Origin of the sequence: Paenibacillus rhizolycopersici, from assembly GCF_014947195.2 — a bacterium.
Lineage (GTDB): Bacteria > Bacillota > Bacilli > Paenibacillales > Paenibacillaceae > Fontibacillus > Fontibacillus rhizolycopersici.
Genome location: NZ_JADCNN020000014.1, coordinates 1 through 115,343, shown reverse-complemented (window position 1 = coordinate 115,343; position 115,343 = coordinate 1). Strand labels below are relative to the sequence as shown.

The 115,343-nt window shown below is 54.3% G+C and carries 86 protein-coding genes and 1 pseudogene (1 of these 87 running past the window's edge); 17 read left to right on the top strand and 70 right to left on the bottom strand.

The window, feature by feature from the left end:
- From IM700_RS15625 to IM700_RS15595, 7 genes are all read right to left on the bottom strand, one after another.
- Nucleotides 1–1,461 carry part of the coding region annotated (locus IM700_RS15625; RefSeq protein ID WP_204801171.1) for a glycoside hydrolase family 2 protein on the bottom strand (this coding region is incomplete at its 3' end). 1,460 nt of the annotated region lie to the left of the window's left edge, so 1,461 of the 2,921 annotated nt are shown.
- On the bottom strand, nucleotides 1,440–2,150 hold the full coding sequence (locus IM700_RS15620; protein WP_193416517.1) for a hypothetical protein: 711 nt from the start codon (nucleotides 2,148–2,150) through the stop codon (nucleotides 1,440–1,442). The genes IM700_RS15625 and IM700_RS15620, both read right to left, overlap by 22 nt.
- A gap of 293 nt (nucleotides 2,151–2,443) precedes the next feature.
- Entirely contained in the window at nucleotides 2,444–6,241 is a 3,798-nt protein-coding gene (locus IM700_RS15615; RefSeq protein ID WP_239483944.1) for an Ig-like domain-containing protein, read from the bottom strand.
- Between the two features lie 124 nt (nucleotides 6,242–6,365).
- Nucleotides 6,366–7,904 (bottom strand): ABC transporter substrate-binding protein, encoded by a 1,539-nt coding sequence (locus tag IM700_RS15610; protein ID WP_193416518.1) that lies wholly within the window; start codon nucleotides 7,902–7,904, stop codon nucleotides 6,366–6,368.
- Between the two features lie 37 nt (nucleotides 7,905–7,941).
- On the bottom strand, nucleotides 7,942–8,826 hold the full coding sequence (locus IM700_RS15605) for a carbohydrate ABC transporter permease (protein WP_155605751.1): 885 nt from the start codon (nucleotides 8,824–8,826) through the stop codon (nucleotides 7,942–7,944).
- A gap of 15 nt (nucleotides 8,827–8,841) precedes the next feature.
- Nucleotides 8,842–9,774: an ABC transporter permease gene (locus tag IM700_RS15600; RefSeq protein WP_239483943.1), complete on the bottom strand. Its 933-nt coding sequence runs from the start codon at nucleotides 9,772–9,774 to the stop codon at nucleotides 8,842–8,844.
- A 203-nt stretch (nucleotides 9,775–9,977) separates the two neighbouring features.
- A complete protein-coding gene (locus IM700_RS15595) occupies nucleotides 9,978–12,287 on the bottom strand; it encodes a helix-turn-helix domain-containing protein (RefSeq protein ID WP_155605753.1) in 2,310 nt (769 codons plus the stop codon).
- 240 nt (nucleotides 12,288–12,527) lie between these two features.
- On the opposite strand from IM700_RS15595, the gene IM700_RS15590 reads away from it, so the two are divergent.
- Entirely contained in the window at nucleotides 12,528–13,070 is a 543-nt protein-coding gene (locus IM700_RS15590) for a flavin reductase (RefSeq protein WP_193416520.1), read from the top strand.
- An 82-nt stretch (nucleotides 13,071–13,152) separates the two neighbouring features.
- On the opposite strand, the gene rbsK is transcribed toward IM700_RS15590, so the two are convergent.
- The 4 genes from rbsK to IM700_RS15570 all read right to left on the bottom strand — a co-directional run bounded on the left by rbsK (nucleotide 13,153) and on the right by IM700_RS15570 (nucleotide 20,203).
- Nucleotides 13,153–14,463, bottom strand: a complete 1,311-nt coding sequence (rbsK, locus tag IM700_RS15585) for a ribokinase (protein WP_155605755.1) — start codon at nucleotides 14,461–14,463, stop codon at nucleotides 13,153–13,155.
- A 362-nt stretch (nucleotides 14,464–14,825) separates the two neighbouring features.
- A complete protein-coding gene (locus IM700_RS15580) occupies nucleotides 14,826–16,466 on the bottom strand; it encodes an MDR family MFS transporter (RefSeq protein ID WP_193416521.1) in 1,641 nt (546 codons plus the stop codon).
- 18 nt (nucleotides 16,467–16,484) lie between these two features.
- Entirely contained in the window at nucleotides 16,485–16,922 is a 438-nt protein-coding gene (locus IM700_RS15575) for a MarR family winged helix-turn-helix transcriptional regulator (protein ID WP_193416522.1), read from the bottom strand.
- A gap of 242 nt (nucleotides 16,923–17,164) precedes the next feature.
- Nucleotides 17,165–20,203: a glycoside hydrolase family 2 TIM barrel-domain containing protein gene (locus IM700_RS15570; RefSeq protein ID WP_193416523.1), complete on the bottom strand. Its 3,039-nt coding sequence runs from the start codon at nucleotides 20,201–20,203 to the stop codon at nucleotides 17,165–17,167.
- Between the two features lie 112 nt (nucleotides 20,204–20,315).
- On the opposite strand from IM700_RS15570, the gene IM700_RS15565 reads away from it, so the two are divergent.
- Nucleotides 20,316–21,191, top strand: coding sequence for a helix-turn-helix domain-containing protein (locus IM700_RS15565; RefSeq protein ID WP_155605759.1), 876 nt, complete (start codon nucleotides 20,316–20,318; stop codon nucleotides 21,189–21,191).
- 26 nt (nucleotides 21,192–21,217) lie between these two features.
- On the opposite strand, the gene IM700_RS15560 is transcribed toward IM700_RS15565, so the two are convergent.
- Complete coding sequence (locus IM700_RS15560; RefSeq protein ID WP_193416524.1) at nucleotides 21,218–22,138, bottom strand: dienelactone hydrolase family protein; 921 nt, start codon at nucleotides 22,136–22,138, stop codon at nucleotides 21,218–21,220.
- A gap of 171 nt (nucleotides 22,139–22,309) precedes the next feature.
- Between IM700_RS15560 and IM700_RS15555 the strand changes: the two genes are divergently transcribed.
- From IM700_RS15555 to IM700_RS15545, 3 genes are all read left to right on the top strand, one after another.
- The gene (locus tag IM700_RS15555) at nucleotides 22,310–23,326 is read left to right on the top strand and encodes a LacI family DNA-binding transcriptional regulator (RefSeq protein WP_193416525.1); all 1,017 of its coding nucleotides are present in this window, start codon (nucleotides 22,310–22,312) and stop codon (nucleotides 23,324–23,326) included.
- A gap of 141 nt (nucleotides 23,327–23,467) precedes the next feature.
- Entirely contained in the window at nucleotides 23,468–24,916 is a 1,449-nt protein-coding gene (locus tag IM700_RS15550) for a tagaturonate reductase (RefSeq protein WP_193416526.1), read from the top strand.
- Nucleotides 24,904–26,391 carry a UxaA family hydrolase gene (locus IM700_RS15545; protein WP_193416527.1) on the top strand — a complete coding sequence of 496 codons (1,488 nt, stop codon included), beginning with the start codon at nucleotides 24,904–24,906 and terminating at the stop codon, nucleotides 26,389–26,391. The genes IM700_RS15550 and IM700_RS15545 overlap by 13 nt, the downstream gene beginning before the upstream one ends.
- Before the next feature lie 126 nt (nucleotides 26,392–26,517).
- Here IM700_RS15545 and IM700_RS15540 read toward each other — a convergent pair whose 3' ends face one another.
- A complete protein-coding gene (locus IM700_RS15540; RefSeq protein ID WP_155605769.1) occupies nucleotides 26,518–26,727 on the bottom strand; it encodes a hypothetical protein in 210 nt (69 codons plus the stop codon).
- A 215-nt stretch (nucleotides 26,728–26,942) separates the two neighbouring features.
- Here IM700_RS15540 and IM700_RS15535 point away from each other — a divergent pair, with 215 nt between their 5' ends.
- Nucleotides 26,943–27,284: a cupin domain-containing protein gene (locus tag IM700_RS15535; RefSeq protein WP_155605770.1), complete on the top strand. Its 342-nt coding sequence runs from the start codon at nucleotides 26,943–26,945 to the stop codon at nucleotides 27,282–27,284.
- A 130-nt stretch (nucleotides 27,285–27,414) separates the two neighbouring features.
- On the opposite strand, the gene IM700_RS15530 is transcribed toward IM700_RS15535, so the two are convergent.
- The 12 genes and pseudogenes from IM700_RS15530 to IM700_RS15485 all read right to left on the bottom strand — a co-directional run bounded on the left by IM700_RS15530 (nucleotide 27,415) and on the right by IM700_RS15485 (nucleotide 40,823).
- Complete coding sequence (locus tag IM700_RS15530) at nucleotides 27,415–28,407, bottom strand: Gfo/Idh/MocA family protein (protein ID WP_193416528.1); 993 nt, start codon at nucleotides 28,405–28,407, stop codon at nucleotides 27,415–27,417.
- A 112-nt stretch (nucleotides 28,408–28,519) separates the two neighbouring features.
- Entirely contained in the window at nucleotides 28,520–29,698 is a 1,179-nt protein-coding gene (locus tag IM700_RS23250) for a carbohydrate-binding protein (RefSeq protein ID WP_239483947.1), read from the bottom strand.
- Nucleotides 29,687–31,210 (bottom strand): annotated as a pseudogene (locus IM700_RS23245) (glycoside hydrolase family 76 protein); the annotation flags it as partial. The pseudogene IM700_RS23245 and the gene IM700_RS23250, both read right to left, overlap by 12 nt.
- 96 nt (nucleotides 31,211–31,306) lie before the next feature.
- Nucleotides 31,307–32,575 carry a glycoside hydrolase family 125 protein gene (locus tag IM700_RS15520; protein ID WP_193416529.1) on the bottom strand — a complete coding sequence of 423 codons (1,269 nt, stop codon included), beginning with the start codon at nucleotides 32,573–32,575 and terminating at the stop codon, nucleotides 31,307–31,309.
- Between the two features lie 60 nt (nucleotides 32,576–32,635).
- On the bottom strand, nucleotides 32,636–33,685 hold the full coding sequence (locus IM700_RS15515) for a glycoside hydrolase family 76 protein (protein ID WP_239483941.1): 1,050 nt from the start codon (nucleotides 33,683–33,685) through the stop codon (nucleotides 32,636–32,638).
- Nucleotides 33,685–34,770 (bottom strand): glycoside hydrolase family 76 protein, encoded by a 1,086-nt coding sequence (locus IM700_RS15510; protein ID WP_239483939.1) that lies wholly within the window; start codon nucleotides 34,768–34,770, stop codon nucleotides 33,685–33,687. The genes IM700_RS15515 and IM700_RS15510 overlap by 1 nt, the downstream gene beginning before the upstream one ends.
- A gap of 19 nt (nucleotides 34,771–34,789) precedes the next feature.
- Nucleotides 34,790–35,653 (bottom strand): carbohydrate ABC transporter permease, encoded by an 864-nt coding sequence (locus tag IM700_RS15505; protein WP_193416588.1) that lies wholly within the window; start codon nucleotides 35,651–35,653, stop codon nucleotides 34,790–34,792.
- A 59-nt stretch (nucleotides 35,654–35,712) separates the two neighbouring features.
- Entirely contained in the window at nucleotides 35,713–36,600 is an 888-nt protein-coding gene (locus IM700_RS15500) for a carbohydrate ABC transporter permease (protein ID WP_155605774.1), read from the bottom strand.
- A gap of 27 nt (nucleotides 36,601–36,627) precedes the next feature.
- Nucleotides 36,628–37,935, bottom strand: a complete 1,308-nt coding sequence (locus IM700_RS15495; RefSeq protein WP_193416531.1) for an ABC transporter substrate-binding protein — start codon at nucleotides 37,933–37,935, stop codon at nucleotides 36,628–36,630.
- 521 nt (nucleotides 37,936–38,456) lie between these two features.
- A complete protein-coding gene (locus IM700_RS23395) occupies nucleotides 38,457–38,591 on the bottom strand; it encodes a hypothetical protein (RefSeq protein ID WP_272491461.1) in 135 nt (44 codons plus the stop codon).
- Nucleotides 38,592–38,639: 48 nt separating this feature from the next.
- The gene (locus tag IM700_RS15490) at nucleotides 38,640–39,830 is read right to left on the bottom strand and encodes a GntR family transcriptional regulator (protein ID WP_193416532.1); all 1,191 of its coding nucleotides are present in this window, start codon (nucleotides 39,828–39,830) and stop codon (nucleotides 38,640–38,642) included.
- A gap of 111 nt (nucleotides 39,831–39,941) precedes the next feature.
- Nucleotides 39,942–40,823 (bottom strand): ROK family protein, encoded by an 882-nt coding sequence (locus IM700_RS15485; protein ID WP_193416533.1) that lies wholly within the window; start codon nucleotides 40,821–40,823, stop codon nucleotides 39,942–39,944.
- A 96-nt stretch (nucleotides 40,824–40,919) separates the two neighbouring features.
- Here IM700_RS15485 and IM700_RS15480 point away from each other — a divergent pair, with 96 nt between their 5' ends.
- A complete protein-coding gene (locus IM700_RS15480) occupies nucleotides 40,920–41,756 on the top strand; it encodes a M15 family metallopeptidase (protein WP_193416534.1) in 837 nt (278 codons plus the stop codon).
- Between the two features lie 13 nt (nucleotides 41,757–41,769).
- On the opposite strand, the gene IM700_RS15475 is transcribed toward IM700_RS15480, so the two are convergent.
- The 3 genes from IM700_RS15475 to IM700_RS15465 form a co-directional block, all read right to left on the bottom strand.
- Nucleotides 41,770–42,726: an HD domain-containing protein gene (locus IM700_RS15475; RefSeq protein ID WP_193416535.1), complete on the bottom strand. Its 957-nt coding sequence runs from the start codon at nucleotides 42,724–42,726 to the stop codon at nucleotides 41,770–41,772.
- 281 nt (nucleotides 42,727–43,007) lie between these two features.
- Nucleotides 43,008–45,215 (bottom strand): FMN-binding protein, encoded by a 2,208-nt coding sequence (locus IM700_RS15470; RefSeq protein ID WP_193416536.1) that lies wholly within the window; start codon nucleotides 45,213–45,215, stop codon nucleotides 43,008–43,010.
- A 361-nt stretch (nucleotides 45,216–45,576) separates the two neighbouring features.
- Nucleotides 45,577–50,286 (bottom strand): WIAG-tail domain, encoded by a 4,710-nt coding sequence (locus IM700_RS15465; protein ID WP_193416537.1) that lies wholly within the window; start codon nucleotides 50,284–50,286, stop codon nucleotides 45,577–45,579.
- A 231-nt stretch (nucleotides 50,287–50,517) separates the two neighbouring features.
- On the opposite strand from IM700_RS15465, the gene IM700_RS15460 reads away from it, so the two are divergent.
- Nucleotides 50,518–51,762: an MFS transporter gene (locus tag IM700_RS15460; RefSeq protein WP_193416538.1), complete on the top strand. Its 1,245-nt coding sequence runs from the start codon at nucleotides 50,518–50,520 to the stop codon at nucleotides 51,760–51,762.
- A 44-nt stretch (nucleotides 51,763–51,806) separates the two neighbouring features.
- Here IM700_RS15460 and IM700_RS15455 read toward each other — a convergent pair whose 3' ends face one another.
- On the bottom strand, nucleotides 51,807–53,774 hold the full coding sequence (locus tag IM700_RS15455; RefSeq protein ID WP_193416590.1) for a glycoside hydrolase family 127 protein: 1,968 nt from the start codon (nucleotides 53,772–53,774) through the stop codon (nucleotides 51,807–51,809).
- Between the two features lie 138 nt (nucleotides 53,775–53,912).
- Between IM700_RS15455 and IM700_RS15450 the strand changes: the two genes are divergently transcribed.
- Nucleotides 53,913–54,794 carry an AraC family transcriptional regulator gene (locus IM700_RS15450; protein ID WP_155605784.1) on the top strand — a complete coding sequence of 294 codons (882 nt, stop codon included), beginning with the start codon at nucleotides 53,913–53,915 and terminating at the stop codon, nucleotides 54,792–54,794.
- 456 nt (nucleotides 54,795–55,250) lie between these two features.
- Here IM700_RS15450 and IM700_RS15445 read toward each other — a convergent pair whose 3' ends face one another.
- From IM700_RS15445 to IM700_RS15430, 4 genes are all read right to left on the bottom strand, one after another.
- The gene (locus IM700_RS15445) at nucleotides 55,251–56,186 is read right to left on the bottom strand and encodes a hypothetical protein (RefSeq protein WP_155605785.1); all 936 of its coding nucleotides are present in this window, start codon (nucleotides 56,184–56,186) and stop codon (nucleotides 55,251–55,253) included.
- A 152-nt stretch (nucleotides 56,187–56,338) separates the two neighbouring features.
- On the bottom strand, nucleotides 56,339–56,779 hold the full coding sequence (locus tag IM700_RS15440) for a disulfide oxidoreductase (protein WP_193416539.1): 441 nt from the start codon (nucleotides 56,777–56,779) through the stop codon (nucleotides 56,339–56,341).
- Between the two features lie 173 nt (nucleotides 56,780–56,952).
- Nucleotides 56,953–57,669, bottom strand: a complete 717-nt coding sequence (locus IM700_RS15435; RefSeq protein WP_193416540.1) for a DsbA family protein — start codon at nucleotides 57,667–57,669, stop codon at nucleotides 56,953–56,955.
- Nucleotides 57,670–57,846: 177 nt separating this feature from the next.
- The gene (locus IM700_RS15430; protein WP_193416541.1) at nucleotides 57,847–58,488 is read right to left on the bottom strand and encodes a 50S ribosomal protein L25; all 642 of its coding nucleotides are present in this window, start codon (nucleotides 58,486–58,488) and stop codon (nucleotides 57,847–57,849) included.
- 249 nt (nucleotides 58,489–58,737) lie between these two features.
- Between IM700_RS15430 and ppk1 the strand changes: the two genes are divergently transcribed.
- Nucleotides 58,738–60,831 (top strand): polyphosphate kinase 1, encoded by a 2,094-nt coding sequence (ppk1, locus tag IM700_RS15425; RefSeq protein WP_239483935.1) that lies wholly within the window; start codon nucleotides 58,738–58,740, stop codon nucleotides 60,829–60,831.
- On the opposite strand, the gene IM700_RS15420 is transcribed toward ppk1, so the two are convergent.
- The 11 genes from IM700_RS15420 to IM700_RS15370 form a co-directional block, all read right to left on the bottom strand.
- Nucleotides 60,791–62,329: a Ppx/GppA phosphatase family protein gene (locus tag IM700_RS15420; RefSeq protein ID WP_193416543.1), complete on the bottom strand. Its 1,539-nt coding sequence runs from the start codon at nucleotides 62,327–62,329 to the stop codon at nucleotides 60,791–60,793. The genes ppk1 and IM700_RS15420 overlap by 41 nt on opposite strands.
- A gap of 175 nt (nucleotides 62,330–62,504) precedes the next feature.
- Entirely contained in the window at nucleotides 62,505–64,217 is a 1,713-nt protein-coding gene (ptsP, locus tag IM700_RS15415; protein ID WP_193416544.1) for a phosphoenolpyruvate--protein phosphotransferase, read from the bottom strand.
- A complete protein-coding gene (locus IM700_RS15410; RefSeq protein ID WP_155605791.1) occupies nucleotides 64,210–64,485 on the bottom strand; it encodes an HPr family phosphocarrier protein in 276 nt (91 codons plus the stop codon). The genes ptsP and IM700_RS15410 overlap by 8 nt, the downstream gene beginning before the upstream one ends.
- A gap of 132 nt (nucleotides 64,486–64,617) precedes the next feature.
- Entirely contained in the window at nucleotides 64,618–66,678 is a 2,061-nt protein-coding gene (gene ptsG, locus IM700_RS15405) for a glucose-specific PTS transporter subunit IIBC (RefSeq protein WP_193416545.1), read from the bottom strand.
- Between the two features lie 235 nt (nucleotides 66,679–66,913).
- A complete protein-coding gene (gene glcT / locus IM700_RS15400) occupies nucleotides 66,914–67,759 on the bottom strand; it encodes a glucose PTS transporter transcription antiterminator GlcT (protein WP_193416546.1) in 846 nt (281 codons plus the stop codon).
- A gap of 195 nt (nucleotides 67,760–67,954) precedes the next feature.
- Nucleotides 67,955–69,523 (bottom strand): flotillin family protein, encoded by a 1,569-nt coding sequence (locus tag IM700_RS15395; RefSeq protein ID WP_244868563.1) that lies wholly within the window; start codon nucleotides 69,521–69,523, stop codon nucleotides 67,955–67,957.
- A gap of 42 nt (nucleotides 69,524–69,565) precedes the next feature.
- Nucleotides 69,566–70,096 carry an NfeD family membrane protein gene (locus tag IM700_RS15390; RefSeq protein ID WP_193416547.1) on the bottom strand — a complete coding sequence of 177 codons (531 nt, stop codon included), beginning with the start codon at nucleotides 70,094–70,096 and terminating at the stop codon, nucleotides 69,566–69,568.
- A 135-nt stretch (nucleotides 70,097–70,231) separates the two neighbouring features.
- Nucleotides 70,232–71,395 (bottom strand): iron-containing alcohol dehydrogenase, encoded by a 1,164-nt coding sequence (locus IM700_RS15385; RefSeq protein WP_193416548.1) that lies wholly within the window; start codon nucleotides 71,393–71,395, stop codon nucleotides 70,232–70,234.
- A gap of 170 nt (nucleotides 71,396–71,565) precedes the next feature.
- Nucleotides 71,566–73,143, bottom strand: a complete 1,578-nt coding sequence (locus IM700_RS15380) for a UDP-glucose--hexose-1-phosphate uridylyltransferase (protein WP_193416549.1) — start codon at nucleotides 73,141–73,143, stop codon at nucleotides 71,566–71,568.
- A gap of 14 nt (nucleotides 73,144–73,157) precedes the next feature.
- Nucleotides 73,158–74,144, bottom strand: a complete 987-nt coding sequence (galE, locus tag IM700_RS15375) for a UDP-glucose 4-epimerase GalE (protein ID WP_193416550.1) — start codon at nucleotides 74,142–74,144, stop codon at nucleotides 73,158–73,160.
- Nucleotides 74,145–74,146: 2 nt separating this feature from the next.
- Complete coding sequence (locus IM700_RS15370) at nucleotides 74,147–75,325, bottom strand: galactokinase (RefSeq protein ID WP_193416551.1); 1,179 nt, start codon at nucleotides 75,323–75,325, stop codon at nucleotides 74,147–74,149.
- Nucleotides 75,326–75,503: 178 nt separating this feature from the next.
- Here IM700_RS15370 and IM700_RS15365 point away from each other — a divergent pair, with 178 nt between their 5' ends.
- Nucleotides 75,504–76,367, top strand: a complete 864-nt coding sequence (locus tag IM700_RS15365; RefSeq protein ID WP_155605798.1) for an AraC family transcriptional regulator — start codon at nucleotides 75,504–75,506, stop codon at nucleotides 76,365–76,367.
- Between the two features lie 8 nt (nucleotides 76,368–76,375).
- Here IM700_RS15365 and IM700_RS15360 read toward each other — a convergent pair whose 3' ends face one another.
- Nucleotides 76,376–77,125 carry an NAD-dependent protein deacylase gene (locus tag IM700_RS15360; protein ID WP_193416552.1) on the bottom strand — a complete coding sequence of 250 codons (750 nt, stop codon included), beginning with the start codon at nucleotides 77,123–77,125 and terminating at the stop codon, nucleotides 76,376–76,378.
- Nucleotides 77,126–77,139: 14 nt separating this feature from the next.
- Nucleotides 77,140–77,919 (bottom strand): HAD family hydrolase, encoded by a 780-nt coding sequence (locus IM700_RS15355; RefSeq protein ID WP_193416553.1) that lies wholly within the window; start codon nucleotides 77,917–77,919, stop codon nucleotides 77,140–77,142.
- 234 nt (nucleotides 77,920–78,153) lie between these two features.
- On the opposite strand from IM700_RS15355, the gene IM700_RS15350 reads away from it, so the two are divergent.
- The 3 genes from IM700_RS15350 (at nucleotide 78,154) to ilvD (ending at nucleotide 81,510) form a co-directional block, all read left to right on the top strand.
- The gene (locus tag IM700_RS15350; RefSeq protein WP_193416554.1) at nucleotides 78,154–79,206 is read left to right on the top strand and encodes an acyltransferase family protein; all 1,053 of its coding nucleotides are present in this window, start codon (nucleotides 78,154–78,156) and stop codon (nucleotides 79,204–79,206) included.
- Nucleotides 79,207–79,369: 163 nt separating this feature from the next.
- On the top strand, nucleotides 79,370–79,636 hold the full coding sequence (locus IM700_RS15345) for a KGG domain-containing protein (protein WP_193416555.1): 267 nt from the start codon (nucleotides 79,370–79,372) through the stop codon (nucleotides 79,634–79,636).
- 188 nt (nucleotides 79,637–79,824) lie between these two features.
- Nucleotides 79,825–81,510: a dihydroxy-acid dehydratase gene (gene ilvD / locus IM700_RS15340; RefSeq protein WP_155605803.1), complete on the top strand. Its 1,686-nt coding sequence runs from the start codon at nucleotides 79,825–79,827 to the stop codon at nucleotides 81,508–81,510.
- A 102-nt stretch (nucleotides 81,511–81,612) separates the two neighbouring features.
- Here ilvD and IM700_RS15335 read toward each other — a convergent pair whose 3' ends face one another.
- From IM700_RS15335 to cymR, 21 genes are all read right to left on the bottom strand, one after another.
- Nucleotides 81,613–83,172, bottom strand: a complete 1,560-nt coding sequence (locus tag IM700_RS15335; protein WP_204801168.1) for an IS1182 family transposase — start codon at nucleotides 83,170–83,172, stop codon at nucleotides 81,613–81,615.
- A gap of 162 nt (nucleotides 83,173–83,334) precedes the next feature.
- On the bottom strand, nucleotides 83,335–84,753 hold the full coding sequence (locus IM700_RS15330) for a polysaccharide deacetylase family protein (protein WP_193416557.1): 1,419 nt from the start codon (nucleotides 84,751–84,753) through the stop codon (nucleotides 83,335–83,337).
- Between the two features lie 127 nt (nucleotides 84,754–84,880).
- Nucleotides 84,881–86,665, bottom strand: a complete 1,785-nt coding sequence (locus IM700_RS15325; RefSeq protein WP_193416558.1) for a peptidoglycan D,D-transpeptidase FtsI family protein — start codon at nucleotides 86,663–86,665, stop codon at nucleotides 84,881–84,883.
- A gap of 329 nt (nucleotides 86,666–86,994) precedes the next feature.
- Complete coding sequence (locus IM700_RS15320) at nucleotides 86,995–89,172, bottom strand: methyl-accepting chemotaxis protein (protein ID WP_193416559.1); 2,178 nt, start codon at nucleotides 89,170–89,172, stop codon at nucleotides 86,995–86,997.
- A 241-nt stretch (nucleotides 89,173–89,413) separates the two neighbouring features.
- Nucleotides 89,414–90,748, bottom strand: coding sequence for a peptidase U32 family protein (locus IM700_RS15315; RefSeq protein WP_193416560.1), 1,335 nt, complete (start codon nucleotides 90,746–90,748; stop codon nucleotides 89,414–89,416).
- Between the two features lie 99 nt (nucleotides 90,749–90,847).
- Nucleotides 90,848–91,783 (bottom strand): peptidase U32 family protein, encoded by a 936-nt coding sequence (locus tag IM700_RS15310; protein WP_193416561.1) that lies wholly within the window; start codon nucleotides 91,781–91,783, stop codon nucleotides 90,848–90,850.
- A gap of 15 nt (nucleotides 91,784–91,798) precedes the next feature.
- Complete coding sequence (gene mltG, locus IM700_RS15305; protein WP_193416562.1) at nucleotides 91,799–92,854, bottom strand: endolytic transglycosylase MltG; 1,056 nt, start codon at nucleotides 92,852–92,854, stop codon at nucleotides 91,799–91,801.
- 87 nt (nucleotides 92,855–92,941) lie between these two features.
- Nucleotides 92,942–93,241, bottom strand: coding sequence for a DUF1292 domain-containing protein (locus tag IM700_RS15300; RefSeq protein ID WP_155605810.1), 300 nt, complete (start codon nucleotides 93,239–93,241; stop codon nucleotides 92,942–92,944).
- Nucleotides 93,234–93,551 (bottom strand): DUF1292 domain-containing protein, encoded by a 318-nt coding sequence (locus IM700_RS15295; protein WP_193416563.1) that lies wholly within the window; start codon nucleotides 93,549–93,551, stop codon nucleotides 93,234–93,236. Before IM700_RS15295 ends, IM700_RS15300 begins: the two co-directional genes overlap by 8 nt.
- Nucleotides 93,552–93,563: 12 nt before the next feature.
- Complete coding sequence (ruvX, locus tag IM700_RS15290; protein WP_155605812.1) at nucleotides 93,564–93,980, bottom strand: Holliday junction resolvase RuvX; 417 nt, start codon at nucleotides 93,978–93,980, stop codon at nucleotides 93,564–93,566.
- Between the two features lie 9 nt (nucleotides 93,981–93,989).
- A complete protein-coding gene (locus tag IM700_RS15285) occupies nucleotides 93,990–94,250 on the bottom strand; it encodes an IreB family regulatory phosphoprotein (RefSeq protein ID WP_155605813.1) in 261 nt (86 codons plus the stop codon).
- 133 nt (nucleotides 94,251–94,383) lie between these two features.
- The gene (gene alaS / locus IM700_RS15280; protein WP_193416564.1) at nucleotides 94,384–97,008 is read right to left on the bottom strand and encodes an alanine--tRNA ligase; all 2,625 of its coding nucleotides are present in this window, start codon (nucleotides 97,006–97,008) and stop codon (nucleotides 94,384–94,386) included.
- 386 nt (nucleotides 97,009–97,394) lie between these two features.
- On the bottom strand, nucleotides 97,395–98,462 hold the full coding sequence (locus IM700_RS15275) for an AI-2E family transporter (protein ID WP_193416591.1): 1,068 nt from the start codon (nucleotides 98,460–98,462) through the stop codon (nucleotides 97,395–97,397).
- A 680-nt stretch (nucleotides 98,463–99,142) separates the two neighbouring features.
- Nucleotides 99,143–100,297 carry a mannitol-1-phosphate 5-dehydrogenase gene (locus tag IM700_RS15270; RefSeq protein WP_193416565.1) on the bottom strand — a complete coding sequence of 385 codons (1,155 nt, stop codon included), beginning with the start codon at nucleotides 100,295–100,297 and terminating at the stop codon, nucleotides 99,143–99,145.
- A complete protein-coding gene (locus IM700_RS15265; RefSeq protein ID WP_193416566.1) occupies nucleotides 100,294–100,731 on the bottom strand; it encodes a PTS mannitol transporter subunit IIA in 438 nt (145 codons plus the stop codon). The genes IM700_RS15270 and IM700_RS15265 overlap by 4 nt, the downstream gene beginning before the upstream one ends.
- Before the next feature lie 41 nt (nucleotides 100,732–100,772).
- Nucleotides 100,773–102,851: a BglG family transcription antiterminator gene (locus IM700_RS15260; protein ID WP_193416567.1), complete on the bottom strand. Its 2,079-nt coding sequence runs from the start codon at nucleotides 102,849–102,851 to the stop codon at nucleotides 100,773–100,775.
- An 81-nt stretch (nucleotides 102,852–102,932) separates the two neighbouring features.
- Nucleotides 102,933–104,372, bottom strand: a complete 1,440-nt coding sequence (locus IM700_RS15255) for a PTS mannitol transporter subunit IIBC (protein ID WP_155605818.1) — start codon at nucleotides 104,370–104,372, stop codon at nucleotides 102,933–102,935.
- A 241-nt stretch (nucleotides 104,373–104,613) separates the two neighbouring features.
- Entirely contained in the window at nucleotides 104,614–104,823 is a 210-nt protein-coding gene (locus tag IM700_RS15250) for a hypothetical protein (RefSeq protein WP_193416592.1), read from the bottom strand.
- Nucleotides 104,824–104,854: 31 nt separating this feature from the next.
- On the bottom strand, nucleotides 104,855–105,358 hold the full coding sequence (locus IM700_RS15245) for a PRC-barrel domain-containing protein (RefSeq protein WP_155605820.1): 504 nt from the start codon (nucleotides 105,356–105,358) through the stop codon (nucleotides 104,855–104,857).
- Nucleotides 105,359–105,455: 97 nt separating this feature from the next.
- Nucleotides 105,456–106,607: a cysteine desulfurase family protein gene (locus IM700_RS15240; protein ID WP_193416568.1), complete on the bottom strand. Its 1,152-nt coding sequence runs from the start codon at nucleotides 106,605–106,607 to the stop codon at nucleotides 105,456–105,458.
- 133 nt (nucleotides 106,608–106,740) lie between these two features.
- A complete protein-coding gene (gene cymR, locus IM700_RS15235) occupies nucleotides 106,741–107,160 on the bottom strand; it encodes a cysteine metabolism transcriptional regulator CymR (protein WP_068784637.1) in 420 nt (139 codons plus the stop codon).
- 240 nt (nucleotides 107,161–107,400) lie between these two features.
- Here cymR and mnmA point away from each other — a divergent pair, with 240 nt between their 5' ends.
- Nucleotides 107,401–108,534, top strand: coding sequence for a tRNA 2-thiouridine(34) synthase MnmA (gene mnmA, locus IM700_RS15230; RefSeq protein ID WP_193416569.1), 1,134 nt, complete (start codon nucleotides 107,401–107,403; stop codon nucleotides 108,532–108,534).
- 101 nt (nucleotides 108,535–108,635) lie between these two features.
- Here mnmA and IM700_RS15225 read toward each other — a convergent pair whose 3' ends face one another.
- Nucleotides 108,636–109,949 carry a replication-associated recombination protein A gene (locus IM700_RS15225; RefSeq protein WP_193416570.1) on the bottom strand — a complete coding sequence of 438 codons (1,314 nt, stop codon included), beginning with the start codon at nucleotides 109,947–109,949 and terminating at the stop codon, nucleotides 108,636–108,638.
- Nucleotides 109,950–110,405: 456 nt separating this feature from the next.
- Here IM700_RS15225 and IM700_RS15220 point away from each other — a divergent pair, with 456 nt between their 5' ends.
- Together IM700_RS15220 and IM700_RS23240 are read left to right on the top strand one after the other, a co-directional pair.
- On the top strand, nucleotides 110,406–110,708 hold the full coding sequence (locus tag IM700_RS15220) for a CD3324 family protein (protein WP_155605824.1): 303 nt from the start codon (nucleotides 110,406–110,408) through the stop codon (nucleotides 110,706–110,708).
- Nucleotides 110,709–110,849: 141 nt separating this feature from the next.
- On the top strand, nucleotides 110,850–111,716 hold the full coding sequence (locus IM700_RS23240; protein WP_239483934.1) for an HNH endonuclease: 867 nt from the start codon (nucleotides 110,850–110,852) through the stop codon (nucleotides 111,714–111,716).
- Nucleotides 111,717–112,132: 416 nt separating this feature from the next.
- Here IM700_RS23240 and IM700_RS15210 read toward each other — a convergent pair whose 3' ends face one another.
- Both IM700_RS15210 and IM700_RS15205 read right to left on the bottom strand, forming a co-directional pair.
- Nucleotides 112,133–114,295, bottom strand: coding sequence for a HelD family protein (locus IM700_RS15210; RefSeq protein WP_193416571.1), 2,163 nt, complete (start codon nucleotides 114,293–114,295; stop codon nucleotides 112,133–112,135).
- Nucleotides 114,296–114,511: 216 nt separating this feature from the next.
- Entirely contained in the window at nucleotides 114,512–115,264 is a 753-nt protein-coding gene (locus tag IM700_RS15205) for a tRNA threonylcarbamoyladenosine dehydratase (protein WP_155608735.1), read from the bottom strand.
- Between the last annotated feature and the right edge of the window lie 79 nt (nucleotides 115,265–115,343).

The window sequence follows — 115,343 nt, the reverse complement described above, 5'->3', positions numbered from 1 at the left end:
AATAATCGCCCGCGTCGGATCCAGCTCTCGGATAGAAGTCATCAACCCGGGAAGATGCACCTTAAAGCCATCCCGTCCGTCCACCCAGCGCATCTCGTTTTGCACGCTCCAGAGGATGACGGACGGATGGTTCTTATCGCGCTGCACCAGCCGGCGTACATGCTTCCGGCAAGCTTCCAAAAAGTCGGGATGGTCCGCTTGCATCGATTTGCTCGAGCCGTAAATGGCCGTTTCGTCAACGATCAGCATCCCTTCCTCGTCGGCGATCCGTAGATAGTCTGCCGGGTAAGGCTCCGCGTGCAGCCGAATACTGTTTACTCCGACGGAGCGGCACATCCGGTACCAGTTACGGATATAACCTTCCGTCTGCTGGGTTCCGCCTTGAAAATGCCATGAGTCGCCGCGCAGGTTCAGCGGAATCCCGTTCAGCTTAAACTGCGGGCCTTCGCACCAGAACTCGCGAAAACCAAACGATTCCTCCCGCCGATCGATTACGCGTTCCCCGTCCAACAGTTCGAACTCCGCCCGGTACAGGAACGGCGAATCGGGGCTCCACCCCTTGGCGTCCGCCCAGTCCAAATCGAACGAAACGCGGAAGACTTCCCCGCCATGATCGTTCTCGCACAGCCGCTGCCACCGGGCAGAATCGGACGAAACCGGCTCAATCGCCCGTTCCGCCGTTAGAACCTGCCGCCCGGCACCGGTCACCGCCTCTGGGGGGCGTCCCCCATCCGGGCTCGAAGCCAGCACCCCCAGCTCGCAAACGCGAAGCCGGACACGTAGCGGTCTTTCCCCTGCAATCGCCGCCGCCTTCCCTCCCGCGCCGCCGATCACGGCGTCTGCCTCAAGCCGCCCGTTCCGGACGGAAGTGCGCAGGGTGACGTCCTCTACGGCCAGCGCCGGGTAACTCTCCAGATAAACATCCTGCCAGATTCCCCGGCAAACACTGCCAAACCAGGAACCGACGAGACCGGTCACCTTCTTGGCTCCAGAGGGTATCGTCGTTTGATCGAAGCTCCCGCAGACGAGATGCAGCTCATGCTCCTGCCCCGGCGTCACAAAAGACGTGATATCGAGTCTTAGCGGCAGGTAGCCGTCCTCCCATACGGCGATTTCTCTTCGGTCCAAATAGATGACGGCTTTCTGCATGATGCCGTCCAGTCTCAGCACGATTCGCTGCCCGGCCATCCCCTCCGGCACTCGAAAACAGCGATGCAGCACGCCAGCCTCGGCATCGTCCCATTCCTTTGGGTAACCGTACAAGTCCATCGGAACAAAGCCATGCTCGGGGATTTCGCCAAAACGCTTCCCCGGCCCCTGGGCGTAGGTTCGTCTCCAACTGGAAGGAACCCTCACCTTCTGTGCCTCATACACGAGGGATTCGGGCAGCGTGCGGCGCCGCAGCTCGCCGTACAGCGGCATAAAATCCCAATCTCCGTTCAAGCATAACGTATGACGCATCGTGTCTCCTCCTCCGTCCGGCGCGCGTGCAGTACAAGCTCCAGCTTCCGCCAAAGCTCCTGCCCTGCCGAAACTCCCGTCCACGGGATAAAATGCGGTTCCATCACTTCGGCCCAGCGTTCCGGCTTAAGCGACGTGTTCAGCTTTCCTTTGTAGGTTGCCGGCTCAAGGGTCGCAGGCTGCTCCGAATAGAAAAACAACAAGTTCTCGTGCAGCCCGATGATCCCGTATTTATCCCCGTCGCCCGGCTTTTCTTCTTGATATTGATAATGGTGGTAGATGTAGCTTGCGGCTTCCTCGGGCTTCAGTCGGGCCAGCCTTCCATAAGGTTCGGTCGAGCGATCCGAATGCCGCCAAGCCACATCGATAGCGGGTTGATGGTAATGAAAAATATCCGTCATCGGCGCCCACCGCCGCTCCATCCCCGTCCTTGTCCCCGTCTCCAACTCCCCTCCTGGCCAAACGGCCAACCGCTCACCAGCCGCCATCAGCAACTGCTCCGGCGGAACCGTCTCCCGCAAGCATTCATAATACAGATAGAACCGTTTCCCGTCGGCAAAAAGGCTGAGATGATCCACCTCCAGCCGTTCCATCGCTTCGGCCAGCTCAAACGAAACCTCCGGCCCCCGCCAGATCTCAGCCTTCTCCACTCCATCTAGACCTTCGGCCCGGTAAATACACCGTTTCATGGCCAACCTCCCAATCGATCGGGGAAATCTATTCGAAAATTCGCATAGATTTCCCCCGTTTACGTCGATTTCAAAGCAATATACTTGAAATTTCATATACAATGAGGCTTCTGAAAGACGAAAGCCCTTAATCTATATGAAAAATCATATAGAATCCCGATTTCTGGCCGCGATCGAGGAAATGTATTCGAAAAATCGAATACAATGAGTTCGACCCGGCTCGCCCGCCAAATGTGTAGTAACTTGCTTGTCGAGAAGTGCCAGCCGTCTCTTGCCCCAGCCCTAACTAAGGGTCACGGATTCAACGATACCCGAATATCGTCAAACAGCAGATAGTCGAACCCGCTGACATAAAAACCAACCTTGCCCGTTGGCCGATGATTCAGATCGGTGCCGGCGATTCGCAGCGAGCCGTCTACGTAAGCGGCGACATCGCCGTCCTTGACGACCACCTTCACCGCATATTCCGTATCCGGCTGCAGGTCAAGGCCCGGCAAATCGGCTTCCGCCAGCTTCTGCCAGCTGGTGTCGTACAGGATCCAGCCGGAGGTCCCGTCCGCCCGCGTCCGGTAGCCGATGCGGGTGGAACCAACCGCGTCTTGCCGGTCGAAAATATACATCACCCCGCCGTTCTCAGGCATCGAGGACGGCGTCTTCAGCGTAAACTCCAGTACATAGGACTCGAAGTTTCGGTCCAATAGACCGGTAGCGCCGTTCAGAATCTTGTAGCGGCGATTACCGTCCGGATCCGCCGTGATGCTGCGGTTCGGATCAATCGGCCAACCGTTGCCGCCGTTCTCGAAGTTGGTCTCATGCATCACGTTGGAGACGGTCACCGTAATGTCCGCTTGGATGAGCGGATTTACCGTAGACACCGCCGTGATGATCGTTTCCCCTTCATAAACGGCGTTCACGACGCCCATGGCATCCACCGTCGCCACCGCCGGATCGGCCGATTGCCACGCAACCTCCGTCTCCGGCGTATCCGATGGATCGAAGGTGAGCTGCAATTGCCGCTGTTCTCCAGGAACCATCCGCACCTGGCTCTCAACGGGAAGGATGCCGGCCAGCTCCGTCGACAGCGCCTTAAGCCGGATATCGTCAAACAACATGTAGCTAACGCCGGCGACGTAGAACCCGACTTTTCCCTCGGCGTTGTGTCCGGGATCCTGGCCTTTCAGGCGGAGACCGCCGTCCACATACACGCTGATGTCGCCGCCTTTGACGAGCATTTTGACTTCATATTCCGTGTTTGGCTGTAAGTCGTGGCCCGGCAGTTTCACTTCCTTCAGAATCGCCCAAGCAGGATCGTACAGAAGCCAGGCCGAGCTGCCGTCCGCCCGGGTTTTGTAGCCGATCCGGCTGGACCCGCTGCCAACCTGGCGATCAAAGATGTATAGGGTCGCAGCGTTCCCGATCGTCTCCGGCGTCTTCAGCTTGAAGCTCAGCTCGTATTCGGAGAACGATTTGGAGCTTAGCGCCGAGGCTCCATTCAGCACCTTATACCAGCGGTTGTCCCCTTCCTTGACGATGCTTCGGTTCGCATCCTGGGGCCAGCCGTTCGACCCCGATTCGAAATCGGTAAAGTCCATCACGCCGTCGCCGGCTGCCACCGTAACGTTCACCGTGGTCGTGAACAGCGGATTTTCCGCCGACGCTACCGTGATGACCGTTTGACCTACCGCCAGTCCGGTGACAACGCCGCCTCCGTCGACCGAAGCGATGGCTGGATCGGCCGAGGTGAAAATCAGCGCCGGATTGTCGGCATTCCAGGGAAGAACCGCCGTCCGCAGCTTCGCCGTCTTCCAGCGATCGACCGTGACGTTGTCGTCATAAACCGCGACGCCCTGCACCGGGTAGCTGTCTTGACCGAGAGTCGTGCCCGCTTTGCCTTGGACACCGATCTGATCAAACGGGATATCCGGAAACCCGGGAATCTGCTGGAACACTTCCGCATCCGGACGCAACGACAGATCCCCTCCCGCCAGATCAACGAAGCCGGGATCCTCCTGCGCCACCCAGTTGTTGGCATATTGAATCAGCCCAAATTTGTCGTACGCCCCGTTTTCGTTCGTCGTCGTACTGCGTGGGACCACCGGATTGTAGATCACATTCCCCTGAAACGTATTCGTGTCCGGGTAATAACGGTTTTCCGTGAAGAAATCAGCCAGTTCCGGGTATTTCGCCAGATAAGGCGTCCCTACGAAATCGTTGTTGGCCGCAAACAAAGCCAGCCACTTCGGCATGTAATTCTTCGGCACCTGATCGTCCGGATCATCGCCTAGAAACAAATCCGCGAAATCGTAAGGCACCTTACTGTCCACAAAAATATTGTTGCGCGTCAGAATGTGGGATCCCCCGTTGTTCTTAATCGCCGAATTGCCCATTTTATAGAAAATGTTCTCGTCGATCGTCAGACCCATCGTAAAATTGTCGGGATATACGCCTTCAACCCCGGGTTTCGTTTCCCCGATATGATGGAAATAATTGCGCCGAATCACGGTTCCGCGCTCCTGCGGCGTTTCGCCGGCGTTCATGTAGATCGCGCCGAGGTCGGAGAACGTTTTGCATACATCGTAAATGTTGTTGTATTCCACCACATGGTCGTTGCCAAAAATCAACACCCCGGGATGAGGCGCGTCATGCAGTTCGTTGTGTTGCATCCGATTGCCCACGCCCGATAGCAGAACGCCGGGATTATAGGCCTTGTGATAATAGGCAAAATCGTGGATATGGGAATTTTTCACGACGTTTCTGCCTGGCGAGAGCGTCGTTTTGTTGCCGCCCGTCAGGGTCACGGCCGTCCCGCCGATATGATGGATATGCGTGTTTTCGATCGCGTGGTCTGTGCCGGGGACGCCGTCGAAGTCGTTGTAATAAAACCGGCTTTGCGTGTTCACCAGGACGCCGCTGTTGGTAAAGTTGCGGATTTCGCTGTTCTGGATCTTCATATGGCTGCCGCCCATGAACACCGCCGCCGAATCGCGGCCGTTCTCCAGGATCAACTCGGAGAAGTTGATGTGCGAAGCGTTCAGCGCATTGATCATCGGCGATTTCAGCATCGTGACTTCAATCGTCGGATCGACCGTCATAAATTCCGCATTCGGCAGAAAATATAGCTTCCCCGCGGAACGGTCAATGTAATACTCGCCGGGCATATCGATTTCCTCCAGCAAGTTTTGCGCGAAGTGGAAATCGGGGTACCAGTTCTTGAAGATCCCGCTCATCTCTCCGTAACGAAGCGTAATGCTTTTGGCGACCGGATCGATCGAGGCGATCTTGTTATACGACCACTCCCAGCTATAGCCGAAAATCCCGTCCAGCCAAATGTCGTCCGCCTGCATCCAATATTGCGGACGATCATACGTGTACGTAAACGTCCCCCCTCGCGTATGCACTTCTCCGTTCGGGTCTTTCCGCGTCGGACCGGGATCGAGGATCTCGTCCATTTGAACGGTACCCTCGTTCGGCCAGCGCGCCAGCGTCATGCCCTGCCCGTTGATGTACAATTCCATGGGCGGCACCTCGCTGAGATCGTTGGCGAGATAATACCCGTGGCGGCTTAAGTTCCCATAGTCCGTGATGCCAAGTCCCGCCAAATCCGCCACCAGCACCTTCTCTCGCGCTTCAGCGCTGATGATGCGGCTACGCACGGCCTCGTCGGTAACCGGAACAAATGCCGACTTCTCCAGCTGTTCGGAACCGGAGATCACCACCTTCTCGCCGGGGTACGCCGCATAGGTGATCGGTTTGCCCGCACTACCCGAATCCTGTTCCCGCAGTTCAAAGCTCGCTGATCGCTCGTAGCGGCCTTCCCGTAAATAGACCGTAACGCCTCCGGGCGGCAAGCCTTTCTCCGCTTTTAGTTCGCGAATGGCATCCCGGGCTTTCTCCAGGGTTCGAAACGGGGCCTTCTTGCTCCCGCTGTTGGAATCACTGCCGTTTGTGGCCACGTAATAAACCGTGGCGCGGGGCTGACCGGAATTGCCGGGATGGCTGTTTTCCGCCGCGGAAACCGCAGGCGATGCTACAGGATTTAACGTGAATAACAGACTGGCGATCATCAGCACAAGCCAACTTTTTTTCGTCATCGTTCTTCTTCATCCTCTCGCATGCGATATGAACGGCTTTGCCCAATCTCTGCGGGCAAAGCCGTCCCTCACAGCGGGTTCCTCCCTATCTCCGCTCCACGTACTCTCGTTCAGGCGAGTCCGATTACTTTAAGCCTTGTTCCTTTAAGAACGCTTCAAACTGACGCGTAACCTCTTCCACATATTTGACTTCGCCCGCTTCCTTCAGCTTGCCGTACAGCACAGGCCACGTTTCGTCGAAGTCCAGTGTACCGGTGAGGATCCCCCGCTTATATTCGCCCCACACCGCGTTCAGGTTGGCGATCTCCGTGTTCACCGGTTCGGAATTGAACTTGAAGGCGCCAATCGGATTAACTTCGGCTTCCTGATTGATTTTTTTCGTTTCTTCCCATACGTTCTCCGGCTGTCCTTCCTTCAGGTAGGAATTGAATACGCTGCCGAAAACCCAGTCCATATTCGGGCGGTACCGGGTATCCGCCAAGGCTTCAATATAATCGCCGGACAGTTTTTTGTAATGGACGTCTTCAATCCCGTTACAGATCAGGTTGTAAAGCTCTTTGTCGGTGTTGATCAGATTGAGCAGCATCATTGCCCGCTCCGGATTCGGCGAAGTGCGGCTGATCGACTGGTTGGTCGCTGCTGAATAACCGTTGGAATACCAGTTGCTGATCGGAACGGTGATGACTTCGTTGCCGCCGTTTTTCGCCATCACCTCGGCCTCTACGCCCGGCTTCAGCGTCACGTTATACTCCACCGCAATCTGTCCTTTGGTTTGATAATCCGCGAAGTTGGCTGTTGCTGCATCCTTGTAGATATACCCTTCTTTGTACCATTTGCTGACCAGTCGGAAATTGTTCAGCTCTTCCTCAGGATAACGGTACAACGTGTAAGTCGGATCGTTGGTCTTGACGAAGAAATGGCCGTCGACCCCTGGAACCCCCCAAAACTGATCGTCATGCACCTGAGGAATGAAATCGAAGTAATTGCCGAAATTGCCAAACGGGATGATATCCGGTTCGTTTTGCTTGATTTGGGCCAGGAACGGCTCAATGTCCTCGATTTTTTGGATGGATGCCGGATCCAGCCCGTACTTGTCGGCAAATCGCTTCTGCACGATATACCCGTAACGATTGCCGTTGATCTGTTGGTTCGGAATGCCGTAGATTTTCCCGTCGACGGTCAAGCCATCCCACATGACCTGCGGGACATCCGCTTTCAGTTCGGGAGCGTACTTGTCTAGCAGCTCATCGATCGGCTGGATCGCCCCTTTGCGTACCAGCTCCTCCGGCTTCAGCATGTAGCCGGTCCAGAGAATGTCAAACTTCTCGCCTGCGGCCAGCACGGTGTTCATCTTCTGCACATAGTCGCCGATGGCGATCGGCATCATTTTGACGGTGGCGTTCAGCTTCTCCTTCGTGATCTTGTTGACCGCTTCCTCCACCTTCGTTTGATCCGCCTGAAGTTGGGAAAGCGGATAATACCAGGTCAACGTGACGGGCTCAAGATCGGTTGTGCCTCCCGTCTCCGCCGTTGGAGCATTTGCACCTTCCCCGCCGTTTCCAGCGTTTCCGCTGTTGCCGTTGTTCCCGTTACCGCCGCAGGCTGCAAGTACGGATGCCGCCAGCAGAACCACTGTCAAAATTCCGATTAGCCTTCTTCTCATGTCATGACCTCCTATGTTTCATTTGGATTGTTCTATGTTAACCCTTGAGGGAGCCAACCGTAAGCCCTTTCACGAAAAACCGTTGAAAGAATGGAAAGATCACCAGCATCGGTCCGCCGGCTAGAACGGCGATGGCCATTCGTGCCGAGTTATTGGGAAAGCTCGACAGATCGATACCCAATTGCTGCGTAAACTCGGAATTGGAGGTAAGAAACTCGATGCTTTTTAGGGTTCGCACCAGCAACAGCTGCAGTGGCACCTTGTTCGGATCGTCGATATACAGCATCCCGTTGAACCACTCGTTCCAGTAGGTGAAGGAGATCAACAGGCCCAGCGTGGCCAGCGCCGGCGTGGACAGCGGCAGGATAATGCGGAAGAAGATACGATATTCCCGCGCCCCGTCGATTTTGGCCGACTCGATGATTTCAATCGGGATTTTCGACATGAACCCTTTCATCACCATAATGTTAAACGGCGACAGCAGCACCGGCAGGATTAACGCCAGCAAGCTGTCCTTCAGGTGCAAGTATTGCGTCATCAGGATGTACGAAGGCACCAACCCGCCGCTGAACAGCATCGTGAAGAACACGTAAAACGTCGTAATCCGGTTATACCGGTAGTCCGGCCTGGAGATGACGTAAGCGGTCATCGCGGTTAATAGCAAGCCGGTCAACGCTCCGATTACGGTCACCGTGATCGTCACCCCGTAGGCCCTTAGCAAAATATCAGGAGCGTCCAGCAAATATCGGTACGCGTTCAAGCTGAACGATTCGGGAATGAACTGATAACCGTTTTGAGTCAACGACTTCTCGTCGGTCAAGGATACGGCAACAACAAGCAGAAACGGAAGAATGACGACCAGCGATAGGACAACAAACAGGAGATGTAGTCCGATTTGAGAAAGTTTGATCGTTTTAGGCATTGTCGCATCCCCTCCTTACCATAGCGAATGATCGGGATTGATTTTTCGCACGATACCGTTTGCCAGCAGCACCAGAATGAACCCGACCACCGATTGATAAAATCCCGTTGCCGCGGACATGCTCACGTTTCCTACTTCGCGCAGCGCCCGATAAACATAGGTATCGATAATATCCGTAGAGCCGTACAGGAAACCGGAGTTGTTCGGAATGAAGTAATGCAGCCCGAAATCCCCGCGGAACATGTTCCCGATGGATAAGATCAGCATGATAATGACAAGCGGTGCCAGGAGCGGAATCGTGATTTTTAACGCCATCTGCCGTTTCGTCGCCCCATCCATCCTCGCCGCCTCGTAGTACTCGCCGTTGATGCCGACAATGCCAGCGAAATAGATCAGCGTGTTGAACCCTACCGCTTTCCATAACTGAACCAGAATTAAAATGAACGGCCACGACCCGGCATTTTGATACCAACTGATCGGATCCATGCCGAAAGCTTCGAGCGTGCGGTTAATGAATCCGTCCGAATGATTTAAGAACGCGTAGGCCACATACCCCACCAGTACCCACGATAAAAAATAGGGCAAAAACAAGGCCGTCTGGTAATACTTGCTCCATTTCGCCTTCACTTCGTTCAGCAGAATCGCAAGTAGGAGCGCCGCAGCCGCCGTGGTGATAATGTAAGCCGCATTGTACAGCACCGTATTGCGCGTAATGCGCCAGGCCGCATCCGTGGAGAACAAATATCGGAAATTTTCCAGCCCCACCCATTTACTGCCGAACATGCCGAGGTCATACCTGTAATTCTTAAATGCAATAATCAGTCCGACCATGGGGAGATAAGCAAAGATCAGCTTATACACGATCCCCGGTAATGACAGCACGAACAGCTCCCGGTTGTTTCGAAAATGGTGAAGCTCCCTTCGCATCCATGAATCCCTTTTCAACATTTCAAAGCCCCTTCCTTTCCATCCGTCTTGCCTGCGACGATGGCTTTGCACGTCTAACGATAGCGCAGCTACGGGCCACATCGTTACTGTACAATTTCAGGATTGCTGTATAGGAAGGCTGTAACAATTTCAGATTGCTGTATCGAGACGTCAAAAACCCGCAGGCGGTAGCTCCCGCTGCGGGTTCTTAAGGTAGGAAAAGTTCATGTGTTGCGGTCGATGGCCGCTTTCAGGCGGTATTCCTTTGGCGTGGCTCCGTAACGCCGTTTGAATAGCCGATAGAAGTAGCTCTCATTGCCGAAGCCGACTTTCTCCATGATTTCCGTTACGGTCAATTGCTGTTGCTCGAGATACACCCGGGCTTGAGCCAAACGGACTTCGTTAATCCGGTCGACGACCGACAGCCCCTCCTCCGCTTTGTAGACCTGTCCCAAATGAACGGAGCTCATTTTTAGCATGTCGGCGATTTTTTGCACATTAAGGTCGGGATCGGCGTAATGCTTGTCGATGATTTCCTTGACGGTATCGGCCAGCAGCCGGTTTTTGTTCTCGCGTCCGCTGCGGCGTTGCTCGAGTACTTCCTCCACCACCTCCAGGAGTACGGCCTCGATTTCGGTTAGCGTTTCCTGCTCCAAAATACGTCGGTTGATGGCTTGGAGGTTCACCGAGACCGGGTTAGCGTTATGATGGTTCATTTCGCCCAACGTGTTGCTTAGGGCCACGGTCAAATGCAGCAGTCCGGAATACATATTCTCAAAGCTGAATCCTTTAAGAAGCCGGATCCAGCTGCGGATCGCCTGCTCGGTTTCCTCCGGATCTCCGCTCTTCAGCCCTTCCGTCAATCGCCGTTCCAGCTCCTGCGGGACGCGGAACGCCTCATTGGTCTCGTTAGCGCGCAGCTGTTCCGATTCCAGGATCGCTCCTTTGCCCACAATCATACGGTAGTTGGCACGCCGCACCACCAGGTTATAATGCGCCGTAAGCTTGCGGTAATCCTCGAACACGTCGCTTAAGGTTACCGTGAAGGTAATCCGGTAATAGCGGAGAATCATGCCTTGTAGCTCGGCAAAGCGCTCTCCCAGCTTCTCCAGCGCTTCCGTGCCTCCGCCGACGATGAAGACGAGATGGCCGCTTTTCATATCCGCAGCTTCGCAGGAACCGCCGTTCCCAAGCAGCTCCTGGCCGATATTGGCGACGGCGAAGTAGAGCAGCGACTCTGCCGCGGGGCCCTGCTGTTTGGCCAATTCATGGGCATCGTCGATCTGCACCAACGCCAGGCGAAGCGGCGACGGGTACGCAATGTCGATGCCATATTGCGCTTTAAGCCTTAGAAAGGCCGGCTCCTCCAGGCTTTCGCTCAGACTGATCAAGCTGCGCAGGTGATACAGCTTCGCGATGTTCCACTGCGACGCCCGCTCCTGCTCCAACCCCTTGAGTTTACCCAGCATTTCCGTTACGTTATCCGCGATGAGCGACAGCTCATCCTTGGAATTTGTTGACGGTCGTCCTCCCGGAGGAGGGACCAAAGCAAGCAGATGGCCGACCGGTTTATATAGCCGCAGCGCAAAGAAAACGGACAACAACACGGCCAGGAGCGCCACGGATAACGTAACCGCAATTTCCGTCCATCTCATTTGCCGCACGCTGCCTAGCACATCATCATAGTCCTGTAAGCTGATGATTTGCCAGTTGTTTAGGGCTTTGCTTAAATAGGTGACCTTGTATTTGCTTCCATCCTGCGCGTAGATAAACGAGTCGAGCGATTGTTCTGAAGCCGCGATACGCCGAAGAACATCCTTGGTATCAAGTCCTTCAGGAAGCTGGCGATCGTTAGACATCAGCAGCCGACCCGCGCCGTCGGTAACGAACAGCAAGTCGTTCTCTCGGTCGACCACCCGATTAAGCGCTTTCAGATTGTCCAGCATCCACCCGGGCTTCACCGTCAGAATCAACACGTCGTCGTTGACGGAGCCTAGCGTAAGCCCGTCGTACACAAAAAAGGCGAATACGTCGATTCCTTCGTTCCCGCCGTCCAGGTCAAGCGGTAAGAGCTGCAGCTTCGGGAGTTCGCTGTCTGAAGCCATGATTTTCTCCAAAGCCCCGTACAACTGACCGTTGTCCATCCCGTGGTTCAGCGACGAGAAGAAACGACCCTGCTTGCCGTTGTAAAATACGATGGCGTGCAAATAAGGGGAGGTCGCCACCATTTTGTTCAGCCGTTCGATTTTTAAAATACTCTGTTTATAGTCCCCCCCGGACTTTAGCGCGATCATCTCTTCATCGTTGTAGAGGGATACCGCCAGATCTTTGACGATCCCGTTCATGTTCTCGATATTGTAGTTAAGTTGAGTGAGCAATTTGCGGTCGGCGTCGTTTTGCAGGCTCAGCACCTTATCGCGGGCGACGGAGTTCAGGACGAGGGAGGCAATGGCAAGCATGGCGACTACGGGCATAAAGCTGAGCAGGATCCGCTGCAAATATTTGCGTGAGCGGAGCATTTGCAGCACATTCATCGGTTCTCACTCCCTGTAGATGACTTAGGGTTGCGTTCAAATATATTGGATTTCGGCATCGGGAGAATGCCTTGGTATCGGGTGCCCTAAATATATCGTTCGCATTTTGGGTTGTCAATCCTCCTCCTTCCACCGCGCCGTGAATTGTGACCGCGATCACCTTGCCGCTCCTTCAACAGCGTTATCCTTCGAAAGAGATGGACCAATGAGAAAGAAATAATGGATGCAGGAGGTCGTAACGTGGAGAAACTCGAGGTTAATTTCGAAAAAATGTACTATGGTTTTCCGGTGATTCTAACCAGCTTTTACGATGAAAACGGGGTCGCGCATGTGACGCCGTCTTCGTCCTCTTATTCGCTCAAGGACATGGTTGTCCTGGGCTTCAACAGTAAGGGCTTTGCCGCACAGCATCTCAAGGCGGGCGCCGACTTCGTCGTTAACCTACCGGACCCTTCCCTGCAGGAGTCGGTCAGCTACTGCGGTTCGCGTTCCGGCTCGGAAGGCAGCAAGTTCGCCGCAGCCAGCCTAACGCCGGAGGCTTCGGAGCATGTTCATGCGCCTGTCGTCAAGGAATGTCCCATCTCGATCGCCTGCCGGGTCGTGGAAGTTGTCGAAAGCGAGCATTTCCCGGGCTTGACCCATATCATGGGGCGAATCATCAGCCGCTCCGTAGCCAAGGAATATTTGAATGCGGAGAGACGCTTGCAGATCGGCAAGATCAATCCGATCATCTATGGCGGGGACGGGGTCAACAAGGGGTTCCGGTTTTTGCAGGAGAGCTGACAGCTATACTCCTTACAACATCTCCCTACACGAAAAAGCTGCTTCATCGCTATCAAAGCGACGAAGCAGCTTTTTGCTGTATTCACTCAACCAACCAACGGCGGAGCACATTCGCGTGATTATACTCCGGGTCCTTGGCGGCATACAGCAAAGTAACCGGGCGCTCGCGCGCGAGTTCGCGGATACGGTCGGCTAGCACGGCGCACTCCGGGCTGGTGTTCAGTTCCCGGACATAGCTTGTGCTGAAATCTGCATACCGTTCCATCCGGTGCGCGAATTGCTTGCGCAGCTCCGGGCTCGGTGCGATCGCCTTCATCCACTCGTCGATCGCCGCATCCGCCTTGGTCATCCCGCGCGGCCATAAGCGATCGACCAAAATGCGATACCCGTCGGCGGGGGCGGCAGGTTCGTAGATCCGTTTCACGCGGATCTGCGCTTCTTGCATCGTCCGGGGCGAGCCCGCTGCGGCAAACTGCCGCACCTCATCCGCCGTCGGCATGCCCGCCTGGGCGCCGAACTTCGTCACGGCCAGCGCGGAGGCCAGCGACGCAAAGCGTATCGCGGCCTCCAGGCCCTCCCCTTGGGCGAGCGCCGTCGCCAACGCGGCGTTGAAGCAGTCGCCGGCCCCGGTCGTGTCCACGACGGAGACGGCATGCCCCTTCACCGGGCGGACCTCCCCGGCCTCATCCAGATAGGCCGATCCGTCGGCTCCCAGCGTTGTCACGACCTGGGCCGCGCCCAAGTCCTTCAGCCGCCGCATCGCCGAGCGGAGGAAATCGCCGGTCGATGTGCGGGTCGTCTCCGACTCCATCCCGGCATACCGTCCGAGTTCGGTGCGGTTGGGCGTCAAATAGTCGATATGGCCATAGAGTTCCTGCGGCAGTTCTCGGGCCGGCGCGGGGTTCAGGATGACCTGCTTGCCCAGCGATTTGGCGGTGCGAGCGGCGTAAAGTACCGTCTCCACCGGGATTTCCAGCTGGAGCAGCACGATATCGGCTTGCTTCAGCTTGTCCAGGTGCTGATCGATATCCGCGGGCGACACCCGGTCGTTAGCGCCGGGGACCACAACGATGCTGTTGTCCCCCTCGGCGACATAGATCGAAGCGACGCCTGTCGAAGCGTCGGGCAGCCGCTTAACGCCGCTGATATCAACGCCTTCCCGGCTCAGAGCAGCCAGTAGCTCATCGCCGAAGGCGTCCGCCCCGACCGCTCCGATCATCGAGGTGACCGCTCCTAAACGAGCGGCGGCAACCGCCTGGTTCGCGCCTTTCCCGCCCGGTATGAAGCGGACCCGTTCGCCGAGAAGGGTCTCCCCGATTTGCGGGATTAGCCGTGTCTCGACGACGATATCCATATTTAAACTGCCGATCACAGCTACATTAGGCGTTGACATGATCATCCGTCCTTAACTGAAGTAGTTTTTGCCTTCAAGTTTATGCCAGAACCGTCTTTTGAGCAAGCCGTTCCGCCGGCTAACAGCTCTAACGCGGATCAGCAACGCTATTGGTCGAAAACAAGCCGTTTGGAAATGTAACTCTTGTGACAGAGCTTATATTGCTATTTCTCGGCGAAATATACGCAATTCCATCCTCATAAGCCTTCCGGCAAGCGTTAGATTCTCTCTCCCTCTCTTTTCGGCTTAATAAGCTCCCTGATAAGCGTTAGCGCACCAACGCCCAACGCCCGGCTCCATCCGCCGCAAAAAAGCCAGAGCCCCCGCATCCTAGATGCGATCGCTCTGGCCATTAGTTCGACTTATTGCGTGACAGAAGCTTGAGATCCTTGCACTGCCGTACCTTCCTCGCCGCCTTCTTTGGCGGTCTGCGGAGTTGGCGCCTGGTTCGTTGACCGAAGCGGCAGCTCCCGCAAGAAGAAGACCAGCACGAAAGCCACGACCAGCACCAAGGTTCCTGTCAGGAACACGGTGGACAACGTATTGCCCAGCGCGTCGCGGATACCTTGGATCATCTGCGCGAACAGCGGCTGCGCATCCGCAGGCAAACTGGCTTGCGTCTGCTCTAACAGCGGCTTGTTCATCAAGGTTTGAGGATTGGCAAAAGCGGTCATCTGCTGCACCATCTGCGGATCCACCTTGCTCATGTCGGGCGCTGAGGACGACTGCAGCGCTTCTTTCAGGTTCTTCGTCAAATTGTTCGACATGACGGTACCCATGACGGCGATCCCGATCGTACCGCCAAGGTTACGGAACAACTGCGTCGAAGCGGTAACTACGCCAAGCTCTTTATGCGGCACGGCGTTTTGCGTAGCCAGCGAGAACACCGGCATCCCGACGCCTAGACCTAAACCGAACACGATCATACTGACGATGGCGACCGGTACACTGTGCATGAAGATCATAATGGCCATCCCTGCAATCATGATTGGAATGCCAAACAATGCAAATTGTTTGTATTTGCCCTTCTTGGCGATCATTTGGCCGGTGATGGCACTCGCGACAACCATGACGATCGACATTGGCATGGTGACATAGCCGGCATACGTTGGCGAAATGCCCAGCACGCCCTGCACGAAGAACGACAGGTAGATCAAGGCGCCCATCATCCCGAAGTTCATAATGAACCCGATAATATTCGAAATCGTCACAACATCATTCTTAAACAAGTGAAGCGGCAAAATCGGATTTTGTACCTTCGATTCGACGAACACGAAGATCAAAGCGGATACGACCGAGGCCACAAGCAAGCCGATAATCTCCGTCGAACCCCAAGCGTACGTCGTTCCCGCCCAAGAGAAGGCCAGCAGCATCGGTACGATCGTCGTTGTCATGAACAGCGAACCCAGATAGTCGATGCTTTGGGATTTGCCGCGTTCCATTTTCGGAAACAGCATCAGGATCATGACAAACGCTACGATACCAAGCGGCAGGAAAATCCAGAACAGCCAGTGCCAATCCATGTGATCGACGAGATATCCGCCCAAGGTTGGGCCAAGTACGCTGGAGAAGCCGAAAATGGCGGTCATCAGGCCCATCCATTTACCGCGCTCACGCGGCGGGAACAAGTCGCCGACGGCCGTAAAGGCGGTCGATTGGATGATACCGGCCCCGATCCCTTGAATCCCCCGGTAGGCAATGAACTGGAAGACGTCTGAGGACGTCCCCGTCATAAAGGCGCCTGCCATAAAGAGCAGGATCCCGATCAGCAAAAACGGCTTCCGCCCATACATGTCGGACAACTTGCCGACCAGAACGGTAGCGATCGTCGACGTCAACAAATAAATGTTGATCGTCCAGGTGTAATAGTCCATGCCGTCCAGAATCGAAATGATTCGCGGCATGGCGGTGCTCACGATCGTCTGGTTGATGGCTGCGAAGAACATCGCGGCCATGATAGCGATCATGATCGAAACTTTGCGTTTAAGTGATAAGTGTTCCATGTAGTTTCTCCATCTCCGTTATGATTTATTTTCTATATTTGCAAGCACTACGCCAAAGATTCGTCGCAAATGCTGTAAATCTTCCTCATGCAACTGATCAAATATCCCCTCAAGCATTTCCTTCTGCCGTTCGGTAACCTGGCTGATGATTTCCCTGCCTTGATCCGTTATCGAAATATTGACAACCCGGCGGTCGTTCTCCCCGCGCTCCCGGTTGACGAAGCCTTCCGTGACCAGCCGGTCGGTGATTCCCGTGATCGCCGCCGAAGTAATTCCCAGCGCCTCCGCCAACTGTGATACGGTATGCGTTCCGGTAGCATTCAGCATGTGGAGCATTTTAAATTGCGGAAAACTGAGGTTAAAATCGCCGCCGCGTTTGTTCCACTCCTGAGTGATCGCCTTAATCAGCGTTCGAAACATCGAAGTCACTTCGAACAGCTCTTCTCTTTTTACCAATGTCCTTTTCCCTCCTTCCTGCCTCGAGCCATTCGTTTATTTAACAATTTAATTAATTTACTGTTTAAATATTTTAGCGTTTAATAATATACTCCCTAATGAATCGCCCGTCAAGCCTTCCTCGCCACAAAAATTTTGACATGGAAATTATAGCCCCAAGTCCCTTAAGCTCACTGGAAAGTAATAAAAGGAGCCGTTCATCTGGCCGCGGCCGGTGAACAGCTCCTTTCTTATTTTTCTACCTATTCTTCTTCTTTGAATACCGGTTGGATCGACAACTCGAAATCAAATGACTTCTCGGCAAAACGGTAAGGCTCTGCCAACTGTGGTCCGCAGGAGCCAGACCCCGCGCCACTCATCTGGTAATCAAGCGAAACGATTGTTTCGGGACGCCGCTTCAGCTCGTACGTATGTTTTGCCGCCGTTAGGTCCTCGGCCGTATAATGCAAAGCCTGGAATGAGAACGGCTGTGCCGCCGCGAATTTCAGCCCCATGCCTTGCACAGTGGATGCGATCGCCCAATCCGTGCCGTAACGGGAACCAGTCTCTTGCGGCATGACATAATTCTCGAACATGTCATCGACGGATAGCAGGTATTTTCCTTTGCGTACGCTCGCGCGTTTGTCAATGTAGCTCTCGTGCGGACCGTAGCCGTAATATTCGATCTCCTCGGTCCCCTCCGGCATCATCAGCTCGAGACCGATGCGCGGAAGATAAGGAAGATTCTCTCGCACGTCGGCATGTACCGCCAGCTTGACTTCCCCCGTGGCCGCAACCGTCCAGACGGCACGACCGCGCAGGAACGGTTCGTAGCTGTAGCTGCCGAGCGAGAAGTCCACGTGAACTTCGACCGTAGCGTCCGGCTTCTGTTCCCAGCGGCTGGCGTATACCTTCATGGTTGCATGATGCAGCCCCGCCGCTTCCCATTCTCTTCGAATATACATGTCGTTATCCATCGGCGCCCGCCATAAGTTAAACCGGGCCGGACGGGAAAGCAGCGGAACGCCTTGCTTCGACAACTGCTGCGGCATGCCCTGCTTTAGGTCGAAGACGTGTTCGAAGTCAAATCCGGTGACGGCCAGAAGTCCGTCTTGTTCCACCGCTTTCATAAAGGCGGCGTGTTCCCCGATCAGCGCCTGATCTTGACGCAGCTCGGCGTTTGCCCCCGGCAGCTCAAATTGATAGAAGGCGATTTCGTAGCCTTCCTCCGCCCAAGGCGTATCGAGCTGCTGCCGAACCGAACAGGTCAAGACGAACGGTCCTGGCACATCCTGCGGTAGATCGTAAGAGAGAGACAATGTCTGTGTCTCACCCGGTCCCGCGGTAAGCGAAGTCGAGCGTCCTTGCCGCAGCACTTCTCCCCCTCGCTCCAACTTCCAGCTGACCGTCAGGTGCGACAGACTGCTGAAGTCATAGCGGTTCCATACGCGGAACCTGCCTTGCCCGGCATCTTCCGCCTCAATAAGAACCGGTGCAATCACCTGCTTCAATTCCAACAACCCCGTGTGCGGCTGGCGGTCCGGCGATACCAGCCCGTCGATGCAGAAGTTCCCATCGTTCGGCTGATCCCCGAAATCGCCCCCATAAGCGTAATAACGCTGTCCGTCCGGTGTCTCGGCGGCGATGCCATGATCGCACCACTCCCAAACGCAGCCGCCCATCAGCTTCGGATATTGATAAATGACGTTCCAGTAGTCTTGTAAATCACCGGGGCCGTTCCCCATCGCATGGCTATACTCGCATAGAAACAACGGTTTGGTGCTATTCTCATCCTGGGCATACCGCTCGATTTCCTTCACCGAAGGGTACATACGGCTGTCCAGATCAAGGCAGTCCGTGTTCGGATCGCCGTAATACCGGGCATCCGCGCCTTCATAATGCACCGGCCGGGACGCGTCGCGTGCTTTCGTCCACTCCGCCATGGCCATATGGTTGGCCCCATACCCGGATTCGTTGCCCATCGACCAGAGAATGACGGAGGCGTGATTCTTGTCCCGCTCAACCATGCGGACTGCACGTTCCACGAACGCATCCCGCCACTCCGGGTCCTTCGTCAGCTTGTGGAAGACTCCCTCTTCAAGTTTGCCGGTGCTGGTGACGCCATGGCACTCCAAGTCCGCTTCATCGACGACGTAAAACCCGTATTCATCGCATAAATCAAGAAATTTCGGATCGTTCGGATAATGTGAGGTGCGGATCGTATTCACGTTATGCCGCTTCATGAGCTTAAGATCCGTAATCATGTGATTCACCGGGATCGTCTGCCCCAGCTCCGGATGGGAATCGTGGCGGTTAACTCCCTTCAGCTTCACGGCACGGCCGTTGATGCGGAAGATGCCGTCTATGATCTCTACCTTTTTGAAACCGACGCGAAAACGCAGGACCTCTTGCCCCGCCGTCAGCAGCAGCTCATACAATCGAGGCTGCTCGGCGTTCCACAACTGCGGCTGCGGCACATCCAACTCGATGGCCCCTTTGCCGTCCATTTGCGCCTCCTGCCGTCCCACCAACTTTCCTGTCGGATCCCGTAATTCCGCTTGCACCGTCAGGCTGCCCGTCGTTTCGATCTCCGAGCGAAGCTTGCCCTCAGACAGATCAGCCGACAACTGCGGTTGGTTGAACACATCGCGGATATGCGTATTTTCCCGGGAGAGTAAATAGACATCGCGATAAATTCCGGAGAACCGCCAGACGTCCTGATCTTCTAAATACGTGCCGTCGCACCATTTCAACACCAGAACAGCGATGCGGTTGCGACCCGCCGCGACGAACGGCGAAAGGTCGAACTCCGCTGGAATCCGACTGCCTTGGCTGTAACCCACGAAACGGCCGTTCACCCACAAGTAGAAGCAGGCATTGACCCCTTCGAACACGATATGCGTCTCTTTCTTCGTCCACGCTTCCGGCAAATTGAAATCCCTGACATAGGTGCCTGCCGGGTTGTCATCCGGTACGAACGGAGGATCATAGGGGATGGGGTAATTCACGTTCGTGTAATGCAGTTGATCGTAACCGTTGGTTTGCCAGCAGGAAGGCACGATCAAATTGTCCCAAGCGCTTACATTCGTTTCCGTTTCAAAAAAGCTTCCCTCTACCTCGCGAAGACTACGATGATAGCGGAATTTCCACATTCCGTTTAACGTTTGGTAATGCGGTGAGCGGCCTCGTTTTCCCGTCCGAGCCGTCTCGGCGTTTCCGTGCGGAATAAAGGAGGCGCGGGCCGGCAGCCGGCCGATGTGCAGACACGATAAATTTTCCCATTCATAGTTCAGTTCCAACATGAGTCACACTCCCAAAACGATTTGCTCTCATTATAGAGGTGGGATATAATCGGGCGGAAGCCACAAATCGGACAATCCACTAGACAAAAAGGACAAAATGGAGGAAACGCCCATGGATCTTCTCCCGCTCAAAAGTAATTTAACCCCCTCCCACAACGAACTTTTGCCGCTGTCTGTATATACGGTCGGAACGGAAATCCAGCCGCCACTCACGCGGATGAAGGGATTTTCGGCGCACCAGCTATTCTTGACCCTATCCGGGGCAGGACAATTTCGTCGGCTGAACGTCGACAAGGACAAATGGGACATCCTTCATCCAGGGCAACTGCTCTTCATCCCCGCCGGCTGCGCCCATGAGTATATGCCTTACGGGGAACAGCCCTGGTTCGTCGGGTATGTCACGCTGCTGGAAAACTTCGGCGAAGTGTTAAGCCGATGGGGCTTTGGGAGTACGCCTCGGCTGCTGCAACTGTCGGATGTCTCCCTATTTACGGACCGACTGTTAGCCATCTGGCAACGATCCGGTAACGATCATGACCCTTGGCAAACGACCGAATTGCTGTATTCGCTACTGCTGGCGATCCTTAAGGATACGTCGGGGCAAACAAGCTTACGGACCGATGCTGCCGTCCCACCGGTACAGCCGGTTGCACCTGCTGCCTCCTACCGGGCATCGGTCGTGGAGGTCGCGGTCCGCTTCCTGCACGACCACTTGAACCGGCCGATCACCATTGCCGGGTTGGCGGGCCATGTCGGCTATTCGCAAAAACAGTTGACCCGGTTGTTCCGGCAATCGATGGGATTAACGCCGCTGCAGTATCTCCATCAGATCCGGCTGAAAACGGCCCGGCATCTGCTGCTCGAGCATCCCGACATGACGATCCGCCAAGCGGCCGCCTATGTCGGCTTAGAGCCGGTTTATTTTGCCCGGCTATACAAACGTGAGTTCCGCCGCCTGCCATCGGAGGAGCTTCGCGAGGGGCGGTAGGTGGCCTCACCGGCCGGGAGTTGCCCCTACTGCGCGGAACGTACCAGATGCCTTGAGATGAATTCCGGCCAAGCAGCCCGCATTTCCGCGGTTTCCATATGACCGCCGCCGGTGATGACGGTCTGCCAATGGTCCGGCTTCCCGGCGGCCGCATAAGCTTCGCGCAAGCCTTGATCCAGCAGTTGCACCCCTTCGAACGGACATAACCGGTCGTTTCGACCGACGAGGCTCATGCGGGGACGGGGGACGATCAGCTTTTGAATCTCTAAAGTCGTAAAATGTTTCAGCAACCCAGGGACATAGTAATAAAACCCGTGATGCTCCAAGCCGCGCCTAGCGACCAAGGTTTCTGCATCGACCTGCCCGCAGAGGTCGACCACGACGCCAACCCGCTCATCAAGCGCCGCCAGCCACCAAGACATCAGCCCCCCCATGGACATGCCCATCGTTCCGATTCGCGAAGCATCCACGTCGCTACGCGTGCACAAATAATCGATCAAGCGGTGGTTATCATAAAGCATCATGCCCCATAACGAGCGTCCGTTCCATAACATCTCCTTCACAAGCTCCCCCTCGGTTCTGCCGCTGCGCTCATTGAAGGCCCACATATCGATGCAGCAAACGGCGCAGCCCAATCCGGTCAACACCTTGGCAAATGAAGGCTCTTGAAGGTAAGCGCTGCTGCGGATCATCTCCTTGCGGCCGTTACCATAATTTCCTCCATGGGAATGGTTAAACACGATCAGCGGGAAAGGTCCCTCCCCTTCCACTGGCTTGGCAAAATACACCGGTACAAGCTCCAGTCCGTTCAAATCCAGCAGCAACGTCTCCAGCATAACCCCGTCGAGCACCTCCTGCTTCAGCAAGCGGGCAGATACCGGTCGCTCGAAGGAGGGCAATTCCCCGAGCGCTTTCCACAATTTCGACCGCTGTTCCTTTACGCCCATTACAGCTCATCCCTCCGATCATTTTACTCCCGATTATAGCGCTTCCATCGCCCTGCAGGCAATTTATATTTTCACGTGTGCATAGCTTGTTTTCCTTGACTATTTGGAGAATTATGAATTAAAATGTAAACGTGAAAATAACCAGTGACTTCCTACGAAAGATGAGGTTCTATGATTACGATCAAAGACATTGCTCGCGTGGCCGGCGTGTCTCACACCACGGTGTCCCGGGCGCTGAACGGCAGCCCGCTGATTAAGCCGGAGACGCGGGACAAAATCGAAAAAATCGCCGCCGAAATGAACTATATCCCGAATGTCAGCGCCAAAAGTTTGGTGATGAAGAAGACGTACACGATCGGATTGTTTTTCTCAAGCATCGATCAAGGAACGTCCGCCAGCTTTCTCGTCGATGCGATCAAAGGCATACACCATTCGCTGGATGAGAACTACAGCTTAACCGTACACGGGATTGACGGCATCCGCCACTTAGAGGGCATTTCGCCGCACCGCTTCGACGGTATTCTGGTCATGAGCCAAAGCGATGCGGACAATGCGTTCATCTACCATGTCAAGAAGGCCGGAATTCCGCTTGTCGTCCTGAACCGCCATCTGGACGATCCCGGCATCGCCAACGTCGTGGCGAACGACCGCGAAGGCGTACGGGAGGCGATCGACTATGCGATCGGCCGCGGCCATCGCCGTTTGGCGATTATGGAAGGCAAAGCGGGCTTTCGATCGGCGGCCGAACGGAAGCAAGGTTTCCTGGAAAGCTTGCTCGCCCATGGCCTCTCCCTTCCCGCCGAGTATCAAACGGTCGGAGATTACAGCATCGACAGCGGATACCGGACGATGAATTCGCTGCTGGATCTGCCCGAACCGCCAACCCTGGTATTTTGTGCGAACGATGATATGGCGATCGGGGCCATGAACGCTTGCTTCGCTCGCGGGGTGAGCGTGCCGGATCAGGTGTCCTTGATCGGATTTGACGATATCGTATTCGCCAGCTATACGAATCCGGCCATGACGACGATCCGCAAACCGGTCGCCGATATCAGCGAGCTCGGCACCCGGAAGCTGATTGAGCTGATGAAGCCTCAGGGACCGGACCAAACGGATGCCGAACAACCGGGCGAGACGCTCTTCGTCCCAACGACGCTGATGATCCGACAGTCGGTAGCCGGGATTTAAGCTCAGCCGGTTGACGCCGAATGACAGTAGTTTTTCGAGAATTCGGCGCATTCGCGGCCCTTAGCTGCAACCCGGTTACATCTCTTTTGTCTCATTTTGTTCACGTGTGCATACATTCCTAATAGAGGAGTCGAGGAGCCAATGGATACGCAGCTTCCGCTTTATCCGCTCTTATCCCGAACCTTATTCCCCGAATTGCCCGCCTACCCGGAACGAATGATTCAGTTCGGCGAAGGCAATTTCATCCGCGCCTTCACCGCCTGGCAGGTCCAGCAGATGAATCGGCAAGGACGTTTTCAGGGCAGCTTGGTGATGATCAAGCCGCAAGGAAGTCCGGTATCCGAACATTATGCCAAGCAAGATCATCTTTATACGGTGCTCATGAACGGAATCGCGGAGCAGCAAATCGTCCGCGAGCACGAGATCATTAGCTCCGTCAGCCGGTTGATCAGCCCGTACACCGAATATGAACAATTCCTCGCCCTGGCGGAGCAGGACTCTCTGGAATTCATCACCTCGAACACAACCGAGGCCGGCATCGCCTACAACCCGGAAGACCGCTTAACGGATGCACCACAGCGCAGCTTCCCCGGCAAGCTGACCGCCCTGCTCTATCGCCGTTATCAGTTGGGGAAGGCGGGATTTACGATCATCCCTTGTGAGCTGATCGACCGCAATGGCGAGAAGCTGCGCCAAATCGTACTGCGTTACGCCGCGGAGTGGAATTTGGGCAACGGGTTCACGGAATGGCTCGAACGGGATAATACGTTTTGCTGCAGCCTCGTAGACCGCATCGTTCCTGGATTTCCGCAGGAAAAAGCGGATCATTGGGAGCGGGAGCTCGGCTATCGAGACCGCCTGATGGTAACCGCTGAACCATACCTGCTGTGGGTCATCGAAGGCCCGGATTGGCTGCCTGAACGGCTGCCGCTGGCCGAGGCGGAACTGAACGTTATTTTCACGGAAGATTTACGCCCGTACCGGGAGCAAAAGGTCCATCTGCTGAACGGCCCTCACACGGCGATGGCCGCTTTGGGCTTACTAGCCGGCCTGGAGACCGTCGAGGAAGTGATGAACGACGAGGATTTATCCGTATTTGTACGGGAGTTGATGGAAGAGGAGATTCTTCCGATGTTGGATTTGCCTAAGGCAGGGCTGCTGGCTTATGCCCAGGCCGTACGGGAACGATTCATGAACCCATTCATCCGGCACGAGTTGGCTTCGATCTCGCTGAACAGCATCGCCAAATTCCAGACCCGGCTGCTGCCCGTTCTCCTGCGTTACCGGCGGGAACGCGGCGAGCTTCCGAAGCGGATCGCCCTTGCTTTTGCCGCGTTGTTAGTCGGCTACCGGGGCGACCGGCTGGAGCGGAAGGACAGCCCCGACGTGCTTGCGCTCTTCGATCAGGCCTGGGCACAGCCCGCTGAAGTGATTCCGACCCTTTTACGGGATGTCCAGTTATGGGGCGAGGATTTGTCCGACGTACCCGAGCTTGCCGCGTCCCTGGAGCAATATGTCCGAAAGCTGGACGCGTTTGGTGCCCGAGCCACGTTACAATGGATAGGAGGCGGCAGCCCATGCGGCGATTAATGAGAATGAATTCGCGCGACAATGTCGCGGTAGCCTTACGGCCCATCGAAGCTGGCGAGGGGATCCAATGGGACGATCTGATCGTTGAAGCCAAGCAAGACATTCCTCAAGGTCACAAAATCGCGCTACACGATATCCCCGCCGGTTCGGCTGTCACCAAATACGGCTACCCCATCGGTCATGCCGTGACAGCGATCGCTCGAGGCGAATGGGTGCATATGCATAATGTGAAAACGAATCTGGCCGGCGAGGAGCAGTACGAATATCAACCCGACTTGCATCCCGTGATTTACCCGAAACGTCCGCTGACGTTTCAAGGGTATCGCCGGGCTAACGGGAAAACAGGCATTCGGAATGATCTGTACATTGTGCCGACCGTTGGCTGCGTAAACGGGATAGCCGAGCAGATGATCAGCGCTTTTAAAGCGGAGCATCCAGATCTCGGTCCCTTCGACAATATCACCGTGCTCAAGCACCCCTACGGCTGCTCGCAGCTGGGCGAAGACCACCTCATGACGCGCAGCATTCTCGCGGATGCCGTACTGCATCCCAATGCGGGCGGCGTGCTGGTGTTCGGCCTAGGCTGCGAGAACAACATCGTTGCCGAGTTCCGCCAGCGCCTGGGCGATTACGACGAGCAACGCGTCAAATTCCTCGTAGCCCAGGAGGTCGAAGACGAGCTGGAGGCGGGGCTGGCGCTGCTCGACGAACTGGTCGAGGCGGCCCGGAACGACCGCCGGGAGCCGGTACCGCTCAACGAGCTGAACGTTGGGCTGAAGTGCGGCGGCTCCGACGGTTTTTCCGGAATTACGGCGAATCCGCTGCTCGGTGCTTTCTCCGATTTCCTTATTTCCCAAGGTGGCTCTACCATCCTAACCGAGGTGCCTGAAATGTTTGGTGCCGAACAGATGCTGATGGCCCGCGCCGAGAGCCAAGCGGTATTTGAACAAATCGTCGGCCTCATTAATGATTTTAAGCAATACTTCTTATCCTACGGCGAACCTGTCTATGAAAATCCATCGCCGGGCAACAAGGCTGGCGGCATCAGCACACTGGAGGACAAATCGCTGGGCTGCACGCAAAAAGCCGGGACTGCCCCGGTGGTCGACGTGCTGAAATACGGCGAGAAGTTGCGCAAGAAGGGGCTAAGCCTTCTGCAAGCGCCGGGCAACGACCTGGTGGCCTCCTCTGCGCTAGCCGCCGCCGACTGTCAGTTGGTCCTCTTTACGACCGGTCGCGGTACCCCGTTCGGCAGCTTCGTCCCCACGGTAAAAGTCGCCACGAACAATGAGCTGTTCAACCGCAAGCAGCATTGGATGGACTTCAACGCGGGCACCTTGCTGGATACGTCAATGGAGGATGTGCTGGAGAAGTTTATCGCTTATGTTATCGCGGTGGCGAGCGGGCAGAAAACTCGGAACGAACAGAACGAAGTACGTGAGTTGGCGATTTTCAAAACCGGGGTTACGTTATAGGAGTCAGAGCGATCCAAAAAGCCAGAGTCACCGTTTCCGGTCAGACTCTGGCTTTTTGGGAATCATGTATGTCAGATGCAGGCCTTATTAATTGAAAGCACGGACTCAAGGAATGTTATCGTCAAATCAACCCGTTAGCAAAGCCAACCTGTCTATTTGTTGGTATAACCGCTCCGCCTCGTCCGCCAAGTTAGGCTGATTCAGCCGGATCGACATGGCAAGCAACCGGTCGGCTTTCTGTTTGAGCCGCTTGATCTCCATCATAACCACTTCTTGATCCATCCCCGGATAACGTTTCACGAGCGTTACTCCTTTCACCACATTTACTAAAAACATCCATTCGTCTTCCTCCAATTTACTTCATTTTGCAGTAGTGGCCATTTCCTGGAGTTTTGAAATAGGGACAATTTTTCTGCAAGCTTGATCTAGATCAAGAATAAGCCGACCGGTTGATGTTAACATAAGAGACAGGAAGACAATGATATCAACGATCATGATCCAAAAACCCATTCAATGAACCGGCCCGCTGACCGGTCAAGGAGGAACTATTCATGGAAAAGCTGGCATTAACCAACCTTCAAGACTACCAACCCGAGAAATTCACCAAACGCATTGCCTTCAAGAAAGGCGAAAGCGTCGTATTCGTGCTGAACTTTATGCCGGGGCAAGAGCTGCCAACCCACACGCATCCGAATACCGACGTGTTTATTCTTGCCCTGCAAGGTAGCGGAGCGATCACGGTGGACGGAGAAACCTCACCGCTGGGACAAGGCGAAGTATTGCATCTGGAAGGAGCCGAGTCTTTCTCCTACCGTAATGACGGAACCGAACCCGCTAGCCTGTACGTCATTCTAACGAAAGTTCCTTCGGCGGAATACGCGCAGAACATTTAACGCCAACTCCGGCTCATGCTAAGGGTTCGTCCCAGTAGAAAGTGAATCCGATAGGTGACTTTCTCTTGATAAATCATCGGCCAGGTGGGAACCCACCTGGCCGATGATTTGATTCAAGCAAGGTCAACTTCTACAATACGACCGAGCGTTTTTCTTGTACTGATCGGTAGGCAGCCTCCATAAGCCGGGTTAATTCCACGGCCGCACGGATATTTCCCTCCGCCGACGTACCATCTTGGATATGCCTAATCCACTGCGCAAACGCGCCTGCCCGGTTGGCTGGAATCTCCAGCTCATGCCATTGTCCAGCGTATTCCTCGCCTTTCGCACCGGTCCGCAGCAGCAGCTTCGACTCCGGCGTTCCGTACAGCAAGCTGCCTTCGGTTCCGTGAACCTCGATCGTAAATGGGGAATACGGATTCACAAATCCCGCCTCGGCGATCCCCACGGTCCCTGATGCCGTGCTTAATGTCATCACCGCGTTATCTTCTACCCGCTTGTCCATTACATACCCGAACTGCGCCGTAACCTCGACGGGGTCTTCTCCCAGAAACAGGCGAGTCAAATATACCGGGTGGCAGCCCAGGTCAATCAAAGCCCCACCGCCGCAATCCACCGGGTCATAGAAATGCTCCGGCAGCCATCCCGCTATCGCGCCATTGTGAGATAGTCGTACGCGAACCTGAGTGACACGTCCGAGCAGCCCTTCCTGCAACGCCTCCGAAATCGCCAATGTGTACCCGTCATTCAGTCGGGGCAAGGACACCGCCAACTTGACATTGTTTTGCTGCACCGCGTCCAGGATCTCCTGAACCTCTTGCAGATTAGGAGCCAACACTTTTTCCGTAAAGATATGCTTGCCTGCACGGGCCGCCTGCACCATCACGTCCCGATGCAATCGGGTCGGTGCATCCACGATGACCGCTTCGATGCCGCTGTCCAGCATTTCCGTCAATGAAGCGTAATACGGAACGCCCAGCTTCTCGGCCTGCTCCTGACCCCGTTCCGGGTTCTCGTCCCATACCGCCGTGATCTCGGTGTCGGGATGCGCCAAGGCCTCCTTTGTATAATCCCATGCATGCACATGCCAATAACTGATCATGCCAATCCGAATCGCTGCCATTCGCCATTCCTCCTCGGAATAAATGTCCAATTGATTCCTTCTTAATGTAACACAACCCCGGGCAAAAAACAGACCGAAGGCTGGACCACTCCGCCCCGGTCTGTTTGTTCATTTATTTCGCGATGAGGTCTCCCAATGAAACGGAATACCCCTTGGAGACATTACCAGAAGTGTCGACAGATTTGAACTGTACCGTGTACCCTTTCGGATTCTTCATGTCCGGCAGCACTACGGTCTGAACGCCGCGAGCTACCTCCATCATATCGCCGAATGGCTTCTTGTTCTTTAGCAGACGGATCTGCACCTTCTCGCCGTCCACATCGTACGGACCGTCCCAATATAGCCGGATCCGTCCGTTTTCCTTTACCGCGCACACATGTTCAACTTCCCCCGGAGGCGTATGGTCGCGGGGCGGTTCAGGAATCACGGGCGGCGCCGTGAATACGGCCGGATCGCCGAACGTGAACTTATCCAGGTTAAACAGCCAATCCGAGCCTTTGAAGAGGAGGAATACGATATGTTTACCGCGAACCGGGGAGGTAACCTCCGCCGAGAACACTTTAAACTCCTGCCAGCCGCCAGTTCCGGTGACGGCCGTCTCCGCGATCACGGGGCCGCTTGGGCTGTCCAGCCGTACCTCGATCGTCCCGCCGGCGGTATCGCTGGCGGCGCTGACATGGAATTGCGCTGCTCCGCCGTCTTCGCCAAAGTCTACGTAATTGTACATAGCATACGGCTGATTAGGTCCAAACATCCCTGCAAGATACGTTTGTCCCCCGCCTTGCTCCGTGCCGAAACCCGAACCGCTCGTATAGCTTTCGGCCTCCAGCTTGCCGTAAGCATCCTGGGCCTTGCCTTTAACAGTCGTAAAGCTGAACCAGTCGAGGTTACACGGAAAATCGCTGCCGTCCGTGCCATAGAACACCAGGTAGACGTCGTGGATGCCAGCCGCTGCCGTGTCATCGACCGTGGACATCACATCGATCCATGTCGCCCAGTCGCCAACAGCGGGAATAGGAAGGGTGCCGACGGTTAGCCCGTTCAAGCTATCCAACTTCACCTCGATCGTTCCGCCGCGGTTCCCGCTCGCGACATGCGCCGTGATTCCGGCCGCACCGCTGCCGAAATCGATGCCCTCATAATGAACGTACGCGCCATTCGTGATTCCCTCCAGGAAGCCATGCTCGCCGTTTCGGCTTACCCCGGAACTGGCGTCGAATTCGCCGGCCTTCCGTTTGGCATAGGCATCGGTTCTCGTCGGATCGGTCTCCGTAAACCGAAACCAGTTCAAGTTAAACAGATAGTCGTCATTCGCCTTGAGAAAAGTGAAGTAGACATCATGCTTTCCGGTTACCGTCACTGAATCGCCTTGGTCATCCTTGAGCACGGCAACCGCATCGATGAACTGGTTTCAGCCGCCCGTGCTTTCGACCCGGACCGTACCGATCTTAGGACCATCTTCGGCGTCCAGCCGAATTTCGATCGTTCCGCCGGACGTTCCGCTAGCTGCCCGGGCGATGAAGCCGACGGCTCCCGTCGTCCCGAAATCGACGTTTCTATAAACCGCAGTATGCCCGTGCTTTATTCCGCCCAGTTGCAACGTGCCTTCCGCGCTACCCTCTAGCACGAAGCCTTGGCCGATGTTGTATTTTTCCGCTTCGATTCGTTGATAAGCCGATTTCACTGGGTATGCCGGGACGATGGACTTCGGTTGCACGACCGTCAAGGCCTGGACGGCGCTGGAGGCGGCCCAGGATTCATAGGTTCCGGACAATAGCTGCCCGATCCAGTTGCCGTCGACGATGCCCTCTGCGTTCCGATGGCTCCAGGCCATGGTTGCATTCAAAGCCAGCCAATCGTCAAACTTCCGTTCAAACTCCCGATGAGCCCGGGGTTTGCTGCCATCTACCGCTTGCTGCAAGTACGCCAAATTGCGTAGTAGGATCGTTTTGCCGCCTTTCAGGTCCCCGTTCGGGCCTTCATAACCCAGCAGCCCATTGGCTTCCGTTTGATGCGCCATGGTAAACTGAGCTGCCTTGATCGCATCCTCCAGATACACCTTATCGCCGGTGACCCGGTGCAGCATGGTGGCGGCACCGATAAATGTCCCCTGATTATAATGCGTGGCATCCGGCACAGGGCCGCGATCCGGTTCAATCCGATCGAACACCTTGCCGTTTCCATCCGTCAGCATCGTTTTGCCCCAGCGGTAAATTCGGGTTGCCGCCTCCAGATAATGCGAGTCCTCCGTGATCTCGTACAGGAACACCGCTGCTTCGGCTGCCGGGAAGTTAATGCAGGCGTTCTTCGTGACATGCTCGCTGTTCAACCACCACAGACCGCCGTTCGCAAATTCGTCATCCCACTGGGTATCGTATACAAAATCAAAGTAATATTTCGCCTTGTCCAGGTAGCGGGCTTCCCCGGTGATTTGATAAGCTCTTGCGCTGGCCATCGCCCACCACATGATGTCATCGTTAAACGGATTATTCGTCCAGTCCTCGCCATATTTAAGAACGGCGCCGTCAAAAATATCGTCGATCTGGGCGCGAAGCTGCGCCTTCAGTTCCAGGTCCGAGGTGCGAAGATAAGCGTCCATGACCATTTCCCATAACTCGGCTTCCACCCAGAAGCCCTGGTAGTTGGAGCCGCGATTGGAATCGGCCCAATAGGATTTGGCCTTCGGATCCCAGAACTTGGCGTTAAAGGCTCGGATTGCGGCGTCCGCATCTGCGGAATTGAAGCTGGCCGCTTGAGCCTCCGGAGCCTTCGCCCCGGTAAGCAGCGATATCGAGAGTGCCATCGTCAAGGTGAGCGTAAGAAATTTCGAAGCGGTTCTTTTCACTTGATTCCCTTTCACGGCAAAACCTCCATTTGCGGATTCATTCCGTACTGAAAGCTAGCGCATGGCAATTTCCAGACCGCATAAGCTGAGCACGAATTCAACAAACATCGCGTTGGACCAAGAGAACCATTCCCGCGAGTATTCCGAAGGATTATCCTTGTGGAAACCTTCATGCACCAAATTCGTTCCGGCATCAGTTCGTTCGAACATGCCCAGAATGTCCAGCTTTTCCGATTCATCGAGTGCAGTGATTCCCTGGATGGACAAGGCGATGTGCCAGATATAGTTCGGGGGCGTGTGCGGGCTGCCGATCCCTTTGGCATAAGTTCCTTCATAGTAATAAGGATTGCGTCGGCTAAGGATCATCCGGCGGGTGTTCAGATAAATCGGATCGTCCTTGCTGCAGTAATCGAGATAAGGCAACGATAAAAGACTAGGCACATTGGCGTCATCCATCAGATTGACCCCACCGAGCCCATCCACCTCGTACGCATACACCTTTCCAAACTCCTCGTCATCGATGACCGCGTACTGTTCAATCCCCTGCCGAATGTCATCGCGCAGCGCGCGTACCTCATCGGCGAAATCGTCGTCCCCGTAAAACCGTTCATTGATCTCCAGCAAATAACCCAGCACGACGATCGCAAACAGGTTCGATGGAACGAGATAGCCGTATTTGCAGGCATCATCGCTTGGGCGGAAACCCGACCAGGTCATGCCCGTATACGTTACCGGTCCCGGGAGTCGATCCGTTTCCCCGCTGTTTTCCCGTACGAACGTATATTTCGAAAGTTCCTCGTGGCGCTGCTCGGTCCGCCAGGTTTGCAGGATCAGCTCGGCCGCTTGCTTGAATTCCGGCGTGAAGTGACGGGTCTCCCCGGTATTTTTCCAGTAAAGGTAGGCTAACTGAAGGGGATAACATAACGAATCTACCTCGTATTTGCGCTCCCAAATCCAACCGGACATCTCGGTCAAATCCGACTGATGGCCGCGAAAATTCTCGAATTCGTTAAACGCGTTGGCGTACGGATCTCGCAAGATCGATTGGCATTGCGTCATCAGTACCCCTTCGATAATCTCGCGCAAGCCGGCATCCTTCGCCGCCGGGATCAGATACGGCCGGAGCTGGTTGACGGAGTCGCGCAGCCACATGGCCGGAATATCGCCGGTCAGCATAAACACCGTTCCGTCCTCATGACGATGGATGGTCGTTTCCAGCGTATTTTCGTAACACCGTTTAAACATCTCCACGATTTTCGGGCGATGCTTCATCTTCGTTTCCACCAACGCGATGATGTCGGTTTGGGTTAGTTGCTCAGTCATGATCTCTCTCCTCCGTTTAATCTAGCAGTGGTTTGATGGGACTTTTTCCGCGTGGTTTCTTCACTCCGATAACTTCAGCTTTGCCGCCGCTTCCAGCAGCATCAAGCCGCTCAGCTGGACGCTGAGCTGGACCGGCAGGGTAGGTGGCTCCTTCCAGGAAGGGCCGCATAAGAGGGGGTTCTCAAGCAGCCCCTCGGAACGAAGCTTCTCCGCATTCATGAGAAGGACCTCCCGGACACGCGGGCAAGCCGGGTCGATCTCCAGGAGACGGACGAGGTAGCGAATCAGGATCCCTTTAAATAAGCCGGTATCGTCGATCCCCTCCTCGGGAAGCAGACCGGTGCCGGGCTCACCCAGCTCCTTGAAGCAGGCGGCAGCGGTCCGTCTGGCATCCTCCAGGTAAACGGAATCGCCGGTGCAGACGTACAATTCAACACCCGCACCGATAAAGACGCCCTGGCAATAAGTAAATCGCCAGTCTTTGTCGATCGTTCCATCCCCAGTGCGGTTCATGCCGTCCCACACAAAGCCGGTAGCGGGGTCGACCAGATGTGTTTTATTCCACTCGTAAATCCGTTTGGCCCAAGCGAGGTCGTCAGGTCGGCCGAACAAACCGTAGAGCCGGGCAGCCAGGATCGCTGCGGGCGCGTTGGCCGGGGTGTTTTTGTAATCGAGCTGATCCTTCTTCCACGCCATCCCGCCGCCGCAATGCGCATTCCAAGCCGTTTGGATATCCGCCCACAGCTCCTGGACCTTCTCCTCGTACCACGTCTCGCCGGTCGCCCGGTAAGCCCGCAGCAGCGCCAGCGCCGTCCATTCCATGTCATCATAATAATTGTGCGTTAACGCCCCGCCGTTATAGTGTTCCAGACTGATGCAGAACTGCCGCATCCGGTCCGGCAGCGCGGGGTCGGCGGTCCGCTCATAGGCGTCCACCAGCACGTCGAGGACGTGGGCTTGCCACCAGTAATAGAAGTTTTCGCCTGCAAGGCCCGCCGTACGCGGATACCACTGGTCCAGGATGCCGGTCTCCTCGTTCCTATAGCAGGCGAACAGGTCGCGGTGCACGTGTTCTGCCAGATGAGCCCAGCCCAGTTCGCGGCGGTCCATCATCGCGTCTCCCCTTCGGTCGCGGCATCCGGAGTTAACCCCGAGGCCGCCTCCATCAGCATGACGCCGCTCAGTTGCGAGCTGAGCGACACGACTTCGCCCTCCTTAGGAGCTCGGCTCCAATCTGTGCCAAACCGCGGTTGCCCCGATGCGGTCTGCCGGCTCCAGGCGCGTTCCGCCTGAAGGCCAACATACTCGGTAACTTCGGGATGGTCCGGGGCCGCATGGGCCAGCTCCGCCAAATAGCGGATCAAGATGCCTTTGAACAGCCCGGCGTCGCCGTCTCCTTCCTCCGGCAGCAGCCCGGTTTCGCTGGAGGTGAACTCCTGGAGGACGACGCGGAACGTGCGGAGCGCCGCCTCCAGGAAAGCCGCCTCCCCGCTTACCCGGTACATCTCCACGGAAGCTCCGATAAAGACGCCTTGGCAGTAGGTGAACTTCCAATCCTTGTCGATCGCGCCGTCTCCCGTCCGGTTCATGCCGTCCCACACCAGGCCGGTAGCCGGATCAACCAGGTTCGCTGCCTGCCAATCGTAAATTCGCTGCGCCCAAGCCCAATCGTCCGGGTTTTCAAACGCTTGGTACAACCTGGCCGCCAGGATGACGGCGGGGGCGTTGGCTGGGGTATTTTTATAGTCCAATTGCGATTTCTGCCAGGCAATCCCGCCGCCCATCTGCTCGTTCCATCCGGTTTGGATATCCTGCCACAGCAGGAGGGTAGTCTCCTTGTAGCGCGGTTCTCCGGTAACTTGATAGGCGCGCAACCAGGCGAGTGCCATCCATTCCATATCGTCGTACAGCTCATTGGGCCAGGCACCGCCGTTGCGCCGAAGAAGGCCGTCGTACAGCTCTTCCAGCCGCTTGGCATACCGCCGGTCTCCCGTGCGCTTCAGTCCGTCGACCAGCGTGTCGACCGCATGCGCCATCCACCAGTAATGAAAAATGTCGTTGCACGTCCCGTTTTCGCATGGCGTTTGGATATTATACATTTGGATCTCTTCGTTCCAGAACCTTTCATCTAGCGCAGTCTGGGCCAGGTCAGCCCGTTGCCGACGCACTTCGGTTTCTTTCATGGTGGTCTTCATGTGATCTCTCCCATCTGTCCTATCCCTTGATTCCGCTAAATGCGATACCTTGGATAAAATACCGCTGCAGCAGCAGGAACAGCACCAGAATCGGCAGGATCGCTACCAGCGCCCCCGCCATCATCGGGCCGTAATCCGTCTGATAGTTGTACGAAAAAGCCTGCAGCCCCATTTGAATCGTCGCCTTCGCCGGATCGTTCAGTACGATCATCGGCCACAGGAAGCCGTTCCAGCCCGCTTGGAAGGTGAAAATCCCCAGCGTGGCCAGGGCCGGCTTGGTCAACGGCAGGTAAATGCGCCAGAAGATTTTGAACTCGCCGCAGCCTTCGATCCGTGCCATTTCCATCATGTCTTTCGGCAGTGTCAGAAAGAACTGGCGCATGAAGAACACGGCAAACGTACCGGAAGCCCCCGGCAAAATAATCCCCCAAAACGAGTTCATCAGCCCGTTACCGCCGCTGCCGAACAGGTCGTTTCCACCGACTAGCGGAATATGGCGCAGCACGTACACGCTAGGGATCATCGTAACGATCCCCGGCACCATCATGGAAACGAGCAGGATGCGGAAGAATGGCTGGTTCATCCGGAAGTTCAGCTTGGCGAACGCATAACCGCTTAGCGAGCCGAAGAACAGGTTGAACAACACGCCGATCGCGGCCAGCAGAAAAGAGTTCCAGAAATAAAGACCAAACGGCACAGTCGTAAACGCATTATAGTAATGCTCGAACGTAAGGTTCGTCGTGAACCACTTGATCGGCATCGAGAACATCTCTTCATCCGGCTTAAATGAAGTAAGCACGCTCCAGTAAAAGGGCAAAAACATAATCACAGCGATGATGGCGCTGACCGTATAAAACAACACGTTCGCCAATCTTTTCTGCATCGGTGCGCCCAATTGGACGTGACGGGTGCCGACGCCGGTTCTCGTCGTCTCTTGATTTGTCATACAATCGGCTCCTCCGCTTTGGTGATTTTCATGCTGATCAGCGAAAATACGAGAATCGCCATCGCCAGCACAAACGCCTGCGCCGAGGCATACCCCATTTGCAGTTGATTAAAGCCCTGTTGGTAGATCAGGTACACCGGGGTTTTGGTGACATTGGCTGGACCGCCCTGCGTCAGCACGAACGCCTGATCAAACAGCTGCAGAGCGCCGATGATCGCCAAAACGCTGACAAGGAACGTCGTTGGGCGAAGCTGCGGCCAAGTGATATAACGGAAGCACGCGAACCGCGACGCCCCGTCAAGCCGGGCAGATTCGTACAAGTAATCGGGCACGCCTTGGAGTCCGGCCAAATAAATGATCATGTTGGAGCCAACCGACTGCCACAACGTCATGACGATGATCGACACCATGGCCGTTTCCGTTTGCGATACCCAAGCCGGACCGGTGATGCCGATATACGAGAGCAACCCGTTGATCAGCCCGTATTCGGGATGCAGCATCCAGATCCACACGGTGGCCGCAGCGACGGCGGAGGTCAAGGTCGGCAGGTAGTAAAACGTGCGGAACAGCTTGACTCCGCCTTTCTTTTTGTTGAGAAGCATCGCCAGCAGTAAGGAAATCAATAAATTCAGCGGAACGAAAACAACTGCGTAATAGAACACGTTCAAGAAAGTCTGCCAGAGCAGCGTGTCGCCGATCAGGCGGCGGTAGTTATCCAGCCCAACCCAATCGTTGCTGCTCAGCACGTCATAATTGGTAAAGCTGAGATAAAGGGCCATCACGACGGGGATGACCATGAATACGGCAAACAACAGCATGGTTGGTGTAATGAACAGATAGGCCATTCGGGCCTGATGCCGTTCGAGCTTATTGACGGATGCCATTCTTCGCTCCCCTTTCAGAGGCCGGTTTTATTTCACGACCGCATTTTCCGCAAGCAGTTTGTCGCCTTGCTCCTGAGCCTTCTTCAACGTATCGTCGATGGATTGCTTGTTCTGCAACAGCAGCTCCAGATTCGGAATCAACGCGTTCTCCTCCATGACCGAATAGCCCGGATGCGTTGGACGTGTCTTGGCGAACTCCAGCGTTTCCGTAAACGGCTTCCACAACGGATCCTCAGTAAAGAACGGATCCTCGAGCGCCGGCTTGAAGCCCGGCAAGTTCAAGCTCGTTTTCGCCCACAGCAAAGCGTTGTCCTTATTGGCCGTCCACCACTTGATGAACTCCCAAGCTTCATCCGGATGCTTGGAGCCTTGCGGAATCACGAGTCCGAAACCGCCCATGACGCTGCCCTTGTCGCCGTTTGGACCTGCCGGAGGCGGAACGATGCCGTAATCCAGATCCTTGCCGTATTTATTGTAGGTGCTCATCATCCAAGGACCGGTGTATAACATGGCAACTTTGCCCGTTACAAATGCATCGGTGCCTTCGCCAAGACCTTTTTCGAAGCCAACCTTATATACTTTGTCCTCGTTCAGCAAACGCTGCCAAAACTCCAGTACTTGCTTGCCCTGTTCATTGTTGAAGTTGGTTTTGCCGTCCTCGCCGAGCATCTGTCCGCCGGCCTGTTGCAGATACATGTTGAACAGACCCGGGTCAGCCATGGAGAAGCCAGAGGTTTCTAGCTTACTGCCGTTCCACTTCGTCAACGTCTTGGCGGCCTGCTCCAATTCATCCCACGTTGTAGGCGCCTCTAGGCCCGCATCCGCAAACATCTTCTTGTTGTAGAACAACGCGCGGGCATCCACCGTCAACGGCAGGCCATATAGCTTGTCGCTGTTGGTTAATTCCTTTAAGGACTCATCAAAAAAGTCGCTTTTGTTCACGCCATCGCGCTCCATATAATCATCGATCGGGCGAAGTACGTTTTTCGGAGCGTACAGCGACGTTCTCCAACGGTCCCAGAACAAAATGTCCGGCGAACCACCGCTCGTTGCGGCTGTCAGGAACTTCGTCACCATATCCTGTTGAAGTACGTATTTAACTTCGATTTTGTCCTGCGATTTGTTAAAAGCATCGACCATCGTCTCGAATTGCTTTTGCCCTTCGCCGCCCCAGTCGCCCCAGAACGTCAGCTTCACTTTCTTGGCATTGCCGCTTCCGCTGTCTCCAGAACTGCCACCATTGCCACTGCTGTCACCGCTGCCGCTTCCTCCGCAACCAGCCAGCATCGCGCCGAACAGGACCGTCACCAGCATTACAAGCATCCACTTTCTCATTTCATAAACCTCCCCTTTTCGTTTAGATGACATAGCAATTAAAGCGTTTTCAATAAACATAGTATATTAGCATCATATCATTATGTCAATGGGGAAAAATATCGATGTTCCTGGTATGTAAAATATATATCAAACGTCCCCTTCTCCCTTCAAGCGTGACAAAACAAGGACCTCCTGTACGGAGGTCCTTGTTCGGAATTCACGATAGGATTTCACCCTGATCCGTCTGCCAAATGCAATAGCGCAGTTGGTATACAGCAAAATGCGCTGGCTAGCGTACTCAAATGTAAATGTACATTTGATTTGCCGTAAAATGCTCTCGAAAGAGACTTCAAATGTAAATGTGCAGTTCAAATTTGCTCGAATCGCCCTTTTCAGCCAAATTGTCCTCAATCAGATGCACTTTTACATCCCAAGAGCCCACAAACGCAAAAATGCCGAAACTCAACTGCACTTTTGCAGTTGGGTTCGGCATGAGGGTGGCAGTTACCTTAGTACGCAGGCGAGCAACTGCCATCGCACTACGGAGACAGCACTCCCATCGCGCACAGCCACGGTTGCTCCGCCACGGGGCAGAAGTTGGCTTGCTGCGCCGCGAGTGGCAACTCCAGCATCGAGTGGCCGCAGTTGGCCATTCCCACGGAGTGGCGACTCACTGTGCACCAGCGCATGCCTTCGCCGCAGGCTGGCAAGCAAGCCTATGGCTACTCGCGCCGCTCCCTCGCGGGTCCGGTGGATTCTCCCGGAACGAGTGCGGCGGGCAGCTTAACCTTGTTCGCTACCGGCCGGTTCTCAAGCAAGGCCAAAACATTCTCCACGGCCAGCTTGCCCATGTCCTCTTCGCTTTGGCGCATATGGGTAAAAGCGTAGCCCTCGCCAATGCGGAACTGCGGGCTGTCAAAGCAAATGATCGATACGTCTTCGGGAATGCGAAGCCCCAGCCGCGTTACAGCAGCTTTAGCCAACAGCGCGATGTTGTATTCGATGGCGAAGAACGCCGTGATTGAAGGATGCGCCTGCAAATGGCGCATGATCTTATCAATATCTCGTTCGATATTCTCATCGTAAAACGAGTTTGGCAGGGTGGAGGTCAGGTCGCTGATCCACAACTCCCGTTCCGCAGCGATGCCTCGGCCGGCATGCGCCTGCACAAACCCTTCGATCCGTTCCTCAACGGCCGACGTATCTACCGGCGGCGGGGACAGCAACGAAATGTGTGCGTGCCCGAGATCAAACAAGTACTCCGTCGCCTCCTGCGCCGCTTTCACATTGTCGGTGCTAATCGAGGCCGCCGCCACGCCTTTCAGTTCCCGGTCGATCAGCACCAGCGGGAAGCGTTCGATCACCATCTTGAGGATTTCCGCATTGAAATATTCCCCTTGCGCCGGGAATACGATCAATCCGTCCACCCCAAGCTGCAGCAGCTTCCGAATAGTCGCTTCCTCGTTCTCCTGAATCCCAAATGTCCGCTTCGGGACGAGAAAACAATCCTGCTCCCGTGCGGCATCCTCCATCCCGTAGATCAGCCGCGTCCCGTAGCTCCCGGCGAAATCCGTCAACACGACGCCGATTAACTTCCCGGCCGCTTCCCTGTCCGCTCCATTCCCGCCGTAGGCGCCGTCCATCCGGCCGTGACTTTGTTCCGCCGCTCCTACTCCATCGGCTTCCGGATCCGTGACAAACGAACCTCGTCCCGGCTTTCGAACGATGATATGTTCGGCCGCCAGCAGCTCCAGCGCTCGCTTGCTCGTAATCCGGCTAACCTGATATTCCTCGGCCAGCTCTTTCTCCGATGGGATCCGGTCGCCCGGCTTATAACTTTGATCCAGGATTTGCCGTTTCATATCATCAAAGATTTTCTCGTACATCGGTTTAGACGAGGTACTTTCACTCATGACGTTCCTCCCACGTTCCCTCACAAAAGGACATGATATATATTATAATATATCATGATATATCTTGATTGTCGAACCATGTTTGAAACGGTTCACGATGCCCCCGAAACATCAGCCACGGATAGTCATCGCTTCCAACCCCAAGGCTAATGCGCCGCAAAGCCCTGCACGGTTTCCCAAGCCCGGCGGGACAATGTATCCGTCCATACCACTTAAAATCGCCGAAGCGTTCACATACCCGGCCAGGTTCCGCCGAACCTCCTCGCGAATCAACGGGAACAACTGCGGCTGCTGCATGACGCCGCCGCCCATGATCACCTTCTGCGGCGAGAGCATCAGAATCGCGCCGGTCACCGCCTGCGCTAAATAGTAGGCTTCGATTTTCCAGGCCGGATGATTCGGCGCTAGCTCATGACCTTTCACCCTCCAGCGCGCTTCGAGGCTTGGACCCGCAGCCATGCCCTCCAGACAGTCGCCATGATATGGACAAAGGCCGGGGAAATCGTCCTCCGGATGCCGCCGCGGCAGAACATGTCCGCCTTCCGGGTGGACCAGCCCATGGACAAGCTTGCCTTCCGCCAGCACCCCAACGCCAATGCCGGTCCCCACCGTATAATACACGCAGCTATCCAGGCCTTGTGCCGCGCCCCACTTCGCCTCGCCCAAGGCGGCGGCATTCACGTCCGTATCCCATCCATAGGGAACATCAAATTGCGATTTTAACTTGCCAAGAACATCATATCCATTCCAGCCCGGCTTTGGCGTCGTCGTCACATAACCATAAGTGGCGCTGTTCCGGTTGAGGTCAAGCGGGCCAAACGAGCCTACGCCGATCGCCTCTACCTTTTTATCGCGAAAATAGCCAATCACCCGCTCCAGAGTTGGTTCTGGAAGCTCTGTCGGGAAACTGACGCTATCTTCGATGACGCCATGCTCATTTCCGACGCCGCACACAAACTTCGTCCCGCCGGCTTCAATCGCTCCGATCCGCATCGTAATCTCCTCCTTTGAAGGTCTGGGATATGCTATAATCATAGAATTCAATCGCTGCCTCATCTGAATTATTCTATCCGTGTAAGGAGCATGATCATGTACCCTTTCCTTAAAAATAATCACGCGCACTACCCGCCTGCGAAGTCCGGTAACAACCTATCCCGGGCAGGACGTAAAATTGGCTTATTCACCTTGGCCGCCCTGATATTCATAGTCTGCGTGAATGCAGCCGGCACCGGTTATTCCACCGCTGCCTCCAAATTAACCGCGTCCCCTGCCTCCCCCACCCAGGCTGCCGATGTCAGCAAGAAATATCATCTACCCAAGGGGAAGGGCTTCGTATACCTTGACGAGGTGATCCCGAATGCCCTATATGATCTTCGCTATTATACCGGTGACAACTTCGTCGGGGAGCGAATCGACGGGTACAGCGGACCGTTCGCGATCTTGACCTTACGCGCGGCCCGCGCGTTGAAGAAGGTCAACGACAATTTAGAAGCCCAAGGCTATCGCCTGAAAATCATTGACGCCTACCGTCCGCAGAAAGCGGTTAATCATTTCGCCCGCTGGTCCAAGGATCCCCTCGATGCAGAGATGAAAGAACGTTTCTACCCCGAGGTGGATAAGAAGAATCTATTCAAGCAAGGTTACTTATCCTCCAAATCCGGCCATTCCCGGGGCAGCACGGTGGATCTTACGTTGGTCTACAAGAAGACCGGCGAGGAAGTCGACATGGGAAGCCGGGTCGATTTCCTTGGCCCGATTTCCGCGCATGGAGCACAGGGGCTGACCAAGGCGCAGCGGACGGGCCGCTACATTCTCAAGACGGCGATGGTCAAGCAGGGCTTTAAGCCGTATGCAAAGGAATGGTGGCACTATACCCTGAAGAACGAGCCTTACCCGTCCACCTATTTTGATTTTGACGTGGAATAACTGTCACTCGCACTCACCACTTCAAGCGGTAGATCCCCTTGTTCTCAAGCCCCCGAATCAGCGGTGTCCATGCTTCGGATTCCGGCGTTGTAGCCAGCGCGTCCTCCACCATTTGTAGTTTGGCGTCCAGCGCGTCGATATGGTGCAGGGCGACAGCCTCCGGCGTCTGCGGCTGCACCGGGCTGCCCCATTCTCCCAAATTATGGTGAGACAACACCAAATGCTGCAGCCCGAGCACCTTCGGCGAATCCAATGCAATATCGAGGCGAATCGCCGCTTCGGTGATCCATTGCGAGGACATGGAGATATGCCCCAGCAGCTTGCCCGGCGTGCTGTACTCGGACACAATGCCCAACTCGGCCACCATTTCTTCAGGCTTGGCGATATCGTGCAAAATGATGCCTGCCTTCAGCAGGTCCGGGTTCAGGAATGATCGCTGCCCGCACAGAAAATCGCCGATTTCCAGCATGCGCACCATGTGGTAAGCTAATCCGCCAAAATAAGCATGATGATGCGTTTTGGCTGCAGGGTAATGGGACAGCTTCTCCTCCACCTTCCCGACGCAATACCGGACGATCGCCTGGATCTCCTCATCGGCAATTGCGTTGATGACGCCTTGAATCGTATGAATCAGCGCCTCGGATGAAATCGGTGCGGAACGGATGAAATCCGTCAGCCTCACCCCATCTTCCGGATTGGCCGGCCGGATCTGCATCACCTTGACCTGCAGCTTCTCCCGGTAGGTTTGCACGATTCCCCGCACCTTGACTAGCCCCATCGGGAAGAACGTTTCCTTATCGGTTGACGAAGCATCCCAGAATTTAGCCGGCATTTCGCCCGTCGCGTCACACAACACAATATCCAAATAATCCTTTGGCGGGTTGGCGTTGGTCTGCTTTACCTCCAGCTCCTTAAGCAAATAAAAGCCAACGAATTCATCCTGATTTCTTAATTGATTAATTTGCGTCACCCGTAATTCCTCCAAATCCATGATAAATCTATTATACTATGGGACTGCCAAAAGCTCAGCGCCTTTTCCCTTCGCCAACTTATCCCGATATCCAAAAAAGGACGCCGTCCCCGTGATATCACGAAGACAACGTCCTTCTAGAGCTCAAGCCATGCCATGACATAAGTTGTAACCCAGAATTTTTATGGTTGTCCCTCAGGTACAGCAAAAGCCCCCTTAGATCTAATCCAAGGGGGCTTTATGCACTAAGTCTTTAGACTCGCAGATTCCGACGAAAACGGTTATCTGCCGGCGTTCTCAAGCGCATTCTTCACAGCGTCGACCACTTGGGCCGATACCGCCTTCACGCCGTCTGTTTCACCAAAGGCTGCCGGGCGATACCCGTATTTATGCAACGAACCTTCTGTGGTTGGCGTTTCAATTTCCGTTTTGACGGTTTTCTCGTCAGCGGATAATTGTTCTGCGGTCTTGATTTTGCCGTTCGCATCTAGATAGAATACTTCCATTTTGAACGGAATGTTGTTTTGGACCGTCACCATGACGTAAACGGATTTGTCCTTATTGATACCGGCGAAAATGCCGTTAATGTAAGCCGTTTTGTACGACTCGTTGATTTCTGCCTTCTTATAGGCATTTTCCACAGCTGTCTTCAAAGCGGTACTGCTGCTGGTTGCCCCGGTCACGACGTCCACTTTAGCTGCTTGCTCTCTCGTTCCTGCAAACAGCAGATCGCGGGTCAGAATTGGGATCGCTCTAACTACCTCCGCATAAGCGGAAGCACCGCGGTCAACCATGTTCACACCAACACGATACAGCTTCAATCCAACAACGACACCGTTACGCAACGTGACATCCGCACGGTTCGTCCCTTTGTCATAAGCGTCGCCAAACGCAGTGTAAGTGCCGTCCTTGTAGTTGCCTTGTGTTTTCGAAGCGTTGTTCAGCAAGTCGGCGAACGCGGCTCTGGCAGCTAGGGACAAGTCTTCTTGACCTACGATCGGCGTCATGTTTGCACCTTTTTGAGTCAAACCTTCATTCAATTGAGCGACAAGAGCTTTTTGCTCTTCCGTCAGCTTGTCGGCGGCGATCAGTTTACCATCGGCGCCAAATAAGAGTACATTTACGTTCGAAACTTTGTCTGCTTTGATGTCAGCCAGAACCAGTACTTTGGACAGGTTGTCGACACCAGCGAAGGTGCCTTCAAAATACTTCGCTTTGCCCGGTACCTTCAACGCTTTTTCGAAAGCTCTTTCCACGGCCAGGTTCCAGCTGTGGCTGCTTTCGGTTGCGCCGGCAATCGCGTCAACGTCGTCGCTGTAGTTCGCGATGTACGAGCCTTTAGCGAGCAGTTTAGCCGTCATCGGCGCGTTCGCTTTTACCACTTCGGCATAAGCCGTTTCGCCCCGGTCGATCAGGTTGGAGCCCAGTCTAAACAGCTTCACATCAACCAGCTTGCCGTTGCGAATGTAGACATCGGCTCTCTCTACGCCTTTATCACGGGCTGCGCCGTAAGCAGAGTAGAAGCCGTCGATGTATTTCGAATCGTTGCTTACTTTCGCGTTTTGTTCCGCATCCCAATAAGCGTTCACTGCGGCTTTGTATTCGGCTTCTTGTCCTTTAGGACTAACAGCGCCTGTACCTTTTGCCAGAAGTTCGGCAGTAATGGCTTTCACCGACGCTGCTTGCGCTTCGGTCAGGTTCGCTTCTTCGATTGCATTGCCGCTGGCATCCAGCGGGTAAACCTTGACAGCCGTACGCTTCGTAGCATCAAAAGTAACGAAGACCATGTATTTGCCTTCCGGATCTACACCCATATGCTCACCGGCAAAATAGGTTACACCCTTTGCCTTCGCTTTCAAGGCTCTTTGGAAAGCACGGTCGACGGACATCTTCCAACCATTGCTGGAACGAGTTGCCCCGGACACGATGTCCACCTTAGCGGCTTGTTCCTGCGTTTTGCCGAGCAGATTGGTTTTCATCGTTTCATAAGCATTCCAGAGGCCGCTGTAGTTGTTGCGCACATCTCTGTCAATCAGTTTAGGGCTTGTTCTAAGCAGTTCGATCGCGGCGACTTTGCCATCCTTGATCGTTACCTTTGCCCCTTCGGTTCCTTTGGAATAAGCGTTACCGTAAGTGACGTACACACCGTCAGCGTATGGATTCTCAACCTTTTTGACGTCAGGTGTAGTCGTTTTAACCGGAGTTGCCGGTTTGGTTGTCGTCTTCGCAGGCGTTGTCGTTTTCGTAGGTGTCTTTGCCGGCGTTGTCGTTGTCTTGCTAGGTGTCTTCGTTGTTGTCTTGCTTGGTGTTGTCGACTTGCTTGGCGTAGTTGTCTTGCTAGGTGTCGATTCCTTAGCTGGCGTTTCTGATTCCGATGCAGCGGACACTACGTCAATGCCGGTCAGTTTGTTCCCCGACATACCGACGGTAAGCGACAAGGATGATAATACCAACGTCGCGCTTACTGTAAGGCTAATCAGCTTTTTCAAATGCGATCCTCTCCCTTGTGAAATTCACCAAGCTATGTAAATTACATAACCTGCTCTTCAAATGGTGTTTCTCTTTGTTATTCGACTTTGCTCAGAAACGATGAAACCCTTTCCAAGCAATCGCGCCCCTCCCTCTTGCACGATGTCTAACCGGAAACCACGCCTCCCACGAACGTGAATCAATTCACATAACAGTGGAAAAAAATAGATACGGGTGGTTTCCATTAAATACTAGGTAATTTGTCGCAAAAAAGCTGTACGCAAAATCACACAGCCTGAAAGATATGTCACGTTCTCCAAGGCGTTGCCAAAGAAAAACAACCGCCGGAGTGATCCGGCGGCTGTTGTATTCACAAACGTCCTACAGCGTATTACCGATTGCGATCCATGTCACAAATCCGTAATTGACGTTGCTCTCCTTCAGCTTGGAGATCGTGATCACGGCCGATTCGGCCGACTGCTCTTTCAGTGAAGCGGAATACGCAGCATGGTTGGTCATGGCAACAACCACATAGTTCGACGACATGAACGGCGAATCGAAGCTAATCGTTACCGTCGTCTCCACCTCATGATGTTTCAGCAGAAACGCGACCATACCGAATTGCAGCTCCGCCGGCTGGCCCGACATCGTTTGTATCGGAGCAAAGCTTAACTGCTCCATCCCGACGGAACCCGGTTGCAGGTGGCGGGTTCCGACAGCTTCGTTGGCCAGTTGGCTGCTACCGACCGCATTCGGCGCCAGGTGAACGTTCCCGACTGCGCCCTCCTGCAGATGCTCCGTCCCAACTGCATCCTCGGCCAGCGCTCCGCCGTCCACCGCACCCGGCTGCAGATGCAGCCGACCGATAGCTGACGGCTGGATGTCTTCGGCTCCGAGGCCATCCTCGGGCAACAGCCCCTGCTGCTGAATCTCAGCAGACAAATGCCAGATATTGACGGCTTCGAGGGAGATATGGTGGGCATTCACCGACGCATCGCTAAGATGTCGGGATTCCACGCTTTCGGCTGCCAAATTTGCCCCTTGCACAACTTCTTCGCCCAAGTGCCGGCTTTGAACGGCCCCGTTCGCCAGATGCTCGCTTTGCACGGAATCCGCCTGCAGCTCGCGAGGGCCTACAACGGCTTCGCCGAGATGGCGGGCTGACACGCTGCCCTCGGCTAGCTGACCGCTTTTCACCGCGCCATTAGCCAAGTGGCGGCCTTGGACGGTTCCATTTGCCAAGTGTGCACTTTGCACGGAACCCGCTTGCAAATGACCGCTGCCAACCGCTTGTTCACCCAAGGCCACGGCGTTCACCGCTCCGGCTTGCAAATGCCGGCTTGTAATGGACGTCGGCTGTAAATCCTCCCCGCTGATGCCTTCTGCGGGCAACAGACCGCGCTGCTGCAGTTCGGCAGACAGGTGCAAGACATTCACGGATTCGGGGGCCAGATGTTGTGTGTCGACGATGGCCTCCCCAAGGTGCTGGGACTCAACGCTCCCTTCGGCCAAATGCCCGCTTTGCACCGCCCCCTCGCCTAGGTTCCGGCCATGCACGGACGCATCCGCCAGATGGCGGTTTTGCACGGAACCGGCCTTCAGATGACCACTGCCAACGACTTCCTCGCCCAACGCGATGGCATTCACCGAGCCGGCTTGCAGATGCCGGCCTGTAATGGACGCTGCCTGCAGATCCTCGCCGCTGATGCCATCAGCGGGCAACAGACCGTTTTGCTGCAGATCGGCGGACAAGTGACCCGCATTCACAGTTTCGGGCGCAAGATGGTTCGCATTGACCACGGCCTCCCCGAGGTGCCGGGACCCAATGCTGCCTTCAGCCAAATGCTCGCCTTCTACCGCGCCTTCGGTCAAGTTCCGGCTCTGCACGGAAGCATCCGCCAGGTGGCGATTATACACGGAGCCGCTCTGCAAATGGCCGCTGCTGACTGCCTGCTCACCCAGCGCTATGGCGTTAACTGCTCCAACTTGCAAATGCCGGTTGGTAATGGATGCCGGCTGTAGGGCTTCTCCGCTGATGCCGGCTACGGGCAGAAGACCGCTTTGTTGCAGCTCTGGCGACAGGTGCCGGAAATTTACGGATTCAGGAGCAAGATGACGGGCATCCACTACCGCCTCTCCAAGGTGTGGCGATTCAATACTGCCTTCGGCAAGATGCCCGCCGTGCACCGCACCTTCGGCCAAGTGCTGGCTGCGTACGGAGGCATCCGCCAGATGGTCGCTTTGCACGGAACCAGCCTGTAAATGAACGCTGCCCACCGCTTGCTCACTCAACGCTTCAGGGCCAACCGCACCGGCCTGTAAATGCCGGCTGGTGATCGATTCCGCTTGCAGAGCCTCTCCGTCGACACCAGCGGCAGGCAGCAGCCCGCTTTGCCTCAGCGCGGGCGTCATATGAGCCGCGCTGATCGTTTCAGCGGCGATATGGTAAGAGCCGATTACCGCGACTCCAAGGTGGCGGTCAGTCACGCTGCCTTTGGCTAAATGCTCGCTCTGCACCGCATCTTCGGCCAAATGTCGGCTTTGAATCGCCCCATTCGCCAGATGGCCGCTCTGCACCGCATCGGCTCGGAGATGGGTGCTGTCGATTACCTGCTCACCCAACGCTTCAGCATCAACCGCGCCGGCCTGTAAGTGCTGGCTCGTGATCGATGCCAGCTGCAAGTCTTCCCCGTTGATGCCGGCGGTGGGCAGCAGTCCGCTTTGCCGCAGTTCGGCAGACAGATGCCCGGCATCGATCGCCTCAGGCACGATATGTCGAGAATGGATGACGGCTTCACCAAGGTGGTGTTCCGTCACGCCGCCTTTAGCCAAATGCACGCTCTGTACCGCATCTTTCACCAAATGCTGGCTTTGGATCGTCCCATTCGCCAAATGACCGCTTTGCACCGCGCCGGCTTGCAGATGCGTGCTGCCAACCACCTGCTCGCCCAGTGCCTCAGCACCGACCGCACCCGCCTGAAGATGTCGGCTTGTGATGGAGGCGGACTGCAGGTCCTCCCCGGCGATGCCCTCCTCAGGCAATACCCCGTTTTGCCGCAGAGCAGCGGACAAATGATCGACATCAATCGCCTCATCCGCGATATGACGAGATTCGATCTCGGCCTGGCCGAGATGTCGTCCCGTCACACTGCCTTCGGCCAAATGCGTGCTTTGCACCGCCCCATCGGCCAGATGGCTCGCTGTGACGGCGCCGGCAGCCAATGCTTCGGGCCCAACGGCACCCGGAGCCAAGTGCCCGGCGTCCACGGCCTGCGCCGCCAGCTTCGACCCGGTCACACTGCTTACCGCCAGCTTAGCGGCTGTCACCGCCAGATCTCCGAGCTTATCTGTCGTAACACTTTCCGGCGACAACTTCAAGCTGGTGACTGCATGGTCCTGAAGATGCGGCGAGAAGACGACGCCAACACCCAGGTGCTCCTCCCGCACCGCCCCCGCTCCGATTTGGCTGCGGTTAATGGAACCCGTCGCCAAATGCCGGGTCTGCACGATACCTAATCCCAAATGTTCGGCCGTAATTTGCTGAGATCCAATAGCCGCTTCCGTCACCGCGCCAGGCGCGATCGCCCGGGATGTTACGCTGCCTTTAGCCAGTTTGTCAGCCGTAACGCTCCCCGCCTGCAGATGATCCGCCGAAACGGCCTCTTCCGCCAGATGATCGGCAGTCACCTCGGCGAACGCCAGCTTCTCCCCAGTCACCGCGGCATCGGCCAGATGCCACTCCTGTACCGCCTCCTGCACCAGGTGCCCACTTTGCACCGCCCCTTCGGTCAGGTGCTGACTCGTAACTGAGCCCCGGGCAAGTTGCGTCGATTGAACAGCGCCTTTAGCCAGATGTCGGGTCAGAACGGCCTCGTCGGCGATTTTCCCCGGCAGCACGCTTTGATCGGCAATTTTAGACGAGGTCACCGCCTGTTCCACGATATGCGAAGTACCCACAGACTGGTCGGCCAGCTTTGTGGAAGGAATCGCTTTGTCTGCCAGATGCCGTGCTTTAATCTCCCTGTCAGCGATATGCTCCTGCCCGATACTGCCCGGCTGGATATGTTCGCTGCCTATCGCCCCTGACGCAAGATGGCGAGATTCGACCACGGCTCCGCTCAAATGAGCCGACGTGACACTCCCCATTTGCAGTTGTTCTGCACCAACGCTGGACCAGGCCAACAGCTCCCGGCCGATCAAGCCCGGAGCCAAGTGGCGCGAGATAATGACCTGATCCGCTAAATGACGGCTTTCCACCGTGCCTTCTGCCAATTTGTCCCCGGTCACGGAGCTATCGCGTAGCTTAGACGTTGTCACGGAGGCGTCCCCGAGCTTCGAGGTGTCGACCGCCCCGTTGGCCAAATGCTGTGCATTCACGGCTCCGCTGCGGATTTTATCCCCCGTCACCGCTTGGTCCTGCAGCAACTCGGCCGTCACGATCCACTCCGACAAATGGCGGCTTTCCACCGCTCCCTCCGCCAGCTTCTCCCCGGTGATGACCCGATCGGCCAGCTTCTCCGGTGTAATGCTGCCGTCCACCAGCTTCTCCCCGCTAATGGAGTGGTCCCGGATCGTCCGTCCTTCGATCGAGCTGTCCACCAAGTGGCTGCCGTTCACCGACGACGGAGCGATTTTGGACGAGGTCACCGCCCGGTCTGCCAGCTTGATGTTCTCCACGGCGTAGTCGGCGATCCAAGCCGTGTCAATCGTCCCCCGCATGATCCGCGAAGCGTCGATCGCGAACGGGGCGATTTTCTCCCGGGTCACGGCTTCATCAATGATATCGTCGGTATAAATAATGCCTTGCTCCTGATTGGGTGCGGTTTTTTCGCTCAACAAATCCTTCAATGCCCGCGTCCCGTCCATACTCTCGTGCTCCGGCTCTGCCTCAATGGCAGCCGGCACCGTGGTCTCTTCGCCTTGTTCTGGCAGTGTGAGCGCTGCAGTTTCATGAAGTCGAACCCCTTCATCCCCAGATTGCGACGAAACCTTTCGTTCCTCCAACAGCGTTAATTCGTTGATTTCCGGGTTATCTACGAAATAGAGCGATTTCCTCGGTCTACTAGGTTTCGCTGGTTTTTGTCTTTTCAAGAGCCGCCCTCTCCTTTGCCAAAAGTTAATCATCTCCGGTATCATATGCGGGCAATTAGGCTCTTGTCACAACGCTTTCGAGTAGGAAATAGCCGTCCAAAGACTCGAGAAAAGATGAAATGGTTTCGCCAAATTTCTACCGTTTTTCCGCACCTGTTAGCGCGTTACAATAACCTTGTGTGTAAACATGTTGATCCATTCCCTTTGTCAAGAACCTGGAGGCCACCGAACATGGAAAACGATCTCACTTTGACCACCACTAAGTCTGCGAGCACAAGCTCTGCTCTGAATCAACACCACCGCCGCTCCTTCGCGATCATTTTAACCAGTGTCGTGCTGCTCACCTTCGGGGGGAAACTGTACGAAATCATTCTTCCGTTGATGATTTACGATATCACCCATTCCTCTGTGGCCATGTCCAGCATGAAAACCGCGGAACTGCTGCCCAATTTCTTCTTTGCCATTTTCATCGGGGTCTTCGTGGACCGCGTCAACAAAAAACGTTGGGTCCTCTGGATGATCGGACTCCAGGCCGTCCTGCTCCTGAGCTTCGCCCTCTTGTTTCGGAGCGGGATCCATTTGCTGCCGGTCTATTATGCGATCGGCTTCTTCCTGATGACGCTGAGTTACGGGTATTTCAACGCTGAAGTCAGCCTCATTAAGCTGAGCGTCCCGAACCAAGAACTCACGGCCGCCAATGCCAAGCTGAGCTTTGCAGAGACTTTCGTCGGCATTATGGGACCGGCCTTGTCCGGCTTGATCTTGATGTTATCCGACGTCTCTGACGGACTGCTCATCACGTCGGCATGTTACCTGATCTGCATGGGATTGTTCACAAGACTGAAATTGACTGGGGAAAAAGAAACTCCGCGGCAAACTAAGTTCGCCGCGGAGTTTCTGGAGGGGTGGCATGCTTTTAGCGCCAATAAGCCACTCATGATGATGACGGTATTCGTTGTTTTTCTGAACTGCACCTATACCGTGATCAACACCACGGCAATTTACTTCGCCAAGGACAACCTGCGGTTGTCCTCGTCCCTGCTGGCCGTCGTACTCTCCGCTTCGGGAGCTGGAGGCCTGGCTGGAAGCCTGCTTTTGAACAAGCTTAGACAGGCCTGGGGTCTTGGCAAAGTGTTCGGCGCTTCGATCCTGCTGAACGCTGTCGCTTATTTTCTACTATTTATCACACATGGACTTGTGTCGTTTGCAGCCGCCTTATTCGTATGTGGATTTGCCGCAACCCTATACAGCGTTTCGGTGTACGCGTTCCGTCAAGAGCAGACGCCAGCCCATCTCATGGGCCGGATCACCGGAATTACCGGGACCTGCTTCCGCATCGGTATGCCGATCGCCGTCTACGCTTCCGGCTGGGTGATTGCCTGGTGGGGGGCAAGTGTCATTTTTGTGGCCTGCTCGGTATGGAATCTGGTCGCATTGGCCGTTTACGTGCGGACCCGTCTGTGGAATGTTCAATAATTAAATGGTCTGAACCACATGCGAAGAACCGCAGCATTTCCTATTTAACGCTCACGCACCCACACCGTCATTTCCCCTTCGCCGCGGTTGGCCCAGGCGTAATACGGGATGAATTTGAGCGCTGCCTTCTGTTCCGACAGTTGCGCAGACGCGCTGTACAACCCGCCGTTCCAGTCCGGCGCGGCGCGGCGAACCGCCTCAGCCTGTACGGTGACGACGCCGCCGAGCAGTCCGGCCTCGCGTTCGATCCGAAGCTCCGCCTCCCGCGGAAGTGCCAGTTCATGCAGGTTCGCGCCATTGTCGGCCTGCTCCAAGCAATATATAAGCGGGCCGCGTTGCAGAGCGACTTTCCCGGCGTTTGCCCGCACGAGCGGGTGACTGTACATGCGCGTCGCCGGCATCGCCAGCGTAAGTTCCACGATGTCACCCTTACTCCACTGCCGCTGTAGCCGGAGATAGCCGTCCTGGAACAAACCTTCCTCCAGCGGCACGATTTCCCCATTCACTTTAAGGCTCGCTTTCGGGCACCAATCCGGCAGCCGCAGCGCGAGCGTAAAGCGGCCTTCCCCTTCCGGCTCCACTTCGAAACGCACCGTTCCGTCCCAAGGGTAGTCCGTCGTTTGCGTCAGCTTCACCTTGCCGCCGCTGGTCTGCAATTCGGCTTCCCCGCCGATATAAAGATGGGCGTAAACCGTGTCCCCTTGGACCGTATACATGTATTCGCCTAATGAAGCCAACAGCCGGGCGATGTTCGGCGGGCAGCAGGCGCAACCGAACCACTCCTGGCGCACCGGTTTGACATGGTCTACCTTATGATTGGCGCCACCGCAAGCCTTCGGATCCACCTCCAGCGGGTTCACGTAGAAGAAATGCTTGCCGTCCCGGGCCATTCCGCCGACGACCGTATTGTACAAGGCCCGCTCCATCACGTCGGCGTATCTCGATTCCGGCGAGATCCGCAGCATTCGCTGGGCGAAGAAGATCAGTCCGATCGACGCACAGGTCTCCGCATATACCGTGTCGTTCGGCAGGTCGTAATCAAACGAGAACGCTTCGCCTTGCGGCATCGAGCCTACCCCGCCGGTAATGTACATCTGTTTGCCGACGATATTGTCCCACAGCTTACGGCAAGCCGCCAACAGGGTCTCATCTCCAGTCAGCGCCGCCACATCGGCCATCCCGGTCAACATGTAGAGCAGACGAACGGCATGCCCTATTGCCGTCTCTTGTTCCCGTACCGGCTGATGCGCCTGATGGTAAGCGAGATCGACGTGCTTGGCGCTCCCAGCCCAATGCGTTTTCCCGTCCCGCTGCTTCAACTCCTCCTCGAAAAAGAAAGGCTGCTGCCCCCGCTGATCGAGAAAATATCGACTTAAGCGCAAGTACCGTTCCTCACCGGTCGCCTCGTACAGCTTCACGAGCGCCAGCTCGATTTCCTGATGGCCGTCGTAGCCGGCCAACTTGCCGGGTTCTAGGCCAAACACACTGTCGATGTAATCCGCGAATTTCGCGACCACGTCGAGCAGCTTTCTTTTTCCCGTGGCCCGATAATAGGCAACTCCCGCTTCGATCAAATGTCCCGCACAATAGAGCTCATGGCATTCCGTCAGGTTCGTCCAGCGCTTGTCCGGCTCCTTCAGGATAAAATACGTGTTCAAATACCCGTCTTCCTGCTGGGCCATCGCGATCGTATCGATCAACCCGTCGGCAATGGCCGCCAGCTCCGGGTTTGCATCCGCTTCCAAAAGATAAGCCGCCGCTTCTAGCCATTTGGCCAAATCACTGTCCTGAAACACCAGCCCATAGAATTCGCCTTGGGACTGACCCGCGGCGATTTGAAAGTTGCGTACCGCACCGCTGGGTTCCGCCCCTTCCACCCGGTCGTTTAGCGCCTCCCATTGATAAGGAACGACAACCTCCTTAACCAATTTGATATAGTAACTCCAAAACTCGTCGCGGATTTTTACCCGATTTAGCGCGATCCGCTCGGAACGCGGCATTTGCCCGGCCATATTCATCGCAAAGCGTCCTCCTCTTTTTTGAAAAATCATACTGACAAATCTCATTTTATCTCATATATTTAGATCAAAATATGAATAGCAGCAACCTCAAAGTTATAATATTTCACACTCGAAATGGAGGCGATGATCATGTCAAAACCAACGGAGCTAGTGCAGCTTACGGCTCCGCCCCTGCCCTATTTTCTCGAGTGCGGACATACAGTATATCAGCCGGGAGACGAGCATCCCAATCGGCGGAATATCGGCATTTTCGATTGGATCGTGGTGGAGTCAGGAACGCTATTCATCGGCGAAGCCGGGCAGGCCTGGAGCCTGGGGGCAGGTCAGTCCCTGCTGCTGCTGCCCGATCGGCATCATTACGCGGTGAGACCATGCGAGGAACCCACCTCATTTTATTGGCTGCATTTCTATACGGTCTGTGCGTGGCAGCAACTCCCGGCGGAAGAAGCGGACCACCGTTATCCCGACGCGGACGAGCACTATGCCCGCTTCCTTGCCTCACCTTATTCCCTACAGCTGCCGAAGGCATGGGACCTTCCCTCTCCCGACCAAACGTTCCGCTTGTTCCGGCAATTGCTGGACAGTCTGGGAGAACGTCAGTCCCGAGCGTTTTGGATAAGGCAACAGCGGTTCGAGGAGCTTCTCCATGCGATGGACCTAAGACAGCTGGAGTCACACGCCTCCCCGGTGGTTGTCGTTGCAGAAAAGGCCGAAGCTTACATCAAAAGCAATTACCGCTCGGAGCTGAACAGCGGGCAAATGTCCAGCGCGTTACATTACCACTACAACTACATCACCCGCTGCATGAAGCAGGTTTACGGCATGACCCCCAACGATTATTTGCTACATTATCGGTTGGAACAAGCCAAGCTGCTGCTGCTAAAGACGGAATGGCCCATCGCCGACATCGCCGCTTACGTTGGCTTCAACAGCACCCCGTATTTCTCGAACCGTTTTGCGCTTAAGAACGGCTGCTCACCCCGCGCGTTCCGTAAACAATACACGTCCTGAGGACGAGGGCTATGGCTGAGTGTGACGAGACTGGAGATGGCGCTTCTAGGCGAGGCTCTTCTAGGGGTAACGCGACTGGGGCGATGCGAGTGTGTGTTACGGGCTAGGGATGACGCAACTGGAGGCGAGGTGACTGGGGACGGAGTGACTGGGGGGTTACGCGGCTGGGGCAGAGTGACTGGGGGCTGAGCGACTTGCATGCGTTGGTTTGCAGCCGGTCTATCCAGCATCGATCCCGTTTGCTGCACCCCGCCCGTCGCCGCTGAGCCTAACCTGAAATGTTGTAATTCCTTATGCAACATTTGGGCTCTACCGCCTAATCCACATAAGGAACATTGCACGAAATACAACATTTCTTCTCTTTTTTACTCCCCTTCAACATAAAAACCGTCCGCTGCAGGAGCCCTGCGCAGACGGTTAGATTTAGGATGTGCTCTCAAAAATTTGCTATTGGGATCAATCCGTTGCTACCGTTGTGTTGATCGATGCAAACGCGAGTGGGCCAAAACCTTCCGAAGCCTCGCCGTGAGGCATATTGACCAGGAAGGCAAATCCCTGCCCGTCGATGTTCTTGACGATGTATTCCTGGGTCACGTCATCGCCCCGGGCGATCAGGAACAGCTCTGCATCTCGCATCGTTACGTAAACTTGGTCGCCGGACATCTGCTCAACTTTACCGATCTTAGACAACTCATTCTTTGTCGTCTTAGCCAGCTCCTCGACATCATAACCGGAAGGCAACTTAGTGATCACGACATGATATGCCGAGTCATAATTCATCATTAACTTGTTGGTTTTAGCATCAAAAGAGAAGATGTCGAACATATAGAATGCGTACCCGTCACCCTTCGCCAAAGTGGCGGTTCGCGTCTCCTTCGTCCCTTCCAGCTCGACTTCAAGCGATTTTTCAGCCGGCAACTCCACCGATGAACCGGAGCTCGTCGTTCCTTTAGCGGGAGCCACCTCCAGCTTCGTCAACACCAACTGTTTCAGCGTAGCATCGCCCTCTACTGCCCGTTCCACGTATTCAATAGAGACGGACGTCCCTTGCTCCAAGTTTTGCGCCATCGCGCTTAAGGTTTCATCCAATTGAAAAGCGGTTGGCGTCCCCTCCAGCTCAATCTCCGCCGAATGGTTGTCAATCAACCCGACGAATGTGCCATTCCCCTGCTTCGTTTCGCTTGCATCCTTATCCGGCGTATCGCTCGAAGGGTCCGTTTCGCCTCCGTTGTTGCCTGGCGCTGATGGATTCCCGTTCGCTTCACCGCCTGCATTTAGCCCAGGTTCAGAACCATTCCCGGTGCATGCTGTCAGCGATATGGCCAACAGGATCATGCTCAACCAACCCGCCGTTCTTTTCCATTTATCGTTCTTCAAGCTCATGTTTTGCAATATCAACACCCCCATATACACTGACGTTCAATCTTCAAAAAAGTTGCCACTGTAGGGCATTTTTGCAGCTTCCACATACCGGCAAGGAGTGCATAAAAAGGCGAGGCCCCCTTAGGTGCCCCGCCTTTCCTTATCCTTATCCTTATTCCACGTTACCGTTCCCCGGCTTCTTCTCTTATCCCCCGAGCCGCCAACAAGAACATCACGATCAATACGAAGGCGACCAGCGCCATAAACGGAATCGTAATAAATCCGAGCCAGCCTTGACCCAGGTAATCCACGTTGCACGGCACGCCTATTTTGCAGGGAAGGAGCTTGGCGAGCCCGGGGATTTTTTGCTCACTATAGTGGTAGATGGAGATCAAGCCGCCGATGACGCTTAACGGAAGCACATATGGAATGATCTGGCGGTCGTTCTTGTACGCCGCGATGCCCAGTAAAATGACCTGTGGGTACATAAATATCCGCTGAAACCAGCACAATCGGCACGGCTCATAATGCAGCACTTCGCTCAAATACAAGCTGCCCGCCGTCGCGACCAGCGCGACCAACCAGGCGAGGTAGATGCCGTAGTTTCTCAGAAACCCCCGCACTCCCCCATCCCTCCCTTTATAAGGTAGTTGAACAAGTTATCTTTCGATCACGAAGCAGTATCCAGTAGCTATTCGACGTCGAATCTTGAATTCACCCGGGCCTTCCGCCCACTCACGTAGCCTCCAGCTACGCTCCGCTACTTTCGTCCCTAGCTTCATTCAACCTTCGCCCACTATTCCTCTGCAGACAATTCGTTATCGAGCGTCTTCTTCAGCGCCTCGTAATCGCCAAGATTGCCGGCATATTCCACGCCATTAATGAAGAACGTCGGCGTACTGTTAACACCGAGCTTGTCCCCGCGGGACAAATGCGCTTCGATCTCTTCTTGGTACGTTGCCTCCGCGATATCCTTCTGCAGCAGATCGTAATCGATCGGCAAATCCAATTCCTTAGCCAGATTCACGAGAAACTCGGGGGAAGCCCAACCGCTGTTTTCCGCTCCTTGGCGTTCATAAATCGCATCGAAATAAGTCCAGAACGCTTCGTTGCTTTGATGATACACCGATTGCGCGGCCAGAGCGGCCGTAAACGAATCGGAACCGATAAACGGCAGATTCATGAAATAAAAGGCGACTTTGCCTTGATCTATATAATCCTTCACCAAATCCGGCTTGATCAGTTCATTCACATGTTTACACGACGGACATTGATAGTCCCCGAACTCCAGCACCTTCACCGGTGCGTCGGCTTGTCCCAGCACAGGAAGCGCGGCGTAATCAAATTCGGCCGCCTTGGGTTTCGGCTGAATGGTCAGCACAACGATAATCAGGACGAGAAGCAGTCCCACTGTCGAGAACCAAATCAGGCGTCTTCTCTTCATTTGCTGCTGCTGTTTTTGTTGTTCGGCTTTGCGCTTGGCCAAAGCGTTTGTTGTCGTTTTCGGCGGCATGCGACCCCTACTTTCCTATTAGATTAATAGATTCAAGATTCTTCTTATCCTGCAACCATTTTAGTTACATTAGCAGGATTCGTCAAGCTGGGGGCTCCACACGAAAAAGGCCGTCCCAAACGCCCCAAGGCGTCCGGAACAGCCCTTCATCCAAGATCCATCCGGCGATGCTGTCGATTATTCCGCAGCAGCTTCGTCCGAGCCAACCGTGCCAGCCGGCTCCCCGTCGGCCGCGGCATCCAGGGCCAGATCCGTATCCGCCACCCGCGGAAGCACGATCGATGCCAGCAGTTCCTCCGGCTGAGCGTGCATCGTCACCCCTGCCGGCATCTTAACGTCTCCGGCCATCAGCTTGTCCCCCGCGTCCAGCGAGGTAATGTCTATGTCCAGGGATGCCGGCAAAACATCTGGTAAGCCCTCCACTTCCAACTCCGTTGCCTGAATCTGCAGAACGCCGCCAACCTGGGTTCCTGCAGCCGTACCGGTATAGTGCAGCGGGATTTTAACGCGGATCGGCTTATTTTTGGATACTTGCTGAAAATCGACGTGCAGGATCCTCCCTTGCTGCTGTTGAACTTCTTTAATCAGCGCCGGAATCGTTTGACCCCCTTCGACCTTCAGGTCAAAAAATTCCGATCTTCCCGTACGCACGACCTTCACAAGCTCCTTCACATCCACATGAACCGCGAGGTTCCCGGACTCCGCTCCGTATACGACCGCAGGAACGCGTCCCTGTTGTCTCAGCTGTCGCAGCGTGGAACGGTGGAATTCCGTTCTTGGCGTGGCGTTCAGTTGAAACGAGTGATGGTTCGTACTCATCTTGCAACAACCTCCTTGAAATTGTGCCGGTTTTGGCGATTGGCGAAAGACGCCATACCCGTATATTACCCATTTTTGCCGCCAACCTAATCAGAAAAAGCCCATTTCCCGAAATGACTTTACATAGAGTTATAATTTTTACATAGATTTTACAAAAGCATGCATTTCAAAACCTTGCAACATAGTAAAATAGAAAGATAAATGAAAGAAAAAATAGGCGGAGGTCTGACATCCATGGCGGATATGGTTATGAAAAAACAAGGACCGCGATATTTGAACCGCGATCTCAGCTGGGTGGAATTTAATCGCCGTGTGCTGCAGGAAGCCAAGGATTCCGGCACGCCTTTGCTGGAGAGGGCCAAATTCCTGTCCATCGTCTCAAGCAATTTGGACGAATTCATGAGCGTACGCGTCGCCGGCATCCAGGATCAAATCCGTGCCGGTTATACCAAGAAGGATTTCACCGGCTACACTCCGGCCGGATTATACCGAAGATTAATCCTCCGAATTTCGGCCATGATCGCCGAACAATACCGGACTTACCGGGAGCTCTCGAGACTGCTCGCCAAGGAGGGCATCCAGTTTCTGAAATACGACGAGCTGAACGGCGCACAGCGCAAATCGATGGAGACCTACTATCATGACATCGTCTTCCCGGTGCTGACGCCCATGGCCGTAGACCAAAGTCGTCCGTTTCCCCTCGTGCATACCGGGTTCGTATACTTGGCAGTCGTGTTGGAACGGAACGGCGCAGTGCAAACGGAAGAAGAGAAGGAATCCTATTTCGCGATCGTGCAAATCCCATCGAACCTATCCCGGATCATCCCGCTGCCGCATCATTCCAACAGCAAGAAACAGTCTTTTATCCTAATTGAGGAACTGATCCGTCATAATATACAAACGTTGTTCAGCGGATATACGCCGCTTGCCGTCGATGAGTTCCGGCTGACACGCAACGCCGATCTGGCTTTCGACGAAGAAGGCGCCGAGGATTTGCTGGAGGAGATAGAGAAAGAACTGCGTAAGCGGCGTTGGGGAGCGCCGGTCCGCCTGGAAATACAAAGGGGCATCCACCCTTACGCGCTCGAGGTGCTCAAAGAAGAATTTGAAATTACCGACGCGGTCTTCGAGATCGAAGGTCCCCTTGATCTCGGTTTTCTCGGCCGGCTCCCGGGCTCGGTCAAAGGGTATTCCCGGCTGCGCTTCCCGCAAGTAGATCCCGTGTATCCGCGGGAATTCGATGAGAATGACGATTTTTTCGAGGTATTGAAACAGAAGGATGTACTGGTATACCACCCGTACGAGAGCTTCGACGCGGTGACCGATTTCATCGATCAAGCCGCGGAAGATCCGGCGGTCATGGCGATCAAGATGACGTTATACCGTGTCAGCGGCAACTCTCCGCTGATCCGAGCACTAGCGCAGGCCGCGGAATCAGGCAAACAGGTTACGGTTGTCGTTGAGCTAAAAGCCCGGTTTGACGAGGAGCGGAACATCGCTTGGGCGCGGACGCTGGAAAAAGCCGGCTGCCACGTCGTCTACGGCCTAATTGGGCTAAAAACCCATGCCAAGATCCTGCTTGTCGTTCGCCAGGAAGGTCGCGACTTAAAGCGTTATGTCCATGTGGGCACCGGCAACTACAACGACATCACCGCCCGGCTTTACACCGATATCGGATTGTTTACGACCGATTCTGCAATCGGCGAGGATGCCTCTCAGCTGTTTAATCTCATTACGGGCTACTCGGAAGCCGAGCAATGGCAGGCGTTGACGGTTGCGCCAACCGTCATGAAGGACAAGCTGTTCGAGCTGATCCAGCGGGAAGCCGAGCATGCCGCCGCTGGCCGCCCGGCGCGGATTATCGCCAAGATGAACTCCTTATCCAACCAGGAGATGATCGACGAATTATACGAGGCCTCCGAAGCGGGCGTTCACATCGATCTGATCGTTCGCGGCGTCTGCTGTTTGCGCCCCGGTGTTGAAGGCTTAAGCGAACGAATCACGGTGCGCAGCATCGTCGACCGCTTCCTGGAGCATTCCCGCATCTATTATTTTGAGAACGGCGGGAACCCCGAGGTCTGGTTGTCCAGCGCCGATTGGATGACGCGCAACCTGACACGCCGACTGGAGCTGATGTGTCCTGTCATCAAACCGCAAACCCGGGAGACGCTGGTGCGCATTCTTATGCTGTCGCTGGCCGATAATGTGAAAGCAAAACGCTTGGTGCCAAACGGAAAATACGAACCCATCCTCGGCGGTTCTCAGGCAGTTCCCTGCCGGAGCCAATTCGCCGCCCGAGAGATCAGTGCATGGAAATTGCACGAATCTCCCACTCTAATCTAAGGTCCCACGCTTTCTTGAAGCTCTTGGCCGCAGCCTCCAGCTGCCTGATTTCCAGGTAAGCTTGGCTGCGGCACGTCAGCTTCAATAACACCGCCTCCTCTTCCCAAACCGTCGCTACTGCTTCTACCGTCTGCGTCTCACTGGCGTCGAGGGCGATCGCTACCTCCAACAAGGCTCCGAGTTTCTGAATCAACTCATCATCCTTTTCCTGCAGCAGATCACCATACTCCTCGAAACCTGTTTTCTTCCCGTGATTCGCCGGATAATCCGCGATCAGGCTGCACAGTACGGCTTCCCGATGGGTCAAAGCTCCCAGCGGCGCTTGCAACAGCCAATATAACGTATGCTTGTCGTATTGGTGGTAACGGATCGAGCCCCCGATTTTATACAACATAGCTGTCGTTTGAATCAGCTTGATCGGGCCTCTGTCATTCAACTCCTTCTCCAGTAACTGATACAACTGCTCGGCGTACCGACGAACCTGACGATAATGAGCAATGGGGGACAGCGCATGAAAGGCGAGTAGCGTACCGGTTTGCCATTCCAGCACTTCTTGAGCGGCAGGCACACCTAGACCCAACGTATCCTGCAGCAATCCTTCGCGCAGCCCCGAGCCGCTGACCAGGCAATGCGCCGCTCCAATGCGATCGAAGACCGCCTTCAAAATGATTATCCCCGGTACAATGATGTCGGCACGGGACTTGGACAACCCGTCGATTCGTTTGCGTTTATCCAGCGGCAACTCAGGCAGAGTTTCCGCATAATGACGGAGACTCTCCGGCTCCAGCAGATAGTGATGGGCCAAACGGAGCGGGTACTTGCGGCGCCGTTGATCCAGCTTGCCCAACGTCCGAATCGTTCCCCCCAGCCCGATAAGCGGAAATCCCGGATGGGCCCCGATCCAAGGCAAACCGTCCAGCATCCTTTCAACTTCCGCCTGAAGATCGGCGATCTGCTCGGGCGGCCAGGGCTCCTCCGACACTCCAAATCTCACTTGGGCGTTGACCGCGCCGATCGGTAAAGAAACGCTCTCTACCAGCTTTCGGCCACGAAACAAAGTGATTTCCGTGCTTCCGCCCCCAATATCAATAATGAATCCGTCCTCGGTCGCCATTCCGCCGGCCACAGCGATAAATCCGAAATAAGCTTCCTGTTCGCCGGATAGGATTTCTACCGGCAGACCGGTTTCTTGCTCCAGGAGCTTGCCGATTTCCTGTGCATTTGCCGCGTTCCGGATGGCCGCCGTTGCCGCCACCCGGATGGCATGACAGCCATATGCTCTGCACACCTCATGAAATTGGCGCAGGATCGGAACGATCGAATGGATTTCCTTTGTTGCCATAGCCCCATTCGCATTCATTTTTTCACTTAACCGGGCGGATTCCTTCAATTCGTTAATCAAACGGTAGTACCCTTGCGGGGCCGTTTCATAGATGGCCAAACGAATGGAGTTTGACCCAATGTCGATGATTCCAACGTTCTCATGGTTATTTGGCATACGAACTTTAGCTCCCGTAATGTATAGAAATTGTGGTTCCTCGGCCTAACAGTTTTACCTCACTTTATCCCAAAATCGGGCAAAAATAAACCTTACACCTAAAAAAAAGCCAGCGCCCTGAAGGCGCCGGCCTATGAAGAAACCCGCATTTTCGGTTGGAAAAGATCTCGTATCGTTACTCGCCGATGGCGTGAACCAGTTCGACGACCTGTGCAGCGGTCTGCATTTGCAGCGCCTTGGCTGCCAGCTGTTCCATATCCGCTTTAGACAACTTGGAAATCTGCGAACGAGCCGGTAGAATCGAAGTTGCGCTCATGCTAAATTCGTCCAGACCCAATCCCAGCAGCAGCGGAATCGCCGTTTCATCGCCGGCCATCTCGCCGCACATTCCAGCCCATTTGCCTTCTTTATGGGCGGCATCAATGACCATTTTGACCAGCCGCAAAATCGCTGGGTTATAAGGTTGGTACAAATAGGAAACGCGTTCATTCATACGATCGGCCGCCATTGTATATTGAATAAGGTCGTTGGTTCCAATACTGAAGAAGTCCACTTCTTTGGCAAACTGATCGGCCAATACGGCCGTCGAAGGAATCTCCACCATTATTCCGAGCTGGATCTCATCGGATACCTGGACGCCTTCGGCTTTCAGCTTCTCCTTTTCTTCCATTAGCAACGCCTTGGCTGCTCGGAATTCATCCAGCGTTGCGATCATCGGGAACATGATTCGAAGCGATCCGTAGACGCTGGCCCGAAGCAAAGCGCGTAGCTGCGTGCGGAACAGGTCCTTCTGCTCCAGGCATAGACGGATGGCGCGGAAGCCCAGGAACGGGTTCATTTCCTTCGGCAGATTGAGATAAGGCAATTCCTTGTCTCCGCCGATATCCAATGTCCGTACGACGACCGGCTTGCCTTCCATCTTTTCCAGCACGGTCTTATAGGCATTGAATTGGATCTCCTCCGAAGGCAACTCGGTGCGTCCCATGTACAGGAACTCTGTCCGATACAAGCCTACCCCTTCTCCGCCGTTCTCCATGACGCCGACAACGTCGTTAGGCGTGCCAATGTTAGCTGCAAGCTCCACGTGGACGCCGTCCTTCGACGTCGTTTGGACCTCGCGCAGCTTCTTCCACTCTTCGATTTGCTTCAGGTGCTTATCGCGTTTTGCCATATATTCGTTCAGAACGTCCTCGGTCGGATTGATGATGACGCTGCCGTCCAATCCGTCGACGATCACCAGATCGCCCCCGTTCACCTTGTCCAACACCTCTTTAGTGCCGACGACCGCAGGGATTTCCAGCGAGCGGGCCATAATCGCCGAGTGCGACGTGCGACCGCCGATATTCGTCGTAAAGCCCTTCACGTAATTGCGATTGAGCTGCGCCGTATCCGACGGCGTCAAATCCTCCGCAATCACGATCACTTCCTCGCTGATATCTGCCGGATTGACATAGCTCAAACCGAGCAAATGCGTGAGCACACGCTTGGTTACATCCCGCATATCCGCAGCGCGTTCCTTAAGGTAGGCGCTTTTCATATTTTCAAACATCGCAATAAATTCGCTTGCTGTTTCATTTAACGCAAATGCTGCGCTAACCTTGTCAGATGCAATCTTATCGCGAACCGGGGTTAGCAGCTCGGGATCGTTCAGAATCAACAAATGAGATTCGAAAATCTCCGCTTTCTTCTCGCCAAGCTCTTGAAGCGTGCGCTCTTTGATCGCCTCAAGCTCCTGCTGAGATTTGGCCAAAGCATCGTCCAGGTGTGCCAGCTCCGCTGCGGAATCGGAAGCATCCCGCTGATGGATCGTATAATCGGGATGCTCCAATTTGAAGGCTTTGGCGATGGCCACGCCGGCCGAAGCGGCAATGCCATCAATCTTAAGCATTCACTTCCCCCAGCCCTTCGTTAACCATCACTTCAGTGAGCGCTTGAAGTGCTTCTGCGGCCTCTTCGCCTTCGACAATCAGCTTCAGCGAATCGCCTTGCTCCAGACCCAGGGACAGAACGCCAAGAATCGATTTCAACGTTACTTTCTTGCCGCCCGCTTCAGCGAAGGATTCGGCTCCCTTGAATTTGTTTGCTGTATTGACCAGGGCCGTTGCCGGGCGTGCATGAATTCCGTCTTCATCCGTAATTTTAAACATTTTTTCCATGATTGATCCTCTCGCTTTCTGATTTATGAATTTTTGAGAATAGATATAAGATACGCTCCCTAACACATTGTAAGGGATCGCGATAACCAAAGCCAAATGCCCGCCGCCGACTCAGCGGCGGGTTCTGATGATTTACTTGATCGTAACGATATCAGTTTCGCCTTTCGGCAGTTTGCCGGTCTTATGCAGCGTCACGGACGCGCCTTCCGGAAGGTTCGAGAAGACGATTGGCGAAATGATCGAAGGTGCGTGTTCCTTCACATAATCTAGATCCACTTCCAGAATCGGCTGTCCTGCGGCAACCAGATCGCCTTCCTGGACCAGCACATTGAAGCCTTGGCCTTTCAGTTTGACGGTGTTCACGCCAATATGCACGAGCACTTCCTTGCCCCCATCCGACATAATGCCGATGGCATGCTTGCTCGGGAAGACGTTAAATACTTTACCGTAAACCGGAGAGCAGATCACGCCGTCATGCGGCAGAATCGCGAACCCGTCGCCGGTCATTTTTTCCGAGAACACGGGATCAGGAACGTTGGAAATATCCATCAGCTCGCCGTTCACCGGCATCACGATATCCTCTTTGATAATCGCGTCGCCGTCTTGGGCCGCTTGCTGCTCGACCTCGGCAGGTTTAATCTCTTCCGTCTTGACGGCAACCCGCGGGGTCTTCCCGCTCATAATGTCAGCGATTTGCGATTTGATCGTGTCAGAACGCGTTCCAAAGATCGCTTGAACGTTGTTGCCAACCTCCAGCACGCCGGAGGCGCCCAGCTTCTTGAGCCGGTCTTTGCTCACATTCCCTTTGTCCTTCACTTCAACCCGCAGACGGGTGATGCAGGCATCGAGGTGAACGATGTTCTCTTGTCCGCCCAAGGCTGACAAGATATTCTGCGGCAGTTCGTCCTGTTTAACTGCGCCTCCCGCTTTCACTTCGTCCCCTTCAACCTCCGGATCTTCGCGGCCCGGTGTCTTCAGATTGAACTTACGGATAACGTAACGGAAACCGAAGTAGTAAATCACGGCTAGAATCAAACCGACGATGATAACGTTCCACCAAGGCGTCCGGTTTGGAATCACCCCGAAGATCAGATAGTCGATCAAACCGCCGGAGAAGGTCATCCCAATTTTCGTCCCAAGGATATGCATCGTCATGAAAGACAAACCGGCAAAAATCGTATGCACCGCAAACAATACCGGTGCGACGAACAAGAACGAGAACTCCAGTGGTTCCGTAATCCCCGTCAAGAAGGAGGTCAAGGCTGCCGAACCCATGATCCCAGCCACGTATTTCTTGTGCTCAGGCCGAGCTTCGTGGTAAATCGCCAGCGCTGCGGCAGGCAAGCCGAACATCATGAACGGGAATTTACCGGTCATAAAGGTACCGGCCGTAAATGGCACACCGTCACGCAACTGAGCCATGAAGATTGATTGGTCCCCGCGAACGAGTTGACCGGCGTTATTGACGTATTCACCGAATTCGAACCAGAACGGCGAATAGAAAATATGGTGCAAACCAAACGGAATCAATGCCCGTTCTACCACCCCGAAAATAAACGCGGACAACGTCCGGTTCTGCTCCAACATGAAGTGAGAAGCAGAGTTGAGGCCCCCTTGAATTGGCGGCCAGATAACGACCATCAACAAGCCGAGAAGAAGCGAAGTTGCGGCCGTCATAATCGGCACGAATCGTTTCCCGGCGAAGAAACCGAGATATGATGGGAGCTCGATCCGGAAGAACCGGTTATACATGGCCGCAGCCAAGATCCCGACGATAATCCCGCCGAACACCCCGGTTGCAAGCGTTGGGATGCCGAGCACGTTCGCATAGGCCGGATCGGTTCCGATCATCGCAGGCGTGACCCCGATGACCGTGCCCATGGTCACGTTCATGACGAGGTAACCGATAATCGCAGCCAAACCGGCTACGCCTTCCCCGCCGGCCAAACCAACGGCGACACCTACGGCAAACAGCAAGGCCAGGTTCGAGAAGACAATTTGGCCTGCATTCATCATGACGGTGGCTACGGCGTGGACGCCATGATTATCCAGGGCGGGCACCAGATCCAGAAACTCCGGACTGACCAGCATATTCCCGATCCCGAGCAGCAAACCTGCCGCAGGAAGTAGAGCCACAGGGAGCATCAGCGCTTTCCCTACCCGTTGTAATACACCAAATAAACGCTTAAACATAAATAACCTCCTGTTATGACATCGTGTGACAAACAAAAACAGGCATAAGCCAATATAGGTCATTGGTTCTGTATCGTGATCGCTTACGGATATAATACCCCGTAACCGTCCAATACAATCCAAAAAAACCTTTATCAACTCATGCCTGATCGAATCAGTCACACATTGTGATCTATGAAGTTGTTGCCAATGCACTTAGGAATTATAGCAGGACTTTCTAGTTCGCGCAAGCCAGCTACTGAAGATTCGCCGGGGCCACCCGGTGCAAATGCATCGTCAAATAGCTGACTTCGGCCTGATAAACCGGCATCTTGAGCCGTTGTTCCATCACTTTGGTCAATTTGTAAGCAAGCGAATACAAGGTTGGATACTCCTGCTTCAGCAGCATTTCCAGCTTGTCGACTTCGCTAACCTGCTCGCCGCGTCGAATCCGTTCGATCGCAAACCGCAAATGGGTCAGCAAACGGGAATAATCCAGCGAGTTGCGGAGGATCGTAAAGCGAAGCTCCGTCTCGATAATGCCAACCAGGTCAGCGATTAACTGAGCATGTCCCCTTACCTCGCTGATATGTCGGTTGGTCATGGCGCTGTTAATGTGGAGCGCAACGAAGCCAATTTCATCCTCGCCGAGATCGACACCCAACCGCTCCTTGATGAGTCGAATCGCGTATTCCGCCAGTTCGAATTCCACCGGATAGATCTCCTTCGTCTCGAACAAAAACGGGTTATGAAAAGCGATATCCTGCTCCGCTCGCTTAATCGCAAACGCCAAGTGATCGGTTAAGGCGATATGGATATGCTCGTTCAGCTCGGTTTGCGTCTTCTGGGAAATGTACATGATAATTTCGCCGATAATTTCGATCAATTGTTCGTCCACCTGGGGTACGAGCTGCTTGTATTGCTCTTGTTCCTGCTGATTCGTGAGGATAAACATTTTCTCAACGGCTTCAAGCAGGATCGAGTCCCCCGTTTTTCGGTTAAATCCGATGCCTTTGCCGATCACAACGACCTCGCCACGCTCCGGGTGATTCGCGATAATGACATTGTTATTCAACACTTTAGAAACGCGCAGGCTGTTCACAACATAAGCACCTCTTTTTCTCCTATTGTCCGAAAACGGTTAAGCCCATTATAAAGGATTTTCCGGGCCCCGTCAGCCAATTCCCAGGCATTTCAAAGGCGTCCTCGCCCAATGACCGGGCGGGACGCCGATTCGCGATTGATCCTATGACAAATTACACGGATTGATGGCGGTTGTCAAGCCGGACGAAAGGCCTTACTTCCGGTCTTGCTCCGTTTCTTTCGAGGCGGCCGTCTCCAAAGCAACGGGCTCCGACGCCTTCACAGAAGCCGTAGACTTCACAGAAGCAACCTCAACCGCCGGTGGCGTGGCGACGATCTTGCCTTTAGTCAAGCCTTGAATTAACCGATCCAGTTCGATCCCCGAGACGCTCTTCAACATATCAGGCGCAGTAGCCATGAGTTCGGTGACGTAGTTGCTGACACGGGCAGCCCCCTCGCCTTTGCCGGTATCGACGACAGTTAACTTGTCGATCGAAGACAATGGAGCAGCGATTTTGCCTGCGAGCTCCGGCAGCATCTTCGTCACGATATCGAGGATCGCGGCCTCGCCGAATTTCTGGAACGCTTCGGCCAGTTTCTCCTTCGCTTCGGCCTCAGCCAAGCCGCGCAGTCGTATGATCTCGGCATCCGCGGTCCCTTTGGCCCGTTCCGCATCCGCGATCGCTAAACCCTCCAGACGCTTCTGTTCGGCGGAAGCTTTTGCTTGCGTCTCGATCGAGTATTGCAGCGCGTCGGCCTCCCGCATTTTCCGCGCCTTTTCAGCTTCAGCCGCCTGCTCGACCGCATAACGATCCGCATCGGCTTTCTTCTTCACTTCGGCGTCGTATTGTTTCTGGCGAACGGTGATCTCCTTATCCTGCAAATCGATCTCCCGCTCCTTGCGCACCAGCTCGACCTTCATTTGCTCTTCCACCATCGTCTGCTTGGCCCGAGCTTCCTGAATGTGATAAGCCTGGTCAGCTTCAGCCTTGGCGGTATCCTGATCCTTCTTAAAGGAGGCGACCTTCAGCTCCTTCTCCTTCTCCGCTTCGGCGATGTTCGTATCACGCACCAGCTCGGCCTTCTGCCCGGCTTCTTCGGCCAGGGCCTTTTGGATCCGCGCATCCCGCTGGGCTTCCGCCTCAGCGATATCAGCGTCCCGCTTGACCGCAGCGATCCGCGGTTTACCGAGCGCCTCTAAGTAACCATGTTTGTCCCTAACATCCTTGATCGTGAACGAGACGATTTGCAGCCCCATTTTCTTCAGGTCGCGAGCCGCCACGCCTTGTACTTCCTGCGCGAACTTATCGCGGTTCCGGTACACTTCCTCGACGGTCATCGAACCCAAAATCGAACGCAAATGGCCTTCAAGCACTTCCTGTGCTTCGCCTTTGAGCGATTCGATCGGTTTGCCCATAAACTGCTCGGCCGCTGTTGCGACGTCCTCGATCGAGCTCCCCACCTTGATAATGGCCACTCCGTCAGCGGAAACCGGCACGCCTTGCTCGGTGTAAACCTCCGGTGTCATCACGTCCAGTTTGTGGGAGAGCAGCGACATGAATTCGGCTTTTTGGAATATCGGCCAGATAAACGCCCCGCCGCCGCGGACGATTTTGATTTTACGGCCGGATTGGTCATCGGATATGTTCTTGCCCCCTAGAAAAGAACCTGTGACGATCATCGCCTCGTCAGGGCTCACCGTCTTATATCGGGCCCAGAACGCCAGTCCGAGCACGATAATGACCGCAATCACGATGACGGGGATTAGCAGGAAATCCGGAATACTTTCGAACAATGACAACAGCTCCCTCTTCTTGTAATGGTGTTACATCGGGTGGGGATATAGCTCGGAAACTTGGACCGTTCCGTCCTTCGCCGTCTCGATGACGACAACGACGGTTCCGGCGGGAATTTCCTTCCGATCCCAGCTAGACGCAATATGAAGGGTGTTGCCGCCAACCAGCTTCACCATCACTTCGCCATACCCTTGTGCCGGGATAGGTACGGTCACCTCGCCGACTTTGCCGGGCAATTCGGATTCGGAAAATCCGGTGGAGTTTTCGCTGTTTTCCATCGGCCGAACATAAGCGAAATACACGGCGGCGGATAACAATACGGCGGCCACAATGGCGAGAACCACCACGCCGGCCCCTCCAAGTCCGGTGTACCGGTGCAGCAATATGCCGGCTCCGCCGAACGACGTAATCGCCGAAGCCGTGATAATCGGCTTGAGAAAATCCACGGACAGGAAATCGAACACGCCGTCCAGCCAGCTTCCGAGCAAGTCGCCAAGCAATGCGCTGATGACGGCAAACAAGGCACCGCCGACGAAACAACCCCAAAACAGCGCTTCCATCCTGTTCCTCCCTCTACCCAAAATATTGATGTACTCTACAAATACATACGTAATTTGGAGAAATATGTTTCGAAAAAGAAAAACCGGCTCGCAGCGCGATGCCGCGAAACCGGTAAGGGGGTGAGATTACAGTGATTACAGGGACATGCGATAAATTTCAAGCACGTCTTGTTTATCCAGCACAGCAAAATTACCGAACGAGCCGAAGCGAACCGCCTTCTCGGCCATGACTTCCAGCTGGCTATCGTCAATACTGTAATCGGCCAGACGGCTTGGAGCGCCGATCGAGTTCCAGAACGACCGCAACGCTTCAATGCCCTCGAGCGCGACAGCCTCGTCGCTCTTGCCCGTAGGATCCACGTGGAAGACGTGAGTCGCCAGACGCTTGAATCGAGCGATATCCTGCTTCAAGTTATACTTCATCCAGTTCGGGAACAGGATCGCCAGGCCTCCGCCGTGCGGAATATCGTAAACCGCCGACACGGCATGCTCGATGTTGTGGGTCGCCCAGTCCCCGGACAGGCCCATGTTCAGCACCCCGTTAAGCGCCATCGTGCCGCAGAGCAGAATCGTTTCCCGGAGGTCGTAGTTCTCCAAATCCGCAGCGAGCTTCGGCGCGGTCTCGATCACTGTCCGAAGCAAGGCTTCACAGAACTCGTCCTGCAACGGCGTGTTTGGCGTCGGATGGAAATAGTGCTCGAACACATGAGACATGATGTCGACCATGCCATACACGGTTTGCTCCTTCGGCAGCGAAGCGGTGAACTGCGGATCAAGGATGGAGAACGCCGGATACGCCAGCTTACTGCCCCAGCCGAGCTTCTCCTTCGTCGTTTCGTTGGAAATCACGGAGTTGCCGTTCATTTCCGAGCCGGTTGCGGCCATCGTCAGCACGGTTCCGAGGGGCAGGGCCGCTTTCGGCACGGCTTTCCGTTCCGCGAAATCCCACATATCTCCGTCGTATTTAGCGCCTACGGCAATCGCCTTCGCGCAGTCCAGCACGCTGCCGCCGCCGACCGCGAGGACCAGCTCGATGCCGTTTGACTTGCACAGCTCGACCCCACGATGCACCGTAGACAGACGCGGGTTTGGTTCGACGCCCGCAAGCTCTGTCACCTCGGCGCCGATTTCCCGCAGAATGGCTGTCACTTGATCATACAGACCGCTGCGTTTGATGCTGCCGCCGCCGTAGACCAGCAGCACTTTATTGCCATAAGCCGGAACCTCGGTCCGCAACGACGCCAACTGGCCTTTACCGAAGATGAGCTTCGTCGGGTTATGAAATACGAAATGATCCATGCCAAAATCCTCCTAAATTCAGTTATGTAAAAGGGGTTCGCTACCTTAGCCTCTTCGTGCTCCCAAATTATTATACTTCCAACTGTAATGGAATAACAAACAGAAATAAGGCCGTCCCAAATCTCATCGATTGGGGACGGCCCTGTAAATAGCTGACCGGAACCTATGCTCTATTGTCTGCGGTAACCGATCGAAACGACAAAGCGTTCGAAGGCTTCGCGGCCTTCCGACGTTGCTTTGAATACGCCGGCATGTCCAAGGATTTCCGCGAACTTGCTGCCGACCTCGTCACGCAGCAGCGCTTCGGCGTCTTCGCGCGCCATCGATATGCCAACGCGTGCGACCAGTTCCTTCACCCAATCCGCATGCACGGCCAAACGGGCCGCCGGATCGGACACGGTCTCCTCATACAACGTCTTGTCCCCGCTCAGAATGTCGGCGACCCCCGCCAGTTCTTCTTTCAACCGGCCTGGCAGGATCGCTACCCCCATCACTTCGATCAGACCGATGTTCTCCTTCTTGATGTGGTGCATTTCGCGGTGCGGATGGAAGATCCCCTCGGGATGCTGTTCGTTCGTCCGGTTGTTCCGCAGGACGATATCGGCCTCGAAACCGCCATCTGCACTGCGACGGACGATTGGGGTCACCGTGTTATGAGGCACGGATTCCCCCTTCTCCTCGGAGAAGGCCAGGACATCGACTGAGGGATCGCTGTATTGCTTCCATTTCTCGTACAGATCGTCCGCCGCTTCCAGCACGGCCTCGCGGTCTTGACCGTTCACCCGCAGCACGGACATCGGCCATTTCACCATACCAACGGTCACGCCGGCGAAGTCCGAATGGGAGAAGGCGGCTTCCACCGGGGCTTTCTCCAACGGAAACGTATGTCGTCCCCCTTGGAAATGATCATGGGTCAGGATCGAACCGCCAACGATCGGCAGGTCCGCATTCGAGCCGATGAAATAATGCGGGAACAACGTCGTGAAATCAAGGAGACGCTTAAACGTATCGCGGGTCAACTTCATCGGCACGTGATCGTGGTGAAATACGATGCAATGTTCGTTGTAATACACATAAGGCGAGTATTGGAAAAACCACGGCTCCTCGTTTAAGGTCAGCGGAATGACGCGCAGGTTCTGACGGGCCGGATGATTGATCCGTCCCGCATAACCAACGTTCTCGCGACACAGCTGACATTTCGGGTACACCGGCGGCGGAAGCAGCTTGGCCATGGCGATTTCCTTCGGATTTTTCTCCGGTTTGGACAGGTTAATCGTGATTTCCATATCCCCGAACGAGGTAGGCTGTTCCCAATAGATGTTTTGGCGAACCCGGTCCATCCGGATGTAATTGCTGTCCACGGACAGCTTATAGAACGCGTCTGTTGCCGCGATGATTCCCTGCTCGGTTTCCGTTCTGCGGAAGGCCGCGATCGTTTCCGACGGGCGCGGCATCAGCAAGCCCATAATTTGAGCATCCAGCAAATCGCGGTAAGTAGCGGTATCTTCTGGTATCAGGCCGATCGAGACCCCGTAATCAATCAAAATTTCGAGCGGCTCCTGCGGACCGGTTAGCACCTCCTCCGTTACTGCACCGGCGAACGGCTCATCGAAAGAAAACAACTCCAGAAGGCGGTTGCGCGAGTAGTCCACGTCCCACCAATCGATTAAGCCCTGCTCCAGCGCATAATTCACCAATCGTTCGATGGCATGAAGCGTTTCTTGACGATTTCTCTCTTCTGCTCCCATCGCGTTACACTCCCTTAGTCGTTATAGCCGTTTGGATGGTTGTTATGCCACTGCCACGCGCTTTCGATGATGTTCGCCAATTGATTGCGGGTTGGATTCCAGCCCAGCACACGACGGGCTTTGGTCGAGGAAGCGATAAGCACCGCCGGATCCCCGGCGCGACGCGGACTGATGACGACCGGGAAGTCGTGGCCGGTAACGTCCTTCACGGTTTCGATCACTTCCTTAACCGAGAAGCCTTGCCCGTTGCCGAGGTTGAACACGTCGCTTTCTCCGCCGCCGAGCAAATGATTCACTGCGCGCAGATGGGCGTCGGCCAAATCGCTCACATGGATGTAGTCGCGGACGCAGGTACCGTCAGCCGTGTTGTAATCGTCGCCGAACACTTGAATCGACGGACGCTGTCCCAATGCCGCTTGAATAATCAGCGGGATCAGATGGCTTTCCGGGCGATGATCCTCGCCAATCTTGCCGCTTTCATGGGCCCCCGCCGCGTTGAAATAGCGGAGCGATACATATTTGATCCCGAGCACTTGATCAAACCAAGCCATCATCCGTTCCATGGTCAGCTTCGTTTCGCCATACACGTTCGTAGGCCGGGTCGGATCGGTTTCTTCGATCGGTACCTTTTCCGGTTCGCCGTAAGTGGCCGCCGTGGAAGAGAACACGATTTTACGTACATTCGCCTGATCCATGGCATCCAATAAACAAAGCGTTCCATACACGTTATTGTCGAAATACTTGACCGGGTCCTTCATGCTCTCCCCCACCAAGGAATTCGCGGCAAAATGAATCACCGCTTCGATCTCGTTCTCGGCAAACAGCTTGGCCATAAGCGCTTTATCGCGCAAATCCCCTTCATAAAGCTTGCCGCCGAGCAGCGCTTCGCGATGTCCGGTCTGCAGGTTGTCGATCACGACGACCTCTTTGCCTTGCTCTAGCAGCGCAGCTACCGTATGCGAGCCGATATAGCCGGCTCCCCCCGTTACCAATATCGCCATGGTTAGTTCTCCCCTTTCATCTCATGCACGCCGTCGCCTACGCCGCACACGTAAAACTCGCCATCCAACCCTGTCCGTTCTTTATAAGCCTGACCAATTTCAGCCACGAACCGCTCTACGGAATCCTCATGCACCAGCGATACCGTACAGCCACCAAAGCCTGCCCCGGTCATCCGAGCGCCCAGCGTGCCGTCAATCTTCCGCGCCTCCTCAACCATCACGTCCAGCTCCAGGCAGCTCACTTCGTACAAATCGCGCAGCGAATCATGCGAAGCATTCATCAGTTCGCCGAAGGTCTTCAGGTCGTTCGCGCTCAGCGCGTCCACCGATTTCAACACGCGCGCGTTCTCTTCCACAACGTGTTTGGCCCGTTTCAACAGAACTTCATTCGCAAAATCTCCCTGCCACCGCTCCAATTGATCCGGCTTCAGATGGGCCAAGAACTCCAGGCTCGGTTCGCGTTTTTGCAAAATCGCCAACGCTTCATCGCATTCCGAACGCCGTTCGTTGTACTTGGAGTCTACCAGTCCCCGGCGCTTCTTCGTGTTGCTGATGACAAGTTTATATGCGCCGGTCCGGAATGGCACGAGCTTGTATTCCAAGGTATCGCACATCAGAAGGATCGCATGATCCTGGGCCCCGTTTGCAACGGCAAACTGGTCCATGATGCCGCTGTTGACGCCGACGTACTGGTTCTCCGCCCGTTGGGATAACCGGGCAATTTCAACTTTGTTCGTCTTTTTCCCTTCCATGCTCAGGAGAGCAAAAGCCGTCACTACTTCGATCGATGCCGAGGAGGACAATCCCGAACCGTTCGGAATCTCGCCGTGGAACAGGAGGTCGTAACCGCTTGTAAGCGAGATGCCCAGCTTCTTCAGTTCCACGTAGACGCCGATTGGGTAATCGATCCACTCCCCGGTTTTGCTCTTGCCGAGGTCTCCGAGCTCCAGCTCAGCCGTATACGGCAGATTACTAGAAGCGAAAGAAACTTTATCGTCCGTCCGTCTACGAATCGCCAGCGTCGTTCCGAACTCCAGCGCGGCGGGGAACACATATCCCCCGTTATAGTCGATATGCTCGCCGATCAGATTGACGCGGCCCGGTGCGTTGAATACGCGCAGCGGCTCGGAGCTTTCCCCGTATTTGGATATAAACAATTGTTCCATTTCATTCTTCTTCATTAACGTACACCCCATCTTCATGGAATCTTTAATTCTTGTACCCAGTATAATGAAATCGCTCTGCTTTGATAATGCAACTTTGCGAGAACTATATAGATAAATGTGACTTTCCGGAATATAATGTGAACAGATATCTTTCAGGGCGTATTCGCCCTTGCCAAAAAAGGAGACACGACCCTTGAAGCGAGAAACCTATAGTGCGGCCGCCAACCCAGATTTGTTCGAAGCGGAGGATCTGCATGTCCTCTTCGCCGGCGAAAGCCAGACCCTGCCCGATCACCGCTTGGGCCCGAAAGTCTATGATTATTACCTTCTTCACTTTGTGGAACAAGGCAAGGGCTCTTTTCGGACCGAATCGGCCTCCTATGAGCTCAGTGAAGGGGATGGCTTCCTGATTCTCCCCGATCAGCTCGTCAGTTATGCTTCCGATGTCGTCGATCCTTGGCGTTATCGCTGGATCGCTTTCACCGGCGCAAAGGCGACCGATCTCGTGTCGCGGGCCGGCTTCACCCCGGAGCAACCGGTATTTCGGCAGGGTGATGGCAGCCCGATTCCATCCATGCTGAGCAGCGTGTTACAGACCTTTCAAACCAAAAAAAACAGCTCCCATCTGCTATCGCTGGGGCTGTTGCATCAAATCATGGCCGAGGCCCAGGAGACGCTCGGCATGGCTTCCGCGCTGCCGTCGGGCGAATCGGGCGTTCAGCGGATTGTGAAGCAAATGATTCATTATATGTCCAGCCAATATGCGCATCCGGTTTCCATTGAACAAATGTGCGCTTCCTTGGGGTATAACCGGGCTTATCTCTCTCGCATTTTCAAAAAAGAAACCGGCTACACTCCGGTCACCTACCTCCTGAAGCTCAGAATCGATAAATCGCGACAGCTCCTTCGCGAACGTCCGGAGCTGTCGATCGAGCAGATCGCCGCTTCCGTAGGTCTCACCGATCCGCTCTATTTCTCTCGGCAATTCCGTCGGTTCCATCACGAATCTCCAAGCGAATACCGCAGAGCCGTAACCCGGACTCCCTCAGCGGAATGAGCTTTGCTTTACTCCTCCAGTCCCAGCTTCCGGGAGACGGCCCCCAATACCGCACCGATCGGCTCGGTAATCAGCAGGTCGGCCCGCTTGTCATAGGTGGTGGACGATGCGTTGATCAGCACCGTCCGTTCGCCGCGGAAATAGGTGATCAGGTGCGCCGCTGGCTGAACCGTCAGCGAGGTGCCGCCGATCAGAAGCAGGTCGGCTCCGGCTATCGCATCGACCGTATCCTGAATCACCTGCTCATCCAAGCTTTCACCGTACAGCACCACGTCCGGCTTGATGATTCCGCCGCAGGTACAACGGGGCACGTCGTCTTCCTTGCCCATCACGTCTTCCAGCGTATAGGTGCGGCCGCAGTCCATACAGGTGTTGCGGTGCACCGATCCGTGCAGCTCCAGCACGCGTCGGCTGCCCGCCTGCTGATGGAGCCCATCGATGTTTTGCGTGACTACAGCCTTTAATTTTCCCGCTCGCTCCAGTTCAGCCAAGCAGCGGTGCGCGGCATTCGGCTGCGCTTCGTGATGAATCATCTTCGTCTTGTAGAAATCGAAAAAAACTTCGGGATGCCGGTCGAAAAACCGCCGGCTCAAAATCTCCTCCGGCGCGTAAGGCGAAGCCTTCTCCATCTGATAGATGCCCGCCGCCGAACGGAAGTCGGGGATCCCACTTTCGGTCGAGACCCCGGCCCCGCCGAAAAATACAATATTGTGGCTTTCCTGAATCCAAGCCGCTAAATTGTCCGTCTCCTTGGTCATCCGTATCGAACCTCCTAATGATGGATCGTCAACTCGCGGTAACCGGCGATGATGACGTCCGCGTCACGCAAGTAACCCGCTCCCTGCGCGTCTTCGCTGTAATCCTCCGCTACTCCAATCGTCATGGCGACTCCCGCACGTTTTCCCATTTGCATATCGGCATTGCTGTCGCCGATCACCACGGCCTCGCCTGGTTGGAGGCCAAGCTCATGGCAAGCCAACAACGCCATGTCCGGTCCCGGTTTGCCCCGGGTCACCCGGTCTCGCCCGACTATGCTGACGAACGCATCCCGGATGCCCATCCATTCCAAATGCTCCAGCGCTTCCGAGGTTGAATCAGAGGTGACGACCGCCAGCTTCAGTCCCGCATTCAGGCAATCCTGCAGGAATTCACGCAGCCCTGGCAAAGGGACGGCTTCTCGCCTCCGCTTGAGATCAGCCATAGCCGAGGCATTTAATTCCCTGACGGCCGTAATCGCTTCGTTCCATGGAAGCCCCGCAGCATACAACGTCGAAGCCAACAACGCGATGACCTCTTCTTCCGTACCCATTGCGACCGGACCGGTCTTGTCGTAACCAATCACCCGGTTCTCCCCATCCGTATGTAACCCAAGCAGTCCTGCTTTGTTTAAGCTTCCGGGGGATCCCAATTCGGACAACTTCCGCTCCATTAGACCGGTTAAAGCCACCGCCCAGCTTCCCCACAGGCCCATGAAATTCAACAGCGTCCCGTCCTTGTCAAACAAAATCGCACGGCAAGCCGCTTGGTGCCCGTGTGTTTCAATCGTGGCCATCATGATCCCCCTTCCAGTACATCCATGTCCTTATTATACCATTTTTACAACTTTACCAAGGCTCCTCAAGCTGTCATACGTTAGTCACACCCGCCAAATTGAGAACGCTTAATTTGTGATTAATATCACAAGCTTAAATCTGTAAAGAGAGTACGTTATTCATGAACTCATTTATTTAAATTTTAAACGATATCCGCTAGGGAAGTTCACTGGAAAGAGGGGAACTGGTCCGTCATGACGCCATCCAAAATCAACCCGCAAGGTGAGATATTTTTCTTGAACTTACGCTTCTTGCTGATCCTTTGTGTATTCGTCGGCAACGCCATCGAACCGCTTACCCTGCGGATTGGCGGGTTGCAAACCCTCTACCAATGGATTTTTACCTTTCACATGCCTTTGTTCGTGTTCGTAACCGGCTATTTTGCCAAACCTAATTTGACCGGCGGCAAGGGCAGAAAGATCATGCTGCAGATCGGCTTGCAGTACCTCATTTTTCAGAGCTTATACTCCGTGCTGGATGTCGCGGTGTTCCGTGTAGACCACATTCACCATTCCTTCTTCGCACCGTATTTGTTGCTGTGGTTCCTGGTCAGTCATCTAGGCTGGCGATGGATGCTGCTCTTGATGCAAAAATGTTCGCCTCTTCAACAGCTTGCCGTCTCCATCCTGCTGGCGGTACTGGTCGGCTATCTGCAAATCGACGGCGTGTGGTTTAGCGTATCTCGGACGTTCGTGTTTCTGCCGTTTTTCGTGCTCGGCTACCATTTCTCCGATCGCTTGCTTCAATTTCTACAGAATCCAATTGTCAAAATCGCATCCACTCTCGTTTCGCTCAGTTTGCTGGTCACTTTAGGACTCGTTACATCAAGCATCCATCCGGGTTGGCTTTACGGCAGCATGACCTACATCCAGCTCGGCCACCCCGAATGGTACGCCGGCTTATTCCGTCTGTTGCTCTACCCCGTGCAGTTGCTGTCGGGACTCGCTTTTCTTGGCCTCGTTCCATCCCGGGCCAGCCATCTCACCGAGCTCGGTCGCCGCACCCTTTACGTTTTCCTGCTGCACGGTTTTATCGTGCGCTTGGCGGCCGTATCTCCGCTTTACAGATATGTGCATGGCGAGTTGGGCGGGTTGCTGGTCATTGCCGGAGCCGTGGCGCTCACCCTGCTTCTCGCCCAACCCTGGGTGCGCAAATGGAGCGCCCCGTTGGTCGAGCCATCGGTAGAATGGCTGTTGAAGCTGGAACACCAAGCTTTGCGGCAGCTTGGTGCGGCCGGTAAACCATAAGCCAGGCGTAACCTGGAATATGGAAGGAGCTCGAAGATACCTTTCAAACCGAAAGGTATCTTTTTTTTGGATATTTTGAATTTTTTGAACAAACTCGTTTCATCATGGAAATCCGTGGTAAATAAAACATACGTACTCCAAAATAAGATCAAGGAGGGATTCGATGGCACGAAGCCAAAGCAAAATGACTCGAGAAGAAGCGGGACGTTTGGGAGGACTGGCCACGGCCAAGAACCACGGCAAAGCCTTTTACCGAGAAATTGGACAAAAAGGCGGCGAAGCGACCTCGAAAACCCATAACCGCGACTTTTATCAGGAAATCGGTCAGAAGGGCGGCGAAGCAACATCCCAGAAGCACGACACCGGTTTCTATCGTGATATTGGCCGCAAAGGCGGGGTCGCCCGCAGTAAACCAGGATTTAATGCGTGAACCTTGTGGAATCTCCGGCCCCCCCCGGAGATTTCTTTATTTTCATAGACCGTGAAAGCGCCCTGTCCTCTAGCCATTTCCTGTGATCAACGGGTAGAAAATCATAACCACTTGTGATAGACTCTAGAGAAAACCTTTAGCGGTGTAAAGCTCCAAAACTATAACTAATCATGGGGGGATCGGTGATCATGACAGCCAAGAAGATGCGTTCTGATATGATCAAAAAAGGCTTCGACCGTGCGCCGCACCGCAGTTTGCTGCGTGCCGCCGGCGTGAAAGAAGAAGATTTCGGCAAACCGTTTATCGCGGTCTGCAACTCGTATATCGATATCGTGCCAGGACATGTGCACTTGCAGGAGTTCGGCAAGATCGTAAAGGAAGCCATTCGCGAAGCCGGAGGCGTTCCGTTTGAGTTTAATACCATCGGTGTGGATGACGGTATTGCGATGGGCCATATTGGCATGCGCTACTCCCTGCCAAGCCGGGAAATCATCGCCGACTCGCTCGAGACCGTCGTTTCGGCGCACTGGTTCGACGGCATGGTTTGCATTCCGAACTGCGACAAAATCACACCGGGGATGATGATGGGCGCGCTGCGCGTCAACATTCCAACCGTCTTCGTCAGCGGCGGCCCAATGAAAGCCGGCGTAGACAGCAAAGGACGGAAATTGTCCCTGACCTCCGTCTTTGAAGGTGTAGGCGCGCATCAGGCTGGACAAATCAGCGATAATGACCTGCTGGAGCTGGAACAATACGGCTGTCCAACCTGCGGTTCCTGTTCCGGCATGTTCACCGCCAACTCGATGAACTGCCTCGCCGAAGCGCTGGGTCTGGCTATGCCGGGTAACGGCACGATCCTCGCTGTGGCTGAAGAACGCCGCGATTTCGTTCGGGAATCCGCGCGTCAGCTGATGAAACTGATCGAACTCGATTTGAAACCTCGTGACATCGTCACTAAGGAATCCATCGACAACGCCTTTGCGCTGGATATGGCGATGGGCGGCTCCACCAACACCGTGCTTCATACGCTGGCACTAGCCCAGGAAGCAGGCATCGATTACCCGCTGGAACGAATCAATGAAGTTGCTAACCGCGTGCCGCATATCGCCAAGCTGGCTCCGGCATCCGACCTCTTTATCGAAGACGTTCACCGGGCTGGCGGCGTCAGCGCCGTCATTAACGAGCTGCTGAAGAAGCCAGGTGCGATTTTTGGCGATCAAATGACCGTAACGGGTAAGACGCTAGCCGAAAACGTTGCAGGCTGCGAAATCCTCGACCCGAATGTCATTCATCCGCTCGACAAAGCGCATTCGGAAAAAGGCGGCCTCGCCATTCTGTACGGTAACCTAGCTCCGGAAGGTTCGGTTATCAAAGTAGGGGCCGTAGATGCTTCGGTTGGCGGCTACCATAAAGGTCCAGCCATCTGCTTCGACTCCCAGGAGGAGGCACTGGAAGGAATCGCCGGCGGCAAAGTCAAAGAAGGTTGCGTCGTTGTTATCCGTTATGAAGGTCCTAAAGGCGGGCCGGGGATGCCGGAAATGCTGGCACCGACTTCGCAAATCGTCGGTATGGGGCTTGGCGCGAAGGTCGGCTTGATCACCGACGGACGTTTCTCCGGCGCTTCTCGCGGTATCAGCATCGGTCATATCTCTCCGGAGGCAGCGGAAGGCGGACCAATCGCTTTTGTCGAAGATGGTGACATCATCGAGCTTGACCTGAATAACCGCAAGATCGAGCTGCATGTCAGCGACGAAGAACTCGCACGCCGCAAAGCGAATTGGAAAGGCTTTGAGCCGAAGGTCAAAACCGGTTACTTGGCTCGTTATTCCAAACTGGTCACCAACGCCAGTTCGGGTGGCGTCATGAAGATTTAGTTTAACAAATTTACAAAAAGGGGCTGTCCCAAAAGGTAGTTAAAATTTAACTACTCAAGTGACTAAAAATGCCCTGCACGAAAAATAGTTAGCCCGGAGGGTTCATACCTGGCTAACTATTTTTCTTTGTTGGCTTAGTTGCCCAACTTTCAGTAGATTGTGGGCAAGGGAAAGCCACCCGACCTCAAGGCTTACTTTGGATAAACCTCGAAGCAGGAAGCGACGGAAGCCTCGGTTGTTCTTTACCTGACCAAACACACTTTCGGGTTCATGCATGCGCTGAACCGATAGAGCGTATCCCTCTTCACTGGTTAATTGCTCCCGGGCCAGTTTCTTGTAGCGCAGATAATGCATGCTGACTTGAATTTCACGATCTCCGCTTGCTTTTGTACATGAAGCTTTGAGTGGGCATTCTGCGCACGATGTACTTCTGTAGTGCCGCTTTCGAGTCTCGTATCCACTCTCGTTCTTCTCTTTGCTCTCCCGGATGAAAGTCAATCTCTGACCTGCTGGACAAATCCATGTATCCTTGGCTTCGTCATACTGCCAGTTGTCTAGCTTGCTTATGTCTTTCTTCCAAGCTTTTGTTTTCTCTTTGTGGTAGGTGTTGTATTTGACGATCGCTCTCACTGCTTCGCCTTCTAGGTAAGCGTAATTTTCTTCGCTCCCATACCCGGCGTCAGCAATGACCGTGCCAGGTATTCGCCCCAACTGCGTTTTTACTTTCTCTAAATGTGGCTTCAAGGTTCGTGTGTCCGTTGGGCGTTGGTGAAGGCTGTATCCGACAATAAATTGGTTCTCGGTTCCAATTTGTACGTTGTACCCCGGCTTGAGTTGACCGTTTCGCATATGGTCTTCTTTCATCCGCATGAATGTAGCGTCCGTGTCGGTTTTGCTGTAGCTATTCCGCTCCCCAAGAATCCCAAGCTGCTGCTCGTATTTTTGCAGGCGGGGAAGGAGGTCTGTTTTCAGAGTGCGAACCGCTTTTTTGAGCGATTTATTTTTGGGGACTTGCTTCAGTTTCTCTTCCAACTGTTGCACTGCCTTCTCCAGCTTCTCGCTGGTTAGGGAGGATGCCTCGCCGAGCTCGGCAAGATCTTGGTTAGGCTGTTCCTGTTCTTCCTTTCTCTCAGTTTCTTCGATGGTGGCGAATAACGTCCGTACTTTCTCTTCTAGCTTCGCCTTTTGTTTGACCACTGCTTTGCCCCAAACAAAGGTATACCGATTGGCATTGGCTTCAATTTTGGTGCCGTCGACAAAATAATGGTCGAGTTTGACGTATCCCTCTTCCACAAGCAGTTCGAGTACGGCGGTAAAAACCGACTCGAGGATGTCCTTCATCCGGTCGGAACGAAAGCGGTTGATGGTGCGGAAATCCGGACGCTGCCGGCCAGCAATCCACATGAACATGATGTTTTCTCGTACAGCCTTGGCAATGAGACGCGAGGAGTAGATCCGTTGAGTGTAGGCGTAGATGAGGACTTTAGTAAGCATCTTTGGGTGGTAACTGTCTCGACCTCCACCGGGGTAAGCGGATGCGAAAATGGTGTCACTGAGTCTATTCACCGCCGCATTAACCACACGAACGACGTGATGTTGAGGGATGTCTTCCTCCAAGTCCATTGGCAGGCAAAGTTGATCCATGGTATATTGGATGTACAAAAGAAACCTCTCCTTTTTAAATGGTTGCTAGTCACTTCCATTTTACCAAGGATTGGTTTCTTTTTGTTTAACAAAATGAAAAAGAAGGGCGTCCCTCAGTCATCTACGATGACTTTTGGGACAGCCCCTTTCCTGTTCACAGATGAAAATCGAAAGAATCCGTTACCGAGTAGGCATGGAGATGCTAAGTAATGACTCCTCTTCTACGACCTCAGTCTTCTCTAAGGTCGAATGGCTGCGATGCGAACCGGTTTCGGTGAACCTTGCCAGGAGGTGATCCATCGGCATCACCATCATTTTGGGCACCAATTCTTGAGGTTGCTCTTTTAATCTCGACTTCCCTGCGGGATGTATAACGCTCATCAATAATTTCAAATAAATTTGAGTCGAGCTCGCAAACCAACCTCTCGGCAAATCGGTAATAATAAATCCAAATTGCTCGGGTCCCCGATTAATCATGCTGACGCCATACAAAGCTTTGACCTCTTTGAGTTCGGGATGGTCGTAGATATACTGGGCCAGCTTCGGTAACGTTTTCTCAAAATTGCGAATCATTTGAATCGCCAATTGCACCGTAGTCCTGGAGCGAGTCCCGATTTCGTACAACTTCTTGTTGTCGAAATGGAGCTCCATGACCTGATCGCCTGCTTGGAGGGTTTTCCCATCGTTTAAGGCTACCGGTTCCCCGTGGTAAGGGCGGATACGGAAATGGAGGAACGGATTCTGGGTATCCGGCGTTTTCAACTGGAATATCACGTGGAAGATCTTCTCCCATAACAGCCATAAGGCCACGATACTTCGTTTGAACCAGGACACCTTCACCGGCGTTCTTCCCTTTGGTACGGGAGTCCCAGCGGGTTTGTTTTTACGCTTCGCTTCTTCCGTTACTTGAATCAATTCGTCGATGCGAATGCTGCGCAATCCGCGGCGATCCGCTTCCGTCAGCACGCGCTCAAGCGCGGTCAGCATTTCAGCCGGCGCTCCGACATTGGCACCTAAGGTAGCGCCGCAATCGTGCAGTAGAAATACTTCTCCACCCCGTAGTTTCTTCATCATGCGTTTCGTTAAACGGTCAGCGCCAACCTTCACTCGCCAATCGGCAAACATCGCCGACCACAGGACGATTTGCGTGTTGCCCCGGTTCGTAAAATCAAACAGGTTGACGATTCCCCACGGCGGACGATAATAATGGGAATCCACGCCGGTAACGTCGTAGATGATCTTATTCGTCTTCTGAATTTGTTTCTTAACTGCGGCCGGTCCCATCAGCCAGTTGGTTTTGTGCACATAGTTGTGCGATCCGATCAAGTGGCCTTCCTCGTGAATCCGTTTAATCAATTCGGGATATTTCTCCGCATTCGAGCCGACGAGAAAAAATGTCGCCTTCGCCCCATGGCGCTTGAGCAAATCAAGCAATTGCGGAGTATATTTCGGATCGGGGCCATCGTCGAAGGTGAGCGCGAACTCCTTATTGCTGGTCCCGTGCTTAAATACGCGAAAACCGAAGATCCGAGTGATCAATCCGGGTATAAAAGCGTACAGCGTAGAGATATAAAATAACCATAGCAGCAAAGTCTCCATATGCTTTCCCCACTTTTCTATGATCAATGACTTTGGCATGCTCCGTGAAAAGCATAGCATCTACACTATTTTATCACAGACGTCCCTAGTTTAGGCGCATTATTTTGGGGAAAGCACAGGAAATCGGTCAACCTGGAGAAGCTAAAATATCCATAGTCCGCCGGAACAACTCGGCGGCAAGATGCTTCGACCCTTCAGTCTGGTTTTGGACCAGAACCGCCACGGCATACTTGGGTTGTTCTATCGGTCCGTAACCGATAAACCATTGATTATTGCGTTGTTGATGGTTTCGAATAACCTCAGCCGTACCGGATTTGCCGGCCAGTGGCCACTTGGCTTGTTGTAAAGCTCGCCCGGTGCCGTCCGTCACCACCAGTCTCATCCAGGACAGCAACCGTTTGGCTGTCTGTGGGTTAATCTGCCCCACGGAAGAAGGCGAAGCTTGCGAAGGTAAGTCGGATAAGAGGGATCCGTCTTTATAACGGATCTCGCTGACTAAGCGCGGTGCCATTACTTGGCCGCCGTGAAGCAGAGTTACGACTAAATTAGCTGCTTGAAGCGGGGATACCAGCACATCCCGCTGGCCGATCGCCGTTTGCGCCCGGACTCCGCCGTCCGCTGCAACCAATCTATGGAACACCGCCCCCGACTCCTCATGATCGAGCGGCCGTAATCCATCCCCGCCGAGGAAGGCAGGATCGCTCCAGCCAATCGGACGACCCAGCCCCAGCTTGGCGGCAGTCCTAACTATCGCGTCCGCACTTAACCGCTCTCCCAACGTGGCGAACACAACGTTGCACGACTTAGCAAATCCCTCCTCCAGCGTGATGTTTCCATGCCCCCCTTTCTTCCAGCAAGATAGGCCGTATTTGCCATAATGGCCATTGCAGTGAAACACTTCACCGGGAACCGTGGCATACTCCTCCAGGGCGGCAGCCGCAATCACCGTCTTGAATATCGAGCCGGGAACGAATGCCTTCACCGCTTTGTTCCCCCAATTCTCCGCCGCCGGATCAACGTGATGCGGATCGTAATAAGGCAGCGACACCATCGAAACGATATCGGCCGATTTTGCGTCTAACACGACGACCGCTCCTTCCGTCACGTTCATCGTCGCGGCCAATCGCTCAATCTTCTGCTGTAGGTTATCGTCCACCGTCGTTTGAATTTGAAGCGGGTAATATCGGCTGGCGGCCGCATTCACCCGCGTGCCCGTCCCGCCCAGCGGGTCTTTGCGGCCATCCACGGTGTAAGCAGCTCTGACGCCGCCAAGTCCCCGTAAAAATCCATCGAGCGTTTTTTCGAGGCCGGAGGCTCCGACCTGCAAGGTCAACGCGAAGTCCGGTTGATGCTTGTTCTCCCTGAGCTTACGAATAACGTCCGGCCGCTGCGTCACAAACCCCAGCCATTGATTCCCTCGTTCGCCCGGCCCATATCGCGCCATATACGGCAGTACCTCTAGGCCTTCAAGTTTCGGCAATTTGCGGACCGCTTCTTCCCCAAGCCGGAGCGGCTCGCCAGACTCCCCTCCAGCCTTCGGCCAGACATAAGGACGCTCCAACCGTTCCCACTTACTTCGAAGTTCCGGGACTGTCGTCCCTAGAGCGCTGGCCAAGCGAGCAAGCTGAGTTTCTAAGGGCAATTTGCGAACTGGAAAAAGAATTGGCGTCCAGGCCAACTCCCCCGTTAATGGCTTCCCATTGCGGTCAAAGATATGTCCCCTCCCCGGGTCCAGTTCAATACTCTCTTCACGTTGCCGAACAGCCAATTCATTGATCGTCTTGCCGCCAACCGTCACTGTCTTAAACGCCGAAGCTGTTTGAATCCAGGCGATGCGCAGCGCAAACAACCCCATCACAACCATAAAGGACAACAACAGGTAAAAAATCCGTTTTTTGCGCAATAACGACATCGTTCGCCCTCCATTCTGTTCCCATTATTTCCTGGGAAAAGTCGGACTAAACCGCCGCACCCCCGACCAGCCGAACTCAAAATCACTCGCCGAAAAGCCTAGCTGGTAGCATTGCAACAAACTTGTATATTTGACGCGATTCAGTCCTCGTTCATCAATGGATAAGCGGCATACAAGAGCGGCCCGAGATCGTTATTCGTTTCCGATGATTCCGCTAACAAAAACAAAACCCGGCCAAACCTGCATCGCAGATTAGCCGGGCTTCTCCCGATTCCCGGAACCCTCGGGAAATCGGATCTAGCTTACTTTCAGGCGCTGAGCCTGTTTTCTTATACGGTAAACTTCGACAACGACTCTTTCAAGCCGGTGGATACGTTCTCCAGTTTGTTCGACAGTTGCACCAGCTGATCGCCGACCGTCTGCTGTTCGCTGGAGAGAGAGGCAACCTCTTCGGATGTAGCGGATGATTGCTGCGCAACCGCACTGACGTTACTCATCGCTTCGGACAAAACCGATTGCGATTCGTTCAATTGGTCGATGGAAGCCGTCACAGAATCGAGATGATGGACGAAGCCTTCCATTTGTTGTTGTACGGATACAAAAATTTGGCTTGTCTCCTGTACCGACGCGATTTGCTCCTGGAAGATCGGACTCGCTTCGGACAAGGTTTTGACCGTTTCGTTCATCTCTTTTTGGATCGTATCCGTAATTTCACCGACCATCGTGATCGATTGACGGGATTGATCCGCCAATTGGCGAATTTCATCAGCAACGACCATGAACCCTCGGCCAGCAGCGCCTGCGCGAGCCGCTTCAATCGTAGCGTTCAGCGACAGGATGTTTGTTTGTTGCGTAATGTTCTGCATCACGTCGAGTACCTTCAAGACGGATCCTGTGCTCGCTTTGAGCGAGTCAACTTTGGCGGTCAACGCGTTGATCATTTCGACCGTCATGTTGGTTTTCTCCATCAAGCCGCCCAAATACTCGGTCCCTTGCTGACTGGATTTCTCCACCTGACGTGCCGAGTTTTCCATCTCTTTGTTCGTTTGGATCACTCGTTCCATCTGACGAGAAATATTTTCCGTCAGCTCATTGCCGCGTTCGGCTTCGTTCGCCAAGCTGGTCGCCCCGTTAGCAATTTCTTCGGTTGCCACCGCAATTTCTTTGGCGGACAAGGCCGTTTTGTTCGAAGCTTGCGTTAATTCGGTAGCTGTATCCAATACGTCCTGTGCGGAGTTATTGGTTTGTTTGACGAGGGCGGTGATATTTTCCATCATCACGTTAAAGCTCACCGTCAACTGACCGATCTCATCCTTCGCTTTCGTATTCATCCGAACGTTCAGATTCCCTCGGGAGCCTTCCTCCATCAGGTTTCTCAACTTGCCGAGCGGATGCGCGATCATCCGAACCATCCAAATGCCGATCAGAATGGCGATGATTGCAACGATAACCAAAGAGAACATCGTAAACATCAGGATGCGGTCTGCGCTCTTCGTCAGTTCCGCCGAATCCACGGTACCGATCAACTTCCACCCGGAAGCCTGGGTATTGAACGAAGCAAGAACGGAGTTACCACTTGCATCCTTGGTCCGAAGGCTACCCGACGGGCCGCTGCTTTTCCCCAGATCAAATTCGCTAGCCTTCCCCTCATCGCCATCGACGGAGGAACCAACCACAATATTATCCTGTGTCAGCATTTGAAGCTTGGAGTTTTTCCCCAGGTTAACTTCTTTCAAATAACCGTTCAATACGTCCAAATTCACATCGGTGATCAGAACGAAACGTTTCATGCTGTTTACGCTTTGCACCGAGCGAGCTAGGCGGAAAACTGAATTGCTTTTTCCTTCCGATGGAACTTGCAGCCAAACTGTCTTGGTTGCGCCGGCTAGATCCTTGAACCAAGCCTCTCCGCGTACGGTGCTCAAGAAATTGATATCCGCGCTACCCGAAGTCACATCATCCACGATTTTGTCTGCTGACAACATGTAAACCGCGGAAACTCCCTTAGTTGAGAATGTTAGCGTATTCAAGCGAGTTCTCATTTTGTTGGTTGCGGTAAACTTGTCATAGTCCGTGATGTTCGACAAAGAAGCGTCCATGATAGCGTTCTGCATTTCGTCGTCCAGGAACATTTGCTGCAGATTTTCTTCATACTTTTGCATGACGATATCCAGCTTTTGCGAGGTTTGAACAATCGTCTGCAGGTTAGCCTGTTCCGCATTGTCCTGAATGGTTCCCTTCGCCATTTGGGAAGACATAATCCCGATGGTCAACACGAAAAACATAATTGCAACAAAGAAAATCAGGAACAACCGAATGCCTACCGACTTTGAAGGATTAATTTGTTTAGGTAGTTTGTCCCGCAATGAAGCTAATAAAGCTTTGAAATTCAGCGGAGTTTTGCTCGTTGGGTTAACCGCCTTTGACTTGGTCCGTTCTCCCTTTTGTTTCTTTTCCTTCTTCTTGTTGTTAGTTGCTTGGTCCTCGTTCTTTGGAACCAGACTCATGTTGATCACCCGCCACTCTTAATAGTTGCAGACCCAAGTTTTTAGGCTAGAGGTCATGCATAATTCCTGTTGGTCATTCACACTTCTCGTCAGCTATCCAATGTATTCGACAATACCTGACGTTCTCCTCTATAATATCGGTTTCACATGTAGCGGATTTTAAATAATCTTGACAAAAAACACAAAAAAGGGCCTTTCGTCCTATGAACGAACAGGCCCCTAAGCATATTGATTTTTACATTCACTTCTTTTTCCGCATCATATCGAAGTAGGATACTGGTTGTTCAACCTTCATTTTGATCCGCTGCAGCGGGTGACGGGCCGCATCCAGTTCATTTCCGGCTTCGTCGTATAGGGTCCCAACGGTCTGCTTAAAGAATGTCCCCCCGGGGCCAAAAAACTCTACCTCTTGTCCGGGCTTAAAATGGTTGCGCTGTTGGATCGTCGCCATACCGGTCGTTTCGTCATACTCCATGACCAATCCCGCGAAATCGTAAGGCGCCGCTTTTTCTTCCGGCTCGTAAATATGATCCTCATGGTCCGGAGTATCGTAGAAGAAACCGGTGTTTAGCGGTCGATTGGCCGCCTTATTGATTTCTTCAATCCACTCCGGCTTCAGCACGTAATGATCCGGATCCGCCATGTACGCATCAATCGCTTGGCGATAAACATTCACGACCGTCGCCACGTAATGAATCGACTTCATTCGACCCTCAATTTTGAAGCTGTCCACGCCGGCGTCGATCAAATCGGGAACATGTCCAATCATGCACAAGTCCTTGGATCCCATCGTAAACGCATTGTCGTCTTCCTCGAACAAGGGCAGTTGGGTTACGCCAAGACGGAACTTCTCCAGCACCTTGTTATCGCGGGCTTCTTCCTCAGAGATCCATTCCCCTTCCGCGCGCGCGTCCGTAAACAAATCGTATTTCCAGCGGCAGGATTGGCAGCAGCCCCCGCGATTGGAATCACGGTCCGTAAAATGATTCGACAACACGCATCGTCCAGAATATGAGGAGCACATTGCCCCATGGATAAACGACTCGATCTCAATGTCGACATGGCGTTTAATTTCCTCAATTTCCTCAAGGCTGGTTTCACGACCAAGCACGACCCGCGGCAAGCCCTGATCCTTCCAGAATTGTACCGCCTGCCAGTTTACGGTCGACTGTTGGGTGCTGAGATGGACCTCCAGTTCGGGTACAACGCGCTGCGCCGTTTCGATGATCACAGGGTCAGCGACGATAATCGCTGCGATCCCCGCCTCGTGCAGATTGCGCAAATACGCCTCAATGCCCTCCAAATCCTCGTTATGGGCATAAATATTCGTGGCGACGAACACCTTTGCGCCGTATTTTTTAGCAAATTCCACGCCTTCCCGCATTTCTTCGAAACTAAAATTATCCGCATTGGAACGAAGGCCATATTGTTGTCCCCCGATATATACGGCGTCGGCGCCGTAATGGACGGCGAATTTCAGCTTTTCGAGATTACCCGCCGGGGCGAGCAATTCGGGTTTCACCAACCGGTTACGTTTTCCCACATATTTCGGGATATGCTTCTCCGCGGTTTGCATCTTCGTTCACCTCTCATCATTTTGTTGGTTAATAAGTTTTTTGGTACTTAAATTTTAAATATAGGTCAAAAAGTCGGCTTTTCAGCACCGAACTTCCTCTTAATAGACTTGTTCTTTGTAGAAGAATCCGAAGGTTAGCTCCCGCTCCGGATCTTGTACCTCACGGATGGCATCCATCCAGCTCTCATCGAACTCGTACCCTTCCGGGTCGCTAAAATAAGCTTCGATGGCCTTACGATATGAAGTAATCACGATTTCATTATAAGCCGCCGACTTCAGCATCGTCTCGATTTTGAAGCTGTCCACGCCTGAAGCCATAAGCATGTGCAAATCTTCCAAAATGCAGATATCGTCCGAGCTCATAATATGCGTCCCGTTGGCATCCTCGAAAATCGGGAATTTCTCGTCCGGCCGCTCCGCTTCGACAAGGAAGAGTCCGCGATTCAAGCCCAGATCGCTGCCCGGCGCGACCGGCCGTCCTTGATGCGTCATATAGCTCTGCACCAAGCTGCGTTTCGAGTGATAGATATTGGTCATGCCATGGACCTGAACCTCCGCTTCGATATTCAGCGATGGAGGCATCGCGGTGATCTCGTCCATGTTCAGCTCGCGCGCCAGTACGACGCGGGATGCGCCCTTCGACCCCCAGTAGTTGGCCGTGGCATAGTTAGTGGAAGTCATCTCGGCATTCCAATGCAGCTTCAGCTGCGGTGCCACCTTTCGTACCGCCTGAAGGACAGAAGGATCGCCAAACTCGATAGCATCTGCACCACATTCCGCCACCTGCTTCACGTAATCGGACAGGCCGTCCAACAAGGCATTGGTCATTAGGTTGTTGAGGCTAACATAGATTTTGGCTCCGTATTCGCGCGCCACTTGAACGGCCGCGGCGATGTCTCGGGTCGTCATCTCGCCAGGAAGGCGCATTCCATATTTGGCCTCGCCGATGATGGCTGCATCAGCCCCCGCTGCGAAGTAACGCTTTAGTTCTTCCAGCGAACCGGCTGGGACCAAGATTTCCGGCTTTTTACTCATTTGTTACTACCACCTTTATTTATTGGCCATAGCCTTGCTAGTCTCGATGTTCTTCAAATGTTCTTTATAGGTCTTGGCAAACAGGTGTTCCCCGCTGCCATCTTTCTTCGTCACATAGAAAAGGTACTCCGACGGCTCCGGCGTAAGCGCCGCTTCGATCGATTTGAGGCTTGGCGCAGCGATTGGACCCGGTGGCAATCCTTCATACAAATACGTATTGTAGGGGCTATCCACGCTTCTTAGATCCGAATTCAGCAAGCGCTCCTTCGGTTTATCCAGCACATACTGCACCGTGGCGTCGATTTCGAGCTTCATGCCGTCTTTCAGTCGGTTGTAAATGACCCCGGCTACCTTAGGACGCTCGGCATCAACTACCACTTCCCGCTCTACCAACGAAGCGACCGTCATCAGTTCGCCTAAGGTTAAACCACGAGCTTGCAGCTTTTGCGTGAAATCAGGGATTTCACCTAGCCGCTCTCCCGTTTCCTGCAGCATGCGAGCGATAATATCCCGCTCATTGCTGCCTTTCTTTAGCTCATAGGTTTCTGGGAACAAGTACCCTTCCAACCGATAGGTTAATCGCTCGTCCGCTGGGATTTGAGTCAGCAGCTCATCGTCAAGCTCGGCAGCACTCTTCGCCAACTGCAAAAACGCCGCTTTGTCGGCCAAGCCTTCCTCTGCCAGCTTGTCAGCCATTTGCTTCACGGTAAAACCTTCGGGAATCGTAAACCGGATCATTTCCGCTTTGACCACGTCGCCGCCGTTTAGCTTGGCGATGATTTCGTCATACGTCACTCCCGGGTTCATCTCGTAGACTCCAGCCTGAAAATGACTGCCTTCCGATTTCCATTTTAAATACGAAACGAACAAAAAGGAATTTTTAATTAGTCCCTGGTTTTCCAGTAACTCTGCGATTCCCGACGTCCCCGTACCCGGTTCGATCGTGAACTTGACCGGCTGCTCCTTCGCTTCGACAGGTTGCATGCCTGTGTAAACATAAATTCCGGCCGCTCCTACTCCAATGATCACGAGTAAGAGCAGGACGGTCAGCCATTTCAGCGCCTTCCTCAAGACCGCTTCCCCCTTAACAGCCAAAAAGAGCGGTAAAATCCCGCTCTTCCCGGACTGATCTATCGTGCTCCTGCAACACCTTCCCCCTTACTCCGGAAAGGTCAATTCGTCATAAAGCTCGGATACGTTCTCCCATTCCTCGTCGTCATCGATCGTGACCAGCTCTAGCTCGTCGCCGGTCATCACAATCTTGAAGATCTCCGGCTCTTCGTCCTTGGAAGCATTCTCCAGCATCAACACTGCATAAGAAGCTCCAGCAACGTCAAACTCTTGAACGACTTGATAATAGGAGGCATTGCCTGATTCGTCCTCCAGCTCCACGATCGGGCCAAAAGCGTCGCGAACCCGCGACGTCAGGACCGCTTGGTCTGCCGTAAAATCAGTCATTGTTATCTTCTCCGTCAAATTCGTCGACGAGCGTATTAAACGTCTCCTCGACAATTTCCCATTCTTCGTCGCTTTCGATCGTGTACAGCTTCAGGTCATCGCCGTCTTCCTCGTAACGGAACGCGTATACCTCTTCGCTCTCTTCTTCTTCATTCCCATCGGAATCCAGAGGAACGACCATCATATACTTGGCGTCCGAACCGTCGACTTCGAATTTCATAATCACTTCGAACTCTTCTTCATTGCCCTCTTCATCGGGGATATAAATAATTTCCGGTTCTTCTTCATTTCCGATACGATCTTTAGACATACGCGATCACCCTCACTTTATACTCTTAGAGTCCAAATAGTTTTGCAAAATCAAGCTGGCGGCCATCTTGTCGACGACACCCTTGCGCTTCTTCCGGCTGACATCCGCCTCCAGCAGCGTTCGCTGCGCAGAAACGGTGGTCAGCCGTTCGTCCCAGAGATGCACGGGGAGGTTAAACCTGCCCCGAAGCTCCTCGGCAAACGCCATGCATATTTCTCCCCGGGGACCAATCGTGCCGTTCATATTCTTCGGCAGACCGACGACAATCTCCTCCACCTCGTGCTGTTTCACCAGCTCGGCGATGCGTTCGAATTCGCTGCCTTCCCTGCGGCGCTCGATGGTTTCGAGCCCCTGGGCGGTCCAGCCTAGACTATCGCTAACGGCGACTCCGATCCGACGGTCCCCGTAATCCAGACCCATGATTTTCATGTATTGCTCCTATCGGTGGCCCGCCATGTAAAAGCGTACCAGTTCTTCTATCAGTTCGTCCCGTTCCTTCTTGCGGACCAAACTTCGCGCATTGTTATGGCGCGGTATATAGGCCGGATCTCCCGACAACAGATATCCGACGATCTGGTTAACCGGATTGTATTCTTTCTCCTGCAACGCCTGGTAAACCGTAAGAAGAATTTCCTGCGCCGACGCCTCTAGTTCATCGCCTTTGACGTTAAATTTGACGGTTTTATCCATGGAGTCCATGATGACACCTCGCTTCTTCGACATACGCCTTTATGATCGCAGCTGATTTCCTCTTAGCCTAATCATACTATACCATATCATGGGTTCCATAAGGAAATTTTCGCGGGTTCACCCCGTCAAATTCATCGTTCCTTTAGGCTTGGGAAGCAATCCATTCCGCAGCTTTCTTCAAAGCTTCGTCCAGCTTGCTGGCATCCTTGCCCCCCGCCTGGGCCATGTCCGGACGGCCGCCGCCTCCGCCGCCGCATACCGCCGCCACTTCCTTGACGAGCTTGCCGGCATGCAGTCCGCGAGCCACTTCCTCTTTAGGCACGACAACAACAAAATTCACCTTGTCCTCGCTTGGAGCACCCAGCACAAGCACCGCATCCGGCAGCTTGGCTTTCAGCTCGTCGGCTAACGTGCGCAGCGCGTCCATGCTTCCGGCCTGAACGTGAGCAGCCAGGAGTTGGGTTTGACCGACGTTAACCACCTGGCTTGTCAATTCGCCAGCTTCGATCACGCTCAGCTTGCTTTGCAGGGATTCGTTCTCGCGACCAAGCTCCTTCAACTGCTGGAACAATCCTTCGACCCGTTTCGGCACGTCGTTCACATTCGATTTCAACAAGCCAGCCGCTTGCTTCAGCAAATCAAGCTGACCATCCATGAACTGGTAGGCGCCCCGTCCGGTCACCGCTTCGATCCGGCGCACGCCGGAGCCGATGCCGCTTTCGCTGACGATTTTGAACAGGCCGATCTCCGCCGAATTGTTCACGTGGCAACCGCCGCACAGCTCCAGGCTGTACTCGCCGACCTGGACAACGCGAACGATGTCCCCGTATTTCTCGCCGAACAACGCCATTGCCCCCATCGCTTTGGCTTCATCGATCGCTTTCAGCGAGGTTGTCACCGGCAGCGCGTTCCAAATCTGCTCATTCACGCGGCGTTCGATTTCCACCAATTCCTCCGGCGAAATACTGCCAAGGTGGGAGAAGTCGAAGCGCAGACGCTGCGGTTCAACAAGAGAACCGGCTTGGTTCACGTGTTCGCCGAGCGTTTCTTTTAACGCCTTATGCAGCAGATGGGTTGCCGTATGGTTCTTCACCGTATGGCTGCGTTGTTCCTTGCTTACGGAAGCCGTAACTTCTGAACCGACTCGCAGTTCGCCGGTCTCCACCGTCACTTGATGGACATGCTGCCCGTGTGGTGCTTTATACAAACCTTCCACGGTCGCACTGCCAGAGCCGGTGCGCAGGGTCCCCTGGTCGCTGACCTGGCCGCCGCTTTCTGCATAGAAAGGCGTCGAAGCCAAAATGATTTGGCCTGATTGACCGGCACTAAGCGTGTCAACGAAAGCGTCGTCAGCCACGATGGCGACGATGCTGGTTGTAACTTCAAGCTCATTATATCCAACGAATTCCGTTTTAGTCGTAAAATCGGCCAGAACTCCGCCTTGCACCTTCATGCTGCCGCTCTCGTGGCGGGCCGCCCGGGCACGTTCGCGTTGCTCCTCCATGGCAGCTTCAAAGCCTTCACGGTCGACACCCAGCCCTTGTTCCACCGCAAAGTCCTCGGTCAGATCCAGCGGAAATCCGTAGGTGTCATACAACTTAAATGCATCTGCCCCGCTGATCAGCGTGCGGCCGGCTGCCTTCGCTTCGCCGCTGATGTCCGCCAAAATCGCCAAGCCGTCGCTGAGCGTTTCGTGGAACCGTTCTTCCTCGGTACGAATAACTTTTTCGATGAACTCCCGTTTGGTCACAACGTCCGTATAATAGGTGCCCATGATGTCACCGACGGTTTCCACCAAGCCGAACATAAACGGTTTGTCCATTCCGATCAGCTTGCCATAACGCACCGCGCGGCGCAGCAAGCGGCGAATCACGTAACCCCGGCCTTCGTTGGACGGCAATACGCCATCGGCCACGGCAAATGTCACCGTACGAATGTGATCGGCGATGACCTTGAGCGCCACATCGCTTTCCTCCGCCGTACCGTAAGTTACTCCGGCCATTTTGGCTGTTTGCTTAATAATCGGTTGGAACAAGTCGGTATCGAAGTTGGAGTTCACATCCTGCAGAATGGACGCAAACCGCTCCAGTCCCGCCCCAGTATCGATGTTCTTGTTCGGAAGCGGCGTATAGCTGCCGTCCTTATTATGGTTAAACTGCGAGAACACGAGGTTCCAGACCTCGAGGAATCGTTCGTTCTCACCGCCGGGATAACATTCGGGATCGGACAAATCGCCGTAAGCGTCGCCGCGATCGTAGAAAATTTCCGTGCAAGGTCCGCAAGGCCCTTCACCGATGTCCCAGAAGTTGTCCTCCAGCTTTACGATGCGTTCGGCCGGAAGTCCGACTTTCTCATTCCACAGCTTAAAGGCTTCTTCATCCTCGGGATACACGGTGACCGATAGACGCTCTGGATCAAAGCCGATCCACTTCTTGTCGGTCAGGAATTCCCAAGCCCATGTGATCGCTTCTTCCTTAAAGTAATCCCCAATCGAGAAGTTGCCCAGCATTTCAAAAAACGTATGGTGCCGGCGCGTCTTGCCCACGTTTTCGATATCGTTGGTGCGGATGCATTTCTGCGAATTCGTCAGGCGCGGATTTTCCGGCTTAACCCGCCCGTCAAAATACGGTTTGAGCGGAGCCATCCCGGCGTTGATCCACAGCAGGGACGGATCGTTATGCGGTACGAGCGAGGCGCTCGGTTCGATTTTATGGCCTTTGCCGGCAAAGAACTCCAGCCATTTGGAACGAATTTCACTTGCTTTCATCGTATAGACCTCCTAATTTATCCTCTAAAAAAACAAAAACGCCCCTGAAAATCAGGGACGATTAAATCGCGGTACCACCCTGGTTATCGCTCCTGATGCGGCTGGACTTCGTCCGCCAGCGTCTGTAGCGATCGCCTCGTCGGCCCGGTAACGGGGACCTGCCGGTGAATTTAGAGCTCACACTCCGAAATTAGCTTTCCGTCCGCGCGAGATTTCAGGTTCTCTCAGCCGCCGCCTTGGCTTCCCTTGCGGGACGCCGCTTGCAGCGGAACCCTTCTCTGGCAAATCCGCTTGCCGAACGTACTTGATTTCATCAACGTTTTTTAGATTTTGCACATAACATTTTAAGTATATAAGGCGGGTTACGCCATGTCAATGCGCCATATTCACATCGCTTTGCGCCGAACGTAATAAGTATAGAAATGCTGGATAATCACCTTCACCACGGCAAAAAACGGCACAGCAAAAATCAGCCCGGGCACCCCCGCCAGTTCCCCGCCGATCAGGAGCGCCAGAATAATCAGCATGGGGTGCATATGCAAGCTCCGCCCCACGACTTGCGGGGAGATGACGTTACTTTCGATCATTTGGCAGAGCATATTGACGAGCAGGACAAACAGGACCATTTTCCACGAAATCGTTGTCGCCATGATCAAGGCCGGCGCTGCCCCGAGAAACGGGCCCAGGTAAGGTATGATATTGCAAACAGCGACCACTCCCGCTAGCAGCAGAGCAAACGGCATTCCGATAAGCATATAGCCGATGTAGGCCAGCACGCCGATGATGATGCAAACCAGGAGTTGCCCCCGAACGTAGTTGCCCAAGGCCATGTCGATTTCCTTCAGCAACGTCATGATCGACTTGCGCCGCGAACGCGGCAGGTACTGCAGCATCAGCCGTTCAATCAGCTCGATGTCCTTCAGCATGTAGAAGATCAGAAATGGAATAATGAACGCATTAAATACCACGCCGATCGTTGTCCCGATATTGTCTAAAAAGCCGGAAATCGAACTTGCCAGCCGGTTTTCGAATTGATAAAACCAGTTGTTCATCCCCATGCGGATGCTCCCGGGCAAAATGCCGTTGTCCCAACGGTTCATCATTTGCTGGGTGTGGATGGTCAGCTCCGGCAAATGCTCCCCGAGTTCCTCCAGCTGTTCGACGAACATCGGGATCACGTTCATGAGCACCACCGAAAGGCCGGTCAGGAATACCGCGTAAATCAACAATACGGCCATCGTCCGCGGCACCTTGCGCCCGCCGAGCATGCGAACGATCGGATTCAAGACATAAGAGATGATAATGGCGATCACGAACGGAGCGAACACCGCTTTGAGAAATCCATAAACGAGCGCAAACATCGGGCGCAGCTGCCACACGAAAAACAAGATGACCAGCCCTAGCAGCACCCAGACGCCATATCGGAACAGCTTGCTTTTGGCGATCGGTTCCATCGGTTCCATCGGCTCCATGCCTCCTCCCCCTTTGCGGCGGTTAATCGTATAGATCAGTATTTGCCTGGAGAGGGAGATTTATGAGAGGGTGGCTGCGAAGGGCCGGAGATGTGTGGGATGACGAGAACCGGTAACTGGAAAAAGATTAGAAGAGCGCTGAGGGGCCGACGGGTGAAATGTTCTTCCGATCGCTGTTGCTCGCGGATTTCTCTGACTGGACTAGATTCATACGATGTAGAAATCCGCTCGCAAAGGCGACCACTAGCGTTTCTCCAGAATCATTTCTCCCTCTGGCCTTTTGCGCTCTTCGAGTGCTTTCTCTGTGGACCTCTTACTCCTAACGGACCTGAGAGACGTTATTGAGTCATTTCCCGACTATTTCCCGATGTAACGGACTCAGCAGCCGTTATTTAGCCGCAAATGCAGCCAACCGAGACAATTCCGCTGGAATAAGGTCATCTCAGTCCGTTAGGTTTCAATGGTACGGTTCTCGCGGCCAATAACGTCCCCTAGGTCCGTTAGCCGTTAGCCGCGCGTGCAAACCGAAAAAGCCCTGACGCATCTTATATTGCAGATGCGTCAGGGCTGCTCAAAATAAATAACGAACCTGAGGCGGACAAGAGCGGCCCGAGGTCATTATTTACATGCGTTGAATAAGCTAATCCCCTACTAATTTCCGCTCAGCGGCTCTTCAATTCCTCATAATGCGCCAGCGCCGCTTGGTGGATCGGGTGCTCGGCGTCGAGGCCGGTGTATTTGGCCAAGGTCTGCGAAGCGCCGACTTCTTTCAGCGACGCTTGCAGTTCCGCGGCTTCCGGATCGTCCGGAGACTCGAAACGGAGCGCCATCGCCATCGTCAGCGCCAGGTAGCCGTATCCAAACTCCCGTTCATACGCCTGCGTCGCCGGGGAGACCAGCCGGTCGCCGGCGGACAGCTTGCGGATCGGTGAACGGCCGACCCGCGAAACCTCGTCCGTCAGCGCCGGATTGGCGAAACGCTCCAGAGTCGTATCGATATATGCCTGATGCTCGGCTGACGAAAACCCATGTTTCGCCACAAGCACCGCCCCGGTCTCCGAGAGGACGGCACGTACATGATGAACGACCTTCTCATCGTTCATGGCTTCCTGAATCGTGGCATGGCCTTGCAGGTATCCCATGTAAGCGGCCGAGCAATGGCCGGTATTTACGGTAAACAACTTGCGTTCGATATAAGGCTCCAACCGGTCAACATAGTGCACTCCCTCGACCCGGTGAAAGCCTTCGAACATTTGGGACTGATCCACCGCCCATTCGTAAAAAGGTTCCACAACGACCTGCAGCGGATCCTCATGCTGCTGCAGCGGAACGATCCGGTCGACCGCCGCATCGGGGAACGCTACATGACTGTCGGCCCACTGCCGCGTTGCCTCGTCCAGTTGGGCATAGACATGCTCCTTAAGCTGGGAGCTGCCGCCGATGGCGTTCTCGCAGGCGATGACATGAAGTGGGGATACCGCTTCATTGGTTTTCCGCAGCATCAGCCCTTGGGCGATCGTACCGGAGATATGCTTCAACACCGAAACCCCAACCGCCGTCGTCACCAGATCCGCTTCGGCTAACGCCCGAGCGGCGGCAACGGGATCGTTCATGCTGTTGATCGCCGTCACACCGCTTACAGTGACGGTTTCCCGCTGATCGCTGGCCAGCGTGACGGGATATTCATTACGCCGGGCCAGCTCCGAGACGAGCTTCTCGTTGACATCCACGAAGCAAACCTCGTAACCAGAGCGAGACAGCAATAAGCCGATGAATCCTCTTCCGATGTTACCTGCGCCGAAATGGACCGCCTTCATGCTTCCATGCCCCCTTCCAGAATTTTCGCAATCTCCTCTTCCGTCCGTGCGTTCATGATTCGCTCCAAATTGGATTCCTCCGTGAACACCATAGCGACGTTAGTGAGGACCTCCATATGATCCCCGCCGGCAGCAGCAATGCCGATCACGATAAAGGCCGGCTCATCGCCGCCGAAGTCAACGCCCTCAGGGAAGCGAACAACCGACAGTCCTGTCGAGGAAATCAGGCTTTTGGCCTCCTTGGTTCCGTGCGGGATCGCGAGGCCGCCGCCCATATAAGTGGAGACGATCTCTTCGCGCTCGACCATTTTGTCGACGTATTCCTCCGTAACGTGACCGGCGTCAACCAGCAGCTTCCCGGCCATTCGAATGGCCTCGTATTTATCGTTGGCTTTTCCATTTAATATAATTTTCTCTTTAGACAGTAATTTCATGATTGTTCTCTCCCTTTCCACTGATTTTCTATCTTCCGGATTTACAAATGTTCAAAATAAACCAACAGTTCAGTCGCCAAAAAGTTTCGGATTTCCTGACGCTCGCCTGTTTCCAGCAGTTCTACCAGCTCCGGCTTCAGCAGCAACGCGCTGATTTCACTAAGTACCTCTAAGCTCTCACGCGACAGCTCGCGCGGCGCAAGCATGAATAACAGGGCGCCTACTTTCGTCCCTCCTTCAAGCAGTACTGGCTCCTCCAGCCGGAACAAAGCCAGCGAACGGGTATTCACAAACCGGGTTCGCGTATGAAACAATGCAAGCGAAGTACCCGGAATAACTTGACTGGCCATTTTCTCCCGTTCCAGTAAACGGTCGGCTACGGCCGGAACGTCGGATACGGAAGGCGGAACGAATGATTGGTTTATCTCCTCCAGTGCCGCCGTGACCGTCTCTCGAAGCGAATACCCTCGGTTACTCAGGGTACTCACGTCGAATTGATCCAGCAGGCTAACAACTTCGTTAAGAGCCATCGACAATGACCGTACCTTATCAAAGGCCCTGGTCCTGGCGGATTCCGGCTCGGATGCCGGCTTACGAGCCCTCAGCGTCGTATGCTGCACGTACTCCAGTAACCGCTCGCTGTCCTCGTCCGTGAGCAGCGGGCTCAATTTGACGTAACGATCCTCTGGAAGAGGCAGATCGATCGTCGAAATCATTAAATCATAATCAGACTCTGGAAGCCTCTTGGCTTCATACCATGAGACGTTGCCCAGCACTTCGATCTGCGGCATCTCCTTGGCGAGCCGCGTAGCTAACAGTTTGGAGGAGCTCAGCCCGCTTGAGCAAACCAAGATAGCCCGCACGTTGCGGCCTAGCTGATTCAACCGTTCGATCGAAGCGCCGAAATGCATCACCAGGAAGCCGATCTCTTCATCCGGCACGTCCAGGCCGGCTGCGCTGTCGTTCATCGCCTCCCGCACGATGCCGAACAGCTCCTCGTAATCCTTGCGGATAGCGCCTAGCAGCGGGTTGCGGATGCGAGAGCCTTCGCGAATCCGCTTAAACGCCGGGCCCATATGCTCAAGTAAGCCGCTATGCAGCAGGCGGTCCTCCTGAAACGGGATGCCGGTTCGCTTGACGACGTTCTCCGTTAGTCGGTATACGGTATCAACCAGTTCTAAATCCGCTTGAACCAGCTCAGGAGAGGCTTCCTTGGCCTGGCTGAACAACCCGTTCATATAGGTGATTTCCTCCGGTGGGAACGTAAGCGTGAGCTTGTCGGCCAAACGTAGCGCAAAGCGGGCCGTCTCAGCTGCGTCTTGCTCTCCGCCCCCGGTGGAGGCCACCTTGCCAGAGTTGTTCAAACCGTTTACGAATCTCCCCGCGTTGATCCGATTCACCGAAACGGAGAGATGGATCAACAGCTGAGTGTAGGCATTTTCGGACAAATGTTCCGTCCAATTCCAATTCATGGCCCATAGCGTATTCTCCACCGTCATCAGGTTGTGTGTGCCGACGACCTCCAGCAGCCTCGCAGTAGCTGAGGAGACTTGACTTTCCGGCGATCCCCCGATCAGATCCGAGTAATCCAGGTGATCGGCTGCCAATTGGCATAAGGCCTCGCGTATCTCCCGCTCATCACCGATCAACTCGACGCCGTAGCCCCGGCGGCGGACCAGCTCCAGTCCGAAGCGTCGGGTCCAAGGCTCTACCTCATCCAAATCGCTGCTGATCGTTGCTACCGTGACTTTCAGGCTATGAGCTAATGTAAACAACTTGCATGGCTCCTGCTCCTCCAGCAAGCGGCAAATCAACAAGAGCTGCCGCTCCTCTCCCGAGTAGTCACTAGGCTTATCCACCAGCAGCAAACGCCTGGCTTCCTGAAGCTTCTCACCTTCCTCGCTATCTGCCGCATTACTCCAAACAGAAATTCCGGTACCGGACTTACGGTGCAGGATCAATCCGAAATAGGCCAGGATTTTTTCAATCTCGTCCAGTTCCCGGTGGACCGTTCTGACGCTGACGTTAATCTCCGCGGCGATTTCCGCAGCGGTCATCCCGTTCTTGCGCCCGAGGAGGAGGATGAGGATCTGCTTTTGTCTTGCGGTCATTTTCCTCATATCAAGTCTCTCCCTAATATAGACGCAAAACACCGGCGACTAATCGCCAGTGTTCTGCCCCCGCATCGTAACCGGCGCTACTTAGCCCTTCAGCCGTTCGACCAGTTCATCGTATTTGGGACTCTTCAAGAAATTATCAATGGAGATATGTTCCGCATCCGGTTTGTTCGCGATGGCGCGGTCCGTCAGCGTTTTTTGCGTAATAACGATATCTGCGTCGCTAGGGATCTCACTAACAGCTGAATTGACGACAGTCACCTTCACGCCCGCATCCTGCATCTTCTTTCTCAGGACCGAGGCGCCCATCGCGCTGGAACCCATACCCGCATCGCAAGCAAACACGATTTTGTTCACCGTTTCTTTTTGCACGCCGCCTACAGCAGCAGGAGCTGCCACCTGGTTCTTCGAACCTGCGGATTTCATCTCTTTCATTTTCGCCGATGCTTCTTCCAAGTTCATATCCTCTTCGTCTTGTTTACCCGTCTTGAGCAGTAGCGAAGCGATCAAGAAAGAAACGACCGTTGCGACGATTACACCGCTTAACATCGGCACATATCCGCCCTTCGGCGTCATCAGGAAGTAAGCGAAAATACTACCCGGAGAAGGAGAACCTACAAGACCGGCACCGGTCAATTGGAACGTGAACGTACCTGCCACACCACCGGCAATGGCTGCCAGAATCAAGATCGGCTTCATCAAGATATACGGGAAATAAATCTCGTGAATCCCGCCCAGGAAGTGGATCACCACTGCGCCTGGAGCCGATTGTTTCACCATGCCGCGTCCGAAGACCCAGTAAGCCAGCAGGATGCCAAGACCTGGACCCGGGTTCGATTCGAGCATGTATAACATCGATTTGCCGACACGCAGCGCTTCTTCCGAAGCGATCGGCGTAATAACACCATGGTTGATGGCATTGTTCAGGAACAACACCTTGCCTGGTTCAATCAAGAGGTTGACCAGTGGGAGCAATTTTGCCTCCACCAGGAAGTCAACGCCCGAAGACAAGCCTTTGCTAATCGCGGTGACGACCGGACCGATGCCGCTGTAAGCTCCAAGAGCCATCAAGCCGCCAAAAATCCCGATCGAGAAGTTATTTACCAGCATTTCAAAACCGGATTTGATCTTCCCTTCGACCAATTTGTCGAACTGCTTGATGATCCAAGCGGACAACGGACCCACGATCATCGCGCCGAGGAACATCGGAATATCGCTGCCGACGATCACCCCCATCGTTACGATCGCAGCCGTTACTGCACCACGTTTGCCATGTACCATGTTGCCGCCGGTGTAACCAATCAGGAGCGGCAGCAAGTATTTGATCATCGGATCAACCAACTTGGCGAGATATTCGCTTGGAATCCAGCCGGTAGGAATGAAAAGTGCGGTGATTAACCCCCAAGCGATAAATGCGCCGATGTTCGGCATAACCATCCCGCTGAGCGCACGACCGAACTGCTGAACCTTGACCCTTGCTCCGCCTGATCCTGCAGACGGTTTTTTCGTTTGTGCTATAGCCATAAAGAGAAACCCCCTTAGAATGATGTACGGACCATCAACAACGTTGACTTGTTGGATTACCGTGCTTCTAGACTCATCCTAAATCAAAGCGCTTTCTTTCTCAATCAAATGAAAACACGGTTTCGTCATGATTATTGTTGACAACATTTGAAGAGCGATTCCTCTATACAAAAAAAGCCATCCCCTTCACGATCAAATGGGGACAGCTTTTGCATTTCCAAAGCCTAGCAGGAATATATTGTTACGAGGAAGCGTGCATTTGCGAGAAGTCCTGCACCATTTCCTCGCCGAAGAACAGATCGTCCAGCGAGCTGAGCGTACCGTCTTCCTCGACTTGATATACGGACATTTTGTCGCCGTTCACCGTTAGTTCAATAAAGCAACCCCAGCAGTAGAACTGGTGGGAGCCGATTTTCCCGATATCCTTGGAATTGCAATTTGGACATTTCATCATAGAACCATCACCTATCCATCCACAAAATTCACGGCTTTTCAAGCAGCTGTTCGCTGCCCAGGGGCACCATGATCACATTTTCCCCTCGGGTCATTTCCGGCAAAAAAGGCAGCAGCTTGCGCCCTTCCATGAGATCGGTGAAAAACCCGTCGCTAATTTCAATTCCAGTAATTGTGTTTCCCAATTCATGCTCAAAATAAACATCCGTCACATGACCCAGACGAATTCCGTCCTCAGTCAGGACCGGCAGCTCTTTTAATTTCCCATTTCCCGTTAAAAAGGTGTTCTGTATGTTCTCGGCTCCCCATTTGCGGACAGCCTGTTGATTACGAATCATCACAGCATCATCGCCGTAAGCCACGATATCGTCCCACCCTACCGCCTTGACACCGGAAGTCCAAAATAATCGATTCTCCAGCTGGATGCCGACGATCGACCAGTCATGGTTTAGGAGGATGTCAACGACTTTCCCGACCTGCTTGCCATGCTCCACATCATAAACGGTCAGGCCAATCATTTCTTGCATTCTCATGTTGAATAAGACACTCCCTGCTTGGGCATTTCATACGGTGCCGAAAATCCTATACCTCCTCTCCGCAAAAGCCGATTTGAGCCCAAAAAGGTGCCCATTATTTTCTTCTACGAAGTCGTTCCAGGATGGTTCCAATTTTTTCGGCAGTTTCGGAAATTTCTTCCCTAGTATTACCCAATCCTACACTAAATCGAATCGCGGATCGCAAAAAACTTGCCGGAAGATGCATCGCTTCCAGCACGTGCGACGGCTCCAAGGAGCCCGAGGTGCACGCCGAGCCGCTGGAGGCGGCAATGCCTTCCATATCCAGATTCATCAACATCGTCTCCGAATCCACTTCCGGAAAGCTGAGGTTGACGATATGCGGCAGTCGATCGCTCGGGTGGCCGTTCACATGGAAGGCTTCGCGGGTGATCCGCTGTTCCAAAGCGGACAGCAGCTCCTGGATCAACAGACGATCATGCGCGGTGCGAGCCTCTCGCTCCGCCGCGGCCAATTCAACGGCTTTGGCAAAACCGGCGATCCCGGCCATGTTTTCCGTACCGGCCCGGCGTTTTCTCTCTTGCAGTCCGCCGTGCTGGATCGGATCCAGCTGAAGATCCTTCCGTACATATAGAGCTCCGACGCCTTGGGGTCCGTTGATTTTGTGCGAAGAGAAGCTCATCAGGTCGACCGGAAGCTCGCGGCAGGAAATCGGCAGCGAACCGAGCGCTTGCACTGCGTCCACATGAAAGACGATCCCCCGCTCCCTGGCGATGGCGCCGATTTCGGCAATCGGCTGAATCGTTCCAACCTCGTTATTGCCGTACATCACGCTAATCAGGATCGTATCGGGACGAATGGCTTCCCGTACCTGATCCGGATGCACCTGACCGTAGCGATCCACCGGCAAATAGGTTACCTCGAACCCGTCCTTCTCCAGACGTTCGCAGGAATGCAACACCGCATGGTGCTCGATGGCGGTCGTGATGATATGGCGACCGTCCGCCTTGCGGGCAGATGCCGTGCCAAACAACGCCAGGTTATCGCTTTCCGTCCCTCCGCCGGTAAATACCAGTTCATCCGGACGGCAGCCGATCCGAGCCGCAATCGAATCTCGCGCCCCGTTCACCAGACGTTTGGCTTCCCGTCCAAAAAAATGAACGCTGGATGCATTACCGAGTTGCCCCCGCATCACCTTCAGCATCGTTTCCGCAACGTCCGGATGGATCGGCGTGGATGCGGCATGGTCCAAATAGATATGCTTCATGGCTCTCACCTTGTCCAAATCACTTTTTTTATTAACGTATAAAACGTAAATCACCGCCCCGGGATCGGGACGGCTACCGAATCGTTTGTTGATTGTATCCCACCGCATTCATGATGACAAGTCGGTTCGCAGATTAAATGTAGAACATGTAATTTTCCTTGGCTCCGTGCTCCTCGAAATTCACCAGATTCTCCAGCGTCGTCGAATCCAGCACTTCAGCGATACTATCGCGGATGCGCAGCCACAAATCGCGTTTTGCCGGATCATCCTCCTCGGTGAAGTCCACCGGGGAAATCGGCCCCTCCAACACGCGGATGATATCTCCAGCCGTAATTTCACTGGCTTCCTTGGAAAGAATATAGCCGCCGTAAGCCCCGCGTACGCTCTTTACCAAGCCGGCGTTGCGCAGCGGTGCGATCAATTGCTCCAGATAATGCTCGGACAATTGGTTTTTCTCGGCGATGCTTTTGAGAGAAGTGGGCCCCTCGCCAAATTTGGCGGCGAGCTCCATCATAATGGTCAATCCGTAGCGTCCTTTTGTAGAAATCTTCAAAGAAGGCACCTCTTTCAATTTTCGAGTAAACTTTATATAATTAAGCTTTGATCCTAAAAAAGACAGTCTCGGGCCATCCGCCGCGTACTTCCGCGACAGCCGTGCCCAAATCCGGGAATTCCTCCCTATTCCTATCTTTACCCTGTGCTTATCGTAACATATCATATGTGTTTTGGAAAATAAAGCAACAAATATGGTAAAATAAACGGCGAGCGAACGCCGCTCGAAGGAGTGATAATCATGGCGAAGCCTAACAGCGAAACCCGCGTCGTCGTCGGCATGTCCGGCGGCGTCGATTCCTCGGTGACCGCGCTCCTGCTGAAGCAGCAGGGTTACGATGTCATCGGCATATTCATGAAAAACTGGGATGATACCGACGAATTCGGCTACTGCACGGCCGAAGCGGACGCCGAAGATGTTCGCCGCGTCTGCGAGCAGATCGATATCCCTTACTACACCGTGAACTTCGAGAAGCAATACTACGATAAAGTATTTGCCTATTTCCTCGAAGAATATAAGCGGGGCCGGACGCCAAATCCCGACGTCATGTGCAACCGGGAAATCAAATTCGGCGAATTTCTCAACAAAGCGCTGGATCTTGGCGCGGATTACGTTGCGACTGGGCATTATGCACGAGTCGTGGAAGAGAACGGGACGTACAAGCTGCTGCGAGGCGTCGACAACAACAAGGATCAAACTTATTTCCTCAATGCCCTGAATCAGGAGCAGTTATCCAAAGCCATGTTCCCGATCGGTCACCTGCCGAAACCGGAGGTGCGTCGAATTGCTGAAGAAGCCGGTTTATATACGGCTAAGAAGAAAGACAGTACCGGCGTCTGCTTCATTGGGGAACGCAATTTCAAGGAATTCTTAAGCAACTACCTGCCGGCCAAATCCGGCGATATGGTAGATATCGTCACCGGCGAAGTCAAGGGCCGCCACGATGGCCTGATGTACTATACGTTAGGCCAACGGCAAGGCCTTGGCATCGGCGGTTCCGGTACCGGCGAACCGTGGTTCGTCGCTGACAAAGATCTGGAGCGCAACCTTTTGTACGTCGTGCAAGGCGACAAGCACCCGAGCTTGTACTCGACGTCCCTGATCGCTTCTGGCGTCAATTGGATCGCCGGGGCTGACCAGCTACCAGAAGGTCCGTTCCACTGCACGGCGAAGTTCCGATATCGCCAGCCGGACCAAGGTGTGACGCTGACAGCTCGGCTGGACGGCACCGTACTTGTCGAGTTCGATCAGCCGCAAAAGGCGATCACCCCGGGCCAAGCCGTCGTGTTCTACCAAGGCGAGGAATGCCTGGGCGGTGGCACGATCGAAGCTCCGGCGAAACTGCGGGCGGAGGCTGCGGCAGCGCAAGCTTAAGCAGGAAGAAATAAAGCGGGAGGTACGGCGTCTACATTAGACCCGAACCTCCCGCTTTTTTTTGCGTGTATAGACATGGCACTTACACTCATGCACTCGACTTACTTGCCGTTTCTGCGCCGCAGCTCTTGGTTGTGTTTGATCTTCGCTTCGTTCCCTTGCTCGGTGGCATGGTAGAACGAACGACCAGCCAAGCGTTCGGGCAGGTATTCCTGCTGCACATAATGACCAGGGTAATCATGCGGATATTTGTAGCCCTCGTGCCCGAGCTTCACTGCTCCCTTATAGTGGGTATCGCGCAAATGCAGCGGAACCTCGGCGGATTTGACCTCCTCGATAGCTGCCATAGCGTTCCCGATCGCTTCCACGACGCCGTTCGATTTAGGGCTTTCGACCGCAAACAGGATCGCCTGAACGACGTTTAGCCGCGCTTCGGGCCAACCGTTGTTCCGGTAAGCGTCCAAAGCACTGATCGCCTGTACCAGCGCTTGCGGATTAGCCAGGCCGATATCCTCGCTGCTGGCGGCGATCAACCGGCGGATAAAGGTCATCGGATCCATCCCCAGCTTCTCCACGGCATAGAGGAACCAGAATACCGCCGCATCGCTGGAACCGCGAATCGACTTGTGGAACGCAGACAACACGTCGTATTGCGTCGACTCGTCCGCTTTGACCAGCGGCCGACGGATCGATTCCTCCGCCACCTCAAGCGTGACATGCACCGTGCCGTCCGATTGCGGCGGCGTGGTCATCGCGGCCAGCTCCAGGGCATTCAGCGCGCGCCGAATGTCGCCGTTAGCCATCGCGGCAATGTGCAGCAGCGCCTCCTCGTCGACCTGCAGCGGCATGAAGCCAAGCCCTTTCTCTTGATCCGCCAAGGCCCGCCGCATCGCGATCAGCGAATGCTCTTTCGTCAGCGATTCTAGTTGGAACAACGTGGAGCGGCTCATTAAGGCGCCGTTGACGTAGTGGAACGGATTTTCCGTCGTTGCGCCGATGAAGATGATCGTTCCTTTTTCCACCGCCGGCAGCAAGGCATCCTGTCTCGAACTGTTAAATCGATGGACCTCATCCAGGAACAGGATCGTTTTCGTGCCGTAAAAAGCTTTGTCGTTCTGCGCCTTTTCGATGACCTCGCGAACGTCCTTCACCGACGCATCCACCGCGTTTAACCGAACGAATTCCGCCTGAGTATGGTTGGAAATAATGTGGGCAAGCGTCGTTTTGCCGCATCCCGGAGGGCCGTACAGCAAAATCGAGGACACCTGATCGGCTTCGATCGCTCGCCGCAGCAGCTTGCCCGGGCCAACGATATGCTCCTGTCCGATATATTCATCGAGGGAGGTTGGCCGCATCCGGTCGGCTAGCAGCCGCCCCGCCGGGCTTTGCTCCTGATTGAAAGAAAACAAATCCACCTTCAAGTCACTTCCTTGATCGTTAGCATGATTAACGTGATAAATGGAATGAACCCAAACTTATTCTAGCATACCTTACGTAAAAAACACTTATAGTCGTTCTTTCGCTTTTCCAGCGGCCGGAAATATGAGTTAATATAGATGTCGGGCCGACGAATCACGGGAAAGGGGGCTGATCGAAGTGATTACAGTGAGTGAGGTGGCTGCCGCGTAAGCGGCACCGCAATAAAACGGGGGGCTGGGAACAGCCTCCCTTATTTATGTTTGACGATACCTGTGTTAAGATAGATCCAGTAAAAACCAAATTTTGACTTTATTAAAAGTCACAAAGTCGGCTTTTCCACACCGAGAAGGTAGGATGAAGCGACGACCAAATCAAATTTTGAAAGGGGGAAGCGAGCATGTTGACTTATGTCGTAACAGTAGTTGAGGACGGACCACGAAATAAGGAGGTACATGATCGTGAATTACAAAAATGGAAAGGATGTTCTTCCCCCTAGGCTGTTGCAGGAGCTCCAAACCTATATTCAAGGTGAGCTGCTGTACATTCCCAAACCGGAACGGTCGAGGGCGTTATGGGGAGAACTGAGCGGATCCCGCATCTCCATCGCCAAGCGGAACGAAGAGATTTTCCGCCTTTATCGCGCCGGGAGCACGGTTCGGGATTTAGCCGGAAGATTCCACCTCTCCGATGAAAGCATCCGCAAAATTTTAACCAAAATGCGCAGCCTAAGACAACCCGCAGCCGTGACCGAGTAACCGGCAATGAGGGATCATCCAATGACAAATTTGAATATAAACCATAAGCCAAGACCGGCTGGTCTTGGCTATATTTATGTAGAATCAGGTATAATGGAGTCATATCCTACTTGTAGCCTATTCTAAACTGAGGTGACCCCCTTGACGCAGCAACAGCAACCCGATCAAGCTTCTACCTCCGCGAAAGCGGTAAAAATATGCGCCTATTGCGGCAAAGCGAAGCCGCTCGGCGAATTCCTGCGCCGCACCGGCAAGCGCTCCGGCAAAGGCTCGCGCCGCGGCGCCTGCCGCAGCTGCCGGGCGCAGCGCAAGCAGCAGCCGACCCAGGCCGCGGTGCCCGAGCCCGCTGGCGCAGCACTTGCGGCGCAAGCGGCAGTGCCCGCCGCGGCGGCGCCAAGCGTGCCGCCGGGCGCGGAGGGCGCCGCCGCCGGCACGGCCAAGGCGGCGCGCAAACGCAAGCGCAAGCGCCGCAGCAAAAAGGCCGCGGCACAGGTCGCGGCCTTGAAAGACGGCGCAAGCGCCGCCAATGCGGCGCCGGCCGCGGCTGCGGGCCGGCTAAGCGCCGACGCCGCGCTGCCCAAGCGGCGGATCAAGCGGGCGCTGCCTACCCCGCCCCCGAAGGCCGAGGGTCCCGACGTTCGGACCCTGCGCCCGAACCGGAACGGCATGATCCGCCTGCGCGGACGCACCGACAAAGGTCGGCGCTGGCAGCAGGAGATCGAGTTTGATCTGGCCGTCACGCTCGTGCGCGAGCATATGGCAGTCGTCGTCAATCCGTTTACCATCCGGCGTTTGTATACCAACAAGGCGTTTCGCCAGTATATTTTGAAGCGGGATAACTACACTTGCTTCTTTTGCGGAGAATACGGCGATACGATCGACCATCTGTTGCCTAAGGCCAAGGGAGGTCATACGACTCCGGTCAACTGCGTATGTGCCTGCAACCTGTGCAATCAGAGTAAAGCCGACCGGTGGCTGGACGACTTTATGCAGGATGACGCGCTGTAAAGCTCCGTTTAATACGCGCTCCAAACAACCCTATTGGTGCACTTCTATTCGAAAAATCGAATACAATCCGCCCGCTTTGGCGATTTTGACCGAATATATATGAAATTTCATATACATTCGTACCTGCTAGAGCCGTTTGCCCTGAATCTATGCGAAAAACCGAATACAATTCGGTTTTTCGCCATCTTCGGTATGTTATATATGAAAAATCGAATACATTTCCGCCCCCGTAAAACATCGCGTTGTACCTAGGCAGGTTTCCAAGGGAAGCCCGAGTGCGTGCATGCATGATTCCCTCTCCTGAACGAAAGGGATATTGCAGCAACTGATCCCCTTCACTCTTCACCTTAATGAAAGGGATAATGGTGAAGGAAACCTCAACCCCCTATTGAGCACCATCCCTCACGCCCGTGAGCTTAAGCTTCCAAGCTCACCTTAGCCGCATACTCCGACGCCTCATCGCCAGAGACGTAATCCGGCAGCCTCTCGCCATGCAACAACCACAGCTCGTGCAGCGCGCGGGTGCAGCCGACGTAAAGCAGCTTGGCGTCTTTAGGCCCATAATGCTCCTGATCCACGTCCGTCACGATCACCGCATCGAACTCCAGTCCCTTCGACAGGTATACCGGCAACACCGATACGCCGCCGGCGTATTGCGTCAGCTCCCCGTTAATCAGGTTTGCTTCCAGCCCGCCTTCGCTTAACGCGGCATACAGCTCTTCCGCCTCCCGCATCGTTCGGGTTAATACCGCCGCCGTACGGAACGAACCGCCCTGCACCTTATCCAGCGCCTTCCGAATCAGCGCCAGCCGCTTCTCGCCATCCGCCTCCAGCAGCCGCACCGGCTCCCCGCTGCGAAATACCGGAACAGCCAGCAAATCCGCCCCAACGCCCCGCTCGAGAATCTCATTTGCGAATTGGATGATCTCCATCGTCGATCGATAGCTGCGCGTTAACGCAAAATAAGCGGTTTCGTCCGGCCGGAATAACTGCTTCATCTCATCCCAATGGCGCACTCCCTTGTAATAATGGATGCCCTGCGATAAATCCCCGAGAATCGTAAAAGAATGCCCCTTAACGAAACGGTCCAGCACATGAACCTGAAATGGAGCAAAGTCCTGGGCCTCGTCGATGACGACGTGGTCGAAGGTCTGATTGCCGTCGATCTCATTGATCAATGTGTACAGGTACAACAGGGCGGCCAGATCTTCTTCCTTAACGGCATTTTTCTTCAAACGAGCTTGCGTATCCTTCCAAATGCCCGCCGGAATCCGGTCCGAGACATCAACCATCCCTTCCGTCCCGCTGCTCTTCCGAATGCCAAACAACTCCCGGTACAGGTTGAGCGGCGTAAGCTCCGGCCACTTTTTGGCATAGCTTTTTTCCCGTTGCTGGGCCTTTTTCTTCCGATCCTTGAGCGCAGCCGCCGACGGCGCCTTCTTCAGCTCCATTTCGATCCAGCGATGAATGCGTGCCAGCACCCGTTCCTTGCGGCGGGCCACCGGATAGTGGCGGTATTCGCCTTCAAACCAGACCAGGATTTCTTTGCGCGGCAGTCGCGCCCCTTCCCAAGGCTCGAAATCGCCTTCGGGCACGCAGCCGGATTCGAGCGTGCTCACAGCCGCGTCGATGATCTCCTTAAACGCCATCGAACCCTTAAAGCGTCCAGGCAACTCCGCATCCTGCCATGTTTCCGCGCCCCTTGCCCCGCCGTCAAACCACCGCGACAACGCCTCGGAACCATCGGACGGAACCTCATCCAGCTCCAATACCTTCGCCGCCCAATCGCTGAATGTGCTCTGCTGGATGTCTCCTACTCCCAGCTCGGGCAACACTTCCGAAATATAATCGATAAACATATGGTTTGGCGCAAAAATGACCAGCCGTTCCGCTTTAATCTGCTCCTTATACTGATACAGCAAAAAAGCTAGCCGATGCAGCGCCACGGTTGTTTTCCCGCTGCCGGCTACGCCTTGGATAATCAGCGCCGTATTTTTCGCCGCACGGATAATTTGGTCCTGCTCGGCCTGAATCGTCGAGACAATGTCGCGCAAGCGGTTGTCCTTGTTCTCGCCAAGGCGATAAACAAGAAACTCATCCGATACAGCCGGGCCATCGCCGTCGCGGTTATACGTATCCACGACCCGGTCCAAAATCCCTTTACGGATCACGATGTTCCTCTTCAAATAGACCAAGCCTTCGATCAAGCCCTCAGGCGCCACATAAGAGGCATCATCCCCGCCGGTAAACGAGTAGAACAGGCTGGCCACCGGCGCACGCCAGTCGATGACGATGGGGTCTTTTCCGTCTTGGTCGCCAACGCCAACCTTGCCGATATAAAGCGGCGTTTTTCTTCTTCCCTGCTCCTCGAAATCCAGCCGCCCAAAATACGGTTCATGGATCGATTGCTCCAGCTGTTTACGTTGGCTCTCCCGATTCTCTTCAAGAAGTTGTTCGGTAAAGTCCTGCCCGGTGTACACCGGAATCGAACGCAGTCGCTTAAGCTGCTGGTCGATCTCTTCCAAGGTGCGGTCAAGCCGCGCCTTCTCTTCTTGATAGGCACTTTGAAAATCATCCATTTCAGTTACCTCCTAAGGTTTTTGTGCACTCCAGACTCAAAAGGAGTTTCATTATACCACTACCTCCATCCAAAAGGCGAATTTTCTCAAAAAGAAAGACGCGGATCCAGCTAGCCTTAGGCGCCCTGACCGCGTCTTCATGATCTCATCTTCCTCTATGCTTTATCCGATGGGCGCTTCAAGCGCCCCACTTCAGCTTCTTGGCGAGCTCCTGAATCATGCGCGCACGCTCCCGCGTTCCAGCAATTCGCGTACCGCCACGCTAACCATGATCAAGCCAACGACCGGCGGCACGAACGAGTTGCTGGCCGGCGGCTGCTTGGCCTTGCGGATTTTGGCGCCGGCCGGAGCGATTTTCTCCGTGACATCCTGGCGAGGCTTCACCGGAGGTTCGGTTGAGAAGACAACCTTTACGCCCTTCTTGATCCCGTCCTCGCGCAATTTCGTCCGAATCACTCGAGCCATCGGATCCATATGGGTTTTCGAGATATCCGTGACTTGGAATTTCGTCGGGTCCATTTTGTTGGCGGCCCCCATACTCGACAAGATCGGGATCTTCCGCTTCAGACATTCCTTGATCAGATGGATTTTGTAAATGATCGTATCCGAGGCGTCCAGCACGTAATCAATCTCGTGTTTAAACAGTTCCTCGTATGTCTCTTCGGTATAAAACATATTCAGCGCGATCGTTTCGCACTCCGGGTTGATCAGCTTGACCCGATCGCACATTAAATCAGCTTTCTTCTGTCCGATCGTCGTCGTCAAGGCATGAATTTGCCGGTTGATGTTCGTGATATCGACGACGTCCTTGTCAATCAGGATGATCCGCCCGATCCCGGTTCTGGCCAGCCCTTCGACCGCCATCGCCCCTACGCCGCCAATACCGAGCACGGCCACCGTGCTATTCTTAAGAATATCCAGTCCCTCCGCCCCGATGGCGAGTTCTGTCCGCGAAAATTGATGAAGCATGGTCTAGTGTACCTCCCGATAGGTTGACATCTTATATATGATAGGACAAATCTAGGCTTGGAAGCAAGTTGTTCCAGCT

Excerpts from the sequence above, each read along its gene's own strand:
- IM700_RS15620 (WP_193416517.1), bottom strand. The coding sequence starts at position 2,150 with ATGAAACGGTGTATTTACCGGGCCGAAGGTCTAGATGGAGTGGAGAAG.
- galE (WP_193416550.1), bottom strand. The coding sequence starts at position 74,144 with ATGGCGATATTGGTAACGGGGGGAGCCGGCTATATCGGCTCGCATACG.
- IM700_RS15410 (WP_155605791.1), bottom strand. The coding sequence starts at position 64,485 with ATGGAAAAAATGTTTAAAATTACGGATGAAGACGGAATTCATGCACGC.
- IM700_RS15530 (WP_193416528.1), bottom strand. The coding sequence starts at position 28,407 with ATGGCAGCGATTCGGATTGGCATGATCAGTTATTGGCATGTGCATGCA.
- IM700_RS15370 (WP_193416551.1), bottom strand. The coding sequence starts at position 75,325 with ATGAAGAAGAATGAAATGGAACAATTGTTTATATCCAAATACGGGGAA.
- mnmA (WP_193416569.1), top strand. The coding sequence starts at position 107,401 with ATGGCGAAGCCTAACAGCGAAACCCGCGTCGTCGTCGGCATGTCCGGC.
- IM700_RS15285 (WP_155605813.1), bottom strand. The coding sequence starts at position 94,250 with ATGGACTCCATGGATAAAACCGTCAAATTTAACGTCAAAGGCGATGAA.
- IM700_RS15540 (WP_155605769.1), bottom strand. The coding sequence starts at position 26,727 with ATGTTTTTAGTAAATGTGGTGAAAGGAGTAACGCTCGTGAAACGTTAT.
- IM700_RS15565 (WP_155605759.1), top strand. The coding sequence starts at position 20,316 with ATGGATCTTCTCCCGCTCAAAAGTAATTTAACCCCCTCCCACAACGAA.
- IM700_RS15390 (WP_193416547.1), bottom strand. The coding sequence starts at position 70,096 with ATGGAAGCGCTGTTTTGGGGTTGTTTCGTCGGCGGTGCCTTGTTTGCC.
- IM700_RS15560 (WP_193416524.1), bottom strand. The coding sequence starts at position 22,138 with ATGGGCGTAAAGGAACAGCGGTCGAAATTGTGGAAAGCGCTCGGGGAA.
- IM700_RS15600 (WP_239483943.1), bottom strand. The coding sequence starts at position 9,774 with ATGTTGAAAAGGGATTCATGGATGCGAAGGGAGCTTCACCATTTTCGA.
- IM700_RS15485 (WP_193416533.1), bottom strand. The coding sequence starts at position 40,823 with ATGCGGATCGGAGCGATTGAAGCCGGCGGGACGAAGTTTGTGTGCGGC.
- IM700_RS15570 (WP_193416523.1), bottom strand. The coding sequence starts at position 20,203 with ATGTTGGAACTGAACTATGAATGGGAAAATTTATCGTGTCTGCACATC.
- IM700_RS15330 (WP_193416557.1), bottom strand. The coding sequence starts at position 84,753 with ATGGAGACTTTGCTGCTATGGTTATTTTATATCTCTACGCTGTACGCT.
- ruvX (WP_155605812.1), bottom strand. The coding sequence starts at position 93,980 with ATGAAAATCATGGGTCTGGATTACGGGGACCGTCGGATCGGAGTCGCC.
- ptsG (WP_193416545.1), bottom strand. The coding sequence starts at position 66,678 with ATGTTTAAGCGTTTATTTGGTGTATTACAACGGGTAGGGAAAGCGCTG.
- IM700_RS15500 (WP_155605774.1), bottom strand. The coding sequence starts at position 36,600 with ATGGCATCCGTCAATAAGCTCGAACGGCATCAGGCCCGAATGGCCTAT.
- IM700_RS15295 (WP_193416563.1), bottom strand. The coding sequence starts at position 93,551 with ATGTCTAAAGATCGTATCGGAAATGAAGAAGAACCGGAAATTATTTAT.
- IM700_RS15535 (WP_155605770.1), top strand. The coding sequence starts at position 26,943 with ATGGAAAAGCTGGCATTAACCAACCTTCAAGACTACCAACCCGAGAAA.
- IM700_RS15450 (WP_155605784.1), top strand. The coding sequence starts at position 53,913 with ATGTCAAAACCAACGGAGCTAGTGCAGCTTACGGCTCCGCCCCTGCCC.
- IM700_RS15490 (WP_193416532.1), bottom strand. The coding sequence starts at position 39,830 with ATGAGTGAAAGTACCTCGTCTAAACCGATGTACGAGAAAATCTTTGAT.
- IM700_RS15220 (WP_155605824.1), top strand. The coding sequence starts at position 110,406 with ATGATCGTGAATTACAAAAATGGAAAGGATGTTCTTCCCCCTAGGCTG.
- IM700_RS15495 (WP_193416531.1), bottom strand. The coding sequence starts at position 37,935 with ATGAGAAAGTGGATGCTTGTAATGCTGGTGACGGTCCTGTTCGGCGCG.
- IM700_RS15250 (WP_193416592.1), bottom strand. The coding sequence starts at position 104,823 with ATGAAATGTCCAAATTGCAATTCCAAGGATATCGGGAAAATCGGCTCC.
- IM700_RS15605 (WP_155605751.1), bottom strand. The coding sequence starts at position 8,826 with ATGCCTAAAACGATCAAACTTTCTCAAATCGGACTACATCTCCTGTTT.
- IM700_RS15545 (WP_193416527.1), top strand. The coding sequence starts at position 24,904 with ATGCGGCGATTAATGAGAATGAATTCGCGCGACAATGTCGCGGTAGCC.
- IM700_RS15245 (WP_155605820.1), bottom strand. The coding sequence starts at position 105,358 with ATGAGAATGCAAGAAATGATTGGCCTGACCGTTTATGATGTGGAGCAT.
- IM700_RS15355 (WP_193416553.1), bottom strand. The coding sequence starts at position 77,919 with ATGGCCACGATTGAAACACACGGGCACCAAGCGGCTTGCCGTGCGATT.
- IM700_RS15315 (WP_193416560.1), bottom strand. The coding sequence starts at position 90,748 with ATGCAAACCGCGGAGAAGCATATCCCGAAATATGTGGGAAAACGTAAC.
- IM700_RS15385 (WP_193416548.1), bottom strand. The coding sequence starts at position 71,395 with ATGGATCATTTCGTATTTCATAACCCGACGAAGCTCATCTTCGGTAAA.
- IM700_RS15430 (WP_193416541.1), bottom strand. The coding sequence starts at position 58,488 with ATGAGTACGAACCATCACTCGTTTCAACTGAACGCCACGCCAAGAACG.
- IM700_RS15580 (WP_193416521.1), bottom strand. The coding sequence starts at position 16,466 with ATGGAACACTTATCACTTAAACGCAAAGTTTCGATCATGATCGCTATC.
- IM700_RS15255 (WP_155605818.1), bottom strand. The coding sequence starts at position 104,372 with ATGGCTATAGCACAAACGAAAAAACCGTCTGCAGGATCAGGCGGAGCA.
- IM700_RS15320 (WP_193416559.1), bottom strand. The coding sequence starts at position 89,172 with ATGAGTCTGGTTCCAAAGAACGAGGACCAAGCAACTAACAACAAGAAG.
- IM700_RS15265 (WP_193416566.1), bottom strand. The coding sequence starts at position 100,731 with ATGAAATTACTGTCTAAAGAGAAAATTATATTAAATGGAAAAGCCAAC.
- IM700_RS15550 (WP_193416526.1), top strand. The coding sequence starts at position 23,468 with ATGGATACGCAGCTTCCGCTTTATCCGCTCTTATCCCGAACCTTATTC.
- IM700_RS15300 (WP_155605810.1), bottom strand. The coding sequence starts at position 93,241 with ATGACTGATTTTACGGCAGACCAAGCGGTCCTGACGTCGCGGGTTCGC.
- IM700_RS15345 (WP_193416555.1), top strand. The coding sequence starts at position 79,370 with ATGGCACGAAGCCAAAGCAAAATGACTCGAGAAGAAGCGGGACGTTTG.
- IM700_RS15510 (WP_239483939.1), bottom strand. The coding sequence starts at position 34,770 with ATGAAGACCACCATGAAAGAAACCGAAGTGCGTCGGCAACGGGCTGAC.
- IM700_RS15275 (WP_193416591.1), bottom strand. The coding sequence starts at position 98,462 with ATGGAACCGATCGCCAAAAGCAAGCTGTTCCGATATGGCGTCTGGGTG.
- IM700_RS15270 (WP_193416565.1), bottom strand. The coding sequence starts at position 100,297 with ATGAAGGCGGTCCATTTCGGCGCAGGTAACATCGGAAGAGGATTCATC.
- IM700_RS15360 (WP_193416552.1), bottom strand. The coding sequence starts at position 77,125 with ATGACCAAGGAGACGGACAATTTAGCGGCTTGGATTCAGGAAAGCCAC.
- ppk1 (WP_239483935.1), top strand. The coding sequence starts at position 58,738 with ATGAAAAAACAAGGACCGCGATATTTGAACCGCGATCTCAGCTGGGTG.
- IM700_RS15460 (WP_193416538.1), top strand. The coding sequence starts at position 50,518 with ATGGAAAACGATCTCACTTTGACCACCACTAAGTCTGCGAGCACAAGC.
- IM700_RS15240 (WP_193416568.1), bottom strand. The coding sequence starts at position 106,607 with ATGAAGCATATCTATTTGGACCATGCCGCATCCACGCCGATCCATCCG.
- IM700_RS15260 (WP_193416567.1), bottom strand. The coding sequence starts at position 102,851 with ATGAGGAAAATGACCGCAAGACAAAAGCAGATCCTCATCCTCCTCCTC.
- IM700_RS15610 (WP_193416518.1), bottom strand. The coding sequence starts at position 7,904 with ATGAGAAGAAGGCTAATCGGAATTTTGACAGTGGTTCTGCTGGCGGCA.
- IM700_RS15520 (WP_193416529.1), bottom strand. The coding sequence starts at position 32,575 with ATGACTGAGCAACTAACCCAAACCGACATCATCGCGTTGGTGGAAACG.
- IM700_RS15205 (WP_155608735.1), bottom strand. The coding sequence starts at position 115,264 with ATGCTTCATCAATTTTCGCGGACAGAACTCGCCATCGGGGCGGAGGGA.
- rbsK (WP_155605755.1), bottom strand. The coding sequence starts at position 14,463 with ATGTCAACGCCTAATGTAGCTGTGATCGGCAGTTTAAATATGGATATC.
- IM700_RS15210 (WP_193416571.1), bottom strand. The coding sequence starts at position 114,295 with ATGGATGATTTTCAAAGTGCCTATCAAGAAGAGAAGGCGCGGCTTGAC.
- IM700_RS15455 (WP_193416590.1), bottom strand. The coding sequence starts at position 53,774 with ATGGCCGGGCAAATGCCGCGTTCCGAGCGGATCGCGCTAAATCGGGTA.
- IM700_RS15595 (WP_155605753.1), bottom strand. The coding sequence starts at position 12,287 with ATGAATGTGCTGCAAATGCTCCGCTCACGCAAATATTTGCAGCGGATC.
- IM700_RS15505 (WP_193416588.1), bottom strand. The coding sequence starts at position 35,653 with ATGCAGAAAAGATTGGCGAACGTGTTGTTTTATACGGTCAGCGCCATC.
- IM700_RS15555 (WP_193416525.1), top strand. The coding sequence starts at position 22,310 with ATGATTACGATCAAAGACATTGCTCGCGTGGCCGGCGTGTCTCACACC.
- IM700_RS15350 (WP_193416554.1), top strand. The coding sequence starts at position 78,154 with ATGACGCCATCCAAAATCAACCCGCAAGGTGAGATATTTTTCTTGAAC.
- IM700_RS15515 (WP_239483941.1), bottom strand. The coding sequence starts at position 33,685 with ATGGACCGCCGCGAACTGGGCTGGGCTCATCTGGCAGAACACGTGCAC.
- IM700_RS15480 (WP_193416534.1), top strand. The coding sequence starts at position 40,920 with ATGTACCCTTTCCTTAAAAATAATCACGCGCACTACCCGCCTGCGAAG.
- IM700_RS15325 (WP_193416558.1), bottom strand. The coding sequence starts at position 86,665 with ATGTCGTTATTGCGCAAAAAACGGATTTTTTACCTGTTGTTGTCCTTT.
- IM700_RS15435 (WP_193416540.1), bottom strand. The coding sequence starts at position 57,669 with ATGCCGCCGAAAACGACAACAAACGCTTTGGCCAAGCGCAAAGCCGAA.
- ilvD (WP_155605803.1), top strand. The coding sequence starts at position 79,825 with ATGACAGCCAAGAAGATGCGTTCTGATATGATCAAAAAAGGCTTCGAC.
- alaS (WP_193416564.1), bottom strand. The coding sequence starts at position 97,008 with ATGAAAGCAAGTGAAATTCGTTCCAAATGGCTGGAGTTCTTTGCCGGC.
- IM700_RS15420 (WP_193416543.1), bottom strand. The coding sequence starts at position 62,329 with ATGCCAAATAACCATGAGAACGTTGGAATCATCGACATTGGGTCAAAC.
- IM700_RS15380 (WP_193416549.1), bottom strand. The coding sequence starts at position 73,143 with ATGGGAGCAGAAGAGAGAAATCGTCAAGAAACGCTTCATGCCATCGAA.
- IM700_RS15615 (WP_239483944.1), bottom strand. The coding sequence starts at position 6,241 with ATGACGAAAAAAAGTTGGCTTGTGCTGATGATCGCCAGTCTGTTATTC.
- ptsP (WP_193416544.1), bottom strand. The coding sequence starts at position 64,217 with ATGCTTAAGATTGATGGCATTGCCGCTTCGGCCGGCGTGGCCATCGCC.
- IM700_RS15310 (WP_193416561.1), bottom strand. The coding sequence starts at position 91,783 with ATGAGTAAAAAGCCGGAAATCTTGGTCCCAGCCGGTTCGCTGGAAGAA.